Origin of the sequence: Lactobacillus sp. IBH004 (assembly GCF_026185255.2) — a bacterium.
GTDB lineage: Bacteria > Bacillota > Bacilli > Lactobacillales > Lactobacillaceae > Lactobacillus > Lactobacillus melliventris.
Genome location: NZ_CP110217.2, coordinates 861884 through 977226, shown reverse-complemented (window position 1 = coordinate 977226; position 115343 = coordinate 861884). Strand labels below are relative to the sequence as shown.

Sequence of the window (115343 nt, the reverse complement as noted above, 5' to 3'; positions counted from 1 at the left end):
CTTTCTGATCCATATTAATCGTAATTTTTAAATTATCACGGAAAGGATCAAAACCCTTTGCCCGAACTTCGGCAATTGCTTCTTTAACATATGGATCATTAATTTTACGTAAGTTTGACTGTTTGCGCTGATTATGTGGTTTTAAACCCTTTTTAATGCTTTCCTTGCTGGCCTCATCATATTGTTCTTGCGAGATTTTCTTATTCTTCAACATCGCCTTTAAAACGATATCACGGCGGTATTTGGCATATTGCGGGTAGGTATAAGGATTATAAACAGTCGGCCTGTTAGGCATACCTGCCAGCATCGCTGTTTGAGCTAAGTCTAGGTCTCCAATTTTTTTACCATAATAAAAATTAGCCGCGGTGCCAATTCCAGTATTGCCATAATTCATGTAAACTTTATTAATGTAGAATTCTAAGATTTCATCATGACTGTATTCTCGCTGCACCCTCATGGCCAGCCAGGCTTCTTGAGCCTTTCTGCGTAAAGTCCGTTGGGAAGCAGCTGTTGAAAATTTTGTCAGCTTAACTAATTGCTGGGTGATGGTAGATCCGCCGGCAGAGATACTTTTACTCTTGGCATTAGTTAACATTGATCCTACAATTCGAATCGGATCAATTCCCAACTTATCCTTATAAAAGCGTTTATCTTCAACCGACACGATAGCATCTTTTAACAGTTGCAAATCTTTGCTGTCCTTGACGTATTGTCGCTTTTCGGTACCTAAAGACATTACAAATTTACCATTTGTATTATATAATCCTGAAGAGCCGCCACTTTCAAGGTCAGCGCGACTAATATTGGGAGCATCCTTAGCGTAAAATGCAAATAGACCAACGCCGGCTACCAGAAATAGAAAAATAACCAAAAACGTCCACTTAAGTATGCGGCGCCACAATGGTTTAGGTAAACTTTGGCGGTAGTTTTTACGTGATTCACGTCCATTATTTGAGTTGAAATTTTTATTTGTCATCGTGTATTTTCCTATCCGAGATAAAAGAATCTACAGCTTTCAAATACGGAAGTGTTGGTTGAAAACCGTTCTTAATCTCTATTGACCAATCCTCGACTTCTTTTAATGTTAATGAACTTTTGTTTTTTGTCCACCAAGCTTTGATAATTGCGCTTGCGGGAGTAACAAAATAGCGGTTTAAGCTTGTAAATCCTATTATTGTAAAGCATATTCCTTTTTGCTTCAAGCATTCTGCTAAATGAACTATTTGATGTTCGTGGAAATTTTTTAAGGGAAAATTAGTTTTGTTTTTGGTTTCTTTAGCTTCAAAATCCAAATAGTAACCTTTATATACACCATTATAATCTGTGGTCGATTCCTGGCGAAAGTATGCTTCTTTTATTACTGCACGTGATCTTTTAGGGTAGTCTACCTTAACAATTTGAACAGGCGTAGGTTTTTTATGTACCACGGCTATTTCTTTAGTACGATAATATTTATTAGATTCATTAATCATCTGTTCAAGGTTCATCCCTCGATCGGAAAAATTAATATTTTTATGTTTTCTTCTTTTATGTGAAGCTTGGGGCTTATCATTTAAGTTGCGAAAAGCGGCAGAACTGCCGGTTGGATATTTGACCATAAATATCACTCCTGCTAGCATTATAGCAATAAAGAAAAAGTTTTTGAACAAGGAGCCATTTGTTTCATTATGCAAAGACTATGGGTAACTGGGTACCGTAACTACGAATTAAATACATTCGGAGATAAGGATCCCAAAATCAAAATCATAAAATTAGTTTTAAAAAAACATATGTTAAATTTATTGGAGAATAACCAGCTAGATTGGGTAATAACTGGAGCAAATCTGGGAGTAGAGCAATGGGCCAGTGAAGTGGCCGTTTCCTTGCGGGAAAAATATCCTTTAAGAACATCTATTATTGTGCCCTATGAAGACTTTGCCGGCAGATGGAATGAAAGCAATCAAGAAAAGTATCTTAATTTAAAAAGTCAAGTTGACTTTTTTGCTTCTACATCTAAAGAACCGTATCAAAACCCAGTTCAACTGCGCAATTACCAGAATTTTATGCTACTACATACAGATAGAGCCTTAATGCTTTATGACCCTGAAAATCCAGGTAAACCCAAGTTTGATTATAATTTAATCAAGAAATACCAAGAAACAAAAGAATATCCGCTTGAATTAATTGATTTTTATGATCTACAAGATGAAGCTGAGGAGTATCAAGAAAATCAAGAAGATAATTATAAAGAATAAGGATAACTTTATTTTAAGATTAACATTTTTGTTTTAAGCATGGCTAGTTTTTGCTAGAATAAAAGTGATAAAAAAAGGAGTTGTATATTATCATGGCAGATTTAAATGATATTCAACTATCCACACAGGATATTTTAAAAAAACAATTTAGGACAAAAGTTAAAGGCTTAGACCCTGATGAAGTTGACGCTTTTTTAGATAAAGTAATTGCAGATTATGACACATTTGAGCAAATAATTGAAGACCTTTACGGCCAAATTGGCAAGCTGCAAGGTGAATTAATGGATGACCATCATAAAGAGCAAGCTCTTGATTCACAAAAAACAAGGAGAATAACTCCAGTAACATCTGCGGAAAGTATCAAGACTTATAACCCTAATCATGAACGTTCAACGCAGAGCTTCAATCCAATTAATAAATCAGATACACAAACTGAAAATTCCACTAATATGGCCATTATTCAACGAATTTCTACTCTTGAACGCAAAGTTTATAATCTTGAACAACGAGTTTATGGGTTACAAAAAGAGTAAGCTTTGATATAATTCTTAATGGTGCAATTTTTGAGCAGTCGCGGTTTGATCTGAAAAAGGTCAGGCTGAGGAAAGTCCACGCACGCACGAGCTGAGATGCTTGTAGTGTTCGTATTTAGCCCAATAAGCTAAAGAATTTTAAGTTACGGCGAAAAAAGTGCTAAGTCATTCTAATGATATGCATGAATATTCTGAAAAGTGCCACAGTGACGAAGCAGAAGTGGAAACACTTTTGGTGGAACGAGGTAAACCCTGCGAGCGTGCAACCCAAACTTGGTGGGGGCGTTCAATCTAAGAAAATGAACTAAAGATTGGATTGCTACTAGTTTAGCAAAGATAGATGGCTGCTACAGGTATTTATGCCACAAATACTTGAACAGAACGTGGCTTACAGAAATTTGCATTGGCAGCGTTGAGCTTTTCAAAGGGCTCAACGCTTTTTTTAAAGGAAAGAATAAAAGATGAGAAAATATCAGTTATATACAACCATGGGTGTCGGCTTTGAAAGCGTTGTTGCAAAGGAACTACAAACGCTGGGATATCAAACCCATACGGAGAATGGTAGAGTATTTTTTGAGGGCGATCAAAAAGATATTGTCAAAACCAATCTATGGTTGAGAACAGCAGACCGCGTTAAAATTTTACTTAAGGAGTTCAAGGCGACCGATTTTGATACCCTTTTTAATCAGGTTTATGATATTGATTGGGCTGAGCTATTACCAGTTGACGCTAAGTTTCCTGTTAAAGGCCGGTCAGTCAGATCAAAGTTGCACTCTGAACCTGGTATTCAATCAATTGTAAAAAAGGCGATTGTAAATAAAATGTCCGATCAGTATCATCGTCGTGGCTTTTTACCAGAAAATGGTAATGAATATCCCCTTGATATTCATATTAATAAAGACATTGCCCGCATATCGCTAGACACTACTGGTGCCAGTTTATTTAAGAGAGGCTATCGGATTGAACATGGTGGAGCACCGCTGAAAGAAAATTTTGCGGCAGGATTATTAAAACTAACTCCATATGATGGCAGCCATCCTTTGATTGACCCCATGACAGGTTCAGGTACTTTAGCTATTGAAGCAGCTCTAATAGGGAAAAATGTTGCCCCTGGTATCTGGCGGCAGTTTGCTTTTGATGGTTTTGATTGGTTTGACAGCTCTATTCATGATGAATTGGTAGCGCAAGCTAAAAGTAAAATTAAGCCTCTTGACCAGCCAATATGGGCCTGTGATATCGACCAATCCATTTTAGAAATTGCCAAATTAAACGCCAACAATGCTGGTGTTTTACAGGATATTTACTTTAAGCAGGTTGCAGTAAAGGATTTTGCCACAGACTTAGAAAATGGGGTTATAATCGCTAATCCGCCTTATGGTAAAAGGCTGAAAGATCGGGAATCAGCTGAAGTAATTTATAAACAAATGGGTGAGTCACTTTTAAAATATGACACATTCAGCCAGTATTATTTGGTTGGCGATCCAGCATTTGAAAAATTTTTCGGTAAAAAAGCGACCAAAAAGCGCAAACTATTTAATGGCAACTTAAGAGTTGATTTCTACCAATATTGGGCAAGAAAAAATGATTACAAATAAAGCGAATACCGAATTTTGGGTGATTACAGATACGCATTTAATTGCAGATAGCTTGCATGATGATGGTCAGGCGTTTCAACGTATTCAAGATACCAGCCAGGGTAAAGACCTGGTATATCAAGAAACAGCTTTGAGGGCTTTTACTGCTTTTGCTAATGAAAAAAAGCCGGCAGCTATTATTGTTACTGGTGACGTTACTTTTAACGGTGAGCTTATTTCGGCAAAAAAATTTGCAGAAATATTTCGTAATTTAAGTGAAACTAAATTACTGGTTTTGCCAGGAAACCACGACATATATGATGGGTGGGCCAGAGCTTTTCAAGGTCCTAATCAGCTTTATGCCCATCAAATAAGTCCCACTGATTGGCAAGGAATTTTTAAAGGCTCATATGATTGTGCTCAAAGTATTGATCCCAATTCATTGGCATACAGCGTACAATTAAATAAAGAATACCTCTTACTATTACTTGATTCCAACATTTATGGTGAACATGAAGCTAGTGGAGCTCCCTCTACTGAAGGGCAAATAAGCGAAGAGCAAATTGTCTGGTTAGAAAAGCAGTTAGAAAGTGCCAAGATGAGGCACCTTAAACCACTTTTATTCATGCACCATAATCTTTATGTTCATAATCCAGCGGTTAATCGCGGCTTTGTTTTAAACAATGCACAAACATTATGCCGTTTATGCCAGGATTATAAGGTTAAAATGGCTTTTTCCGGCCACATTCATGCTCAAAATATCGTCGAGCCACAGGCAAAAACACCCACTACAGAAATTGTTACTTCAAGTTTTTGTTCATACGATCAAGGATATGGCATAGTCAAAGTAAGACCGGATCACATTGAATATCAGCGACATACATTTGATATGAAACCTTTTTTAACTAAAGAAGAACGGCTAGATCCGAATCTGGTTCACTTTCACAGCTACTTAAAGAACATTCAAATAAGAAATTTAACTGGTAATTCAAATAAAAAAGATCACTTAAACGATGATCAATCTAGATTGCTACAAAGGGTAAACCGTCTTTTTATTGAAATGAATTATCAATATTTTACGGGTCATAATCATATCGCAAAAAAGCAACTAAAAAATTTATACTCGTCTAAAGAATTTAACATCTTAGTTAGTCAAAGGCCGCGATTTAGCGACTATATGAAAACTTTATTCGACACTACTAATCACAGTAACCTCAATGCAGAAGTTTGGTATTAACAGGGATTTTTATGAAAAAAAAGCATTTTATTATTTTAGGTCGTAGTGGATTAATATATTTTTGCTGGATCTTAATTGTATTTTTCTTGAGTCTGATATTTTTATATGAAAGCACTAAAGTTTTTAATTGGCCAGCACTTATTTGTGCTTTAATTTTCCTTATTTTATTGCTCTATACTTATTTTAATTCTTATTGGGATACGAGCATATTCAAACTCCCATTTCGTTCTAGGACCAAAATGTCATCTGAGCCAACTATTTTACTGCAATGGCATTTTTTTAAAATTTATGAAATTAAATTGGACGAATTTGGTCACTATTATTTGTTAAGATTTGAAAAATAAAATAGTTAAACTAGAATAATTTTGGCAAAAGTAGCTATTTTATTTATAGAAGAAAATTTAGCTTTATTCATAATTTATAGCAGGTTATGCATAAAAAATGCTTAATGTTTGATATAATGACAATTGATTAAAGAAAAGGTGGGACCTAAATTCTAATATGAAAAGGATATTACATAAGATGGATGTTTAGTTATTAAATTTATATACAGAAAGAGGCATGCGCAATGAAATCAGATATTCAAATTGCACAAGAAGCACACGCATTACCCATTAACGAAATTGCTGCTAAGGTTGGCTTAAGCAGTACAGATATTGAGCCATATGGCAATGATAAGGCCAAGATCAATTGGCAGGCAATTAAAAAGACACTGGCGAACAAGCACCTTGGTAAACTGATTCTGGTTACTTCAATTTCTCCAACTCCAGCTGGAGAAGGTAAATCAACAATGACTATTGGTCTGGGAGATGCCATTAACAATCAATTACACCAGAAAACGATGATTGCCTTGCGCGAACCTTCAATGGGCCCAGTTTTTGGCTTAAAAGGCGGAGCAACTGGTGGTGGACAAGCCCAGGTAATTCCAATGGAAGACATTAACCTCCATTTTACGGGAGATATGCATGCCTTGACAGCTGCTATTGACACTTTGGCAGCCTTAGTAGACAACTACATTTATCAGGGAAATGAACTTGGACTAGATCCTGACCGGATTCTCTTGAAACGAGGAATTGACGTAAATGATCGCAGTTTAAGAAATATTACTGTAGGACAAGGTTCAAAGTTCAACGGAATTGAGCACAAATCCAGTTTTGCAATCACAGTTGCCAATGAACTAATGGCCATTTTGTGTTTGGCTACCGACATTAATGATTTAAAAAAGAGAATTGGTCTAATGCTCGTGGGCTACACTAAAGATGATAAGCCTGTGTATGTCAAGGATTTGGGATTTGAGGGTGCAATTGCAGCCTTGCTTTCTAACGCCTTAAAGCCAAATCTAGTGCAAACAATTGAACATACACCCGCTCTTGTACACGGTGGACCTTTTGCCAATATTGCCCATGGTGCCAATACCGTTATGGCAACTAATTTAGCATTGCATTTAAGTGATTATGTTTTAACTGAAGCAGGATTCGGCAGCGACTTAGGTGGTCAAAAATTCATGGACTTTGTATCTGAGCATTTGGATAAAAAGCCTGATGCCAGCGTGGTCGTGGCGACCGTACGTGCCTTAAAATATCAAGCAGAAGGTACTACTGAAAACTTAAGTAAAGAAAATCTGTCTGCTTTACGTAGCGGTTTTGCAAATCTTAAGAGACATATGAACAATATGCGTAATTATGGTATTCCTGTGATTGTTTTAATTAATCATTTTGCAACTGACAGCGAAAATGAACTTTCGCTTTTACAGCAATTGATCAAAGAAGAAGGAATTGATTCTGTTGTCGTTGATTATCATGAACAGGGCTCAAAGGGCGGAATAGAAGCTGCGAAAGCTGTCCTTGATTTAGCAAATTCAGCAGCAGGCAAGCTAGTACCCACTTATCAAAAAGATGATAAGGTAAAAACTAAAATTGCTAAAATAGCACAAAAAATTTATCATGCAGCTAAAGTAGAATATACTGAAAAAGCCGAAAATGATATTCATGAACTTGAGAAAATGGGGAAGGATAGGCTGCCAGTCATTATTGCCAAGACACAGTACTCATTTACTGATAATCAAAAACTATTAGGAGCACCAACAGATTTTACTTTGCACGTGAAGGGCGCAAGTCTGAAAAATGGAGCTGGATTTATTGTTATCACCACTGGACATGTTTTAGATATGCCAGGATTACCTAAACACCCAGCAGCATTAGATATTGACGTTGACAATAATGGTAAAATTAGCGGCTTATTTTAAAAAGTATCAATGCAATTCTTATATTTAATTATTTCATTATTTATTGTACTTCTTGATCAGGGGTTGAAATCCTTTATTGCCGGTAATTACCAGCTGGGAGAAACGCAGCAGATTATTCCCCACGTTTTTTCATTTACTTATGTACAAAATGACGGAGCTGCTTGGAATATTTTGCCCGGTCAAATGGGACTTTTTTACCTGATTAGTATTATCGCTATCGTAATTTGTTTATATTACCTGTTACGAAACAATTTTCATAGTAAGCTTTTTGATTCTGGTGTAGCACTGGTTTTAGGCGGAATTATTGGCAATTTAATTGACCGTATTCATTTAAAGTATGTTATTGATATGATTCAAGTTGACTTTATTCACTTCAATATTTTTAATATTGCTGACTCTGCCATTACAATTGGCATAATATTGGTATTTATTTATCTACTCTTTTTTGACGAAAGCGAAAAAAACGATGCTAAATAAATACCAGCTTGTTATCCATGATGAAAAGGGCAGAATAGACAAAGTGCTGGCAAACGCAATTCCTTCTTTATCTCGTTCGCGAATTCAGGAATTGCTCCATGATCAAAATATCCTGGTTAACCAAAAAATAGTTAAGTCGTCCTATAAGGTTCAAAAAAATGACTTAATTACGGTTATTGTTCCAAAATTAAAGCCACTGGCTTTAGTCCCAGAAGATATTCCATTAGACATAGTTTATGAAGATCAAGACGTTATAGTAGTTAACAAGCCACAGGGTATGGTAGTCCATCCAGCTGCTGGACACCCAGATCACACACTCGTTAATGCATTATTATTTCATACGAAAAATCTGGCTAAAAGCCCTGAAGGATTTCGTCCGGGCATTGTCCATCGCATTGACAAGGATACATCTGGTTTATTAATGGTGGCCAAAAATGCTTTGGGGCGTGAAAGTTTAGAAGAACAATTGGCCACAAAAACTAATAAAAGACTGTATTTAGCAATAGTACACGGCAATTTTTCTGAAAAACAAGGAACAATAGAAGCTCCAATTGGACGCGATCATTATAATCGTAAAAAAATGGCTGTAGTAGCAAACGGCAAAGAAGCCATTACACATTTTACTGTTCTTGAACAATTTCAAAATTACAGTTTACTCAGATGTCAACTTGAAACAGGTCGGACTCATCAAATCAGGGTACACCTTGCTTATATTGGACATCCTGTTGCAGGGGACCCATTATACGGACCGCATCATACCTTAAAGGGAAATGGTCAATTTTTGCATGCTCAAGTATTAGGGTTCAGACAGCCAACAACTGGTAAATGGCTCGAATTTGCAGTAAAACCTCCACGAATTTTTTTGCAAAGACTGACTGAATTGAGAGAAAAAAGTGATTAAATGAAACGATATTTGATTCTGGAAAATGGTCAATCTTTTCCAGGAGAAGGATTAGGAGCTTCAATAATTTCTACCGGTGAGTTAGCAATTCAAACGGGTAATTTTGGTTATCAAGAAGCACTGACTGACCCAACCAATACAGGTAAAATTCTCGTATTTACTGCCCCAATGATTGGTGGCAACGGTATTAATGCTATTGACTATGAAAGCATTAATCCGACAGTAAAAGGAATAATTGCCAATGATGTTGCACAAAATATTTCCGAAAGTGGCAACTTTCAGGATTTAGCTTCTTTTTTAAAAGAAAAAAATATACCAGCAATTTTTAATGTCGATACCAGAGCCTTAGTTCATCTTTTGAATAAGGAGAAAACAATCAAAGCGTCGATTATGGACACAAATGATGAACACGCTTTTGACCAAATTAAAGCCTTGGTATTGCCCAAAAACAAATCTGCAGCTGTTTCTACTAAGAATGCCTATGCAGTACCTAATGTAGGGAAAACTGTAGCTATAATTGATCTTGGTTTAAAGCATTCCATGCTTAGAGAATTATCTTTAAGAAAGGTTAATGCTACAGTTTTACCATATAATGTTGCTGTGCCCGATATTGAAAATTTGCGACCGCAAGGAATTATCATCTCGGGAGGGCCTGGCAGGCCAAATGAATTGATGCCAGACCTAGAACCAATTCTCTCAGCATTTTATGGTCAAATTCCAATTTGGGGAATTGGCTTAGGGTTTTTAACATTAAGCGATTTTTTGAATTTTGAACTTGTCGACTTACCACAACCATATAATGGTATTAATTACCCTGTAATTGATCAAAATACAAACAAGATTTGGCAAGTGGCTATGAATATTGATCAACTGGTTCTGCCAAACAGCATTCAATTCAAAATGGAAAGAGAATTTTACGATCTTCACAGTGAATTACTTGCCGGTTACAGCAATAAAACCAATAAGGTAATTGGTACAGCTTTCAATGCCGAAGGAGCACCAGGAAGTCTAGATGCTCTTCCCATTTTTGATAACTTTGTAAAGATGATGGTGTAAACATGCCTTTAGATAATGATTTAGATAAAGTATTAATCATCGGATCAGGTCCAACTTTAGTCGGTAAAGTATCCGAAACTGATTTATTAGTTGAAGACGCTATTAATGCACTTTTTGAAGAAGATATTCAAGTTGTTTTAGTCAATCCTAACCCTGCAACTATTTCTACTGATAAAAAACCCGGCTTAACCGTATATCTTGAACCAATGACCTTGGAATTTCTCAAAAGAATAATTCGCATGGAAGAACCAAATGCCATTATCTCTGCTTACGGCTCTACAACTGGTTTAAAAGTTACCCGGGAACTTGTTCAAGATGGCATTCTGAGTCAAATGGGAGTGCGCTTGTTAACTTTAAACAAACGCACTTTGGCAATTGACAATCATCAAAAAATGAACGCTTTTCTGACAGAAAATCAGATTGAGGCCAGCAAATATTGGAATCTAACTGATTTCGATGCAATTAATTTGCAAAAACAACTGGAAGAGTCCGTTCACTTTCCTGTGATGCTTATCAAACAAAATGATTCAGCGCTTAACCAAAAAATTATTTTTAATAATATTGCTGATTTAAACGAATATTTACAAAAAGAAAAACGACTGGAAAATTTTTCGTTTGGCAATTATCACTTAGCAGAAGACTTATCTTCTTGGGACGAAATAATTGCCAATATTATTCGTGATGGCTCAGGGAATACACTTTTTACTAATCTAGCAGATACTATTGAGTCTGTAGCTATTAATGCCGGTGATTCGGCGGCTGTAATGCCAGCCTTGACCCTTAACAATGACCAAGTACAAAGGATTCGGACAATTGCCAAAAAAATAGCAGATAGTCTGCAAATAGTAGGAATTCTTAATATACATTTCGCCGTTAAACACGAAGGTACTAAATTTGCTGTCAAAGTTTTATCGATAAAACCCAGACTAACGCGTAGTGCTATTTGGTCTAAGAGGATAGGACTGTATAGTTTGGGTTATATTGTTTGTAAAATTGCACTTGGTTATCGTTTAGATGAAATTAAAGATCCGTTATCAGGACTTAATGCTGCAATCGAACCAACCTTAGACAAAGTAGCCATTAGGATGCCATTTTGGTCATTAACGCAATCTGGTAGCAATCATTACAAATTAGGCAGCATAATGCAGGCGAGTGGAGAAGCTATTGGTTTAGGTACAAATTTTGAATCTGCTTTTTTAAAAGGTCTGGCTTCAACAGTAAATATAAAAATGTCACTAAGCGTTTTGCAGGCGGAAAAAGCTAAGGATAAATCAGAAATTATTTCTGATCTAAAACAACCTGATGAGTTACATTTACTTAAGCTACTCGCTGCAATTGCAAAAGGTTTTAGTTATCAAGAATTACATGAAATTGTTCATATTCATCCAGTATATTTCCAAAAGCTGTTTCATATAGTTGAAATTGGTCATAAATTAGTAAATGAGCACTTAACCAATGAATTATTAATTGAAGCCAAAAAGAGGGGGTTTCGTAATCTTTTAATTGCTAACTTATCTATGATCAGTGTGGATGCAATTGAAAAAAGACTTGTAAAAATACGTTTAAAACCCGCCTTCCAGCAAATTGATGGCACTGCGGGAACCATTAAGCCATTAGTTAAAGCATATTATGGTTCATTTGGAGTTCAGGACGAAAGCCGAGTTTTGACTGCCTCTAAAAAGGTTTTAATAATTGGAATGCTGCCATCACAAGTGTCAGTTACGAGTGAATTCGACTACATGATAAGTCATGCAATTGATACTTTACATAATAATAATTATGACATTATTTTACTTTCAAATAACGATGAATCAGTTGCTATTAGCTACAAGAGAGTAGCTAAAGTTTATTTTGAGCCAATTACAGTTGAAAGTATTCTTCAAATTGCCAAGAAAGAAAAAATCAAAGATGTTTTAATACAATTTTCTGGTAAAGAAATGAATGCTCTGCGTAAGAAACTTATCGAAAACGGTCTGAATATTTTAGGTAACAAGGATGTTAATCCTAAAGATCGCATAAAACAGGCGTTAAATAAACCAGTAAAAAATTTAAGTCAAAACAAACTCCTAACGACTGTTAATAAAAGTGCTGCTCAGAAGTTCATTAAAGAACACGGATTTCCAATTTTAATTGGTGGTTTTAATAATTTGGGAGTAAAGCAAAAATCGGCTGTCGTTTATGATTTACCAGCCTTAAAAAAACATTTAAAAGAAAATCAGCTTTCTAAGGTAAGCTTATCTCATTTTATTGAGGGAAATAAATATGAGATAACTGCCATTTCAGATGGAAAAAATGTAACCCTTCCAGGTATCATTGAGCACTTGGAACAAACAGGTTCACATGCGTCAGATTCAATAGCTGTTTTTAAACCACAAAACTTATCCAAAACGGCCAAGAAATTATTAACTGAATTTACTATTGCACTAGTTAAGCGTATCAATATGCGTGGTATTTTTACTTTACATTTCTTAATTGTTGATAAGAAAGTATATTTATTACAAATTAAGCCTTATGCCGGCCATAATATTGCTTTTCTTTCCAAGGCTCTTGGTAAGGATATTACCAAATGTGCGACAGAAGTTTTAATCGGAAAGTCTTTGCCTGAATTAGGATACAAAAGTGGATTATGGCGTTCAAATAGCTTTATATTTGTTAAAATGCCAGTCTTTTCTTATATTAATTATCAAAGCGAAAATACGTTCGATTCTAAAATGAAGTCTTCTGGTTCTGTTATGGGCAGGGATACGGAACTCGCAAAGGCCTTATACAAAGGGTATGAAGCTAGTGGTTTAAAAATACCAAATTATGGAATAATTTTTATATCGGTGCGCGACGAAGATAAGAAAAAAGTTACAGAATTGGCTCAAAGATTTTATCGGTTAGGCTTTAAAATAATTGCAACCGAGGGCACGGCTAATGAACTGGCAGAAGCCGGTATTACAACTGGAATAGTGTCAAAAATTAGTCATGGCTCTCGCAGCTTATTAGACAAGATTCGCCAGCATAAGATTGATATGGTAATAAATATTACAAATTTATCTGATTCCGCTAGTGATGATGCAACTAGAATACGCGATGAGGCTTTGAATCAGAACATACCAGTGTTTTCAAGTATCGAAACTACTGAACTTATTTTAAGTGTTTTAGAGTCTTTATCATTAACCACTCAGCCGATTTAAAAAGCGAGGATGATTTCTTCATCCTCGTTTTCTAATTTATTCTCTTCGATAATACCCTGGTTTTTTCAGGGGTTACTTCAATTGAATTTTGACCAGTATAAATTACAAAGCCTGGTTTTGCTCCATTTGGTTTTTTGACACGTTTATCTTGAACATAATCGACTTGTACGTGCGCAGAATTTTTAGCTTTAGAGAAATATGCGGCAATTTCAGCTGTTTCTCGAATGTCCTCATCTGTCGCCTCAGCTGATTGCAAAATCACGTGTGAGCCCGGAATATTTTTAACATGAAACCAAATATCAGTTTTATTGGCCTTTTTTAAAGTTAACCAGTCATTTTGCAAATTATTCTTGCCAACTAAAACAGTTTTACCCGAAGATATACGAAATTTATTCAAATTTTTTTCGGTAATTTTCTTTTTCCGTTTTGGTTTTTGGGGCTTCTTCAAATATCCCTGGTTCATTAACTCTTCAGTAATTTGATCGATATCTTGCGGTTCAGCATTATCAATTGCGGTTTGAACAGAATCAAAATAATCTAAGTTATCCTGAGCAATAGATATTTGCTCTTTAACGTGTTTAATAGAATCACGTAATTTTTTATATTTAGTGAAATATTTCTGCGCATTACGGGCCGGAGAAAGGGCAACATCAAGTTTAATTTTTAGTGGGCGATTATTATCATAATAATTTGGCAAAGAAACCTCTGCCATCCCTGGCTTAACTTGCGATAAATTTGCGTTAAGTATTTCTCCTTGTATCCTGTATCCTTCAGAATTTTCTGCCTGTTCTAGCTGCTTTTTGAGCTTAACAATTTTTTTGGTTAATTTTTTGTACTCATTTTTGATTAGCCGCTCAATTTGAGCTGACTTTTGCCGTACCCAATCTTGATTTGACTGATACTCGTAAAACTCATCTAAAGCATGATTAATATCCGGATCAGCACTTTCTTTTGTCAGGTTAAGATGGTAGGGTAGGTAGGGAAAAATCTTACGTTTATTTTTTGGCGTTTTTAATATAAAAGCACCTTTTTTATTAAATTGATCCATAAAAGTTTTAAAGGACGAATAAGAAAAATCATCTTCCAAATAACCAGTGAGCTCCTGACGATCGTCACGATCCAGGCCACCAATTTGACTGGCAAAATCTACTGGATCAGAATGCATAGTTTTTTCTCTAAACTCTTTTTCTGTTATTTCAAAGCCGTTTATTCCAGATATTAAGGGCGGTAATTCATATTTTGCTTTAGGTAAAAGCAGCCGCACTCTGTTTTCATCTGGATTAATCCGTTTAAGCAAATCGATTATATGTCCACTTTTTTGATCATAAAGTATGACATTACTATGTCGTCCCATTAATTCTAAAGATAAAACTAACTGAACTTGATCTCCCAGCTCATTACGATTACTAAAATTGAAATTTACTATGCGGTCCACACCCAGCTGTTCAATTGATTGCAATACTGAACCTTCCAAATATTTGCGCAGTACCATGACAAAAGTAGGAGCCTTATCAGGATTGGCAATAGTCTGGCTAGTTATGTAAAACCGAGGGTATTGCGCATTTGCCGATAGTAACAACTGAATATTTTTGCGCTCTTTTCTAAAAGTTAATACTAAATCTTGTTCAAATGGTTGGTATATTTTTGAAAGCCGACCATTGATTATTTTTGGCTTAACACTATTTAAAAGACTATGTATGAATAAGCCGTCAAAAGCCATAATTATCACCTCAAAACACGCTTACTATTATATCAATTATTAAACAATTTGTATTCGCTTTAGGCAGATTTTATGATTAAATCTTAAAAAAGAGTACTAGTAATCATATATTAATTATAAATCTACTTTTTAAAGCAGCTATTGCAAAAAACTGATATACTGGTAATATAGATTTAAAGTTATCAATATAAATATTTATAAGCAAAAAATAATAGTAATTAATATTACTATACAGGTAACCCAATTGTTTCACAAACTAATTTTCTTTGGGAAAACATATGGACTTTTTAAATACATGCTTATAAGTTATTTTGGTTTTTATCAGAAAAGGTAGTTAAATGGATGTTTTATCTTTTAGCACAATTGCGGGAAATATAAAAAACGAAATAAATAGAAAATGTGGCTTAAATTTATCACAAACTAGAATTTTGCTATATTTCGATCAAAATAACAATACAGCTTTAAAAATGGGAGATTTAGCTGACAATTTAAAAATTTCGTTATCTACATTGAGTAGACAATTACAGCAGAAGAAAACAGTTAGTTTTATTACAGTTAAAAGATCTGAGAAAGATTCAAGCAAAATTGTTTTGTTAAATGAAACAGGACTTCAAAAAATTATCCAATTAAAACAAGTATTAAATGAGATAGAAGAAGCCTTGTTGCAAGGTCTTAGCAAACAAGAAGTAGCAACTTTTAACCGCATCTTCAGTGAGTTATTACAAAGAAGTGAAAAATAATTTGTTCTACTAGTTGATGGTCGAAACACTTATTTTTTTATGCTATAATTCTCGTATGTTGTACAGACAAAAGCGAAAGGTAAGTTAGATGAAGATTGCTTTAGTTACTGATAGTACTAGCGCCATAACAAAACAAGAGGCGGAAAAAAACAATATTATTGTTATATCTATTCCCATAATCATAGGTCAAAAAGAGTACTTAGAAAATGTTGATATTACTTCTGATCAGCTTTTTAAAATGCAAAGAGAGGGAGCTGATTTTCCTAAGACTTCTCAGCCAAGTAGTGGTGATTTAATTCGTCTTTTTGATCGCTTACATGACGAAGGGTATGAAGCTATTATCGCAATTACACTTTCAAGCGGAATTTCAGGTTTTTATCAGACACTTTGTAATATATCTGAAAACAATCCCAAATATAATCTACATGCTATAGATTCAAGGATGACAGTTCGTCTGCAGGGAAATTTGGTTTTAGCTGCAGCCAGAATGATAAAGAATGGTCTTGACCTTGATACCATTCTGGCAAAATTAGATAAAATCAAATCAACCATAGATGAGATTTTTGTCGTCAACGATTTAAAAAATCTGAGTCGTGGGGGACGTTTAAGCAATGCCACTGCTTTTATCGGATCCATGCTGAACATCAAGCCACTGCTTACTTTTAAAGATGGTGATATTGTGGCATTTGATAAGATTCGATCAATGAAACGAGCTTTTATCAAAATTAAGAGCTTGACAGTGGAAAAGATTGATAAGTTGCCTTATAAAGACCAAATTAAACTTTTTATCATTGATTCTAATGATAAAAGTCAAGCTGAAGAAGCAGAGGACTTTTTAAAGGAGAAATTTCCCAAGCAAAATATTTCAATAACTAAGTTTAGTCCGGTTATTGCAACGCATTTGGGAGAAAAATCTTTTGCCATTGGCTGGATGATAGATATTGATAAAATTGATTTAACAAAGTAAGAGCAACCTTTGAGAGGTTGCTCTTTTGCTAAGAAATTGGGGCTTTTTATGAAAAAATTAGACCAACTATCAAGGTGGGCAATAGAACTACAAAGTATTGCTCAAGATGGCATTGAATACGGCCACGATCGTTTTGATAGAGAAAGATACCAGCAGATAAGAGAAATTGCCACAAAGATGATGGCTGCTAAAACTGGTGAGCCGATTGATGTGATTAAGGGGTTATTTAGTAGTGATGACGGTTATCAGACACCTAAAGTATCTACCAGAGCAGCAATTTTTAATAACCAAAAAATTTTGCTGGTGAAAGAGTCTACCGACAATTTATGGTCAATGCCAGGCGGGTGGTGTGAACCAAATATGACGGTTAAAGCAAATTGTATAAAGGAGGCAGAAGAGGAGTCTGGTCATAAGATCGCGGTTGAGCAAATCATTGCCATAAATAACCATTCAACTAACATTCATGATAATAAACGAGTTGAACGCGCTATCAATGTATGCAATGTTATTTTTCTCTGCAGAGATTTAGGAGGAAAGTTTGTCAATAATACTGAAACTGAAAAATGCTCATTCTTTGACTTTGATAATCTGCCACCTTTGTCAGTACCACGAAACTCTTTAGCAGAAATAAAAATGTGCTTTGAGGCTAATCAAAGTTCAAATTGGCAGACAAGATTCGAATAACCAAAAAAGCAAGCACTATTATTATGCTTGCTTTTTACTATTGTTTTTATCAGCTTCAGTAATCTCATTTAAGGCAGCTCTTTGCTTTTTTTGATCGACGTGAGTATATAAATCAGTTGCAGAAGTTCCTTTTTGTCCCAGCTGCTGGGCAACCAAAACCTGGTCTTTAGTCACATCATATAATTCAGAAGCCACAGTATGGCGCAATTTATGAGGGGTAAGTGGATGTCCAAAGGCAGCTGAATATTTATTAACCATCTTTTCAATTGCACTGGCAGTAATTCTTCTTGTTTTATTGTGCCACCGTGTAAGAAAAAATGCTGCATCTTTTTTTGAGGCTGAATAGCGTTCCTGGCGAATCTTTTTATATCCTTTGACATAAATTATTGTCCATTCGGCAATTGGAACGCTGTCTCTTTGACCACCTTTACGTGTTACGTCCAACGTAGCCTTTCTAAAATTAATGTCAGAAACATCAATTCCAGCACATTCTGAGACCCTTATCCCTGTTCCCAAAATTAATGCAATAATTGCCATATCACGTTCTTTATTAACTTTAAAACCCGGTAGAGCATGTTTATTGCATTGAAGTTCGTATTTAGTAGCAATAAAGTCTAGAAACTGGTATTTTAATTTGCCGGTATACATGTGTGATTCAAGGACATGTGCACGGTAGTTCAGCGTTTCTGTATTATTGAGGGAATCAATTTTAAGCATTACATTTCGTTCAAAATATGGCTGACCATTAATATTATCAGCGGTTATGGTTAAAAACTTAAATAAGGACCTTAACGCATTTATGGAACGATTGATAGTAGTGGGGGAGTTAAGATTACCCTGCTTATTTTTGACGTGACCCAAATAGTTAATATAAAGCATAATGTCATTACGCTGCAGTTTGGCCAAAGTTTCGGTTTCAATTTTTTGATTATTTTTAGCCTGTGAAATGCCTTCTTGGCGCAGCCAGTCAAAGAAACGTCTGATTTCTGTTAAATATTGATAGGATGTAGCTAAAGAATGACTGGTACCAAAGTTATAATCTTTGACAAAATCCGGCATTTTTTTCAATTCATCATCGATTAGATCTAAGTATCTTTTTGTTTCCACGTAGCAAAATTCTCCTGACTGAAATAATTATGTATTCTATTATAAAGCAAAATCAGAATGTATGTTTGTCTTTTTTATTCTTGGTTACCTTAAAGAAAGGGGAAAAATCAAACAGATAGTCGCTCAAGTACATTTATCGCACAGATTATTGAACTGCGATTTATTTTGCTAGAAATTAAGAGGGTGATTTGATAAATATTATTTAGTTGTTTAAGCCTGATAATTAATTGCTATAAATAGAGTATTCAGATCAAAATTATAGAGCATTAGGAGAGAAAACCATGTAATTGGAGCTAGCTGCAGCGTACTTTAAAAGAGGGGAAACAGCTTTATTTTTAAGCTATACATTAACATATTTAAAGCAACAATTTAAAATATCTCGTTTAAAAACTTACGCGCTAATTGCTAACTTTGTGTGAGCCATAGAGCCTGATATAAAGAAAATTTTGACTGCAATATTTCCTTTATTTGCTTTCATTAAAACTATAATTTTAATGAAAGCAATAAAATAAATGTAACACCAAATTACTATTTCCAGTAAATCGCACACTTTCTTTATACCAATTAAAAAGACACTAAACTTACCACTTACATTAACGATTCACACTTATGATGATTTGCCACTTAATAAATACATAAACTTTTACGATTTAGAACTAGTTGTTTCTATATTAAATTTTGTGAATTCAAAGATGGAAATCTGTCTATGTAAGAAAAATTTAAATTACTACTGAGATAATTAATTGCTATTAAATGATCAGTTAAGCGGCTTTTGAATTTTAAAAGACTCTAAATACTTGTGTCAGCATAAATATTTTAACCAATGTATTTTGTTGATTAACCCTCTATCCTGAATTTTTAATATAACTTTACATAATATATATTATACGAAGTTGTATATTACTACTGCAGTATGATGAAATATATCAAACCTAAATCACCCGCTTGAACTCAAGCAAAAATTACTTGATATTCAAAAGTTGCTAAAAGTTTTCTGATAAAGACTAACAGTGTATTTTTATGATTTAGATAGAAATTTCAGTTTTAATTTACAATATAAGAATTATGCGAACAGATATAAAATACTACCCCAAAAAATAGTTAAACTATACGTCATTAATTTCTATATTCAAAATAACTAGAATAAATATGGAAAAATATAAATAAAAGCGCTTTCTAGGCTTTATAAATATATAAACCCAATTAGTTGTTCTCTTTTTTAAACAAGCGCCTTTCTACTCGCAGACCTGGCAAGCGAAAGCAGTCTTTGATATAATATTTGCCACTCTTTCCTTTTTCACTTTAAGGTTATTAATTGGTGCTTTTTTATTTTATTTTCTCAAAAAATAGCTTACAATACTATGTGGGGTATAGTTTAAAACATTTAGTTTGAGTTTAATTTTGCTAAAAGCAAGTGTTTTATTCATTATTTTTTTATTTTAATGTTTAATTCTATAATTAATCTGTTATTATAGAATATGGATTTATTTTTTTGAAAGGGTTGAATTTATTCCATGAGTATAAATTTAGGAAAAGAAATATGTCGCAGGCGACGTGAACAGAAATTAACCCAGGAGGATCTCGCTGAATTAAGCGATTTATCGGTCAATTTTATTTCCCGTCTTGAGCGTACCAAAAACCAGAATATTAGTATTCAAAAGCTTGACTCCATTGCCAGAGCCTTAAATACAACTACACCAGATATTATTATGAATGCCTATCGCTTTAAAGAAGTTAAAGTTGAAAATCATCAAGATAATACTCCAGTATTTATTAAGAAGGTTCTTAATGAACTTAGAAAAATGTCACCTGACAAAGCTGAAAGAGTATGCAAATCATTCATCATTTTGGCTAAGGAAATTAACAAAGATTAAAAAAACACGAAATAGATTTTCTCTATTTCGTGTTTTTTAAATTACTTAAAAGCTTCAGTTAAAGGTGGCACAACCTGTTTCTTTCTTGAAACAACACCTGGCAAGCTAATTTCAGAATCCTTAACCTCACCAAATGCCTTTTCAAATGAAGCCAAAGCCTCATCTGAACCTATAACTAATGCAGTTGAATCTGAGTCAAGTACATTAGTTATAAGCAGCATGAATAAATCGTAGCCTTCAGATTTTGCTGAATCGCTCATTGTCTTTAAGAAAGCCTCTTTACGTTCCAAAGCCTCTGGTAAGTCAACTACATTGATTTGAGCAACCCGAACGTTCTTACCGTTCAAATCAAATGATTTAGCATCTAAATCAATTAATTCTTCTTCCGATTTACTTGCTATATTAGTACCAGCCTTCAATTCTTCCAAACCATATTTTTGGTAATCCACATTAGCAATTTCTGCAAGTTCTTGAACGGCCTTTTTATCTCTCTCAGTAGTAGTTGGCGATTTTAGCAATAATGTGTCTGATATTATTGCAGAGAGCATAATTCCAGCAATATTTTGGGGAATTTCCACCTTAAAATGCTTGTACAGTCCAAACATAATCGTACTGGTGCAACCTACAGGTTCTGCAAGATAAAACAGAGGCATACTTGTATTAAAATTCATAATTCTATGATGGTCAACCACATGAGTTACAGTTACTTTATCAATATCGGAAACGCTTTGCTGCGGTTCATTATGATCGACTAGCATTACCTTCTGCACTTCATTAGCAGCTGTTTTAATAACTCTTGGTGCTTCAAAACCAAATTTCTTTAACGCAAAGGCTGTCTCATCGTTAGGCTCACCTAAAGCAACCGCTTCTGTATTGTAGCCTAATTTATTTTGCAAATATGAATAAGCAATTGCAGTTCCTATGGCATCTGTATCTGGATTTTGATGACCAAAAACTAATTCTTTTTCCATTTAACTTTCCCCTGTTTCTTTTAAATTTTTTACTTATCTTCTAGTTTACCTAATAAAACCTTTTCTTCCCAGTAAAATGTAAATTTTAGTTTAAATAATTTATTATGTCTTAGCACATGTATGAAGAATTATGCTTGCAAAAACTTTTTAAATTCGGCTAAAAAGTTTTCAATCCGAGGAACTTCTTTCTTACCCTTGCGATAAATAATTGATGTTGTAAATTTGGGAACACCTTTTAAAAATACTGGTGTTAAATCAATTTCGTCTTGGTGGAGCTGATAATATGATTCACCTACAACTGTCTCATAATCAGTTTCCTGCGCTGTATCAACCATTTGCTTGGTTGAAGTAAAGGTTAAAGGAACATTTAACCCGTTTTTAGCATTTAATTTAGAGCCTAATTTATCTTTTAACAATTGAGTTAAGTAAAAACTATCCGGATAAAGTACCCAATTTTTTCCTAAGAATTTGGAAACTGGGTATGCCTTTTTTGCCTTAAATTTAGAATTGTGTGTCAAAATTGTCAATCTCTCTTGTGTGACTTTCATTCGTTCATACTGATTCTGAATATTGGATTGACTTTTCTTAGCAGTTTCAGGAACATAAAGCAACCCTAAATCAATTAAATTATTATCAAGATTATACCAAAGATCTTTCCGGTTAAAATAAGAGACACTAATAGTTATATTCGGAAACTTTTGGTTAAACTCAATCAAAAACCGTCTGAGAAGATCAGAATCAACACTTTCTAAAACACCGATTGCAATATTACCCTTATCAGCCTGAGTAAATTCTTGAATATCACTAACCACAGAATTAATGGTTCCAAGCAATTGAATCGCTCCAGTTTGCAATTGCTTACCCGCTTCCGTTAGGTAAAGCTTTTTGCCCATCTGCCCAAATAACGGTGTTCCAATTGCATGCTCGATTTTCTTAATTTGTTGAGTTAAAGCCGGTTGAGTAATGCCCAGGATCTGGGCTGCCTGGGTATAATTCATAGTATCAATTAATTGCAAAAAATAATGTAAGGACTTGGTTGAGAGTATTGTATCTGTTTTAGGCATAAAATTATTCCTTCTATCTTAACAATAATATGGCTCTATATATATGCTATTATCAATCAAAAACCCCTTTGTGTCAAAGTATTATTGTAATTAAATAAAGCACTTTCACAATTTATTGATATCATTAAATAAACTAAAATTAATTATTGCTTAATGGCCTACTTAGTTTTATATTAACTGGCTCCCCGTCACTAGTAGTATCAATCACAAATGAACCATTCGAATATCTATCACCTAACGGATAAGCACTAGTTAAGATCTTTATGTGCCTCTTACTCTTAGTGGTTACAATCAGAGTATGGTCTTGCCCATAAGACGTAACTGCAACAATGCGGTGAGGTTTAGTTTTAAGTTCTCTTAATACAAGTACTCCTCGTTTAGCCCGTGATACTTTATTTACTAAATCAGCTTTAAATTGTTTAAATGCCCCCCTTTGTGTAATGATTCCAACATGAACCAGGTCAAGATAGTCAGGATTTATTAAGATATATGAAATGACATAGTCCGCAGGCTTCAGATTGACAGACTTTACTCCAAACGATTTGGCACCAGATTCTGGAATTTCTGCCAAATTATAGCGAATAGCATATGCATTATGAGTAAATAAAATTATTTCGTCATTACTGTTACTCTTAACTAAATCAACGCGGACGACCATACTGTCTGGTTTTTTCATTTTTACCGCTGTAATTGCTCGTGAACGATAAGTTCTTGTAGGCTGCAAATTACTTAATTGTAATTGTTTGATATAGCCATCGTTGGTAGCAAGTAAAAAGTTGACATTTTGGTTTAAATTGTCAAAGTCAAATACACGAATAATGTTTTCATCCTCATTTAAACCAATTTCTTGAGACAAATGTTGGCCAGTTTCCTTCCACTTTGCCTCAACTAGTTCATTTACCGGACGGTAAATGACATTTCCCCGACTGGTAAAAAGATATAAATTGGTTAAAGTAGATACTGTTTTTTCAAATACTACATCATCCCCGCTTGGTAAGCCGTTATCCTCATCATCACTCGACTGCCAGGAACGAATAGAAGATCTTTTCAAGTAGCCATCGCGACTTATCAACACACGTACTTGTTCATCGGCTACTAGAGCTTTTTCATCAATTTGGATCTTAGCATTTGCAGAAGAAATTTCGGTCCTTCTTGGATTACCAAATTCTTTTTTAACAAGTGATAGTTCTTTAACTATTTCCTTTTCCAAAGTTTTGTTATTAGATAAAAGCTCCTTAAAACGGGCTATCTTTTCACTTAATTCCGTTTGCTCTTTAACTAAAGCATCTACATCGGTATTAGTAAGTCTATATAGTTGCAAAGAAACAATTGCTTCTGCTTGTCGAGCTGAAAATTCAAATTCATTAGACAAATTTTTCTTAGCTTCGGTCTTATTCTTTGATGCCCGAATGACTTTGATAACTTGATCTAAAATGTCCATGGCATGAATCAAGCCCTGGATAATTTCCAGACGTTCTTCAGCTTTATTTAAATCATACTTAGTTCTTTTGGTAACTACTTCTTTTTCATGTTCTAAGTATGAAGACAAGATATGCTTTAAACCAACCTGCATTGGCGTCATGTGATCAATCGCAACCATATTGAAATTATAGGAAACCTGCAGTTCAGTATTTTTAAAGAGATAATTTAAAATATTTTGTGCATCGGCGCCCTTTTTCAATTCGACTACAATTGACAAACCATGACGGTCAGTTTCATCCCGAACCTCAGCTATACCATCAATTTCTCTGTTAAGCCGAATCTCATCCATTTTTTTAACTAACAGGGCTTTATTAACAGCAAAAGGAATTTCCGTAATTACAATTTCCTCACGGTGCCCTCTTATTTCTTGAATAGAAGATTTAGCTCTTACCTGAATACGGCCACGTCCTGTTTCATAAGCTTCACGCAAGCCCTTTTCACCCAGAACGATGGCACCAGTTGGAAAATCAGGACCTTTGACAAATTGCATCAGATCGGCAAGAGTAGCATTAGGATTTTTTAACAAATAGATAGTGGCATCAATTACTTCGGTTAAATTATGTGGTGGTATTTCCGTGGCGTAACCTGCTGAAATACCGGTAGAACCATTAACTAGTAAATTGGGAAAACGTACCGGTAAAACGGTGGGCTCATACTCGGTATCGTCAAAATTCAGGACCATATTGACTGTATTTTTATCAATATCCTGCAGTAACATGTTAGATATTTTACTCAAACGAGATTCAGTATAACGCATAGCTGCGGGGCCATCCCCGTCCATTGAGCCGTTATTACCATGCATTTCAATTAATGGCTCACGCATTTTCCAATCTTGTGAGAGGTGGACTAAAGCTCCATAAATTGAACTGTCACCATGAGGGTGAAAATTACCCATAATATTACCCACAGCTTTAGCTGCTTTTTTAAATGGTTTGTCGTAAGTATTGTTATCCTGGAACATGGCATAAAGGATTCTTCTTTGCACGGGTTTTAGCCCGTCACGAATATCCGGTAAGGCCCGTTCCTGAATAATGTATTTGGAATATCTTCCAAAACGTTCACCCATGACCTGCTCAAGCGGCATTTCACGAATTCGTTCTTTTGTAGCCATTAATTAAAAACCTCTTTTATTCATTTTCTTCTTCTAAAATTGAAGTGTTATCGCCTAATCTAAACTTAACATTTTCTTCAATCCATTTTCGTCTGGCTCCAGCCTTATCTCCCATTAATGTGGTAACGCGCCGTTCTGCCAAAGCAGCATCATCGATTTTGACACGAATAAGCAGTCTGGTTTCCGGATCCATAGTTGTTTGCCATAATTGCTCGGCATTCATTTCTCCCAGTCCCTTAAATCGCTGTAAAGTATAACCGCGACCCATTTTCTTTTCAGCGGCAGCAAGCTCTTCATCGGTCCAGGAATATTGCACTTGGGCCTTTTTACCACGACCTTTTTGCAGACGATAAAGAGGCGGCAGAGCAATATAAACTTTACCATGTTCAATCATTGGCCTCATATAACGGTAGAAAAAGGTTAACAACAAAATCTGAATATGGGCACCATCATCATCGGCGTCCGTCATGATAATTACCTTATCGTAATTGGAATCTTCCACGTTAAATTCGGTTCCGACTCCGGCGCCGATAGTGTAGATCATAGTGTTAATCTCTTCATTCTTAAAGATATCTTGGAGCTTGGCCTTTTGGGTATTCAAAACTTTACCACGTAAAGGCAAGATAGCCTGGAACTTACGGTCTCTACCTTGTTTTGCGGAACCACCAGCTGAGTCACCCTCAACCAAAAATAATTCGTTCTTTTTGGGGTTGCGTGATTGTGCTGGAGTTAACTTACCTGAAAGCACTTCTTTTTTGCGCCGTTTTTTACCATTTCGACTTTCATTGCGCGCTTTTTTGGCAGCTTCACGAGCATCCCTTGCTCTTTGCGCCTTTTTTACCAGCTCTTGAGCCAGCTCACCTTTTTCCATTAGGTAGTAAGACATTTTTTCATAGACAATCGCATCAACTACAGATCTTGCTTGCGGAGTGCCTAATTTACCTTTAGTCTGCCCTTCAAACTCCAATAGCTCTTCTGGGATCTTAACTGATAAAACCGCGCTTAAGCCCTCACGATAATCCGACCCGTCAATATTTTTATCTTTTTTCCCTAACAAGCCTTGTTTCTTGGCATAATCGTTAAAAGCACGCGTAAAGCCACTACGAGCTCCTACTTCATGAGTACCACCGTCTGAAGTGCGCACATTATTAACAAAAGAAACCAGATTTTCTGAGTAGCTGTCACTGTATTGACCGCTAAACTCAACTTCAATTTCATCTCGTTTTCCGGAAAAATAAAAAACATCGCTTAAAGAATCTTTGCCCTCATTGAGATATGAGACAAAAGCTTTAATGCCATCATCATATTTAAAGTCATCATGATGTTCGGGTTCACGTTCGTCAGTTAAAACAAAGCGTACGCCCTTTAACAGAAAAGCAGACTCTCTGATGCGCTCTTGAATAGTTTCATACTTATATCTGATTGTTGAAAAAATTTTCTCATCAGGTTTAAAAGTAATGGTAGTGCCTGTCGGCTCTTTAGTTTTACCCAAACATTTTAAAGTTCCAACTGGATGACCACCATCTTTGAACTCTTCTTCATAAGCAGTGCCTTCTCGCACAACTTTCACGTCCATATAACTGGAAAGAGCATTAACCACAGAGGATCCAACCCCATGAAGTCCACCTGAAGTTTTGTAGTTTTGCTCGGTAAACTTACCCCCAGCATGTAAAACGGTTAAGATGACTTCGATAGTGGGCTTACCCGATTTATGCATTCCAGTAGGCATACCCCGGCCAAAGTCACGAACCGTCACACTGTTATCTTTATGAATCGTCACGTCAATTTCGTTACCGAATCCGGCCATCGCTTCATCAACCGAGTTATCTACAATTTCGTAGACTAGCTGGTTTAAGCCATGCACATCAGTCGACCCAATGTACATTCCCGGCCGTTTACGCACGGCCTCCAGACCATGAAGAATCTGAATTGATGAGTCATCATAAGAATTTATTTTTTTATTTGTTTTAACCAAATAGACTCCTCCAGTTAAAAATCATTTATTATTTAGCCCGCAAACGCAATAATCTCTGCTAAAATAGCATTAGACTTTAAGAGAGTGGGATAAAAATGATAAATTTAAATTTAATTCTGATATTTATTCTAGCATATTTAATAGGGTCTTTTCCTACAGGCGTGATCGTCGGTAAAATCTTTTTTGCTGAAGATATTAGAAACTATGGCTCCGGCAATATCGGTACCACCAACTCTTTTCGCGTCTTCGGACCATTTGCCGGCAGTGTGGTTCTCATCGTTGACGTTTTAAAAGGAACACTTGCTACCAACTTGCCAAGGATATTTCATCTTAATGTGCCCAAATATATCCTATTAATTTCGGGTGGTCTGGCGATCTTAGGACATACATTCTCTATTTTTCTCAAATTTAAGGGCGGTAAAGCTGTAGCAACCAGTGCCGGCCTCTTCTTAGGTTATAATCTCAAGTTCTTTGGCATTTGCGCTCTTATTTTTCTACCATTAGTTTTTATCACGTCTTATGTCAGCCTTTCAAGCCTGATTGCTGTGGTTCTGATATTTATTGCAACTTTCTTTTTTCATGATGTTTTTTTGGAAATCATTGTTGGCTGCATCATGATTATCTTGTTTATTCGTCACAGAAGCAATATTAAACGCTTATTGCAGCACCAAGAAAATATTATTCCCTTTGGCTTGTGGTATTGGTATAAGAAAAAGCACCACAAACTATAATTGCATAGCAAATAAATACGGCCTAGCCTCAACAGCTAGCTATTATATTATAGATGTATGAACACTTGTTCGCAATATTTAATTTTTATTTTGGTGATATAAAAAAAGGAAGCCTGGTACTTCCTTTTTTGCGTCTATTATCTTGAACTCAAAATTTATTCGTCTTGGTCATGAAAAGCCATGCTAAAACCAGCAGTAAAAGTTTCTCCCGCTTCCAGATGGTTCATACCATACTTCTCTTCCAGCTTTTGGTTGGTATCAAAGCGGTCTGCTATCCCCCACCACGGTTCAATACAGACATAATCTGCAGTTGTCGGGTATTGTGACCACACACCCACAAAAGGTGCATCTCGCAACCAAACATTTACATGAAAATTATTAGCATCAGTTTTTAAAGATATCCTATTATCGTGGCCGCGCATTTGAAAAATCAGCGCGTCATTTTTAAATAGATGATCACTAAGAGTAATTAAGCTATTAGTAGAAGCCAACGACCGATTAGGCCAATCTAGAAATGCGCCTTTCAAAGGGATATGAACACGCGCACGAGAAGGTTTGGTACTAAAGTAAAAATCTTCCTTAGATAAGGTATTACTTGTAGGAATATTGAATCCAGGGTGACCACCAATACCAAAGATCATTTCGCTATCCGTTTTGTTAACAACAGAGAAGTTTTCTTCTAAGAGATTATTGAGTAAATTGTAATTCACTCGTAGTTCAAACTTGAACGGATAAACCTTCCTGGTCTCTTCAGAGTCAGTCAGCAAAAATGTAATGCTTTCATCTGTATGACGCACCACTTGAAACTCTAAATCACGGGCGAAACCATGTTGAGTTAAATGATAGGTTTTCCCTTGGTAAGTATATTCGTCATTTTTTAGTCTGCCGACTATTGGAAAAAGAACAGGTGCATGCCGATTCCAGACTTGAGGATCTGCCTGCCAAATATACTCATATCCACTATGTAAACTTTTTACACTTTGCACTTCAGCACCTTTACTAGCGATTTCAACTTTAAGAATGCTATTTTTGATAGTGTAATTCATGTTTAATCATCACCTTTGTTAAAGAATGAACTTAGTTAGATCTTTATTTGTTATTATATCACTAAGTTTTTCATTAACATATGCTTCAGTTACGGTAATTTCTCCCATTGTCATGTCCGGGCCTTCGTATAAGACATCTTCCAGCAACTTCTCAAGAATTGTTGACAACCGTCTGGCACCAATATTATCTGTTCCCTGGTTAACATCGTAAGCAATTTGTGCAATTCGCTCAACTGCTTCTTGTGTAAAGACTAACTTAATCCCATCGGCTTTCATCAATGCTACATATTGCTCTAATAATGAGTCCTCTGGGTCCTTAAGTATTTTAACGAAGTCATCCTTTGACAAGGCATTAAGTTCCACTCTAATTGGGAAACGTCCTTGTAATTCAGGGATAAGGTCACTCGGCTTGGACTCTGAAAAAGCGCCAGCTGCAATGAAGAGAATATGGTCTGTAGTTACCGGGCCATATTTAGTTTGAACTGTTGAACCTTCAACAATTGGCAAAATATCTCTTTGTACTCCTTCACGCGATACTTCACCGGAAGTTTTCTGGTTGCCAGCTGTAATCTTATCAATTTCATCAATAAAAATGATCCCATTATTTGCCGTTCGTTCAATTGCCTTTTGATATAAGGAATCATAATCAACCATTTTACGGGATTCTTGCTGAATTAAAACTTCCCGGGCATCTTTGACAAGGAGAGTTCGTTTGATTTTCTTCTTAGGTACTAAATCATTGAGCATTGAGCTCATATCAATTCCCATTTGCCCCATCATGTCACCCATCGGGTTAACCTTTGGTGCCTGCTCAACTTCGATTGTAACCTCACGCTTTTCAAGCAGACCTTTATTCAACTGTTCTGAAACAGTCAATCTCTCATTGCGAATATCATCTGTTATTTCTTCCTGATCTGCTGGTGAATTCTGGTCATTGTTTTGACCAGCCGCCATAATCATCGACATCATGTCTTGCCATTCCTGCATTTGATTCTTGCGTTTGTCACGTTTAATTCCGGGCACAAGCAAGCGCACTAAAATTTTATTGGCTTCTTTAGCTGCCTGAGGGCGAACGCGATCAAATTGATCCTTTTCTTCCATACGAACCGCTTCATTGACCAAATCGCGGACCATCGATTCCACATCACGACCCACATAGCCAACTTCAGTAAATTTAGTCGCTTCTACCTTAACAAACGGAGCATTGACAATTGCGGCTAGCCTTCTAGCAATTTCTGTTTTACCAACACCAGTAGGGCCAGCCATTAACAAATTCTTAGGAGTAATATCCTCCTGCATTTTCTTTGGCAGTTGCATTCTGCGATAACGATTATACAAAGCAACAGCAACAGCCTTCTTGGCCTCATCCTGTCCGATTATATATTCATTAAGTAAGTTAACTATTTGTTTAGGTGTTTTGGTTTCCATATTTTTTACGCTCCGTTATTACAATTCGTCTGTGATAATCTGATCATCAGTGAAGATATCAATTCCAGAGGCTATTTCAACGGCTTCATGAGCAATTTCACTGGCAGTCATATTAGAAGAATGTCTGGTCATTGCAATTGCAGCCGCTTGGGCAAAATTACCACCAGAGCCAATCGCCACTACATTTTCATCTGGTTCAAGCACTTCACCGTTACCTGAGATTAGCAAAAGATCTTTTTCATTAAACGCAATCAGCATTGCTTCCAGCTTTTGCAAAGTGGCATCCTTACGCCAAGCCTGGGCCATTTCCACGGCTGCCCTGCGTAAATCTCCACCAAAAGCTTCCAGTTTGCCTTCAAGCATATCCTGCAGACTGACAGCATCAGCTACACCACCAGCAAAACCAATTACCACTTGATCATGATAAATTCGTCTTATTTTTTTGGCAGTAGCTTTGGCTATTACTTTTTCTCCTAAAGTAACCTGTCCATCACCAGCAATTGCGGTTTTACCATTAAATTTTACTGAACATATTGTTGTCATTATTTTGCCCCATCTTTCTTATCGTTGCGAGCAAAGTATTTTTCATAGTTTGCCTGCAAATGACTCATAGTTACATGCGTGTATATTTGAGTAGTTGACAAATTATCATGGCCTAAGAGTTCTTGTACACTACGCAAGTCCGCGCCGTTATTCAACATTGCCGTCGCAAATGAATGGCGCAACTCGTGTGGATGTACTTTACCATTAATGCCGGCTTTGTTGAAAACTTTTTGCATTATATACTCGATACCGCGTTCTGTTAGCCGCTTTCCCGTGTTATTTAGAAATACATAGCCAGAATCTTCCTGATCATTTAAAAGCTGCTTGCGTCCATCTTCTAGGTACTTGATTAAAGCAGCTTTAGTCTGATCGTCAAAAGCAACATAACGGTCTTTATTGCCCTTACCATGAACTAAAATTATCTTTAAATCTAAATCTATTTGTTTTCCTTTTAAATTGCTTGCTTCACTGACCCTCATCCCCGTAGTATAAAACAATTCAATTAATGCCAAGTTACGCAAAGTTAACGGGTCAGTTCCAGATAATGAGTCAAAAACCTGCTTAAGTTCAGGAGCATAAAAGAACTGAGGTAGTTTGCGCTCCTTAGCACGCAGAATTATAGTCTGGGTTGGATCTATTTTAACAATTTTGCGTCTAGTTAAAAAGCGGTAAAACGACCTAAGACTAGACATCTTGCGCGACTGTGTCGAACGCGCTAAATTTTGATCGGCTAAGTGCTGCAGATATATTTCAATGTCTCTTCTACCTATTTTTTCCCAACCATCAAATCCCCCTGAATCCTGCCAAAACCTTTTTGCAGATTTTAAGTCGGTTTGATAGGAGACAATTGTTTTAGGGCTGTACTGACGCTCATTGAGTAAATAGTCGGTAAAAAGAACTAGTAAATCATCTTGTTGTTCATTCATTTAATTCAATACTTTCTGTTGAAATTCCTTTAAGTTCTCTAAGCTTCTCTGGCTTATTTGTAAATGACGTTCTTTCTTATTACGGATCTTACGCCCTTCTAGTCCAGGAATTAGTGCAAAGCTGGCATTCATTGGCTGAAAATGCTTAATATCGGCGCTAGTGACATAATTAGCCATCGAACCTAAAGCAGTTAATTTGGGAAAAGTCACCGGTTCTTGCCCATTAGCTCTTCTGGCAGCATTAATTCCACAAACAAGGCCACTGCCGGCACTTTCAACGTAGCCTTCAACCCCAGTAACTTGACCAGCAAAAAATAAACCAGGCTGCTTTTTTGCCTCATACGCTGGAGTTAAAACTGCTGGTGAAGCCATATAAGTATTGCGATGCATTTTACCGTACCTAATAAAACGAGCATGAGCAAGTCCGGGAATCATTGAAAAAACCCGTTTCTGTTCACCGTATTTAAGATGCGTTTGGAAACCAACTATATTATACATTGATGCTATTGCATTATCCTGCCTGAGCTGAACCACAGCATAAGGAATTTTACCAGTAGTCGGATCTTCTAACCCTACTGGCTTAAGGGGACCAAAAAGCATTGTCTTAGGTCCTCTTTTTGCCATGACCTCAATCGGCATGCAACCTTCAAAAACGTCACTGTTTTCAAAGTCATGAACTTCAGCCGTTTCGGCATTGACTAATTCCCGCGCAAAATTCTCATACTCTTGCTTTGTCATGGGGCAGTTTAAGTATGCAGCCTCTCCCTTGTCATAACGTGATTTCTTATAAACGATATTCATATCGATCGAATCAGCAGCAATTATCGGAGCTGCGGCATCAAAGAAATGCAAACTTTCTGCACCAGAAAACCTTTGTATTTCTGCGGCAAGCTTGTCACTAGTTAAAGGACCCGTTGCAACAATGGCAATCGTGTCAGACGGGATTTGTGTAATTTCTTTTGTATGAAAATTAATGTTAGGTAAAGAGTGCAACTTGCTTGTGACATAGCCGCTAAATTCAGTCCGATCAACTGCAAGTGCTCCTCCTGCAGGAACTTGAGATTGATCAGCAGCCGCCATAATTAATGAATCAAGTTGCCGCATTTCTTCTTTTAATAATCCAACCGCGTTAGATAATTGATTCGAACGCATTGAGTTGGTACATACCAGTTCGGCCAGCTGGTCTGTTTTATGAGCAGGTGTCATTTTTTGCGGACGCATTTCATAAAAATCAACCGTGATTCCACGTTTGGCTAATTGCCAAGCTGCTTCACTACCAGCCAAGCCACCACCGACTACAGTTACTTTTTCAGGCATATCATCATATTCCTTTACTAAAATTATTTTCTTATATACAAGAATATCATCAAACCACAAATGATCTGATGATATTAACATAAATTTAACTTTCTATCGGGTTTTTCTCATTATTAGCTTCTTCTTTATAATCGCCGTTCGGGCAGAGGACAACAGGCCCCTTTTTATTTCTCTTTTCAATAAGAAAATGACCACAGTTGGGACAATTACGGTTAATCGGTTTATCCCAGGAAACAAAATCACAATCCGGGTAGCGCGAGCAACCATAAAATTTACGGTTACGCTTAGACTTTTTCTCAATTACGTCACCCTTACCACATTTAGGACAGGTAACGCCTACTTTTTTCACTATTGCTTTAGTGTTACGACAATCAGGGAAACGAGAACAAGCATAAAACTTACCATAACGTCCCATTTTAATAACCATTGGTGCTCCACAGATGTCACAATTAAATCCTGCAGGCTCATCTTTAATTTGCACCTTTTTAATACCGGCATCGGCCTTGTCTAATTCTTTTTTAAAGGGATGGTAGTACTCATCAATGACTTTAACCCAGTTTTTCTTACCCTCTTCGATTCCGTCAAGGTCATTTTCGAGTTGAGCCGTAAAATCGATATTGACGATGTCAGGGAAAAACTGCTCAATTAAATTGTCTACGATCTCTCCCAACTCGGTTGGGACAATCGCTTTACCATCCAATTTAACGTAATAACGCCGCTGAATTGTATCAATAGTAGGCGCATAAGTTGAAGGCCGACCGACACCATTTTCTTCTAGCGCATGAACCAAACTTGCTTCGGTATATCTAGCAGGTGGCATGGTAAAATGTTGCTTATTATCTGATTTAGTCAGTTTGACTTCATCGCCATTATTTAATTCCGGCAGTTCAATATTGGTTTCCTGCTGGTTGTCATAAACCTTGGTAAAACCGGCAAATTTCATTTTAGAACCGGTAGTTCGGAAAATTATCCCATTTTGAGTGATATCTGCTCTTACCGTATCATATACAGCTGGGGTCATTTCACTGGCTAAAAAGCGGGACCAAATTAATTTATACAAACGATACTGTTCAGTTGTTAAAACGGATTTAAGCGACTCTGGTGTTCGATAGACGCTAGTTGGACGAATTGCTTCGTGAGCATCTTGAGCATCTTCTTGATTTTTAAAATGGCGAGCCCCTTTGGCAGCGTATTCTTTACCGTATTTCTCGTTTAAAAATTTGGAAGCTTCAGCCTGTGCTATGGGAGAAGTACGCTTGGAATCCGTTCTCATATAAGTAATTAGACCAACAGTACCCTGCTTACCCAGACTAATTCCTTCATACAATTGTTGAGCAATACTCATTGTTCTTCTAGTACGATAATTCAAGCGCTTATTGGCTTCTTGTTGCAAAGTGGAAGTAGTAAACGGAGCAGCAGGTTGGCGCCGGCGCTCACGTTTAACCACATTCTCAACCTGAAAAATTTTCTTTTTATCGACTTGAGTTAGAACTTTTTGTACGGCATCATTATCAGGTAAATCAGTCTTCTTACCGTTTATACCCCAAAATTGACCCTTAAAAGTCTTTGCCTCTTTTTTAAATTCGGCATCAATTGTCCAGTATTCCTGAGGTTTAAAGTTCTTGATCTCTTTTTCCCGATCAATTACCAGCTTTAAAGCAACCGACTGAACACGTCCGGCACTCAAGCCTTTTTTAACTTTTTCCCATAAAATAGGAGACAAAGAGTAGCCCACAATTCTGTCCAGAATTCTCCGGGCCTGTTGGGCATTAACAGTATCCATGTCGATAGTTCTAGGATTTTTAAAACTGTTTTTAACTGCATCTTTAGTGACTTCGTTAAAAGTTACTCGATTTTTGTCATTTTGGTCTAAATTAAGAACATGGGCTACGTGCCAAGCAATAGCTTCACCTTCACGGTCAGGGTCGGATGCTAAATAGACATCTTTAGCTTTTTTGGCTTCAGACTTAAGTTCCTTAATGGTATCGCCCTTACCTCTAATTGAAATATACTTTGGCTTGTAATTATGGTCAAAGTCAATACCCATCTGTGATTTAGGTAGGTCACGAATGTGTCCTTTAGAAGCAATAACGCGGTAATTACGCCCCAAATATTTCTCAATAGTTTTAGCCTTTGCCGGAGACTCAACTATGACTAATGTTTTTTTACGTTTCTTTGGCTTTGATTTAGTAGGCATCAACAGCCTCCTCATTAAATTCTTTTTTAAATACTTAATTGAGAATAGAATATTTAACTACTAATTGTCAAATCTTTCAAGTTAGAAATCAAAATCAGTAATGGGATAAGCTCCTGCCTGGATGAGCTTATTAGGACCTTGAGAAAGCTCACTGGTAATTGGACCTGGAACAGCATAAATATTACGATTTTCTTGTAAAGCTAAATTAGCTGTAATTAAAGAACCAGATTTTTGCTTGGCTTCTGTGACAATCACACTTTCAGCTATGCCAGCCAAAATTCTGTTTCGCTGAGGAAATCTGAAAGGTTTTGGCGGCGTATCTGGCAGGTACTCACTTACAATTAATCCTTTTTGTGCAATCTGTTCCTGCACGTGACAATTTACCATGGGGTAAAAATGATTTAAGCCATTACCTACCACCGCTATTGTTTGACCATGATATTTTAATGCTGCTTTGTGTGCCATTACATCTACGCCTTTGGCCAAACCACTGGCAATAACATAGTCATTCTTTATTAAGTTAGGTACAATCTTATTCAAAACAATACTGCTGTAATTGGTTGCCTGGCGCGAACCGACTATTGTTACAATGTTTTTCTGCAGCAATTGCACATTACCCTGTAAAAATAAAATTAACGGTGGCTGGTATATTTGACGTAAGTTCTCAGGATATTCAGAATCAAAAAAACTGATAATTTGACATTGCTTTTCTACTCTTTTAATCATTTTGTCTGCACGCATGTCATTATAGGCATTAATGCAGGTTTTTATCAAGCTGTTTGTCAAGTCCAAATTTTTGATAGTTGGAATAGTGACCTCATCAACATTTAACTGACTTGCAACCCGTAACATCTTAACATAACCGATGTTTTTTTGTAATTTCAAGCGCAAAAGAAAGCTGGTAATTTTCATAAAAAAACCTCCTAAATACAAATACGTAAAAAGGAGGAATATTTTTTATTGATAAAAGGAATTTACAGGTGCAAAAGTCTTGCGGTGAATCGGGCATGGTCCGTATTTCTTAAGTGCTTGAATATGAGTCTGAGTGCCATAACCAGCATTTTCGTCAAAATGGTATTCAGGATAAATGCGCGCATAATCCGCCATCAATTTATCCCTAAAAACTTTAGCTACAATTGAAGCTGCGGCAATAGAGTTTGACTTAGAGTCTCCCTTAATTAATCGAATTTGCGGTAGATTCACCGGTACTTGCATAGCATCAACCAGCAAGGCATCAGGTTTAACATATAAATCCCTTACGGCTGCGGCCATCGCTAACCGGTCTGCCTCGTATATGTTTACTTTATCAATAATTTCAGGACCTTTAACTCCAATTGCCACATCAACTGCTTTTTCTAAAATTAATGGATATAATTCTAAACGTCTACTGGCACTGACTTTTTTAGAGTCATTAACATCAATTAAATCAAAACTGTTATCAATAACTACAGCCGCTGTCACGACCGGACCCGCTAATGGACCTCTGCCTACTTCATCTACACCTGCAACTAATTGGCTTTTTGCCCAAAAAGTTTTTTCATATGCAAATCTTTTTAAAAAAGCAGCTTTCTTTTTAGCTAATTTTTGCTGACGATTATTGTAACTAAGTAGTAGTTTCTGCACACCAACGCGCGTATCATTTTTTAAGATATTCAAATCTTCTGGACTAACTGCATCCTTAGCAAGTAATTTTTTAATTTCTCCAATCGTCATATGCGATCTAATGTAATCCTTCCTACTTTTCCTTTGCGCAGCCTTTGTAATAGGTACATAGAAAAGCGATCATAATCATCACGCATGCCGTATTCTTCAGTTAATGCCAATAACAAATCAGTATCATTAATTCGTTCAATTTCAGCTTTTGGTGTGCGAGCAAACTTACTTAAATCGTTTAAATAATGTTTGCGCAATTTTGATAAAACAAATAAAGCAACATCATCGGCACTAAAAACAGTATCCTTGATGGCACCAAGAGCGGCAAGCTTTAATCCAACTGTTTGGTCTTCAAACTTAGGCCATAAAATACCTGGAGTATCTAAGACTTGAATATTTTCAGTAGTTTTTAACCAATTTTGGCCCTTTGTCACTCCCGGTTTATTACCAACTTGAGTCACATTTCGGCCTACAAGACGATTAATAATGGTTGATTTACCACAATTAGGTATGCCGGCAATAGCTACTCTAATCACTGGGCTGACTGCCCCTTTTTGGGTCAACTTATTAATTTTATTAGCAGCAGCTTTTTTAATCATTTTCACTAATATCTGCATATTGGTGTTATGAAGAGAATCCAAAGCCATCACATATTTTCCTTTGGTGGTAAATTTTTTTTGCCATCTTTTGGTCATTACTGGATCAGCTAAATCTGCCTTATTCAAAATAATTAAATGTGGCTTATCTCCCACCAATTTTTCGATCATTGGATTACGTGAAGACTGAGGAATTCTTGCATCCAAAACTTCAACGAAGACATCAATCAAGCTCATTTTATCTTCAAGTTGATTCCGAGCTTTATTCATATGTCCCGGATACCATTGAATGTTAACCATTATCTGCCTTTCCCCAACTAAAATGGCTTCAAATTTCAAGGAAGCCTTAAATTAATACGTCATCTTTTCACGATACATTTGATATGCTTTATCAAAAATGCTCATACTTGGTAAATAGCCAGCATTGAGCTCAAGATAATCAGATAATTTCTCATAATTCTGTTCCTGTTTAGGAAAAGTCTGATCATTTTGTGCGTTATTGGCAAATTGTGCAACTTCATCATTTGAATCAGCATTACGCTGAGTCATCAAATAACGATAAAAACTTTCTCTATAGGCCAATTTCTACTCCGTATAATATAAAATTGCGTAAGCACCCATCCCTGCATGTGTGGCAATAATAGGACTGGTTTCTCTTACCAAAACATCTATCTTGGAATTGATATCTTTAATTTTCTGAGCTAAATCAAGAAGCTTCTGCGGCGTACTACCATTTGCGACATACGATATGCCAACTTCTTTAATTTTTTCTTTATTAGCTTCGATCTCATCTAAAATGCGCTTATCAAAAGCTAAAGAGAACTGATGTGAACCCTAAAATTAGGACACTTTATATTAGCTGCTAACTGAGGACTAACTTTCGATATTCAAGCGGAGTTAGTCCTTTTAGTTTAATTTTGATTCTTTTCTGATTGTAATACTCAATGTAGTCTCTAATCGCATCTTCCAGTTCAGTGAGATTCTTAAAGTGCTTTTCAAAGCCATAAAACATTTCTCGCTTGAGTATCCCGAAGAAGCCTTCCATTAGCCCATCATCAAGCGAATTGCCCTTGCGTGACATTGATTGGCTAATGCCATGATTTTTGAGCCACGCTTGAAACTGACCATTTTGGTATTGCCAGCCTTGGTCTGTGTGAAAGATCAAACCATTCAGTGCCGGATGTTTGCGCCAAGCTTGCCTTAACATGTCCATGGTCTGCTTAAGATTAGGGCTGCGGGAAATAGTATAGGAAACAATCTCTTGGGTGCAGCCATCAATGATCGGTGATAAATAGGTCTTTTGCCCCTTGAGCTTAAACTCCGTCACATCTGAATACCATTTGTGATTGGGATAAACCGCACTGAAGCTGCGTTTAATCAGGTCAGGCTTAATCGGACCCTGAGTGCCGCGATAGCTGCTGTATTTGTGCCAGCGTTTACTGACTATGCCAAACAATTTCAGCTTGTTCATTAGGCGCTGCACCTTTTTATGATTGACTAATAAACCGCGACGCCTAAGCTCTGCAGTAATGCGGCGATAGCCATAGCGGTGCTTGTGTTCTTCATAGATAGCTTTGATTTCAGCCATTATTTCTCGATTGTCCCGCTCTTTGTCCTTCTTCTTTAAAGTGTAGTAATAATTACTGCGGGATAGATGGGGCAGATTGGGATTGGCATTAATGGCATCAAGAATAAAAGTTACGCTGACTTTAAGCTCGCGTCTTAGTTGGGTAACTGCCTGGGCTATTTCCGCGGCTTGCGGTTCTTGGTCCGCTGGTCGACTAAGACGCTCAATTTTTTTACGAATTCGTTCTCGATTTTCAGCTTCAAGTTCTGCTGGCGTAAGCGTTCGTTTTCTTGCTTGAGCCGATGATTTTCCTGTTTGATCAGCTGTTCTCTTTTGGTCATGGGGCGGTCGTCCTCTCTGCTTGTTAACGATATTATACCCATTTTTACGGTATTCGCGCAGCCAGTTGTACAACATGCCACTACTTTTTAAGCCCAAGTCAATAGATACTCGACGGGCAGGCTCATGTTCAACTATGATTCGCCTAAGGGCCTGCTCCTTAAAATTACTTGTATAAGTAGTGAAAGGCTGATCTAAAATAGCTAGACCGTGACGGCCAATTAAAGCTAACAAGTAATTAATATTAGATCTGCCAACCCGATAACGCTGACTTAACTCAGCAGGGCTTATTTGATAATCGTGCCAAAGATGATAGATTTCAATTTTATCTTGTTTAGATAATTTAGACATAAAAATGACCCCCAAATTTGTCCTAAATTTGGGGGTCATATCAAACTTCTTGCCTCGACCTTTTTTAGCAATTTTCAAATGGCCATTGGGCATCTGCAATTCAATTCTGATATTAAGCATGTTAACAATTTTGCCGGCTAAAGGACCCAAACGTCCACCCTTAATAACATTTTCTAAATTGACAATTAGTAAATGCAAACGTTGAGTTTTTTTGATTTTTTCAATATGAGCTAAAATTTCAGGAATAGTCTTGCCTGCAGCTGCATCGCGTGCAGCAGCCAGAACCTGAAAACCTTCAGAACGATCCGTCAATTCAGAGTCAACAATATGAACCAGATCGGATTTACCCGTTAATTTCACAGCCTGACGAGCAGCGTCAATTGTTCCACTTAATACCTTGGCTAGAAAGATACCGATAACTTCACTGCCATCTTTAGTCAAATCATTAATGGTATCAACTATTGTTCCGATTGGCGGCTGACTCGTGGTTGGCAATTTTTTAGATTCACTCATTTTTTGGACAAATTGCTGTCTGGTTATTTCCACCCCATCAATATAAGTATTGCCGTCAATTGTGACCGACAAAGGCACAACGGTAATATGATATTTTTTTATTTCTTCCGGCGTTAACTGTGCGGAAGAATCAGTCAAAATTTTAATTTCTGACAACGTACTCGCCCTCAATTCTGCTTAGATGTTCTCATTTATGATAGAATGTGAACTGTATTAATTATAAATTATTATAGCAAAAAAACTTGTAAATAAAAGAAAGCGAACAAACTGTTTCATGATGAAATTGCAAAAATTGTGGCAGGAACCTGCTCATAGATCCAAAACATACTACTTAGTAGATAACATTTTAAGTGCTGTCACCCATGGTATCGGCTTCTGTTTAGCAGTAGCAGGTCTAGTTTTGTTGATCATTAAAGCAGTTTCAACTCATAGCCTTTTAAGAATTGTCACTTTTACTATTTATGGTTCCTGTTTACTTCTGCTTTATTTATTCTCTACACTTTTTCATAGTTTAATTTTCACTCGTGCCCGTAATGTTTTTCAAATTTTTGATCACTCATCAATTTTTCTGCTAATTGCGGGTTCATATACCCCTTTTTCACTAGTCGCCATTGGTGGGAAATGGGGAATTTTACTGTTCAGTCTGGTATGGATCATCGCTATATTTGGCATCATTTACTATATTTTTAATAGGGGTAAGCATGTAATACTTGATACTATTTTGTATGTTGCAATGGGCTGGCTCGTAATTTTGGCTGGCAACTACCTCTATGTTCGTCTCAGTCCTGTGGGGTTTTGGCTTTTAGTCGGCGGTGGCGTAGCTTATACAGTTGGTGCCCTTTTTTATACAATGAAAGGTATTCCTTTTATTCATGTAATCTGGCATCTGTTTGTTATTTTAGGCTCAACCCTGATGTTCTTTTCTGTGCTATTGTACGTCTGAATTACTTAATTTGTTCCAAATATTCTTGAATATCATCTTTAGAGTTTACTAATTCGCCTGCAATCACTTTTTGCTTTATTTGATCAAGTATTAGGCCTAAATTAGGTCCTGGCTTTACGCCATTAGCTATTAAGAATTGCCCGTCAATGGCAAGTTCAGACATTGATTTAATCGGTAATGCTGTATAGCGATCTACTAAAGCCTCGGAATTGATTGGTTGTCCTAAAATATGAGCTACATCAATAGTGTTAAGGAGAGTCTCTTTACCAGCATTGAATAATTCAAGGTCAGAAGGAGATTTTGCAGAAATTAAATCAAACAAATTTACAATTTTTTTAACTTTTTCCGTCATGGCGTTTGAATTTTTCCAATCACGCATAAATTGAGTTATATGATTATCCGTAATTTTCAATAAAATGATTATGATAGCCCACAAACTCGTTTCCATACTTGGGTTAAATTTCAATTTGGGATAGATCGCCAGCAACTCACTTTTACCAGCAAAATCTGGCACACCGTCACTTAATTTCGTCCGTAAAAAAACTTTAAAAGCTGCGCGTGAGTTGGTGCCAGTCCCCATTTTGACAAATTCATCACGAATTCTTTCAACTGAAATTTTGGGCAATAGTTGATGCATATCTTTTACGGCTTTTTCAGTTTGAGGTTCCAGATCAAAACAAAGCTGACTCATAAAACGAACAGCTCTCATCATCCGTAAAGCATCTTCATGAAACCTCTTCATTGGATCTCCTACTGCTTTAATGAGGTGCTTTTGTAAATCTCCTATGCCGTTGAAAAGGTCAATTATTTCACCCTTTCTATTCATCGCTAAAGCGTTAATGGTAAAATCACGCCTTTTTAAATCTTCAGCTAAATTTTGCACAAAAGTAACATGATCAGGTCTGCGAAAATCCTGGTAACCAGATTCTGTTCTAAAGGTAGTTATTTCATAGCTTGAACCGCCATGCAAAACGGTAACTGTACCATGCTTAATTCCGGTATCAATTGTTTTAGGAAAAAGCTGTTTAACTTCTTCTGGATAGGCACTGGTGGCAATATCAATATCATGTATCGGCCTTTTTAAAAGTAGGTCACGAACAGAACCACCAACAAAATATGCTTCATAATTTGCTTGTTCTAACTGTTGAAGTACGGGAAAAGCTGCTGTAAAAATAGCGGGTAAATTATTTATTTTCATCATTATTAAATCAACTCATTTATTAGTTTTTTTGTCTTTAATTTATGGTAGTCTTAAGGTAATGGTTTAGAAAAGAAAGTTTTTATTATGCAAAAAATTAACAAAAAAAGCATTATGGAACTGTTAATGATTATGATTGGCTGTGCGATTTATGCTCTCAGCCTTGACATGATTTCAGTACCAAATAAACTCACAGATGGTGGTATCAGCGGTATTACCTTGTTATTAAGACACTTCTGGGGCATTAATATGGGATTATCGTCCTTACTACTTAATATACCGCTAATCATCCTAGGATACCGTTTTATGGGCAAAAGACTGTTGGCCTATACTATTTGGGGAACATTATGGCTGTCCTTTTTCCTATGGTTCTGGCGCTTAATTCCTATTATATCTCAATTAAACCTAGAACACGACCTCTTCTTGTCAGCAATTCTGGCGGGCACGCTTTCTGGCATTGGGTTAGGGTTAGTTTTTCGTTTTAATGGTACTTCAGGTGGTACAGATATTATCGCCAGAATTATGCAAATGAAATATGGCATATCTTCTGGCAAAGTTTTACTGTTTTGCGATACCATTATTTTATTATCTTCTTTAACGTACCTTGACCTCAAGCATATCATGTATACCCTAGTAGCAGCGTTTATTCTGTCACGTGTTATGGATGCAGTTCAACAGGGTGCATATTCTGCACGTGGTCTTCTTATTATCTCTGATCATTATCAAGAAATTGCAAAAATGATTGACTTAAAGCTGGATCGCGGTTTCACCTATCTTGAGGCTCGTGGTGGTTATAAAAAAACTAAAAGACCAGTAATTTACTTAGTAGTTTCTCCCAGAGAAATTCCCCTAGTAAAAGAATTAATAGCTGCAGAAGATCCCCAGGCATTTGTCAGCGTTATTGAAGTTCATGAGGTTTTAGGCGAAGGCTTTACTTATAAACAAAAAAGCCACCACCTGCTGATTAGGAAATAGCTTCATAAAGATTTAAAAAGGCAAATAACTCAAGTTTTTCGCAACTAGTTTATTTGCCTTTTTTAATTATTAAATTTAAGGTGGATGATTACAAAACTATCTGTTTTTTTCAAATCCAGGTAATCATATTAATTTAGCAATTATGACAGTAATTCATCATACATTTCCAGCATCTCAGTATCTTCGGGTTCGAGTTTTAGATAGGCTTCTAATAATTCCTTTACAATATTTCGGGAATTGGGTTCAGTATTAAAAAATAGCAGCATTTGCTTTAAAAAAGCACTATTATTTTTAAATTCTGGATAGGCTAATAAAAACTCACTTTTTGCTTTTGCACTTTGATCCAAATTTTGGTAAGAAAGAGCTAAATTCCAGTGAACCTGTGGTTCTAAGTCTTCATCGTCAACCTTGGCAAAAAGAGCAATGTTTGCTTCATTGTCATTTTCTCTAACGTAAAGATTAGATAACTGCAAACGCAAATCAAAGTTTTCAGGAAGTTTTTTTATTCCTTTTTGTAACAAGTTTTTAGCTGTATCTAAGTCATTCAACCTAACAGCTGCTTGTGCTCCTTTTTTATAAAGAACGGGGTCAAGTTCATTATATGCTATTCCTAATTGAGCCGAGCGTAATTCTTGTTCGTTATCGTTTTTATGCTCATATGCTGTAGTTAACAACCTGTAAGCATTAACATAATCAGGACTTTGATCGATTACTTCATTCAAATACTTAATTGCCTGGTCATCTTTATGCAGAGTTAACATTACCAAGGCAGCCTGATACTTACTGTCAATATCAAGAATATCATTGCCATTTTTAGCAATTACTTCCCCTGCCTCTTCGTAACGACCTAGTTTGGCTAAAGTTTGAAACAAACGGTCATTTAAATTGACTTCACTAAATGTTTTATGACGCTTCAACAAATCCTGGTATCTGGAAAGTGCTTGTTCATAATGGCCACTCAGATAATCGAGTTCAGCCAAACCAAACTTTACGACATCTTCATCAGGTGCAATTTTTTCAGCTGCTAGCAATTTTTTATAGGCCGTTTCAAGCAGACCGTTAGTCTGATAATAGTCAGCTTGAACAAGCAAGCTGTCGAGATAGGCGGAGGAGTCAGGACTAATGTTATAAAGCAAAGTTAAACCATCATCATCTTGACCGTCATTTAATAATATCTCAGCTAAATATATCTTAAACAAGTCTTCTTTTGGAAAATGGGCAATTAAACTGCGATAAATTTCCTTTGCTAGATCGGTAAATCCTAACCCCACCAAGTTCTCAGCTAGTGATGCTAAAATCTCTGGTTCATCTTTGTCCAAGGCTTTTTGTAATAATGTCTTTTCTTGAGAAAAATCTTGCCGCTCAATTGCGTCAAGCAGCTTTTCCGAATAGCTCATTTTTCATTCCTCCATTATTTTATTTTAGCCGATCAGATCAATTACAGCTACAAATAATATCAAACAAAAAAGATGATGGCGAATTAAGCCACCATCTTTTAAATAAAGTCATTGAGCTATTTAACAGCTTCCTTAAGAGCTTTACCAGGTCTAAATGCAGGTACAACACTTGCTGGAATTTGGATTTCATCGCCTGTTTGTGGATTACGTCCTTTACGAGCTGCGCGCTTACGCACTTCAAAAGTGCCAAAGCCAATTAATTGTACTTTTTTACCTTTAGCTAGATCTTCTTGGATAGAACTAAAAATTGCATCAACTGCTGTAGCTGCATCTTTTTTAGTTAATTTAGCTTTTGCTGCAACTTCAGTGACTAATTCTGCCTTATTTGCCATTGGGAATTCACCTCCTGTAACTTGAATCTCTTAGTAAGATCCTTATTTAATTCCTCAATTGAGGAACAGGGAATAAATGATTATTGGAACCACTTTTTTCCTTGATTTCAAAATAGCACAAAACCCTTGATACAACAAGCAATTACCTCTAAAAATGTGATTTTTGTGTCTTTGGTAGATACAAACTATTTTCTTTTTCGAGCAATAATTTTTATGGGAGTGCCGGAGAAGTCAAAATTTTCCCTTAATTGGTTAATTAAAAAGCGCTGATATGAAAAATGCATTAATTCAGGATCATTGACAAATACGACAAAAGTTGGTGGATTAGTGGCTACCTGCGTCATGTAGTAAACTCGTAATCTTTTTCCTTTAATCATAGGCGTCGGAACTAACTTACTTGTTTCTAGTAAGAGATCATTTAAAACGCTGGATTTAATTCTTTGTTGTTGATTATGAGAAACTCTTCGAACCATCTCCGGAATTTTAGCCAGATTCTGCCCCGTTTTTGCTGAAACAAACAAAATAGGAGCATAATCTAGGTACTGAAATTCTGAACGAATAATTTGCTCAAAATCCTTGCCACTGTTACTTGTTTTTTTAGGCAAATCCCATTTATTGACAACAATAATAATTCCTCTTCCAGCATCGTGGGCATATCCAGCAACATGCTTGTCCTGCTCTCTAATGCCTGTGCTGGCATCAAGTACTAGGCAGACTACATCAGAATGCTCAATTGCACCCATTGCTCTCATTACTGAGTATTTTTCAGTCATTTCGTAAACTTTTCCCCGGCGCCTTATACCAGCTGTATCAACAATTCTAAATTTAGTACCATCTGTTTCAAAAGGGGTATCAACTGCATCACGGGTCGTTCCCTCTTCGTTATTAACAATTACACGATTTTCACCGACAAGGCGGTTGACAATTGATGATTTTCCTACATTAGGCCGTCCTATTACACTAAAAGAAATTTGCTCCTTCTCATTTTGCTCCAAGTCTTTAGGCAAACTTTGCACTATTTGATCCAGCAAATCTCCAATACCCGTGCCATGCACGCTTGAAACAGGAATAGGATCGCCAAAACCTAAGCTATAAAAATCATAAATGTCCATCCGCTGCTCAGGATTATCAGCTTTATTTACAGCTAAAATCACTGGCTTCTTAGTTTGATAAAGCATTTGGGCAATGCGCTCATCAAGATTTGTTACATGATTAGCGACATTAGTTAAAAAGATGATTACATCAGCTTCTTCAATTGCTATTTCAGCTTGGGCTCTTATTTCTTCTTCAATATTACTATTTTCCCAAGTTATTCCACCAGTATCAATCAAATCAAATGTGTGCCCCAACCATTCAGCTTGCGCATAATTACGGTCTCTAGTCACGCCAGGTTTATCTTCAACTATTGCTAACCGTTGATTAATAATCCGGTTGAAAAGCGTTGATTTACCAACATTAGGCTGTCCTACAATTGCAACTACGGGTAAAACCATTTTTCAGCCTCCTTTTACAAATAAAAAAACCGACTTAAGAGTCGGCTTTTTTATTAAATTAACGACGATCTTTTAATTGGTCACCTATGATGTCACCTAAAGCAAAGCCGCTGTCATCATTGTTCATATATTTTTTATTTACTGAATTGCGGTTATATGAACTGTGTGAACGATTGCCTTCATTTTCAGAATTCTTGGGCTCAGCAGCCTTCATAGAAAGTGAAATGCGATGCTCACCAGGGTCAATGTTTAAGACCTTGACTTTAACTTTTTGACCAACCTTTAAAACATCACTTGGCTTGTCTACGTGTTTATATGATATTTCAGAAACGTGAACTAAACCTTGAATATTATCAGCTACTTCAACAAAAGCACCGAAGTTAGTTAAAGATTTAACTTCGCCTTCAAACACATCGCCTTCGTGTAAGTCAGCTGTAGCTTGTTCAAAAGGAGAAGGTTCAGTTTGCTTAATTGAAAGGGAGATGCGATGTCTATCATCATCAATACCAATTACTTTAACTTTGACATCTTGACCAGCCTTTAAAACATCGCTTGGCTTATCAACATGTTTGTATGAGATCTCGGAAATGTGGACTAAACCATCAACACCGCCAACATCAACAAAAGCTCCAAAATTAGTTAAACGGGAAACCTTGCCTTCAACAACATCACCCACAACTAACTGTGATGCAACCTTGTCAAAAGCTTCTTCACGTTCTTCTTCAATTAAATCTTTGTGAGAAAGGATTAAGCGGTTCTTACTTGGATCAATTTCAGTAATTTTAAGTTTCATGGTTTTGCCGATAAATGGCTTAAGATCCGAAACATAACGGTTAGAAATTAATGACGCAGGCAAAAATCCTCTAGTGCCTACATCTACTAACAAACCACCACGAACTGAAGAAGTAACTGTGCCTTCAATTGTCTTTCCGGCTTCAAAATCTTTTTGCAGTTCATCGTAAGCTTCTCTTTCCTTCAAGCGGGTAACTGAGAAGAAGAATTCACCATTCTCTTTGTCTCCGCCGGCTTTTCTTAAAACTAAAGCTTTGAGCTTATCGCCTGGTTTAACTGCTTCACGTAGGTCAACGTTGCGATCTGAAGTGTATTCACGACGAGGAATTACACCTTCAATACCGGCATTTTCAACACCAACATCGATTTGACCTTCTTCAACGTCTAAGACTTCAACATCTACAATATCTCCGACCTCAACTCCTTGCATTTGCTTTAATGCATCTAAAAATTGATTACTGTTTTCTGACATTATTTACCTCCCAATATCATACTCTAATTCTAAATGAAAGTTTGATATTTTTCTACTGTTTTATACCCTTTTTTTATAGTTTTTTTGACTTTTTTTAATTTCAGATAAGATTGCATTAACTACCTGGTCTATAGTCATAGAAGTTGTGTCTATTTCAATAGCATCAAGTGCCTTTTTTAATGGTGAAATTTTACGATGCGAATCTTTATAATCCCTTTCCAGTATGTCTTGTTCAATTTCTTCAAGGGACTGGTTAGTTTTAATTCCTCTTTCTTTAAAATCAAGCATTCTTCTTTGGGCTCGAGAATGAGCAGACGCAACTAAAAAGATTTTAACGTCAGCTGCAGGCAAAACTGTGGTCCCAATATCACGACCATCCATCACTACATTCATCTGACCGGCCATTTGTCTTTGCAAACTGACCATTTTAGCTCTGATATCTGCCAAAGCTGATACTTGAGAAACGTGAGCAGAAATATCCGGTGTACGTATATCTTGAGATATATCCTTATCGCCGGCAAAAACTTTTTGTTGGCCATTTTCGCTTTTCAGTTCAATTTTTTCTTTATCAATAGCAGCCAATATGCCTTTTTCATCACTATAACTAAGTTTGTGTTCACGTGCTAACCAGGTAGAAGCACGGTACATTGCTCCCGTATCAATATACGTAAAGTTCAATTTTTGAGCTATTATCTTTGCTACTGTACTTTTTCCAGCTGAAGCTGGTCCATCAATTGCTACTTGCATTCAATAAAAAAGGGACTGCAGTCCCTATCCTTTCTAAGTTATTTGATACGCAGTACTTGTCCGATATCCACCTGACTGTTAGGATCAAGTTGATTTAACTCAGCTAACTGACCAACAGAAATTTTAAAACGACGAGCAATACTACTTAAAGAATCTCCACTTTGAACTATATATTGTTTAGTTTTCACGTGTTTCTTTTTATGCTTAATCTTAGGTTTTGGTTTTGCCTTCGGTTTGCTTTTAGTTTTATTTTCGACAAGTTTGTTTTTTGCAGGAGAAGCTTTAACGTTTGCTTTTTTGGCAGCTTTTTTATGAATTTTGCGTACTTCAACTATTTTATTACTTGAATTATTATTCGCTGCTAAATGATGTACTACTGGAACAAGGCCAATTAGTATCATTATAAGTAAAACAATGAGTACAATCCAACCTTTAGAACCAGAGCTGTATGTTTCAACTCTGGTTTTTTGCGGACGTTTATAATGTTGATATGGTCCCTTAGGATTATTAGTCATCTTAAAAAGCCTCCTTACCTAACTTGTTTAATTTTAGCATATTTACCATTTAAGTGGATAAAAAAATCGGTCATTTAATAGACCGATTTCATAATTTCTGATTTTAGTTTTTTAAATTGAAGTTTTTCCTGACAAATGGTTTGATTGTTCTCAAAACAGTTTCAAACAATAAGTAAACCACCGTACCATTTATTGCCCCTTTTAATAAATTAAACGGCACAATAATGCCAAAAATATAGGCACTCATTGATGGAATGTGGAGCAATTTGCCCAAATAAACTTTCTCAGTAAACGCCAATAGACCTGAATAACCATGAATAGCTGGCAAATTGGGTACCGTAGTTGCTGCATAAAAAGGTGTTAGAACCAGAGCATTTAAAACTGACAAAACAAAAGCCATCGCTATAATGCCAAGAACTATACCTAAGATTGGTTTTAAATGTTTTTTAGTAAAACTCTTTTCATCTTTATTGATATTTCTAGTCAAATAATAAAACGGCAAAGCAAATGAAATTGATGCTAAAAAGGCAGCAGATTGACCCACTAAACTTGGTAGCGCAAAACCTTTATATATTAAATTAATTAGCATTCTCACAAACGCGATGAAAATGCCGGGTAATGGACCAAATAAAAAAGTACCAATAGTAATTACAACATCAGAAAAATCAAATTTTAAAAAGCTGGTGACAGGCAATGGTATTTCCAAAAGCATTAATACATATGCAATTGTTCCAATTAAAGTATATGCTACTATATTGACCAAATTATTTCTGCCTTTTCTTTGCAAAATTCTTACCTCCAAAAAAACTCGGTCTGTTGCTTCTAGCAACAGACCGAGTAAAAGTAAGCTAAAGATCTTGGCTTTTAGTTTAGTCTGTCTTCTTTCATCTAGACTTTAACTATCGGTATCACAATAGATTCCACCACTTTCGTGGGTCGCGGACTCTCACCGCCGGTCGGGATTTTCACCCTGCCATGAAGACAACAAACTTAATATTTAATTTTCAATACCATCTTAATCTACGTCTTTTAATCTGTCAACTTCCTCATGCGATAATTCGCGAAAACTTCCGGAAATCAGAGAATCCAGGGTTAAAAAGGCATATCTTTCACGTGCTAATTTTTTAACCTGATGATGAACAGCCTTAAACATTCTTTTTACTTGATGATACTGCCCCTCATGAATAGTTAACTGTACTATTTGGCTATTTTTTTTGCGGTCAGTTCTAATTACTTTAACTTTAGCCGGAGCACATCTATGACGATCAATTTTTACTCCGTGGGTAAGCTGACTGATTTCTGCAGGAGAAAGCACACCCGTAATTTTAGCAACATATACTTTTGCTACATTATTGCGTGGATGCATCAATAAATTTGCAAGCTCTCCGTCATTGGTCATCAAGAGTAAACCTGACGTGTCATAATCTAGTCTGCCAATTGGGTACAAGCGGTAGGGCAATTCTTTAAAGTAGTCAACAACGGTTTTTCGGCCTTTGTCATCGCTGGCAGTCGATACCACCCCACGCGGTTTATAAAAAAGGTATGTGTGCAAACTTTCCCGCTCAATTGGTTCACCATCGACGGTAATATTACTAAATGTATCTACCTTAGTACCTAATTTTGTAACTACATTACCATCAACTGTCACCCGCCCTGCGGTGATCATTTTTTCAGCCTTGCGTCGTGAAGCAATTCCAGCTTCAGCAATTACTTTTTGTAATCGTTCTAACACCATTATGATTCTCCTTTTTGAGTTTTAGCAATATTCTTATCTGCTTGACCCTTAGCCGCAAATAAATCGATTTCACCTTCGGCATTAACACTATCATCTTCAAAATCTTCAATTAGAGGTAAATCGGCTAAACTTTGATAACCAAAATACTGCAAAAAATAGTCAGTGGTCACGTATAAATTAGGGTGTCCCGGAGCCTCTTTTTTGCCATTTATCTTTACAAGACCCCGCCAAATTAATGTTTGTAAAGCACCAGATGAATTTACCCCTCTGATTTCATCAATTTCTATCCGAGTAATAGGCTGCTTATAAGCAACAATTGCTAATATTTCCAAAGCGGACTGACTAAGACTTTTAGTTAAATCTTTTTGAAAAAAGTTTTCAATTGTTTTGCTTACTTCCGGCCGGGTTGTTAATTTATAAGAATCGTTCAGCTGCTGTATTTGCAGACCTGAATCCGAATTTTGCTGTAATTTTTCCTGCAAGCTTTTAGTTAATTCGCGCAGTGCAGGCTTGCCAATTTGCAGCAGTTCACACAAATTAGTGCTTTCAATGCCATTATCACCGGCCACATACAATAGAGCCTCTAACTGGGCAATTTTAGTTATCATCGCTATCAATTCTTTCCAAGTTCAGATCGCCAAATGTTCTATTTTGTGTTACCCGCAATTCTTGCTTTTTACAAAGTTCAAGCAATGCTAAAAACAAACCAATAACATCAGATAAAGTTTTCATTTTTTGACAACATGCAAAAAAACTGACCTTTTTGCACTTTGCCAATTCGGTTTGCAAAAAAGTACTCATCTCTTTAACAGAGGTTTCTTTCACCTCAACCGAAACAATATCTGGCTGTCTGATCTTCATTCTTTGTAATACTAAAATAAACGTATTAGCCAATTCGGTGGAAGTAATTTGTCCTCGAGGTAACGGCTGAATCTTTTTACTAAGGGGCACGCTTTCCTCTTTAGCAGCAGTAATGGGAACCTTTTCGTTACGCTTTTTAAAGTAAACCGAGATTTTTTTGAATATTGAATAGGTAATAAGCTGCTGTACGAGTTCATCCCTAGGATCTTCCTGTTCCTCATCATTTTCTATGAAATCATTTTGCGGCAGTAGTGATTGAGACTTTATGCGTAACAACAATGATGACATGACAAAGTATTCACCGGCAATTTTCAAATTAAGACTTTGCATTTGATGTAAATAGGCTAAATATTGGCTGGTAATTTGGGCTATCGGAATATCATAAATATCAATTTTCTGTACTTTAATTAAGTGCAGCAACAAATCTAAAGGGCCTTCAAAATTGGGTAATTCCAAAGTAAGATTAGCACTCATATTTTTGAGTCCTTTTTTAAATATTTAATCAGATCAATATATTCAGGAACAGCCGTAATTCTTTTTTGGGGATTACTTTGAGCCAGTTCTTGTACTGCCTTTGCTTCATATTTAGCTTTGCGAAAATCAGGAGCAAATGAAATGTAGCGAATGACAACAAATTGTTTATTCGCTTGCGTGCCAATCACACCAATAAAATTAGGATCCTTAGACCGATAAAGATATAGACAAAATTCAGCACTATTTTTATTTAATTGAATTTCATCCTTAAGATTTGCGAGATTTTTAAAATCCGGTAAATAGGATAACAAACCCATTGCTACTTTTTCCGTGTCATTTTTACATTCAATTAACATTTAATCACCTTAAATTCGAGGATGAGTTTTCTCGTATACTTGTATGATATGTTTCTGGGACAAATTGGTATAAATTTGTGTAGTACTAATATCCGAGTGTCCTAAAATTTCTTGAACCACACGCAAATCAGCCCCATTTTCAAGTAGGTGAGTAGCGAAGGTGTGTCTTAAAGTGTGAGGGGTAACGTTTTTCTGAATACCAGCCAACTTGCAGTAATGCTTGATAATTTGCCACACAGCTTGTCGAGTTAGAGAACCGCCGCGACTGTTCAGAAAAATAAAATCCGTGTTTTTTCCCACTTTCAATATCAAGGGATCACGTACTTTTTCTTTATAACTATCAATCCAGGACAAAGCAACTTTACTAATAGGAATCAACCGTTCTTTTGAGCCTTTACCAAAAACTTTGACTAATTTCAATTCTTCATGCAAGTCGGTAAATTTAAGGTTTATTAATTCGCTCACCCTTATTCCTGTTGCGTACAACGTTTCAAGTAAAGCACGGTCTCGTAATCCCAGCTTCTTTTTTATATCAGGTTGCTTAAGTAAGTCAGTAACTTCGACTGTGGTTAAAGCAACTGGTAAAGGTCGACGTTTTTTGGGTGAGTCTATTTCAAGCATAGGATTCAATTTTTGAATATTTTGTCTTACCAGCCACTGGTAAAACTTTCGCAGACTTGAAATTAAACGACTAATAGAACTTGTTGCTTTCTTTTGATCGCGTTGCTCAGCCAAAAAAGCATCAATATCAATTGCTTTAGTCGGCCAGGAAGTTAAATTTTCCTTTTGTAAAAAATCAATGAAAGAGCTTAAATCCTGCTTGTAAGCAGTGATTGTATTAGCACTTAATCCTCGCTCAATCTGACTAAATCTTAAATAGTCCTCAACTTGTTCTGTTAACTTATTCAAATTATTCATTTTTGTCTTCTTCGGGGTCGTTAAGTAATGAAATTGTTCCAGTAGTTTTATCTTCCACTATGTATTTTCCCTTCAACAAGTGTCCTAATGCTCGTTTAAAAGCTGATTTTGATATGCCAAAATAGTTTTTAATATCCTCTGCATCAGATTTATCATAAAAAGGTAATGTTTTATCTTTTTTTCTGCGCAAACTCATTAAAATCATCTGCGCGTCATCATCTATTTCTTCAAAAGATCGCGGCAGGCTGCTCAAATTTAAGCGGCCATACTGACTGACACCAACTACTCTACCCTTAAACTGTTCACCTAAACGAAGTGGACGAGCCATTTGTGAAGGATGAACAAAGCCTAAATAATATTCTTTAGTAATTACAAATGCTCCTACTTCACGGGCTGAATAGACAGTCCCAAAAACATCTTTATTATTCATGCCGTCAGGAAAATGAGCTGCAAGTTGTTCAAAAATATTTTCATCCGCCATTTTTGCCCAAATACGATCTTTTTCATCAGTTTCAAGATGAACTAGCAGTTGATCACCAACTTCAGGCCAGCGTTGTTTGTCATAAGGGAGATCATCCAAGGAAATCACTATATCTTTATCTGGCAAGCCAATATCTACAAATACACCTAAGCTATACTTGACTTCAGTCACTTTGCTCCAAGCATACTGATCTTCTTGAGCAAAGGGTAGAAACTGGGTCATTTCCCGATTATGCTGTTTGTTATCATACAAAAATCCTTTGATTTGATCCCCCAGTTTTGGCTTTTCTTCTTGAGTAATTTCCTTTCTTTTCAATTCGTAAGTCAAACCTTCGACTTGAACAAAAAAAGAATTTTCATTTTGATCTATTATTTTTCCAGTTGCAATAGTGCCTAGCATGATTATTCTCCTAAGTCTAGATATTGGATCTGATAACAAGTATATCATTTTAGCGGATTAAATTGATATCAGTCAAACCAAATTAACTAATGATTTTCATTTAATTTACCACGATCAAAGGCAAACAAAAATAGCCAGTACTGATTACTGGCTATTTTCACATTTTACTTTAATTAAAGATTTGAAACTTCACCTTGGTAAATAGCACCACGACGAGCATCAACAGTAATAGTAATACCACTGCCAATCTTTTCAGTAGCATCAGTAACACCAACAACAACTGGAATTCCTAATGATAACCCGACAACTGCAGCGTGTGAAGTCAATCCAGAAGCTTCAACAACTAAACCTGAAGCCTTCTTAATAGCTGGCATGTAATCAGGATCAGTAGTTCTGGCAACCATGATGTCGCCTTCTTTAACCTTGCTGATAGCTTCTTCAGCACTATTAACCACAACTGTCTTGCCAACAACTGAGCCGTTACCTACACCTAGACCTTGAGCTAATTTGCTACCAATGATTTGTAGTTTCATTAAGTTGGTTGTACCAGAGTCACCAACAGGAACACCAGCAACAATGATTACTAAATCACCATCTTTTACATAGCCTTGTTCTTTGGCAACATTAGCTGCTACTTCAAACATATCATCAGTAGAAGCTGGTTTGTCAGTAAGCAAAGGTTGAACGCCCCAAGAAATGCCAAGTGAGTGTTGAATCTTTTCGTCAAAAGTTAAGGCCAAAATATTGGCGTTTGGACGATATTTAGAAATCATTCTGGCAGTATAGCCTGAATTAGTTGCAGTAATAATGGTTTTAACACCTAATTCTTGGGCAGTCCGCACAACAGATTCACCAATAGCTTCAGTAACGTTTGAACCCTTGTATTCTTCAAATCTTTGCAGAGCCAAAGTATTACGCTTAAGAAGTTCTTGTTCAGTTCTTTCATCAATTTCAGCCATTGCTGAAACAGCTTTAACTGGGTACAAACCGTTGGCGGATTCACCAGAAAGCATAGTTGCATCAGTACCATCAAGAACTGCATTGGCAACATCTGATACTTCAGCACGAGTTGGACGAGGATTTTCTTGCATTGAGTCAAGCATTTGGGTAGCAGTAATAACTGGCTTACCAAGTGCGTTTGCTCTCTTGATTAAATCTTTTTGAACAAATGGGACATCAATAAATGGAATTTCAACACCCATGTCACCACGAGCAACCATTAAACCATCTGAAACTTGCAAGATTTCGTCAGCATTATCAATACCTTCTTGTGATTCAATCTTAGGATAAATCTTAACATAATCACAACCTGCATCTTCACACAGCTTACGGATATCAAGTATATCCTGCGCCTTACGTGCAAACGAAGCAAAGATAAAGTTAATGCCATTAGCTAAACCAAATTTGATGTCATCAGTATCTTTTTCAGTAATTCCTGGCAGGCGAATTTCAACTCCTGGTGCATTAACACCCTTTTTAGAACCGATAACACCAGTGTTTTGCGCTTCACAAACTAGCTCTTTCTTTTCTTCGTCTTTTTCTTTAATTAATAAGTCAACTAAACCATCATCAATTAAAACATGACCACCAACGTGGGTGTCACCATAAAGACCTTCGTAAGTAACATGGATCATGTCCTTGTTACCCGGCTTGGAATCATCCATCGATACACGAATTTGGTCTCCAGTATTAATGGTAAACTTGCCACCTTCTTGATCAGTGGTTCTAATCTCAGCACCTTTGGTGTCTAATGCGATACCAAGTACTAAGCCAGTTTCTTTCTCGACTTGACGAACCATTTTCATCCGTGACAGATGCTCAGCATGATCACCATGTGAAAAGTTGAAACGAAATACATTTACGCCTGACTTAGCCAAAGCTGTAATAGTTTCAATATCATTTGAAGCTGGCCCTAAGGTGCTAACAATTTTAGTTTTCTTCATTATTTAAAAATCTCCCCAAAATCGACTAATTATTTAGTCATTTCTTCATTAATATCAATTAACGACTCTTCGCTGGCATGTTTTTCATCAAATAAATCCAGAATATCGTGGGTTTCCAGTTGGCCATTCTCCATACCGACAGCTAAACCGCCTTTACCATCAAGAAGTAACTTAACTGCATAATTACCCATTTTTGTAGCATTTATTCTATCCAAAACTGTAGGTGATCCGCCACGCTGCATATGACCAATAATATTGGCTCTGCAATCGAAATCACCGTATTTTAAAAGCTCGGTTCTAAAATCAGCAGCATTCATGACACCTTCAGCCAAGATGATAATACCATTGTCTTTGCCGTCTTTGAAACCACGTTTTAATCTGTCCGCAATTTCTTTAATATCAAATTGCCGTTCTGGAACGACGATAGCATCCGCGCCGCTGGCTAAACCAACGCGCATAGCAATGTCACCACAATCTCGTCCCATTACATTCACAACAAAAACACGGTGATGACTGCTGGCAGTATCACGAATTCTGTCGATGGCTTGCATAGCAGTATTGCAGGCGGTATCAAGACCAATTGTATACTCAGTGTAAGGAATATCATTATCAATGGTACCTGGTAAACCAATAGAATTAATTCCCAAACGGGTTAATGCCAGCGCACCATGATATGAACCGTCACCGCCAATAACAATTACGGTATCTATGTCATGCTTTTTTAATTGCTCTACTCCTTTTTCTTGCACTTCTTTTTGTGCAAATTCTGGGTAACGGGCACTGTAGAGAAAAGTACCACCTGCATTAATCATGTGATCAATATTTTCAGCAGTTAAGGTTACAAAGTCACCGGCTACAAGCCCGGCAAAACCATAACGAATACCAACAACACCAAGTCCATGATGAATAGCGGTTTTAGTTACTGCCCTAACAGCCGCATTCATGCCCGGAGCGTCGCCACCGCTCGTTAAAATTCCAATTCGCTTCATGAATTCACCTCATCAAGATTTATTGTGTAATTTCTCACATCCATTAAATTTTAACATTCTTTCACGAAAAAATCTCACAAAAAAGGATTAAAATTCTTGATTTGACGGTCTTTTTTGATGTTAGCGGTAACATTAATTATTTTGTTAACGCTTAACCCAAAAACCTACTCTTGTAAATTAACAACCTTTAAATTTGTTAGAATATATTGTTTTTTACTCGAATCGAAACGATTATTCTGAACTCTAATGCCTAATAAATAAATATTACCCTCCTTTAAATTCGATTGAATTTTATCATAAACACCAGGAAAAATTACAATATCCTGCTTACTAGTCGTATCGGCAAAATTACCAAAAGCCATGGTTTGACCCTTTTTAGTTCTGACTAATTTTAATGACATCAATTTTCCTACAGCTATGCCGCTTTCATGAATTTGAAATTCACTTAGTGATTTGGCATTAAACTTTTGCGCGTATTTTTCTACCGTTATTAACGGTGATGTTAACGTAGAAAAGCCTAAAGACTCTACCTCCATGACTGCTTTTTCCTGTTTGCTTGGTTCAGGGGCAGCTTTGACGGGTATACCTCCCAGACCTTCTGATAAAGCTAAATTCTCTCCTGTCAATTTCACATTTTCAATAGTTTCAGGGCAATTTTGCAATAATTCGTTACGATTTTTGTTTATCCGGTCAAAACAGCCTGCTTTAATTAAAGCCTCAATGACATTTGTAATACTGTTGGCTTTAATAAATTTAGTATCAATTTGCCGTAAAAAGCCTGCTAAAGAAGTAAATGGTTTTGTCTGGCGCTTAGCAATTATCTCTTTAAGAAAATCAATTCTAACACCCTTAATTGCTCTGAGACCAACTAAAATTTGACCATCAATTACCTGATACCATAAAGTGCTTTTATTAATGTCAGGTGGCAAAATTTTAACGCCGTCTTCTTGTGCACGCATTATATATTCGCTTGCTTTATTTTGATTTCCGATATTAGAATTAAGCATCGCCGCATAAAACTCAGCGGGATAATGAACCTGCAAATAAGCCAGCCAAAAAGCAATCATAGTATACGCAACAGCGTGAGAACGGTTAAAGCCATAATTAGCAAATTGTTCAATATAATCATATACCCGAGTGGCAACTTGAATGCTATGACCCTTTTTTACAGCACCAGAGATAAATTTAGATTTTTCCTGTTCAATAACTTTTTGGTCCTTCTTTGACATTGCCCTGCGTAAAATATCAGCTTCGCCTAAAGAAAAGCCTGCTAAAACCTGAGCAGTCTGCATAACCTGTTCCTGGTAGACTAAAATTCCATATGTTGGAGCCAGGATTGTCTTTAAACTGGGATCAGGATATGTGACTTTTTGTTTACCCTTTTTGCGAGCAATAAAAGTGTTAATATTCTGCATTGGACCTGGACGGTAAAGTGCATTGACTGCTACCAGATCTTCAAAATTATCTGGGTGCAGTTCCCGAAGCACATTACGAATCCCAGCAGATTCAAATTGAAAAACTAGTTCTGTTTCGCCTTTTTGAAAAATATTTAAAGTTGCCGGATCGTCCAAAGGAATCTGATTAAAAGCGATTTTTTTACCTTGTTCACGCATCATTTTTATGGTATCACCGAGGATAGTCAAGTTTCTCAACCCTAAAAAATCGATCTTTAACAAACCCAGAGCTTCCACGTATTTCTTAGTTTGCTGCGTTAAGGGTATCCCCAGTTGGCCTGCCTGTAAGCCCGCAATGGCAGCAATAGAATTATCACTGACAACTAAACCAGCAGCATGAATTGAGTAATGTCGTGGTAACCCCTCTAAGCCACTGGCAGTTTGAAAAAGCAGTTTGTTGGTATCACTGGCGTTTACCAGCATTTGCATTTTTTTAGATTCCTTATAGGCTTGAGCCAGACTAATTTTACCCTTTGCAAAAGGCACGCTTTTTGACCATTCACTCAATTGCATTTCCTGCAAGCCAAAAACCCGTCCGGTGTCACGCAAAACCTGTTTGGCCGCTAATGTACCAAAAGTAAGAATTTGTGCCGCGTGATCCATACCATATTTGGTAAACATGTACTTAATGACATCGTCACGGCGATTGTCAGGAATATCTAAATCAATATCAGGCATTTCGTGGCGAGCTGGATTAAGAAAACGCTCAAAAAGCAAATGATATTCAAGTGGATCAACCTCTGTGATGTTAAGTGCATATGAAACTAAAGATCCACATGCCGATCCCCGGCCAGGACCCATCACAATATCAGTTCGATGACAATAGTTTACTACGTCCCAAACAATCAAAAAATAGTCGTTAAAGCCCATTTGATCGATCACCTGCAACTCATAATTGAGCTGCTTTTGATAACTTGCAGGAACTTGGCGCTGCTTAAAACGACTCTTTAAGCCGTTCTCGGCCAAATACCTTAGGTAATCCTTTGAGCTTGTAAATTTTTTTTGCTTATATTTCGGTAAGACAGGCGTTTGAAAAATAACTTTAGCATTACATAAAGAGGCTATCTTTCCGGTATTACTTAATGCGTCATCCAAGTCTAATTCATGGTAGCGCTTACTTAATTCCTGAACGGCTGGTAAATAATGTGAACCTGACTGCTTTGCTAGTTCGGCAGTATCCTGTAACACCTCTCCTTTTTTAATGGCCTGCAAAGTTTTGCGTAAAAACTGGTCACGCGGTTTTAAGTAACAAGTATCTTCAACGCTAACTAATGGTAAATCAAATTGCTTTGACAAAGTTTTAACATATTGAATGTATTTTTTTTGCTTTTCATTGCCATAAACACCAATATAAAGAGAACTTGACTTAGGTACTAAATTGATTAATTGTCGCAAAAAATCTGTCCCTAATTTGTCATTTTGTACCTGCAAGTTCAACAACTCACTGTGAGAATTTGCCGGTTCTATCAAAATCAGTTCATGCAAATCCTTAGTCAAATCTGCTAAAGTTAAGATTTTTTGCTTATTGCCATTATCCGTCAAAAGGTTAATTCTACTTGATAAACGCAAAATATTACGGTAACCCTCATCAGATTTTGCCAGTGCTATCAGATCATATTGGTGAGCACTGTCAATTAAGCCGTTTAATCTTAATTGCATCCCTAAAAGTGGTTTAATACCAACTTTTTGAGCAACTTCAAAAAAGTTAACTAACCCGTATGTGACATTGACATCGGTCAATCCAACAGCTTCATAGCCTAATTTTTTGGCAGTAGTAACCAAATCATAAATTTTTACTGGACTTTCTAAAAGTGTGAAAGAACTAAGATTCTGTAATGCAGCATATTTCATTTTTTGGGTCACCCTCCATATAATTTAGTATACCAAAAAGCTATCTTTTGGATTGAAAACCTGCATAATATTTGTTAGAATTCAAGGGTATGAAAGAAGGAAACGCTATGGGTCGATATATTGTAACTATTTGCTGGAGCGTCGTTTACATGCTAATTGTAGGCTTTATTGCCGCTCCGTTAACCCAACATGTTTTTAATTTTGGCGAGGCTGCTATTGTAGGTTTAATCTTCGGCTTGCTATTTGCAGCAATTATTCCTACAATTACAGCACATTCTCATAAAGACAAGAGCAAATATTCTAAACTTAAGTAAACAAAAGTCATCAGCTTACCGCTGATGACTTTTTTCTTACTTAAAATGATAGTTATGTGTTACTTCGCTTTTAATTTGACCTTTAGTTAAGTATTCTTGAAACATTTCTATATAATCTTTATCCCAAATTTTTTCAATCTTATTAATACTGTATTCAGGATAAAACCCCCCACCCATAGCACGATAGTTGTTAACAGCCAAGCGATATGTTTTGGGGGCTAAAATTGCTTGTCCGTGTAATTCCAACTTTGTCAAACGTTCACCTTCTGGTTTTTTGATATCAGCTTCATAAACAAGCGGGTAAAACAAATCAAAATTAAAAAGTTGACTTTGATATTGCGGGGCAAAGCTAACCTGGCCATTGGAATCTTTGGTTAAAAATTTAAGTGAGTATTCAACAATATGGCGTAATTCTTTACCGGTTACTTTAACAACACACAATTGATTAGCAAAAGGATAATTTAACAAAATATCGCGCATTGAAACATTTTTACCAAAGCCCTTGGCAGTTTCGCTCATTAATGCAGTTGCTGAAATATCTGCATGGGTAAAATAAAGCTGCATATTTTGCAGCAAATTGATAAAAGATGAACCCTCAATTCTTGCCTGATTAGCATTTGCTACAGGTGCAGGATTATCTAAATGAGCGATTGGCTGATCAAGCCATTTTTGCGTCTTTTTGTCTAAAGCTAAGCTGACTGAATTAATTGCGGCAGCGGGCTTATAAGCACTTACATCAATTAATTCAGCTGACATTGATTTAATCTTCTTACTATGCTTGTCAATCTCCAGCACTATCTTGCCCAGGGCTTCTCCACGATAACCCGGCTGGACTAGCGCCGTTTTATTTATTACTGCACTCAGTTTGCGATGCTGATGTCCAGTTAACAATAGATCTATGGCGGGAATTTCTTGTAAAAGACGATAACCCTCATTCTCCCCTGTAGCTGGTTCCGTGTTAATTCCTGATTCAATATCAGCCTCGAAGCCGCCATGATAAAGGACAGCTAAAACATTAACTTTTGGCCTTAAAAAAGGTATTAAATGCTTAACCTGTGCAAAAGCAGACCTAAATTCCAAGTTTGCAACATGTTCTGCTGGTTCCCAAAAAGGTATTCTCTGCGTAGCAATTCCGATAATTCCCACCTTTATGCCATTTTTATTTATAATGATATAATCTTGACCAAAAGCCGGTCGACCAGTTTTTTCAGCTAAAATATTACTGTTTACAAAGGGCGCTTTGCTATATGAGAGATACTGTTTTAAATAATCTAAGCCAAAATTAAAATCATGATTACCCAAACAGCGCGCATCATAGTTAATTTGGTTATAGCACTCAGCAAACTTTTTTAATGCAGAGTTATTTTTGCTTTCGTGAACATAGGCTGCTAAAGGTGAACCCTGCAGGCTGTCACCTGCATCCGTAACTATCACGTTTTCAGGTCCATATTTTCTTTTTTGCTCTTCTATTGCGCTTTTTAGCCGGCTAAGTCCGAAAGGAGCCGAATAATCATTCTGGTTTTGATAGTCAGTAGGCATAATAAAACCATGAATATCGCTAGAATGTAAAATTACTAATTTCATTTCGTCTTTTTAATCTTTCTAATCAAACTAAGCAAATAAAAATCAGTATCTTTTTGCATAAAAAAAGACACCGCTTCTTGGTGCCTCTTAATTATTGATTGTCATTTGAGTTAGTTTGACTAACAACTTGACGACCCTTGTAATATCCTTTAGGTGAAACGCGGTGGCTTAAGCGATATTCACCAGTAGTTGCATCATAGTGCATTGCTGGCACAGTTAGCTTAATATGACCACGACGTGAACGTTTCTTTTGCTTAGAAGTATGTCTTTTAGGAACTGCCATTGAACTGATCTCCTTTTTTGTAGAATTACGATTTTAGGCTGCTTTTAGTCGCCCAAAATACTTCACGCTTGTTAATGATACTATTGTATCCCAAATAAATCAAGCTATATTAGTTATTCTTGTCTTGATTATGACCGTAAGAGCCCCAAAAATAACCAATCAAAACTCCGATTATAATCATTAATACTAAAATAATGATCAAAGGTAATTTCAGTTTGAACAAGCCAAAATTAATAGCCACATTATTAGTATTCAAAACAACGAATACCACTGCCAATAACGTTAAAATTAAGGTAAAAATAAGTTTAATCTGACTAGTTTTACTTTTCATAATCCGCACTACTTTCTAGAAGCAAACTTAAGTGACAGTCTATCACCAATCTTGGGAAACAAGTTATATAATTTCGCTAAAACAGCCAGACTGACAGGTAAATTTAGTTCCCGTTTATTACTGCCGAAGAAATGAACTACTTGCCAAGCAACATCATCCGGATCCAGCATGAATTTTTGGACGTTGTCGGCATAATGGCCGCTAGTATCTGCAATATTGAAAAAATTCGTGTAAACAGGGCCAGGATTAACCGTCATCACCTTAACACCAAATGGTTTTAGCTCCAACCGCAATACATTGGAGAACTGAATCACTGCCGCTTTTGACGCGCTATAGGCTGCTGATTTCACAGTAGGAATTTTGCCGGCAATCGAACCAATATTAATGATTTGACCAGCTTTTTGTTCCATCATTAGGCGGCCCACTAAACGACTAAAATACATTAATCCTAAAACGTTAACTTGAAACATAGCAGTAACTTCGCGACGATTAGATTCCACAAAGTTTTCAAATTTGCCAAAGCCAGCACAATTGACTAAATAATCAATATGCTTAGTTAATTTAATAATTTTAGTAAAAGCAGTATCAATTTGATCACTTTGACTCATATCCGTTGCTATTGTATAAGAAGCAGCTCCCGACAATTCATGGGCTTCAGAAGCCACTTTTTCCAGTTTGGCTTTATTTCTGGCGATTAGAATAACTGTTGCACCTCTACCAGCACTTTCGAGCGCAATAGAGTGACCTATCCCACTGGAAGCGCCAGTAATTACCACTACTTTATTTCTAAGAGAATCACTCATTTTTTTCCCCTTTCATAGGAATTACAATCCGATCAAAATCGTTAGCCAATTTAGTGTTTGAAAAAACTTTTTGTGCCTGATTTTCCAATTTTTTGGCCTTAGCACCCAAATACCTGGCAGAAATATGATTTAAATATAAATATTTAACATTATTATCACGTGCAATCTTTGCTGCTTCAACGGCTGTGGAATGATAGTACGAATGAGCTAAATTAGTTTCATTACCCGCAAAAGTTGATTCATGTACCAAAACATCCGCATTTTGTGCCAACTGGGCTATTGCAGGAGTTGAGCGCGTATCATAGATAATAGTAACTATTCTGCCCTTTTTATCAGGTCCCAAAAAGTTCTTACCATCTAATATAGTACCATTTTCTAGAGTTATTTCTTCCCCATTTTTAAGTTTACCAAGTAACGGACCATTAGGTACATTATATTGCGCTAATTTATCCATTAAAAGTTCTCCCGGTTTATCATCTTCAACTACACGATAGCCAAAACTAGGTATTCGGTGGGCTAATTTTTCTGTATAAACTCTAAAACCTTTTCCTTGATAGATTAACCCACCTTCGTCCAAAACGACAAATTTGATCGGATAACTAATTTTTGTACGAGAAATTTTTAAAGCTGTCCGTACAAATTGTTCTAAGCCAGCAGGACCATAAATGGTAATTGGTCCCACATCACCTTGAAAAGATCTCGTTGCAAGTAATCCCGGTAGCCCAAAAATATGATCACCATGATTGTGGGAAATAAATATTTTGGTGACTTTACGCAATCTAATATTGGTTCGTAAAATTTGGTGTTGTGTTGCTTCTCCCACATCAAATAACCAAATTTCATTGATCTCATCAAGCATTTTCAAAGCAATACTTGATACATTACGTTTCTTTGAAGGTTGTCCTGCTCCAGTTCCTAAAAATTGTAACTCCATCTTATTCCTATCTAATACTTAGCTTTTTCAACTATTTTTTTAACAATTAAGACGCTATAATGCTTCGATCCTAATGGCGTAGGGTGTGTTCTATCTTCATAAAACCAGTCAGGATGCTTTTCTGCATAAGCGTGCCAATTAATTACTACAAAATTATGATACTTTTTGGCAGCTTTGGCTAATAAGCCGTTAACCTCATTTTGCCAGGGTTTAGCCGGCACATAGGTATTAATCCAAAACACTTGTCGTTTATTTCCTAGTTGTTTCATCAAATCATCTATATCTGACATTTTGAAAGGGCCATTAGTTCCTAAGCCGATTAAGACATTTTTACCTAAAACTTTTTTATTTTGATATTGTTTTAATAAGCCAAACGAAACATTTAGCTGACGGGAAATTGCGGCATCAATCACAGCTTTAGGTAGCAGACGATTTAAGTCTGCACTCGAACCCGCCATGACAGAATCACCAATAGCAGTTAATTCTACTTTTCTTGCCAACTGTAACTCTGTTTGTGAAATACCAAATTTTATAAAAGACTTATTAACGGGATGCTTTTTTGCAGCTCGCTCAGCTTCTTTTAATAGTTTAGCTTTTTTTTGCTCTTTAGGCCTAATTTTTTTATATTGTGCTATTAACTCATTATTATCCCTTTTTTGTTGTTTGCGATTAGCTCTAATTCTGCGCGCTAATTGACTTTGATTAAAGTTTTGCGCTTTAACTGCTGGTGAAATCAAAATTGCAGTACTCCCTGTAAGAAAAATTAAACCTGCCAGTACCGCTTTTGCCTTCATTAGATAATTTTTATTGTTTTTATCCCAAATTTGTTGCCAATATTTTTTAACTTTTTGCCCTGAAATTTTTCCACAAGGCTTTTCTACCAGCCTGTACGCAGCTTCACTTAAAAAAATGATTAGAACAAGCTCAATTAGATGGTAAAGTTGCACATGATCGGCCATGTCAAAAACTTTATCTTCAAAGAATATCATTACGGGAAATTGGTAAAGATAAATTTCATAGCTTCGAGATCCAATCCAGTTAAAAATTGGATTAGTTAACCACCTGTTCCAGCGACTTGCCGGATGAGCAATTATACCGACAAGTACAGTTACGAGCAGCGTAAACAAAAGCATTCCCCCGCAATATGTAAAGGGCTTTTCAGCAGCCATTAACGGATTAAACAGCAAAGCGATTATACCAACGAGACAAATCATACCAATGATATCCAAAATAATTGAATCATTATGCTTTATAGTAGTTTTTAACTTGTCCATTGGCCAAATAACTGCTAAAGCCGCCCCTAAGCCCAAAGAAAAAAATCTAGTGTCGGTGCCATAATATATGCGATTGATGTCAGCGCCAGAGTTGTACAATACCGTCATTTCAACTGCAGAAAGTAAAGTGAAAAACAAAATAATTTTAAAAATGTTTTTTCTCTTTTTACCGTACTTCACTAATAAAAAAATAACTAGCGGCCATAATATGTAAAACTGACCGTTAATGGACATTGTCCATAAATGAACAAAAGGTGATTCATTAGCTGCAAAACGTTCAAAATAACTTTGTCCGTTTAAAATCTGCCAAAAATTATAAACATTGAGTAAATTAGTCACGACTATTTGACTTAACTTGGCCAATAAATTGCGTTGAAAAAGAATTATATATGCCGCAGATAGCCATAATACCGCAATTAATGGCGGATAAATCTTTTTTAATCTGCTCAAGTAAAACTTTTTAGCATCGTAAAAGCCACTTTCCTCATATGACTTAAGCATCTGACAGGTAACTAAATATCCTGATAGTACGAAAAAAATCGGTACACCAAGATAGCCGCCTGCAAAAGTATTAGGGTCGAGGTGATAAAGTATCACACCGATTACCGCTAAAGCCCTAAGTCCAGAATATCCTGTAATGTATCGATTTTTTGCCATATTTTTCAAAACTTTTCTATTTTATTGGACAAATTCAAAATTGAATGAGCCAATGATTACATCATCGCCGTCAACGGCTCCTTTTTCACGCAGAGCATCATCTACTCCTAGATTTTTAAGCTTTCTAGCTAATCTCATGACACCATCCTGGTAATCGAGATTGGTTCGAGCTACTAGTCTTTCCAGACTCTCACCTTTAATTTCAAAAACATGGTCTTCCAGTTTTGTGACTGTAAAAGTGTTCTTTTGCTGTGTTTGATACTTATATTCTTTTACAACTTGCTGAGATTGTGGTTCCTGCTTTTGCTGCTCTTTTTCTACCTGCTCTATTAGTGATGCTGTATCCTGCATTAACTGATCAACGCCTTGATGTGTCACACTGGAAACAGCATATACAGGTTTTTTAATTTGTTGATCTTCTAAGTCGTGTTTAAATTGCTGCAACTTTTCAGCGGAACCTGGAAGATCCATCTGAGTAGCTACGATAATCTCGCGCCTGTTTTTAAGACTTTGATCATATTCAAGTAGTTCTTGCCTAACAGTCTGGTAGTCTTTGATTGCATCTCGCCCATTGTTAGGATCCATACTTACTAAGTGCAAAATTACTTTTGTTCTCTCAATATGACGCAAAAACTGTAAACCGAGCCCGACTCCCTGACTGGCTCCTGCAATTAAGCCGGGTAAATCAGCCATTGAAAAATCTCGGCCATCAGGTAAAATTACCATACCCAAATTTGGTGTTAGGGTGGTAAAAGCATACGCTGCAATCTTCGGCTTAGCCTTAGTTACGACTGATAATAATGTTGACTTACCAACTGAGGGAAAGCCCACCAGTCCGACATCAGCCAAAACTTTCAATTCCAGGCGTAAAACACGGTCTTCTCCCGGTTCCCCATTCTCTGCAATTTCGGGCGCAGTATTGACACTCGTTGCAAAGTGAATGTTGCCGCGACCACCACGGCCACCGCGGGCTACAACTAATTCTTGTTTATTCTTAGTTAAATCACCAATTTCTTCATTAGTGTTGAAATCATAAACAGTCGTTCCAATTGGCACTTTTAAGTATAAGTCCTTAGCTCCGCGACCATATTGGGACTTAATACGACCATTTTCACCATTTTCTGCTTTAAACTTACGGCGATAGCGAAAATCCATTAATGTTCTAAGGCCACTATCGGCAACAAAAATAATGCTTCCGCCGCGGCCACCATCGCCGCCGGCAGGGCCACCATTCGGGACATATTTTTCATGGCGGAAAGCGACCATGCCGTCTCCGCCTTTACCAGCTTGGACTTCAATCTTAGTTTGATCGACAAATGTAGGCATACAGAATCTCCTTCCGTCTTTCTTAACTACATTACTATACCACACTATTATGTTTAATATCACTTGTTATAAGGTTAACTTAACTGTTTGCGCCTGAGGCAAAGTTAAACCAGCAGAACGTAACTCGTCAATAGAAGCTTCCTTAATTTTCTTTAGAGAGCCAAATTGTCTTAAAAGCTTATTTCTACTTTTCGGACCTATTCCTTTGATCGCATCTAGTTTACTGGACAAAGCATTTTTAGCATGTGTTCTTCGGTGAAAAGTGATTGCAAATCTATGTACTTCATCTTGAATTCTAGTCATTAAATAAAAGCCTTGAGATTTAGGATCTAAAGGAATTAGTTTCAAGGGTATACCATTAATAGGATCGCCATAAAGTAAATGATTAGTCCTGTGCTTGTTATCCTTTACCATACCGGCAACAGGAATATTAAGATTTAATTCATTACGTAAAATATCCTCACAAGCATCTACTTGGATTTGGCCACCATCCATCAAAATCAAATCTGGCATGGGTTTATGTTCTTTAAGTAGTCTGCTGTATCTTCTGCGCACCACTTCACGAGTGTTGCGCACTTCATCGCCACCATTTTGGTGTTCTACTTCACCTTTTAGTTTATATTTGCGATAGGAATTTTTATCAGGTTCACCGTCTTTAAAGACAACTAGAGCAGAAACGGGGTCGGCTCCCTGAATATGCGAATGGTCAAAGCTTTCAATCACGTGACCATATGGCAGTCCTAAAGAATCGAAAATTTCTTTTTGTGCGCCTTTAGTTTTCCTATTGCCCAGCTCTAAGAGACGAAACTTTTCATCTAATTTAAGTTTGGCATTATCCTTAGCCATATTTAACAAAGACCGTTTTTGCCCTCTCTTAGGCGTTCTGACCGGTACATGCAAAACTTCACTTAGGGCTTCATTATCAATTTTAGCAGGTACTAAAACTTCTTTAGGTACGATTCTGTTTCTTTGCCCGTAAAATTGAACAATAAATGAGGAAAATGTATCTTCGGGGTCATTAGTATCGGTCAAAGGATACATTCTGGTTTCACTTCTAAGCAACTTTGCCTGCCTTAAAAAGAAAATTTGAATAGCTATCCATGATTTATCAACGTAGAAATTGAAAATATCACGTTGAGTATTATCGTGAGAAATAATTTTCTGCTTCTCAACTGTTTCTTCAATGTAATTAAGTTGATCACGAATTTCGGCAGCACGCTCAAATTCAAGATTTTTGGATGCAACAGCCATTTTTTGGTTAAGGTCTTTTTTAACCCAGCCAATATCACCGTTTAAAAAGCTTTTGATCTTTTTTATTTGTGCCTCATAAACAGACTTTGGTACTGTTTTAAAACAAGCACCTAAACATTGTCCCATATGATAGTACAGGCAAGGTCTTCCCTGTTTGCCATGACAGCGCCTTAAAGGGAAAACTTTTTGAATAAACTTAAGAGTTGCCTGTGCAGCGTAGACATTTGGATACGGTCCGAAATAATAGCCTCCGTCTTTTCTAATAATACTAGTTAATTTGGTCTGGGGATCCCGCTCGTTAGTAATCTCAATATAGGGATAGCCAGTACCTTGCTTTAACTGCACATTATAATACGGTTGGTATTTTTTAATTAAAGTTACTTCAAGTAGAAAGGCTTCTTTATCGGTTGAAACGGTGATAATATCATAATCGCGAATATTTTCGACCAGTTCTGCCCTTCTGCCAACTTGGGTACTCTTAAAATATGACCGTACACGGCTTCTAAGATTTTTCGACTTACCGACATATATTACCTTACCGTTAACATCTTTCATTAAGTAACAGCCTGGTTTAGCCGGCAAAAGTTTTAATTTGTTTTCAATTAACTGAGTTGCCAAAAAATCACTCCCCCAAATTCGCTATCATATTTTAACATACAATTCGTAATTTGAAATTTGCTTTTGCTTAACGAATCAGATTAAGTAAAGGATGAAAATATTTTACATAAAATTAATTATTTCAAGTTAATTAAAACCTGTTTTTCTAGCTTGTTAATTCTATTTTTAATATAATAAAAATAGAAAGGAAAATTATTATGGGTTTAACTTTTAAAAAACAAGATGAATTAGAAAAATTATTTGATAAATTTGCTACTGTTCCTGAAGATAAAAAGAAAAAAATATCTAAAAACAATCAGAAAGTCAAAGATAATAAATAAAAATGGTTCTACAACGAGAACCATTTTTTCTTACAAATTTACAGATTTTCTTCTATCCATTGCCATACTTCTTTTACATGCAACTTTTGAACAGAACTAAAAGTAATTACACTTACATTGTCATAATTTAAGTTTATCTTTTGTTTTAAAGTATTAATAACTTGATTTTGCTGATTTTTCTTGACCTTATCAATTTTGGTACAGATTATCAAAATAGGTAAATTAAGATAAAGTGCATAATTATACATGGCCACATCATTTTTGGTAGGTTCATGCCGTGAGTCCATTAAGATAATTAGCCCTTGCAAGTTTGCTCGCGTTTCAAGGTAATCCTGAATCATAGTTCCAAACTGCTGTCGCTTTTTTTGCGAAACTTTAGCATAACCATAACCGGGTACATCAACTAAGTAAAACTCTTGGTTTACCAAATAAAAATTTAGTGTTTGAGTTTTCCCAGGCTGTGCTGATGTTCTTGCTAAGTTTTTGCGACTCAGCAGTGTATTTATTAAGCTGGATTTACCTACATTTGAACGACCGGAAAGCGCGATTTCAGGCAAATTATCTGTTGGATACTGGTCTTCACGCACGGCACTAATCGCATACGAGCTATTTTTAATGATCATTGGCTGCCTTAATTTCTTCTCCGTCGTCTTGTTCATCATTTGAGCGACGAGTTACTACCGGTTCGGCACTATCTTCTATCACTTCTTTTGTAACTCTGACACTCTCAATATCAGGCTCACTCGGTGTTTGATACATAATACCCATCATTGCATTTTCTATAATGGTTCTTAAACCACGAGCCCCCATATTGCGTTCAATTGCCAAATCTGCAATAGCGTTCAAAGCACTTGGTGTAAACTCCAAGTTAACTTGATCAAGTGATAGCAATTTTTTATATTGTTTTACCAAAGCATTCTTTGGTTCGGTTAAAATTCTTACCAGATCGTTTCTGTCAAGTTTATCAAGTGTTGCGATAATCGGAATACGTCCAATAAACTCTGGAATCAGACCAAATTTGACGAGATCCCCGGTTGTCAAATGTTTCATCCAGGAATCATCTTGAACCTTATTAAGTTCTTTTTCGGCACTGAAACCGATTATTTTTTTGCCTAGACGACTTTTAACGATTTGCTCAATACCGTCAAAAGCTCCACCAACAATAAATAAAATATTAGTAGTATTTATTTGAATTAACTCTTGTTGGGGATGTTTACGCCCGCCCTGAGGGGGAACAGAAGCAACAGTTCCTTCCAAAATCTTCAGTAAAGACTGTTGAACGCCTTCACCTGAAACATCTCTTGTAATTGAAACATTCTCAGATTTTTTGGAAATCTTATCAATTTCATCAATATAAACGATGCCACGTTCTGCACGTTCAATATCGTAATCGGCATTTTGCAAAAGCTTAAGCAAAATATTTTCGACATCTTCACCGACATAACCGGCTTCTGTTAAGGTCGTTGCATCAGCAATCGCAAAAGGCACATCCAAAATTCGTGCCAAAGTTTGTGCCAAATAAGTTTTGCCAGAACCAGTTGGTCCTATTAAAGCAATATTCGATTTTTGCAATTCTGTTGAAGAGTCAACATCCATTTGAGTAATCCGTTTATAATGATTATAAACGGCTACTGAAAGAATCTTTTTGGCACGTTCTTGGCCAATAACATATTGGTCAAGCTGCTTTTTGATTTCCATTGGTTTAGGTAAATCTTGTGCTTTTTTCAAAGAATCAGATTTTAGTTCATCATCAATTATTCTTTTAGACAGATCAACACATTCGTTACAAATATAAACCCCGTTACCCGCAATCATCTTTTTAACTTGATCTTGTGTTTTGTCACAAAAGGAACATCTTATTTCCTCTTGATCAGTAAATTGTGATGCCATTCTTTTCCTCCTAATATCTACAAGTCCTAGATTAGCATAAATTGCGCTATGTATATGAATTATTTGCTTGGAGAAAAATAAAAAGGCAGTTTGACACCACCTTTTTACCTAGATATTAAAATCCTATTTTTCGTCAGACTTTTTTTCATCTTTTTTTGTTTTGGATTTAGCAACTTGCTTTGCGCTGTCAGCAACAATTTTAATAGCCTTACGAACATTGATATCATGTGAAAGCATATCATCAGTCAAAGTATTGCGCACAGTTTTTTCATCCATGTTGTATTCGGCTGCCAGGTCCTTAATTTCCTTGTCAATTTCTTCTTGTGAAGCTTTAATATCTTCTTTTTTGACAATAGCTTCAAGGACAAGGTTAGTTTTAACCCTTTCTTCAGCATCTTTACTGAATTGTGAACGCAATTGTGCTTCTGTCGTATTAGTTATCTTGTAATATGTTTCAGGGCTGATGCCTTGGCGCTGCATATTGCCTAAATATTGATTCATTTGCGTATCGATATCTTCTTGAATCATAGCATCCGGAATCTTATCGATAGTAGCATTAGCAACTGCACCTTCAATAGCAGCTTGTTCGATTTCGTCTCTTGCAGCCTCTTCTTTTTGAGACTTTAAGTCCTTCTTGATTTTTTCTTTTAAATCATCAAGAGTATCAACTGAATCGTCTACATCTTTAGCAAATTCGTCATCTAGCTTAGGCAATTGCTTAGTTTTAACTTCATGAATCTTAGTAGCAAAATGAGCTTCTTTACCAGCTAAGTCTTTTGCACCATAGTCTTCAGGAAATGTGACAACAACATCAACTTCGTCACCGGCCTTATGACCAACCAATTGATCTTCAAAGCCTGGTATAAAAGTATTTGAACCTAAACTAAGTGAATAATCATCAGCTGAGCCGCCTTCAAATGCCTTACCATCAACTGTTCCCTTATAATCAATAGTAACAGTATCTCCGTTAGCAGCTGCGCTCTTCTTCAATACTAATTCAGCGTTCTTTTCACGCTCTTCTTTTAATTTGGCATCAACATCTTTAGCATATACACGAGTGTTTTGTTTTGGAACTTCAACTCCCTTGTATTCACCCAATTTTACTTCTGGCTCAATAGTAACAGTGGCTTTCATTTGCCAATCTTGACCTTTTTCCATTGAAACCGGCAAAATTTGGGGTTGACCTACAGCAGCAATACCAGCTTCTTTAACCGCTGCAGAATAAGCATTTGGCAGCACAATGTTCAATGCATTTTCATATAAAGATTCCTCACCGTAATATTGATCAAAGATCACACGAGAAACATGTCCCTTTCTAAAGCCGGGAACACGCAGGCTACCCTTTACCCTTTTAAAGGCTTGATCTAGCCCACGCTTTACATCAGCTTGGGGAATATCAAAAGTAAGTTCACCGGTAGTTTTATCGGTTTTATTCCATTTTACAGACATTAATTAAATACCTCCAATGTCAAGTTAAATTGCATCGTTACATACTAAATTATCTTACATTAAACGCTCGCAAAAAACAAACTTAGGCAAAAAAAGATGTACTTCTATGAAGAAGTACATCTTTTTAAACTGTTTTTAACGAACTAGTCAAGAATTTCAGTAACTTGACCAGCACCAACAGTACGACCACCTTCACGGATAGTGAATTTAGTACCCTTTTCAATGGCTGCTGGTTTAATTAATTTAACAGTAAATTCTGTGTTATCGCCAGGCATAACCATTTCAGTACCTTCTGGTAATTCAATTTCTCCAGTAATATCTGTAGTGTGGAAATAGAATTGTGGACGGTAATCTGAGAAGAATGGGGTATGACGTCCGCCTTCCTCTTTCTTCAAAACGTAAACTTGGCCTTTAAACTCGTGGTGAGTTTGAATTGAGCCAGGTGCAGCCAAAACTTGTCCACGAACAACTTGGTCACGGTCAATACCACGAAGCAATACACCAACGTTGTCTCCAGCTTCACCTAAGTCCAAAGTCTTGTGGAACATTTCCAAACCAGTTACAACTGATTTAAGAACTTTATCTACCAAACCGACAATCTCAACTTCATCACCAATCTTAACTGTACCACGATCGATACGACCAGAAGCAACAGTACCACGACCAGTAATAGTGAAGACATCTTCAACTGGCATCAAGAATGGCTTATCAGTTTGACGTTCAGGAGTTGGAATGTATTCATCAACTGTGTCCATCAACTTCATGATAACTTCTTCTTGTTCCTTGTCACCTTGTAAAGCTTTTAATGCTGAACCACGGATAACTGGAATGTCATCACCAGGATAATCGTATTCAGTCAACAAGTCACGAACTTCCATTTCAACCAAGTCAATTAATTCTGGGTCGTCAACTAAGTCAGTCTTGTTTAAGAAAACAACAATGTAGTTAACACCAACTTGACGAGCAAGTAAAATGTGTTCACGAGTTTGTGGCATAGGACCATCAGTTGCGGCAACAACTAAAATAGCTCCATCCATTTGTGCGGCACCAGTAATCATGTTCTTGATGTAATCGGCGTGACCTGGGGCATCCATGTGGGCGTAGTGACGATTTTCAGTTTCGTACTCTACGTGAGCGGTATTAATAGTAATACCACGTTCCTTTTCTTCTGGAGCTGCATCGATTTCTGAATAATCTTCTGCCTTAGCCAAGCCCTTTTCTGATAAAACTTTAGTAATAGCCGCTGTTAAAGTGGTCTTACCATGGTCAACGTGACCGATAGTACCAATGTTTACGTGTGGCTTTGTTCTAACGTAATGTTCTTTTTCTGCCATTAAAATGACCCTCCTGTAAATTTGCAAGAAGTCCGTTGAGTAAGTAACGGATAGTTCTCTGTTGAATATTGTACTACTTTCATAGGCAAATGCCTAGTATTTTAATGCATAGAGCCATGCCTAATGAAAACGTCCTTTGCTATTATACTAAATACTTTGAAAAAGTAAAGACATTTTATCCAATTTTATTCGGATATATTATTATCGATTTTCTCAAACAGTTTTTGATTGCTTCGGCCATCATGATTTTCAATATAAGAAGCAATATCGCTGGCAAAACTGTCGGGATTATCAACATACTTATATAGTTTAGGATAAAGACTGCCTAAAATCAAATTTACTTCGCCTAAAACTGCAGGAAGCTGGCTCGGTTTATGATAATACCGAGAGCCGATGCCTGATACAACTTCCCGATATATCGCATCTTTTTCGAGTAAATTTGTTTTTTGAGGAATAAATTGCTCTGGCTGCCCCAATACCAAAACTCTAAATGTTTCCTGAAGGCCCAGGCGAAACAAATCCTCAATTAAAACTAGCCGAATTGCAAAGTTTAAACTGGGATCCAGCAACAAACTCTGAGCATAATTTTTAAAATTTGGTAAATCTAACTTAAATAATTGTTCGTAATCAAATTTTGTCGGCTTGTCTTTATGCTTGAAATTAACCATTATTTGCTGCTGCTTTGTCTTACTAACAGGTTCAACTAAATCCGGTAACTCGTAGGCAGTAATATTTTTTACCTCTAATGCTTCAATAGAAAAGTGATTCATTTTCAGAATTCTACTGTATTCACGAAAAATTTTAGGATTAGTAAACAAGTCTTTTTCTTCTTTAATTAACTCATAAGCTGAATAATTTTGTTTATCCTTGAGATAAAGCTCGCAAAGACTAAGTACGACTTCATTACTTGGTCCAATTCTTAATGCCTCTTCAAGATTTTGTATTGCTTGAGTAAAATCCCCTTTTGCTGCGAATTTTTGGGCTAAACTGAGCAAATTTTTTTGACTTAATGAAGTCATTTATTTATCTTTCTTGATAATTCTTTGACCGGTTTTATTGACATCAACAGGATGATGAGTTTCTTTCTTGGGCAACTCGCTTTTACTATTTCTTTTTTGCATAGCACGATGGCGGTTTTGGTTAACCTCCATTACTACTGGTAAAACTACTGGGCGTCTATTCGTTTTGCGGTAGAGAAACTTTTCCAAATCATTTCGAACATCTTGTTTAATTTCAGTCCAATCAAATTTTTTATGTTCAAAATTATTATTGATAGTTTTTTTAATCAATTCAATGCTGTCACGCATCAGTTGCTGATTGGCCTTAATGTAAACAAAGCCTCTGCTGGTAACTTGTGGTTGAGCAATAATCTTTTTCTTACGGCGATCAATTGTGACTACAGCAATGAAAATACCGTCATCTGATAATACTTCTCTGTCTCGTAAAACAATATTACCAACATCCCCGATACCAGAGCCGTCAATCATCGTATCCTCACCTGGGACCGGATCTGTTAAATAAAGGCGCTTTTGATTGAAATCGTAGTTTAAGCAATCTCCATTCTTGGTAATAAAAATATTATCTTTATCCATTCCTGCCCTAATAGCTAAGTCCTTGTGTACTTCAAGCAGTCGATATTCACCAATAACGGGAATTAAAAATTGCGGTTTCAAAATATCAATAAGTAGTTGCAAATCACGGCCTGTCGCGTGTCCACTGGTATGCTTTGCCTTACCTAATTGAATAACGGTCCCACCAGCACGATAAACCAGATCACTGGTTTGTGCCACAACCGTTTCCACAGAATGAGAAGGTGTCGTCGCAATAAAGACTAGGTCTCCCTTATGAATTGTGATCATGCTGTGACGGTTCTTAGCCATCTTTTGCAATGAATTTAAGGGCTCACCCATTTGACCGGTTTCCAAAATAACCGTCTTTTCATCTGGAGTTTCTTTTAAATTTTTAACCCTCATTAATAAACCTTTAGGGACATTCAAATAACCCAGATTCATTGCAGTACGAACGATTTTGGCTAAATCTCTTCCAGTCAGTAAAACATGTCTACCCGTTTGATAGGCCGCGTTTAAAACTTCTTGAATTCTAATCAAATTCGAGGCTTTTGCAGCAACAATTACCCGACCATTTGCATTACGAAAAACATTTGTAACATAATCTCCAATGTCCTGTTCAGCAACATTTGGTAAAGATGCCTCTGCATTTGAAGAATCACTTAATAAAGCCAATACCTTTTTTTGACCAATTTCAGCTAATCGATCTAGATCAGTCCGGTATTTAGGAGCAGCGGAAGGGTCAAATTTAAAATCGCCTGTGTAAACCACCTCTCCGGCTGGAGTATGCACGTCAATGCCAAGAGAATCAGGGATGGAATGCGTAGTTGGGAAAAAAGAAATATTGGCGTTTTTAAATTCAATCTCTGTTTCCGCATCAATCACGTGAAAGAGACTGTTTTTACACCGTTTATTCTCACGTCTTACTGTTATCTTAGCCAATTCAATTGTTAATTGGGAGCCAAAAACTGGAATGTCATATTTTCGTAGAATATAAGGTAGTGCCCCAATTGAATCTGCATGTCCATGTGTCAAAAAGATGCCGACTACCTGATCACCATATTGCTCGAAAAAATCCATATCTGGAATAACCAGATCTATTCCAAACAATGTACTGTCGGGATATTTAAGGCCGGCATCAAGAACAAAAATTTCATCATTAACTTGAACAGCGAACATGTCTTTTCCTTGCTCACGAACACCGCTCAAAATCATAATTTTAACTTGATCAGTCATTATATTTCCTTTTCTTTAATTGCTATTCAGTTGTTATTTATGGATCAGATGATCACAACGTAAAAAGTATCTTTTTTTATTCTAGCATAAAATGGTATTATGACAAAAATAAAAAAGCCGATTCAATACTCGAACCAGCTTTTTTAGATCTCAATTAAAATTAACGACGTAAGCCTAACTTCTTAATTAATTCACGATAGCGATTAATATCTTTGTTTTGTAAATAACGAAGCAAGTTACGACGGTGACCGATTTTCTTCAGCAGGCCAACATAAGAATGGTGGTCATGTGAGTGATTTCTCATATGCTCAGTCAGATTGTTAATATCTGTAGTCAAGATTGCCACTTGAACCTCAGTTGAACCTGTATCACCTTCGTGAGTCGCAAATTTTTGAATGATTTCATCTTTTTCAGCTTTTGAAATTGCCATAATATTTTCACCTTTCATTAAAATAATTGCCGTTAACAACGTTAACCGTCAGGTGTGAGCGTGCAAACAGCGTTAACGGTTCACAACAATAGTATAATACAGACAATTTTTTTAAAAAGCAAGTATAATTTATCTTGCATCTGCAATTATCTTTCAGTATAATCTATAAAGTAGAATTACGATCAATGGAGGTGAATTTTATGCCACAAATCAAATCAGCTATTAAGCGTGTTAAGACTCAAGATGCTGCTAGAAAGCGCAATGCTGCTCAAATGAACAAGTTAAGAACTGCCGTTAAGAAGTTTAAGACTGCTCAAGCTGCTGGTGCTGATAACGCCTCCGAATTACATGTAGCTGCTGCTCGTGCTATTGACAAGGCAGCTTCAAAAGGACTTATTCACAAGAATAAAGCTAGCCGTGATAAGAGTCGTTTAGCTAAACTTGCAAAATAATAATTTGATTAAATGATAATCAAAAAGACAGAAGTGAAAATCATTTCTGTCTTTTTATTTACCAAAATTTATACGTAATTAGACATTAAGAATAAAGAGCTTCAAAAAATTATCGGCTCGATATTGACCATTTTTATAATTATAATCCAGTTTAATTGCTTGCTCTAATAGCTGTGCTACTTTTTCTTTTGCTAACTTATTTTTTAGCGCCAACTTAACACGATAAGGATGAACACCAAGTTTTCTTACAATTTCAGCTTCACTTCTCCCTCTTGCTTTAAGTATTTTAACTATCAAAATCATTTCCAATTGATTTTCAAAAACCGTAAGTATTTGAATTGGATTATTTCCGTTTTGAAGTTGATTATTTAACCGAGCGATAGCTTCTTGGTAGTTTTGGGCTAAAGCTGAATCTAAAATTGCAAAAATATTTTGTGCTAGTGATAAATCAACATTCTTTTCAACTATTTCAGTAGTGATATTCCTGTCAACAGCTACCATCTTCAGCTTATTATAATTACTTAAAACTATATCTAAAACCTGGTCACTGCGTTCAAGCAACAATGTTGCAGCAGAATTTGTAATATGATAGCCCTCGGTCGTTATAATTGCTTTAATTACTTTATTCAGATCATAAGGCCGAACTTGAGTCTCAACAACGTTAAAATTTTGCGTGACGGACTTCGTTATTTTTTTGCGCCGATCTAATTTTTCATAAGAGGCGACAATAACTATGACATCTTCAAGTTTTGCAGTATTTACAAAAATATTTTGCAGCTGAGTGACCTGCTTTTGATATTTTTTGGGAACCTTTGACGTTAAGAAAAAAGGGTTCTTAATTGTTATTACTTTTTTCTGGCTAAAAAGACTTGATTCAGTAAGATCAGCAATTAATTCGTCTAGCCCCTCTGCTTCGCAATCAACGGATACTTTTTCATAGTCTGCGAAAATCTCATCATGTATATACGAGCTAGTAAGATATTCATTTAAAAAACTATCATTTCCATTAATTAAAGTATGCAAAATTTTTTTATTTGAGTTTTTAAATAAAGAAAGTAATGTCATTTTTTAATCACCGGCAAAAATCTTTTAAATTTGGGTTTTATTAAAACACCATAGTTCCAAGTTATCATACCACAGTCCTGAGTCGAAGCCCATGGAATATGTTGGCTTCGAAGAGTAGCAATAGTTTCTGGATGAGGGTGCCCAAAGCGATTCTTGCGGCCAGCAGAAATAAAGACTCTTTCTGGTTGCAAAGCTTGCAAAAATTCTTTATTGGAAGCGGTTCGACTTCCATGATGTCCTAACTTAAAATAATCAGCATGTAAATGATAACGGCTCAATATTTCCAGTTCCCCTTTTTGACCCAGGTCTCCGGTAAAAAGCCAGCTTTTGTTTGCTAATTTAAATAATAACGAAAGTGAATCTTCATTTTTACCAATACCTGGCTTAAAGGGATATACAACTTTGAAGGAAATTGGTGGCTCATTTATTGTTTCACCGGCTAACAGCTGTACAATCTGTTCTTTTTGAATCCGGCCTGTTATTCTTTTGCGAAATGACGGATTTCTGATCAATCCCTCCGCCATATACAATTTCTTTACCCGAATTTGACTCAAAAGTGGCCTTAAGTCCCCTACGTGATCGGCATCCTGATGGCTGATAAAAATTCCGTCAATTTTATTTATTCCCTGTGCTTTCAAAAAAGGCACGGTGATTTTATTAATCTGCGGGGTTATTTTTTTACCATTAAAATTTAACTTTCCACCAACGTCAATGAGATAAACATGCCTAAAAAGAGGCGTAGATATTAAGATACTATCCCCCTGTCCTACGTCAATAAAAGTTACTTGACCCTTGAGGGGAAAATGAATCGTTAAGAAGATTAGTCCGTATATAATTAAGGCCAGCTTAAAAAGATATCTGATTAGTTTTTGATTTTTAGACTTTTCATTTATTAATACCAACAATATAGAAGTTAACAGTAATAAAAACAGGCATTGCCACCAATTAATTTTCCCAAATGTTAAAAGACCAATTTTACTATTAGAAAACTTCGCAATTACTTTCTCACCTTGTTCAAGTATCTTTTCAAGGAAATAACTACATCGGGGACTAATGTTAAAAATAATTAAATTAAAAAAAGTCAAGGGCATAACAACCCAGTTAAAATATGGTACCACTAACAAATTAAAAAAGACCGTTAGCAGATTAAACTGAAAGAAATGAAATAAAAGTAGTGGCAATAACAAATTGTTTAAAGCCCAGGACTGTCTAAACTTAGTCAGGCTTTTAGTCATTTCAAGGCCCAAGGCTAAAGTGTAACTTAAAAGAGCTCCAGTACTCATCATGAGTCGAGGATTGACCAACATATGCAAAACAGCCGTTAATCCTAGCAGATCTGCCTTATTAATTTTTAGCTTATGCAACGAAAAAATTTGCCCCAAGATATAGGTTAAACTCGCTCTAATAAATCCAGCTTGACCATTACTTAGAAAAATACCGACTAATAAGATAAACAAGCAAAAAATGAAAGTTTCTTTTTCAGTTAATTTACAGTAATAGCACATTGTGCTTATTACTAGCGTGTAAATACCAACATGCAAACCAGAAATGCTTAAGATATGAATGACACCGAGGTCACGATAATTATTGAGTATTGTTTGGAATTTCTGGTCAGGGCTTTCTCCCAATATAAGTTCATTACTAAAAAAAGACAAAATCGGTGGAAACTTTTGCAAAAATTTCTTTAACTGAAAACGCCAGTAATGCAGGTGATTTGCTAATCCTCCTTTCTTAATTTGGATCTTAAAGCTCGTTAAATTAACTTGCTGAGTAATCTTTTTACTGCGGTAATATTTTTGCTGGTCAAATTCTCCAAAATTCGAAGCTGGTTCAATTGGGTTAACGTCACCAGACAAATCATGTAATATAACTTTATAGCCATAATTTAATTGCTTTAGCTGACTTGAACTCAATTTGCCAGAAACTAAAATCTTACTTCCAGCCGTCTGCCCTTCAACCGTAAACCAGTCATCGGAAATCTTCATTTTGTCTGGAAAAAAGGTAATAGCTGTATTGGGTTTAAGTGCAAAATTAGTTTTACTCATGTCAGAGTGAAAACCAAAAATAGTTGCCAAAAGAATAATAAAAATTAGCCATTTTAAAGAATTAAATTTAAGTAAAAGTAAAAAACCTAAATAAAAAACTATTAATAGGCAAGTACATTTTTGCACAAAGGTATAGCATTGATATTCCAAGAAACTTAAATTAATTAGTAATAAGGCCAGTAGCAGGAAAAACCCAGGTCGCAGAATATCAAATTTCCAGTTGGTCTTTAAGCGCAGCAAAAGTCTTTTCTCCAATTCCTGATACCTGCATTAAATCTTCAACAGATTTGAATTCTCCGCTTTTTTGACGGTAAGCAATAATTTGCTGAGCCTTTTTTTCACCAATACCATTTAGTTGTTGCAGTTGACTTACGTTTGCAGTATTAATATTCACCTTGTTACCGGCATTAGTTTGGTCACTTGTTGTCTCAGGGGCAGAATTAGAAGCATTGGAAGAAACCGATTCAACGACTTGTTCTGCTTTAATTTTTTCACCTTTGTATGGAATGTGAATTTTATCTTGATCTTTCAATATCAATGCTCGATTAACATTCTTTAGCTGCGCATTATTCTTAATCCCCCCTGCGGCGGCAATTAAATCATTTAAACGTGCTCCACTTTTTAAAGTATAAACGCCTTGGTGATTAATCGCGCCTGATATATCACAGGTCACATCTTTAGGCTTAGTTACAGCTACTTTTTTGGTAACAGATTCAGTATTTGACAACTGTTTGCTTGAATCACTGCCGGTTTTATTTTTATTTTGCACAGTGTTCTCATTTTTATAATCAAATTCGTCAAAAGTGTCATTTGAGTTTGGCCTTTTAGACCAAACTACTAGAACAATGACTAAAAGAACCATTCCAATCAAAAAATATTGTTTGTGTTCCTCAATAAAAGCTTTAATTTTTTCCCAGTTCATTTTTTCAACCCCCATTTATAAGTACGCAAAAAAAGCCCAAAAACTTGGGCTTTTAGTAATTATTGATATTTTTGTTGTAAATAATGGAGTGCATCATCAAAAGTACGAACGGGAACTATTTTCATTCTAGTACCAATCTGCTTAGCTGTTTTTTTAGCTAATAAATAATTGCTGGTGACTTTTTTCATTCCTGCAGTATCCGTTGGGGCAAAAAACACTTCAGCGCCGGCTTTGTCAGCAGCTACTACTTTTTTATCAACGCCGCCAATCATGCCAACTTTTCCAGTAGGACTGATAGTTCCAGTTCCAGCTATTTTATGTCCTTGAGCCAAATGTTTACCCGAAAAAACTTCGTAACTGGTCAAGGTAAACATTAAACCAGCTGAAGGACCACCAATTGCGCCAGCATTAATCGTTACTTGAGGATGGGTTTCGACCTGTAAATGTTCGACCAATTGAATGCCAATACCTGGCTTTCCTGTCCCTGCAACTTTAACGATTTTCCCTTTGAAATCTATTTTTTTCTGTTCACGCAAAGCATTAATTACAACTTCAGAGCCAATCTTTTTCTTTTGAAAGTAATTGATCATTTCTTCAGTTGAGCGAAATTTATGACCATTTGCTCCCAAAACGGTATCTCCTATTTGCAACTTATTTCTAAAACTGGAACCCTTTTGTACCTGCATAACATATACGCCTTTATAATGCAGTTTAGGCTTAAGACCTGCCTTTTTAGCCGCACAATAAAGTGCATTTTGCTGACTTGTTTGCATATACCAATTTTGTAGTTCCTGATACTGACTGTTACTTGAATTACCCAGTAATTCAGACTTGGGAATGCGACTGGCATATTTTTGAGTATAACTAAAAAGGTACTCCCAGACTGATGCCGGCTGGCTAGTTTCACTAACTGTAACTAGATAGAAATTATTGGGCGCCTTGGCCTTACTTTTCACAAATTGTCCTACTGGAACTGCGCTTCCCGGCATTTCAATATAATAATTTGTCGGCCAGTTCAACCCAATAAAAACTAGAAAAAGAGTCAGAATAAAAAGCAGCCATTTACGTGTTTTACTATTTCTTTTAGCATGATTTTCTTCTTTATTCATGAGAATTTTTCCTTTAAAGCCTTTGCAGCCTCGCTGGGCAAGAAACTATTAAAATCACCATTAAATTGTGCAATTTCTTTAATAATACTAGATGCAACATAACTATTTTCCGGTTTAGTAAAAAGCAAGACTGTACTAATATCATTTGCCATTTTTCTATTCATTTCCGCAATCTGTTGTTCAAATAAGAAGTCTGTATTGTTTCTGACTCCCCGCACGATAACATTTGCGTGTAAATCTCGTGCTACATTAACTGTCAGCTGATCAGGCTTTAGTAGCACCTCAACATTTGGTAGGTTTTTAACAGCAGCTTGGCATAATTTTTGCCTTTCGTTATCTTTAAAAAGATATTTTTTAGCCGTATTAACCATTACTACTACGTAAACTTTATCAAAAATTGCAGCTGCCTGCTTAATAACATCAACATGTCCATTAGTAACAGGATCAAAACTGCCCGGAAAAATTGCTACACTCATTATTATTTTTTATTCCTTTCGATAAAAACGGATAATGGTTTTACCCAGGTGCTTTTCTTTAATAAACTCAAAACCAGCAACTACCTCCAAATCCGTCTGATCATCTGTTTCAGCTACTATTATTGCTCCTTGATGTAGCAAAGCTAAATCACGCATTTTTGCCATATCAGACGCAATTTTTTGCTTTGCATATGGCGGGTCCAAAAAAACTAAATCAAATTTCTGTTGCTCTTCAGCCAGTTTATTCAAGGCGGCTTTACTGGACATCTTATATACAGAGAAAAGATTAGGCTCTTTAGTTAAGGCAATATTTTTGCGAATAATCGCTACGGCCTGGTAATTAATGTCTATTATCACGGCATGATGACAACCGCGAGAAACGGCTTCTATTGCTAAAGCACCACTTCCGCCATATAGATCAAGGACTTCACCACCAGAAAAGAATTGACCTAATGAATTAAACAGTGACTCTTTAACTTTATCACTAGTCGGTCTTGTCTTTTGACTCTTTAAAGTAAATAAATTTCTTTTGGCATATTTTCCAGAAATAATTCTCATAATAGTTGTTCTGTATTTTCCTGACGTTCTTGTAACTTTCTTTCAGCATCTGCTGCTAAATCCGTAATTTGTTGTTCAATATGATCACTTGAAAGATCGATTTGATCCCATTTTGATCTTTCAACCCTGTCAACAAAATCAAGTGCATTCAGATTCCGAATAACTTGATCGATCTCATTTTGATTTACATATAAAATACAATAACCGAATTTTTTAGAAAAATATACTATATCACCATAATGCCTTAGCTTATATTGGTTGCTGACTGAATTTAAATAAACAATAATGCTCAGCCTTTGGCTAATATTTTTATTGGTTAAGTCTTGCTTGATGCTCATTTAAAACTTCCTTCTTTTTCGATTCGTTCATTTGCTGATATGTTCAGTACAATCCCAATAGCGGCTGATAAGATAATTAAAGAAGAGCCACCGTAGGAAATAAAAGGTAATGTGACCCCGGTTATAGGCAATAGACCAAGCACGGCTCCTACATTAAACAGAGTTTGAATAAAGATAATTGTAGTAACTCCAAAACATACCAGAGCATTGAATTGAGAACTGGCATGGATACCAACTTCCATAATACTCCATATAAGATAAAACATAAGACTTAGTATGACTAGAGCACCAATAACCCCAATTTCTTCTGCAATTATAGCTAAAATAAAGTCTGTGTATGGTTCTGGGAGATAGCCCCGTTTTTGCATGCTATTGCCTAATCCTACTCCGAGCAAACCACCATTATGAATAGCATAATACGAATTAACTAGCTGGGCACCACCCTTTTGCTCAAGTTCAAAAGGATGCAGAAAAGACATAAAACGGTGATATTGATACTTATTTTGTAAAAAAGCAGGATTCAATTTGATAACTAGGAAGATAAATAAATATATTCCAACTGCAATACCAATTAAGCATAATACTGCATTTTTAGCAGGAACACCAGAAACAGAAAACATGATAATCACAATCATGGCTAAAATAGCAGTACCGCCAAAATCCGGTTCAAGTATAACCAAAAGCATCATAAAAGCAGCTAAAATTGCTGGCCTATACAAATTACGAATAATTTGGCCTTTTTTGAAAGCTCCATCATGACGGTCTAAGAAATAAGCTAAGTAAATTATCAGCGACAGCTTGGCAATTTCTAATGGTTGAATCTTTATTATCTTTAAATCAATCCAGCCAACAGAACCATTTACGGCTGCGGCAGATCCCTTAAAAATTTTCAAGAGAATTAGGTAAATGAGCAGCAAAAAACTAAGACCTAAAAACCAGATAACAAATTTGCGACTCTTAAAAATTTCTAGTTTTAAGAAAAAGCACAGAGCACAGCAAACAAATACGGCAAAGACGGCATACAGAGCCTGGCGAATACCATATATTGCCGGGTTAAAGCCATTAACTAGTAATATGTCCGAGCTAGCCGAATAAACCATTACAATTCCAAAAACGACTAAGAGAATATAAGGTATGAAAATATTGTAATTTAAATGGTGAAGTTTTTGCCGCACTAGCCGACCTCTCCTTCTGTAACTTAATCTACCTTTATTATAAGCATTATAAAACAAAAAGAGCACCACTTCATCAGTGAGTGCCCTTCTAAAACATTTATTTATTTTTTATTACGTTTCTTATCAGCTTTTTGTCTTTCTGAAGTATTGAGAATTTTCTTTCTTAATCTAATTGAATCAGGAGTTACTTCACAGTATTCATCATCATTTAAGAATTCAATAGCCTCTTCTAGAGTTAAGGTCTTAGGAGTTCTGATTGCAGCGGCATGGTCTTTGCCGGCAGCACGAGTGTTTGTTAAGTTCTTACCTTTAATAACGTTGACCGCAATATCACGATCACGAGAAGATTGGCCAACAATCATCCCTTCATAAACTTCTACTCCAGCACCAATAAATAATTCACCACGTTGTTCAACAGTTTGTAAAGAATACGTAGTTGATTTACCCTGGCTAATCGATACTAAAGCACCATTTTGCCGTCCCGGTTCCCAATTTTTGACAACTGGCTTATATGAATCAAAACTGTGGTTCATAATGCCGTAACCACCTGTTTGGGACATAAATTCATTATTATAACCAATTAAGCCACGAGAAGGAACCAAGAAGTCTAAACGGGTTTGATTATTGCCAGTTGAAGTCATATTCTTCATCTCACCTTTTCTTTGTGAAAGAGAATCAATGACAGAGCCAACATATTCATCTGGAGTATCAACCTGGACAGCTTCAAATGGTTCACACATTTTGCCGTCAATTTCACGATAAATTACCTTTGGTCTTGATAATTGCAATTCAAAACCTTCCCGCCGCATTTCTTCAACTAAAATTGAAAGGTGCAATTCACCACGACCAGAAACAGTCCAGGCGTTTAATTGATCAGTCGGCTCAACTCTTAATGACACATCAGTACGTGTTTGCTTAATTAGTCGATCCTCTAACTTCTTAGGCGTAACTTTGTCACCCTCACGACCAGAAAATGGTGAGTCATTAGCAACAAAGTCCATTTGCAAAGTTGGCGGATCTATTTTAAGAAGTGGCAACGCTTCCGGATTTTCGGCAGAAGCAATAGTCTCACCAACAAAAATATCGTTAATACCGCTGATGGCAATAATATCCCCTGCTTTAGCTTCATTAATTTCATTACGCTTCAAGCCGAAGAAACCGAACAATTTCGTAACCCTAAAGTTTTGGGTAGAACCGTCACGCTTCATGACAGTGATATTATCACCAACTTTAACTTTACCGCGATAAATGCGGCCAACACCAATTCGACCAACATAATCATCCCAGTCAAGCATTGTAATTTGGAACTGCAAAGGCTCATCAGCATTGTCAATAGGCGCAGGAATAGCCTTAATAATAGTGTCAAAAATAGGATTCATCGTTTCTTCCTGTTTAGCAGGATCTGGATCATAGGATGAGGTACCATTCAAGGCCGATGCATAAACGACTGGAAAATCAAGTTGTTCATCGTTAGCGCCAAGTTCAATAAATAATTCCAAAACTTCGTCAAGAACTTCTTTGGGACGAGCACCTGGGCGATCAATTTTATTGATAACCACAATTGGCTTAACTCCAGCCTCTAATGCCTTTTTTAGTACGAAACGAGTTTGCGGCATAGTTCCTTCATAAGCATCAACCAGCAATAAGGCACCATCGACCATATGCATGATTCGTTCAACTTCACCACCAAAATCGGCATGTCCTGGAGTGTCCAAAATATTGATGGTAGTGTCACCATATTTAACCGCAGTATTTTTAGATAAAATAGTAATACCACGCTCACGCTCAATATCGTTGGAGTCCATTGCCCGATCTTCCAGAGCCATATGTTCAGGGAGAGTGTCGGATTGCTTCAATAATTGGTTAACCAAAGTAGTTTTACCATGGTCAACGTGCGCTATGATAGCTATATTTCTAATATCGTTTCTTCTTTTTTCTGACAAAAGTATTCCTCCTCCACTCCTCAATAAAAAAACTGTGACGTGGTCACAGTTTCGGCGGCACGTCAAAAACATGCTGATCGAAGTGTTTCATATCTGTATATTTACGCTCATTGATTTTACCACCTAACTGTTTAAGGGTCAACGTTTATCCCTCTTTTTCAAATTAAAAATTTAGTATAGAATAAAAAGCAGACAAATTAGTTTATTTTATGTTACAAATATAACTATAAACTTTTATGAAAGAGTGAATGTAATTGATTTTAATGAAAGATATTACCCGAGATGGAAATCCGGTATTACGCAAGGTAGCCAAACCACTAACTTTTCCTTTAAGCGAACATTATCAAAATTTAGCAAAAGAAATGATGGAATATCTGATTAACTCCCAAGATCCTAAAATTGCCAAAAAGCACCAATTACGTGCTGGCGTTGGTTTAGCCGCACCTCAAGTTGGTGAGAGCGTCCAGATGGCCTCATTGTTAGTACCAAATAATCAAAATGAAATAGTTTTCAAGGAAACTTTTGTTAACCCGGAAATTTTGTCCGAATCTGTCAGACAGGCTTGTTTAAGCGAAGGTGAAGGCTGTCTGAGCGTTGATAAAGTAATTGATGGCTATGTGCCCCGTCCTGATAAATTGAAAATTCATTATTATACTGTTTCTGGTGAAGAAAAAACAGTCCGGTTAAAGGATTATCCTGCAATCGTAGCTTCACATGAAATTGAACATTTGCGGGGTCATCTTTTCTATGACCGCATCAATAAACAAGACCCATTTAAATTAGATGAAGATACCGTAGTCATTTATTAATTTTTCACAAATATTTATGTCGTCAGCTATCGTTTTGACGGCTTTTTTAATAAAGCTGGCAAAACTTGATTCTATACTTGTTTTTGCATGTATGGTAGAATTTTACTAGCTATTGGAAGCTTTAAGCTGTCCAAAATTAGAACGTTTTATTAACTGAATAAGGAGAATACAAATATGATCTACAAAGTTTTGTATCAAAAAGATAAGGTTGTCAATCCTAGACGGGAAACAACTAAAACTCTTTACCTTGAGGCAGAAAATTTGGTCGCCGCAAGGACTATGGTTGAGGAAAATACCCCCTATAATATTGAACTCATCCAAGAATTAGCCGGCAATTCACTGACTTACGAAAAGGAGCATGCCGATTTTAAGCTAACTTCTTTTGAGAGTAAGAAGTAATATCTGTGCGAATAAAAAATAATGAAGTTGCCGTCGTTGCAATCGGGGGGTTGCACGAAATAGGCAAGAATATGTACTGTGTACAGTACCAAGACGAAATTATTATTATGGATTGCGGGATTAAGTTCCCTGAAGATGATCTCCTTGGTATTAATTATGTGATTTCTGACTATTCTTATTTAATTAAAAACCGCAAAAAGATTAAAGCTCTAGTTGTTAGCCACGGACACGAAGACCACATTGGCGGGATCCCCTTCTTACTAGAAAAGATCCCGGAAATTCCAGTTTACGCTACCCCATTTGCCTTAGCTTTAATTAAGGGCAAACTTGAAGAGCACGGCATTTTACGAACAACAGAATTACACGAAGAGCACGAGGACACTGTACTTAAATTCAAGAAATTAACGGTTACTTTCTTCAGAACCACCCACTCTATTCCAGATACTTTAGGCATAGCTGTTCATACCCCGCTAGGTGCAGTCGTGTTTACGGGAGATTTCAAATTTGATTTAACACCGGTAATGAATCAACCAGCTCCGGATTTTCAAAAGATGGCTAAATTAGGTAATGAAGGCGTTTTGGTGCTATTATCCGATTCAACTAATGCTGAAGTCACCCAATTTACTAAGTCCGAGCGTTTTGTAGCTAAATCATTGCATGACATCATTACGGGGATCCACGGTCGCATAATTTTTGCTACATTTGCCTCTAATCTTTACCGCGTATCGACTGCTATCCAGGCAGCAATAGATACCGGACGTAAAGTTGCCATTTTTGGACGTAGTATGGAAAATGGTGTGCAAAATGGCATTGATTTGGGCTATTTGAATGTTCCTGACGGCTTGATTGTAGATGCTAACGAAATAAATCACACACCAGCTGAACAAGTGATGATTTTATGTACCGGCTCACAAGGCGAACCTTTAGCTGCTCTTTCCAGAATAGCAAATGGTACTCACAGACAAATTAGTTTACAGCCTGGCGATACTGTGATTTTTTCTTCAAACCCAATACCTGGTAACACATTAAGCGTTAATCATTTGATTAACAAGTTAATGGAAGGTGGCGCCAGCGTAGTTCATGGCCGCATTAATAATGTCCACACCTCAGGACATGGTGGTCAAGAAGAATTAAAGATGATGGTTCGTCTAACAAAACCTAAGTACATGATTCCGGTTCACGGTGAATACCGCATGCAGGTCATTCATACTGAATTGGCACAAGCAGCAGGAGTTCCAGCCGCAAATACATTTGTTTTGGAAAACGGTGAAGTCATTTGTTTTGGACCTGAAGGCTCCCGCATAGCTGGTCATATTCCAGCTGGCGATGTCTATGTTGATACATCTGGCACAGCCGATGTAGGCAATGTCGTCGTTCATGATCGCCAGGTCTTATCCGAAGACGGTTTAGTAGTTGTGGTGGCAACAGTTGATTACAAGCACAAACGTGTCTTAGCTGGACCCGATGTCTTGAGTCGAGGCTTTGTTTATATGCGGGAATCTACTGAATTAATCAACCAGGCTCAAAAGCATATTTATCACATTATAAAGTCTGAAATGGACAAAACGGAGCATCCTAAAGACAGTATGATTCGCAATGCCATTATTACTAACCTTTCTGATTTTCTATATTCTAAGACAAAAAGACGGCCGCTGATTTTACCAATGTTAGTTGAGAAAAAATAACGAAAAGCCCTTTTTAAGGGCTTTTTATGTAATGAATGAAATTTTATGGATAACAAATTAAAAATACATCTTTTGGTTAATGAAGTAGCTGGTAACGGTCGTGCTAAAAAAGCACTCGAAAAGACTACAGCTTTATTAATCAATGAAAATATTAACTTTGAATTGCGAAAAAGCACTTATGCCGGGGAGGCTATTTACATTGCGCAAGAATATGGTGACCAAAAGCATTCGCCCGCGGAAATTTTGTTGGTAATCGGTGGTGATGGTTCTCTTAATGAGGTGCTAAACGGAATTAAAAGATCCAAAAATCCAAAAACCCCTATTGCCTACCTACCTGCAGGAACAGGTAATGACTTTGCGCGCGCTGCTAACTTAACTAATGATCCGAAAGTTCTTATAGATCATTTACAACAAGAATTTAAACCAGAGCGGATAGACTGCGGGACTTTTATTTTTCCTGATATTGCCCCTAATAAGAAGTATTATTTTGCCAACAGCTTTGGCATTGGCTTTGACGCATTTGTCAACCATAATAGTAATATTTCAAAATTGAAAAAAGTTCTGAATCATCTTAGTGAAGGTAAATTAATATACGGCTGTAATGTTTTAGCCACTGTGACCAAACAAGATACTTTTATTGTAGATATTGAAAGGAATGGTCAAAAATTTCATTTTGACGATGCTTTCATGGTTACCACAACTAATCATCCCTATTTGGGCGGAGGTCTGCCCCTTTTACCTAGTGCTAAAATTGACAGCCATAAAATATACACCGTGGTGGTTGAGAAATTTAGTTTGGCCAAATTGGTTAAACTATTTATCAACCTCCTTAAAGATGGCTCGCATGTCAATGATCCTCAATTTCATTATTTTGAAGCTAATAAAGTTACGGTAACAACAATAAAAAAAGAATATGCCCAAATAGATGGCGAAGAAATTAAACGGAATAATTTTAACATTAAATTTTCCGTTTCAAGTTTCAATCTTTTACGCTAAAAAAATTAGTTTTGTCACTACCTAGAAAAAACACAAAAACCGAGCATTTGCTATGCTCGGTTTTTTTGTGTTTGACTACATTTGCCTTAATAAGATATACACTTTTTAATATCAGTCTTTTAGACCGCTAGTTATTATTACCTTTTCACAATTTTATACTTATAGCAATTAAAACTCATATGATCAAGCAGTTGACTTAAACTACGTTTTTTAAAGTGTTTATCTGAACTTAAAATCGCATAGCGACCTCCTGCGTCAACTAAATTATCTTGAGTTAGTTTGAAGCCATTATGTTTATAAAATAATAATCTATTAATCCTTTGAGAATAGTTTTTTGCTGTTTTAATAACTGGTTCAATGTCTAAAACAATTTCCTGACCTGGATGGTTTCTTTTCATTAGATTTAAAATCTCACTACCGTAGCCCTGGCAACGCCAGATTGGATCTACTGCCAAATAGCCAATATAAATGATTTGCTTTGCATAAGTCCAGAAAATTAAGCCTATAAAATTTTTCTGATCATAAATGGCCTGAAAATTTACTCTTTTTTGCAGATCCATTGCAAGCAAGCCAATAATTGGAAACCGCTCCTTTTTTGGAAATGCACTTAAATATAATTTTTTTACTTTAAAATAATTTTTTGTTCCCCATTTAACATTTTCAAACGTTAAAATAAATATCACCTTTCTCTAACTTAAAATGCGTCAAATGAACCGTTTTTGCGCTCTTTTTTATACAATAATTGAAAATTAAAATGCCAAGCAAGAACCAAATTACATTTACCACTATAAATAACATCAGTTTCGACAATGAAACTCCATGGCCAAGAAATATTTGCCGCACTATTTCAATGCCGCCCACGTAAGGAATAACCTCCTGAAAAGCATTATATACTGGAAAATAAACATTTGACAACATTAGCAATAAAGCCTGCAAAATAGTAGCCCACTGTCCCATTCTTTTAAATCTAATGGAACCAGAAGCAAAAATCATTCCGATGCCAAACATTCCTAAGTTGGAAATTAAGGAAAAAGCAAACGTCAATAATATAGCTTTTAATAATTCCGCTACTGTAAACATTGAAAAAAACGAGGCTACAAGTCCTATAATTAAGAGATAGATCCAAACAAATAAGTTTTCTGCCAAAGTTTGAATAAAGTATAGAACCCACAAGGGAAAGACGGATTGAGTTTCACTTTCAAGCAGACCAGTTCGCTCATCAGTCTCCACCCCATTACTACATCCACCCAATGAGGCAATACCAATACTCCAAAACAAAAAGCCAACAATGGTAAATAAAACCCCTTGTTTGGTACCAAAGGATAACAACTAAAAAAACTCCGGCATATAAAACAAGCGAACTAATAGCAGAATTAACATAACGAATTTGTAGTTTTAGCTCTAAATATAATTGTATCCAAAAAATATTAAATAGCTTTTTGATTTTTTTCATTTTGTTTCCTACTTTCGCTTATAAATTCCACGGTACTCAGAAATTAGGTCATTTTCGTCCATTTTATGTTCAATATTTTTTCTATTTGGCCATCTCTTAAGAACAGATAATGGTCAACAACTCCAGAGAGCATCTGAGTGTCATGCGATGAAATAAAAATAATATTGCCATTCTTATTTTTTAAATCAAGAATAAAAGGGGCTAAATCCTCTTGAGCAGCTATGTCCAAACCGTTTGAGGGTTCATCTAAAAGTAAAACTTCTGTTCCCATTGCTACTCCCACCAAAATAGCAGCTTTTTTCTTTAAGCCAGTGGACAAGTTCTGAAAAAAAGTATTAAGTTCATTTGAAAAATTAAAATCTTGAGCCATCTTACGAATATTATTTTCCGTTCTTTTAGTACTAATTCCCTTAAGTGAGGAAAAGTACATTCCGTTTTCAAGGGTATTCAGTCTATACATAAGACCCCTCTCTCCGGATGCAACGAAACTTGTGTGCAAGCAGGCCCACTTAAAATAGGATCCTTTCGTTTGATCATTCCTGATCGTGCCCTCAGTTGGTTCTAGTACTCCTGCAAGTAGTCTTAACATAGTTGATTTTCCCACACCATTAGGTCCAACCAAACCAATTACTGTAGGTTCCAAAGGGATTTTAATGTTAATATCATGTAAAACTGGCTTTTTACCGTAATTTTTCTTTACCTGATCAAAAACTATTGTCATAGACTTTGCTCCTTCCCCCAGATTAAAATAAAATAATATCATTAATTTAACCATTATATTTGAAAAATAGCAATGAAAATTATATTTGAAAAATATTTTTAATTAAGATATGAAATATTTACTTGTAGTTGCGCTAAACGCATTATGGTGTCGATTAAATTTTGTCTGTCAGCTTTAGCACTAATAGCGCCATTTTGGAGATTAAAATCAAATTCCGAAGCTAACGATATATCACCAATAGTTGCGATCAAATCAACGTCACTTGCACTAGGGTCAAGCTTGAAAAGTGAACGACCGTCATCACTAACAATAAACTTTTCTTTTGCAGTTCTTTCTACAAAACAATAAACTGACTCATTAAAAGAATCTCGATAAATTGTTTCAACTTCCAGAGTATTTTGATCCATTAGTAAAACATGAGTATGATTATTAACCCACAATTGCAGAGTATTTTTAAACTCATTCAAAACAGCATTTTTTCCTATCATAGCGAATTTTTACCCCGCTCTTGTTACTAACTTGACATCTTGCATCCCAATCATAGGATCTATCTGCCCTGAGTATATCAATTCAGGTGTCAAAATATAATTCTTTTTCTCAGGACTTATTTCTTCAGAATTTGATACAACGTCTTGGTCACTTTTAGCTGGAATCTGCTTCTTAGTTTCCTTGGGCTCAACTTTTAACACCGCTTGTAATTTAGTAGTTAAGCCAGTCTTGCGATCGTTACCTGAAGTAGTCAAAGCCATTTCATAAGCACGGGGGTCGCCAATTAAAACCAAATTTTTTTCTGCACGAGTAACAGCAGTATATAACAAATTACGTTTGAGCATGACATAATTTTGCATAGTCAGACTAAGGATAACTAAAGGAAATTCAGAACCCTGGGCTTTATGAATAGTAATTGCATATGCTCTGGTTAAATCGAAAAGATCCTTTTTGCTAAAAGTAATTTCCCTATCATCGAAGTCAGCAACCATACACTTTTGCGAATTTTCGTTATCAATTGCTAAAATTTTGCCGATTTGACCGTTATAAATATCTTTTTCCGGATTATTTTGCAGCTGTAGAATACGATCACCTATACGAAAAATCTCGTCATGTACTTCCAGTGTTTTGCTATTTTCCTTAGGCGGATTAATAATTTCCTGAATTACATCATTCAAATTATTTACTCCGCCATCACCCTGATACATAGCTCCTAGGACTTGAATATCATCGGGATTGAACCCTTTTGCCAAAGCCCGCTCAACAATCTGACTAACTACGTGAGCAACTTCATGAGGTGGACAAGAAATGAAGGAATAGTTGCTGGTTTTCTGAAATAATTCTTGCACATTTTTACCCATATTAATGTCATGAGCAAGTGTGATAATGCTGGAATCATCACCTTGACGGTGGATTTGCTTGAGAACTGTAGTGGGAAAAGCTTGCGATTTGATCAAATCAGCAAACACATTTCCTGCACCAACAGAGGGCAACTGATCCTTATCTCCAACAAAAACAATATGTTTAGTTTCATTAATGCTATAAACCAATTGTTTAAACAAAAACATATCTACCATTGACATTTCATCAATGATTAAAATCTCACCATTTAACTCGTTCAAATCAGTTGCATCATTTTCTCCAATTCCCAGTCCTAATAATCGATGGATTGTTTTAGCTGTAATACCAGTGATTTCTTCCATTCTTTTTGCAGCACGACCTGTAGGTGCTGCCAGCAAAAATGGTGGATCCGTACTATAAAGAGACGATGATGGTATTTCGGCCAGCTCTTTCAATGCTAACAAAATACCGTTTATGATAGTAGTTTTGCCAGTCCCTGGACCACCAGTTAAAATTGAGATGGGATTAGTCAGCGCATTTTTAATAGCAGCTTTTTGGGTTTCATCATAAGTAATCTTTAACTTAGCTTCAGCCTGAGCTATGGCGCGGTTTAATTCCTTCTCACTATATTTTGAACTCTTATGGCTTTTTTCCACCAAATTTTTCATTGCATTGGCAATATCACTTTCAGTTTCATATATTTCCTGCAGCGCTGCATTTTCACCCATTACCACCACTTTTCCTTGATGCTGGAGATTATTAACGCAATCAGCTATAACATCAAATTGCTCAACTTGAAGCAATTTACCAGCCTCTGTTAGCAACTGTTCCAGTTTGATGTAGGTATTACCTTCTTTAGCAACTTCATCAAGTAAAATTTGAAAAATAGCGCCATTAACTCTTTTAGGATCTGCGGAACTAATTCCTAGTTTACTACCGATTCGATCGGCACTTTTAAACGCATAGCCCGTAACTTCAGCAATAGAAGCATAAGGATCTTCTTCAAGTTTTGCTAAAGTATTACCATGATAAAGTTGGTAAAGTCTACCAGCTACTTTTTTATTTAAGCCAAATTGCGCCAATTTTAGTACAGTTTCAGAATAAGAATCCATTAAGCTGACACCATTTAGCAGACTATCTTTTTGCTTTTTGGTTAATGACAAAGTCGCTACTTTTTCAGGTTTTTCTTTTAAAATTGTTAGTGCATCCATTCCTAAGTCTGAAATTATTGCACTGGCTGCCTTTTTACCGATTCCCGGAAATTTACTTGAACTCAAGTAGCTGATTAAACTGCCTTTTTCATGAGGTAAAGCTAGTTTATAGTTATCTGAGCGAAATTGCAGGCCAAACTTATTATGAACAATTAGCCTGCCAGAAAAGCTATAAGTTGCACCAACTTGGACATCACCAAAATTACCGGTAACCTTAATTTCATCACGATCGTATTTTTCAAGTTTGCCAATTATGGTGACATCAAGTATCTTATATAGATCCTGGTCATTTTCAAAAACTATTCTGTTAATTTTTCCGGTAAAAGTTGTCATTTTTTCTTTCTCGCATTAGTTATTAATTTTAGTGCAGAAGCATACTTTTGCTCTTCTTGGGCAAAAACTTTGGGATCCTGCTCTTTAGCTTTGGCAAAATACTTTTCTGCTTCTAGACGGTTTTGTGTCAAACTTGTGATTCCCAGCATGAAATTGACTTTTGCCGTCCTTTGCTCTTTCCCGATTTTTTTATAACTTGACTCTGCCTGATTGATTTCACCAAGACTGAGCCAAATATCTCCTATCAATTCCCACGTCTTGGCATCTCTTTGTTTAATAGTTAAAGCATAAGCAAGTGCTTTTTGCTTTTGTCCTATTTTGAAAAAAACGAGAGCCTTTTGGTATAAAACTAAATCGTCGTTGGGAATCTGGTTAAGTATATTTAAGGCCTTTTTAAATTCACCTTGCAAGTAATAGCACACTGCCAGATCATAATCTAAATCCTGCGGATGAGTAACCAAATTTTTAGCCTTTTCTAATAACTCCGTAGCTTGATCGCTGCTACCCTGTTTTATTAAATAGGTGGCCAATTTTAAATAGTTTTCACTGTTATCTGGCTTTTCATCAATGTGAGTAATTAATTCGTGTATCTTTTTTTGAACAACTTCGGAATTACTTGTTGCTTTCCTTTTCTCTATCATAATGAATCTGAATTCACCATTTTTCTACCTAAAAATCCTGTTTCGTTCCAAACTAAAGCATCAAAAGTTTTGCCTTTATCTTTTGTTTCTAAAACTGTCAGACTAGTATTGCTTAAGCCGCCGTTGCGCCTGATATCTGACAGCGGATAGCCTAATAATCCTCCCATAATTGCCCCTAAGGCTGCACCGTGACTTACAGCAATTACTTTATCATCCGCCTTAAACTTCAGCGCAATATCATGACCAAAACTTTTACCGCGAGCAATGACTTCAGAATAATTTTCTCCACCTATACTGTGACCGTCATATTTTTCGGGATGATCCCAAATATCAGTTACTTGCTTGGGGTAATTAGTTTGAGCTTCAGCGAAAGTGAGACCTTCCATTGCTCCCAAATCGAATTCGCGCAGACGATCATCTACTTTAATTGCAAGAGGGCAGCTCAATGTTTTTACTAAGCCTTCCGCTGTAGCCTTAGCTCTTTTTAACGGACTTGAATATATTCCGGCAAATTTGGTGCCAGCTAAAAAACCGCCTAATTTTTGAATATCACTTAAGCTTTGAGGCAAAAGTGGTGAGTCACCGTGAGCTCCTTGAAAACGCCTTTGTAAATTCCATTCTGTTTTACCATGTCTGACAAAATAAATTTGCATTCATTAATTACTCTTTTCTATAGCTGTTGCTATCTAGTTTATCATTTAATTAGTTTAAAAGAAAAACGAACACAAATAAAAAGGAAAATGCATGGTACATTTTCCTTACTTGTTTGTATTAGACTAATTGTAATTGCTGCTCATTCTGGTAGGCGCAGTCGATATTGCCACCGCCTAAACACTCTTCGCCTTGATAAAGAACCAGAGCTTGTCCAGGAGTGACAGCGCGTGCCGGCTCATCAAAGTAAACTTTTGCCCTGTTTGCTGCAGCATCATAAGATACTGTCACGCCGACATCTGGTTGACGATAACGGAACTTGGCACTGCAATGAATTGTAAAATCATGCTTGGGCTGTCCAGTAAAAAATGACATGTCACTAGCTTCTAATTCAGTGGCATAAAGTAGCTTGCTGTCATAACCCTGCTCCACAATCAATTGATTTTTTTGCAAGTCTTTGCCGACAACAAACCAAGGGGCTGTAGATTCTTTAGTTGAACCTAAGCCTAAACCGGATCTCTGACCGATTGTATAATACATTAAGCCAGCATGATGACCAACTACTCTACCATCTGGCGTAATCATTTCACCAGACTGGGCAGGTAAAAATTCACTCAAAAACTTACGAAAGTTTCTTTCCCCAATAAAGCAAATACCAGTGGAATCTTTCTTTTTCGCTGTAGCTAAACCATTTTCTATTGCAATTTCCCGGACTTGCGGCTTTGTGAGATTGGCTAATGGAAAAATAACGCGGCTAATCTGTTTTTGATTTAACTGACTTAAAAAATAAGTTTGATCCTTATTACCATCTTTAGGACGCATCATGTGTGTGATGCCATTTTTATCAGTTATTGTTTTTGCATAATGCCCCATTGCAATATAATCTGCGTCCAGATTGAAAGCAAACTCTAAAAAGGATTTGAATTTAATCTGACTATTACACATTACATCAGGATTTGGCGTGCGCCCTTTTTTATATTCATTTAAGAAATACTCAAAAACTCGCTGCCAATACTCCTTTTCAAAATTAATTGAATAATAAGGAATACCAATTTGATCAGCAACTTTTTTAACATCTTCATAATCGTCAGTAGCTGTACAAATACCAGAATCATCGGTATCATCCCAGTTTTTCATGAAGACACCAATTACGTCATATCCTTGTTTTTTCAAAAGAAGGGCGGAAACTGAAGAGTCTACCCCGCCACTCATTCCTACAACTACTCTTTTATTTTTCTTTTCCAAATTAATCAATCCTTCACAGCGACAATAATTTTACGTTCCTCAAGATCTTTTAAGATATAATTTAAAAGTTCCACTGTGGGAGCCAATTGCTTATTTTTAAAAATATTGACCTTTTGCAAGCCATTTCTATCAGTAACGACCATTGTTAAACGTGTCATTTCCTTGTTAATGGTCATTTTCAACTTTGTTGGGGCGTTATATGGTGAATCATTATAAAGTGGATGCTCATAATTAAAATTACCCTTAACAGTTTTAACAAAACCGGCATCAATCAGTGCATATAATTTCAAGTCGGGACTAAGCGTAAACTTGCGTGTATCACCATTAATCATAACCATATTTGCCATAATATTACCTCACTTACTTATAATAAGCATATCTTTTTAAAAAAGCAATTTTTTTATTTGTTTTGTATTTTACCCACAATTTTAACCAACTGTCTTGCAAAAGCAGAAACTTCTTCCTCAGTAGTATAACGTCCAAATGATATACGAATTGATTCAGATATTCGCGGAGAGTTTTTACCAAAACAAGCCACTAAAACATGGGAAGGCTCAAGTGTTCCTGCGGTACATGCAGAACCCCCTGAAACCGCAAACCCAGCCAAATCTAAGTTTGTTTGCAGAATAGTCGTATTGACATTAGCAAAATGCAAGTTCAAAACATGATGAGAATCAAATTTTCTAGTTCCACCATTAACTTGATACTCAATTTGAGCTTGGTCAAGTTTATTTAAAATAATTTTTTGCAATTTCTGATAATTAGCCTGGAGCTTGTTCTTATCCACAGCTGCAATTTCATTAATAGCTTCTCCAAAACCTGCAATTCCTGGAACATTCTCGGTTCCAGCCCTGCGTTTAGTTTCCTGTTCCCCACCATAAACTAAAGGTGGTAGTTTAATAGCATTTTTTTCATATAAAAATCCCAGAAACTTAGGACCATTGATTTTATGAGCAGAAGTGGATAATAAGTCGATATTCATTTTAGCAACATCAAGATTAATGTTTCCTAATCCTTGAACTGCATCTACATGAAAATAGGCATTACTTTGTCTTACCATTGCACCAATTTCAGCCAAAGGATTGATTGTTCCAACCTCATTATTAACTGCCATTACAGATACCAAAATAGTTTGCGGAGTTAAAGCCCTTTTCAAATCAGCCAATGATATCCGACCATCTGTATCTACATCAAGGTAGATAACATCATAACCCTCTTTTTCCAGTTGCTGCATTGGCTTTAAAACAGAGGGATGTTCAATTTTTGTTGTGATAATGCGTTTACCAATATTTTTGCGACTATGAGCAGTCCCAAAAATAGCAGTATTATTACTCTCAGATCCACCGGAGGTGAAAATTATCTCATTTTCGCTGGCATTGATTGCTCGGGCAGCTTCTTGCCTGGCAAGATCAATGACATGACGGGCCTTACGTCCTAATTCATAAGTACTGGAAGCATTACCAAAGTCATTTTTCATTTCTTCAGCTATCACATTAATTACTTTGGCAGACATAGGTGTCGTAGCAGCATTATCCAAGTAAATTTCTGTCATTTATGAATTCATCTTCTCTATGTAAGTACAAATAATTTTAGCCGCTTTAGCACCCACTTTTTGTGCAAACTGATCAAAGTCTTCATTTGCATCTTGATTGCCATTGTCAGAAATAGCTCGCAAAGCTATTAAAGGCTTATTAAAATGATAAGCCACCTGTGCAAAAGCAGCCCCTTCCATCTCAACTCCTAAAGCTTGAGCAAAATTTTGCTTAATATCATTTTTTTGTGCTTGTGAACCAATGAAAGAATCGCCTGTGACAATAAGTCCCTCTTTATATTCAATGTTCTCATGCTGCAAAAACTGTGCAAATTGTGTTCTAGCAGTCGACTTCAAAACAAACTCTGCCGGTTCACCTGGTATTTGTCCTTCAACATAATCCCCTGCTAGAGTATTATGCGCATCGTGATAAGCAAATGAACTGGCTAAAATCAAATCGCCCTTTTGAATATTGGGCTGTAAAGATCCTGCTGTACCAGTCATAAAAACTAAATCAATATTAAGCTGGCATAGCAAACTAGCTAAATTCATAGCAGCTTGGACTTTACCAATTCCACTCAAACCAATATATAAATCATTGTGGTTAACGCAAAAATGCTCGAATGTAGTAGATCCGAACATTTCTTTGTGACCAGAGTGAAAATACTTATGATAATATTCAGCCTCAATTTCCATTGGGACAATAATTGCTATCTTCATTTTTACCCTCGTTTTTATTTATAAGTGAAATAACGCCAATAATACCAAAATAATTAAAATTGAAACGATGAGAATGGCACGATTAAGCTTACCTTTCAGTCTTAATGCTTTGTCTTGACTGGTAGTTGGTTGAGATTGTGACTTGTTCTTTTCTCTTCTTGGAGTCTGCTCCTGAGTCTTTGCCCTTTTATTTGAAGATTCATTTGGTTGTATAAATTCATCTTTATTACGGGTAAAATCAGGATTAACGTCAACTTCAGCATCATTATCATCAAAAGCAGATTTAATTGTATTTAAAATATTTTTGCTTTTTTGCTTTTTTAATTTTTTACGGTAATCAGATCGCTTTTCTGTCATTTTAATCCCTTGTATTAGCACTGGTAAGCAACATATTTTCCCAAACACTCATTGCATATAATGTCTTGGCATCAACAATTTTACCTTGTGCCGCAAGCTGTTTCAACTTTTCCAAACTATACCAGTGACTAATTAAAAATTCGTCAGGATCAAGCGCCTTTTTATCAGTCAATTTGGTTAATGTATCACAATAAAATAAGTATAGTTTCTCATTAGTAAAGCCAGGCGACGAATAGAATTCCGTTATCTTTTCCCAGTAGTCAGCATGATAACCGCCTTCTTCATTTAATTCCCTTTTCATGGCATCTAATGGACTGGCATCAGTTTCATCTATCAATCCTGCTGGAATTTCCAAAGTCAACTCTTTAATCGGCTCACGCCACTGCTCAACCAGCAACATTTCTTGCTTATCATTTACTGCAATGGCAGCCGAAGCAGGCTGATGTTTTACAACTTCTCTTGTTGCAGTTTCACCATTAGGTAATTTGATAGTTCTAACTGAAAGATCAACTATACGCCCAGTAAAAATTTGTTTTGAGGAGATTTCAGTTTCTGTTAAATCCATTATTCACTTTCCTGTTAATCAGCTAAATATACGTTCACACATTGGAGTCCATTTTTTCCTTGAGCAAGCTGATATTTAACCTTTTGTCCTACTTGTAAGCGGCGATAACCTTCTTCTTTTATTGCTGTATAAAAAACAAAATATGATTTCTGGTTTTCATTATCAGTAATAAAACCAAAACTACTGTTACGATCGAATTGCTTTACTGTTCCGTAGCGCATTATTCTTCTAAGCCTTCCTGTACAGCTTCAGGGTAATCCTCTTTGACAATTTTAGCACATCTACCGCAAAGCATTGGAACTTCACTATCAGCTCCGATATCAGTTCTAATCATGCGACAACGAGGACAAACTTCTCCTTTAGCATGCTCAACTATAAAAGCACCATTTGGTAATTTTTGAGCATTTGCCGGTGCCTCACCATTAGCAATTGTTAATTTGGACACAATTAGAATTTGTCTAAAATTGGCATCAAGGTTAGCTAAAACAGTTTTCATCTCATCTGTGGGATAAACTGTGACAGCTGCTTCAAATGATTTACCAATTAATTTTTGATCACGTGCTTCTTCGAGCACCTTCAAAACATCATCACGTAAATTCATGAATTTCTGCCAATTTTCCAGAAGCTCATCATGATTATCATATTGTTCAACTTCAGGCATCTCAGCAAGCTGGACATAATCTTCTTTTTCTTTTAAGAAGGACCAAACTTCTTCCATTGTGTGAGGCAATATTGGTGTCATGATTTTAGCAAGTTTTACCGCTGCATCATAGATTACAGTTTGCATAGATCTTCTCGCATGACTATTTTTGCTTTCAATATAAAGAACATCTTTGGCAAAGTCCAGGTAAAATGCTGATAAATCGTTTGAGATAAAGGCAAATACCTTTTTATATACATTATTAAAGTCGTAACGTTCATAACTGTCAAGGCAAGTTTTAACTAAATCGTTAAGTTTAACTTCCAGGTATTGATCAATAGAATTGAGATTTTCATAAACCACACGGTCTTTTTGCGGATCAAAGTCTGAGGTGTTAGCCAGCATGTAACGGAAAGTATTCCGAATTTTACGATAACTTTCAGAAGTTTGACGTAAAATATCTTGTGAAACGGCAACGTCAGAAGTCGTGTCAACTGAGGCAACCCATAACCGAATTATTTCTGCACCCATTTGTTTGATGACATCGTTTGGAGAAATTACATTACCTAACGATTTAGACATTTTATGTCCTTTTTCATCTAAAACAAAGCCTTGTGACAAAATACCACGATAAGGTGCCTTACCCGTGGCAGCTACAGAAGTAATCAGACTTGAATTGAACCACCCACGGTATTGGTCACTACCTTCAAGGTAAAGATCACATGGAAATTTCAAATCTGGTCTTTTGGCCATAACAGCCTGATGGGAAGACCCTGAATCAAACCAAACGTCCAAAATATCTTTTTCTTTAGTAAACTTACCATTTGGAGAATGTTCAGAAGTGAAACCTTCGGGCAATAATTCCTGAGCAGTCTTCTTATACCAAGCATTTGAGCCCTCTTTAGCAAAAATCTGGGCAATATGCTCGATAGTTTCTGGCGTCACAATTGCAGTGCCATCTTCTGCGTAAAAGATTGGCAGTGGAACACCCCAAGCACGCTGTCTGGAAATTACCCAGTCACCACGATCTTTAATCATATTGTGTAAGCGTAATTGACCCCAAGAAGGCGTAAATTTAACCTGATCAATTTGGTCAAGAATTTGCTGACGAAACTTAGCAACAGAAGCAAACCATTGTGTGGTAGCACGGTAAATTACGGGCTTCTTGGTGCGCCAATCATGTGGGTAAGAGTGGGTAAAGAAACTTAACTTGAGTAAATTCCCTGACTTCTTTAATTTTTCGCTGACAACTTTATTCGCATCATCATAAAATAAGCCAGCTAAATCAGGATCATTAATATCTGCAGTAAAGCAGCCCTTGTCATCCATAGGACTATATACAGGTAGACCATACTTTTGAGCAACATTATAGTCGTCTTCACCAAAGCCGGAAGCTGTGTGAACTAAGCCAGTACCATCACTAGCAGTAACGTGCATCGCATTCATTAAAATGGCATCACGATCATACAAAGGATGCTTAGCAACCATACGGTCCATTTCACTACCCTTAAGATGTTGCACCACTTCATAGTCATTCCAGTCCAATTCTTCAGCAACGGCTTCTAAACGATCAGTTCCAACCACGTAACGCTTATCGTTAACCTGGACTACTGAGTAATCAAACCCTGGATTGACTGTAATCCCTTGATTAGTAGGAATAGTCCAAGGTGTAGTTGTCCAAATCAAGAAATATGTCTTCTCAGGATTCAGAATTCCTTTACCGTCTTTTACAGGAAATGAAACATAAATTGAAGGTGATTTAATATCGTGATATTCAACTTCAGCTTCAGCTAATGTTGATTCACTTGAAGGAGACCAATAAACGGGCTTTTTGCCTTTATAGATATATCCTTTTTCATACATTTTGCCAAAGACGCGAATTTCTTCTGCCTCATATTCTGGCTGATAAGTAATATATGGGTGGTCCCAGTCTCCCATTACGCCTAAACGCTTAAAGTCAGTCATTTGCTTTTTAACTTCTTTACTGGCAAAATCTTGACAAAGTTGACGGTAATCCGCAAGATTCATTTTTTTGCGGTCAACACCCTGTTTAGTCAATTGCTGTTCAATTGGCAAACCATGAGTATCCCAACCCGGAACATAAGGAGCATAATAACCGTTCATGTTTTTGAAGCGAACGATTATGTCCTTAGATACTTTATTCATCGCATGACCAATATGAATATTACCATTAGCAAAGGGAGGACCATCATGCAAGTCGAATCTTGGCTTGCCTTTGTTTAATTTTAATCTCTGTTCATATAATTTATTTTCTTCCCATTCTTTTTGCCATTGTGCTTCACGTACTGGCAAATTGCCCCGCATCTTAAATTTAGTTTTACCTAAATTAAGTGTATCTTTCACTCTCATTTTTTAATCCTTCCTATCAAAAAACCTCGTCCTAAAATTAGGGCGAGGTTAATATCGTGGTACCACCTAAATTGAGTTGCTAAACTCCACTTAATGAATTGCGTATCGTGCAACTACCGTGACAAACCATCATTAACAGCTGATCAACTTTTAAGCTCTTATATTAGACTCACACCCTCACTAATTCGCTGAATTGCTCGCAAGTTTTACTGTCAGTTTGTCATTTATGATTTTTATAGTCATCCGGAAAAATAATAGTAGTTCCGCCAGAATTATTATCGGCTGCAGCATCGTCGTCATTAACAGTTTCAATACTAGGACTGTCACCGGTCATCGGTTGAGGACTATTATTTGTTTCTTCAGAGTCTTGTTCAAAGTTTACTTCATCATCCGTATCGTTGTCAACCTCAAAATCCTCATCTTCCTCATCAGTATCATCGTCATCGTCTTCATCGACATCCTCGTCCTCATCGGTGAGCATGATTGGTTCTGCACCATCTGGAGGATAAAATCGTTCTGTATCAAAATATTGATCAAGAGCTTTTTGCCACTTTTCGTCATTCAGATTCTCAATTGCTTTTTGTAAAAGTTCTTGTATATACCTGCGATAACCGGAAGTTTCCTTTTTGACCCGTTCATAATCTAACTTAATAGTTTCCAGTTGCTGACGCTGATAATCAGTATCAATTTTAGCCTGCTCAGTTGCATTATTTGCCTGAACTGTAGCGTCATTGATAATTCTTTCTGCTTTGATCTTGGCATTATTTATGGCTTCTTTAGTAGCATTTTCATTCTGCTGATACTGTGCAACTTGCTTTTGCAAATTTGAAACTCGATCTTGTAATTGTATTATTTTATTTTTATAATCAACATTTTGATCTAATACATCACCATAATCGTTAATAATTTGATCTAAAAAACTATCAACTTCATGCCTGTCATATCCACTCAATCCTCTTTTTTTAAATTCTTTATTGTGAATTTTTATCGGAGTCAGCTTCTGCGTATCTTTCTTTTCGTCTGCCATAGCTTATATACCACCTTATAATTGCCTTTTTTTGTCGTTGAAATACTCATAATCTTACATCTGCCAAAATGTCTTAGGCTAAGAACATCATCTTCTTCAATTATTATATTAAAATCTTTAATAGTATGCCAATTTAATTTAACTAAATTATTCTTAATATTTGCTTTAATTTGGCTTCTACTCTGTTTAGCGATCGCTGCCAAAACTGCATCCAATCGCAATGAAGAAGCAATTACCGTTAAGTGTTTACTTTCATCTTCAACTGCTAATATTTTTTCACTTGAAATAGGCCTTAATTTAACTTCTGTGTGGCCTATATGAGTAATTTCATATTGGAAAAAATCAGTTAGTTCACTTTTGCCAAAAAATTGCCAGCGCCCATTCCCATCCGTAATAATATCACCAAATGTAGACGTTTCTATTCCAGCATTTGCTATACTTCCTAATACATCACTATGTGTCAAAGAAACAAATTTTTGAGGATATTCAATTTCAAAAAGAGAGATTTGATATGACAGAGGTGAAACAGTAGCCCAATCTTCTGTTATAACAACTCTCTTTTTTTCAGCGTTTAAATAGCCACCAAAGCTTTGCAGGCAAACTTCATTTTCAGCCAGCTTTTTTAAAATATCTCTTTCCCCTGGGTCTAAAAATTCAGTTAAAACTTTTTGATGTTTATAAATGACATCATTTATAAGCCCATTCATTCTATCAACTGTTTTTTGGTCAGATAAATTTCCCTTAAAGACCACATTTTTAATATAAAAACTACGTTTTGAGATATTAGATGCTTTCAAGAACTGCCCCCTAATAGTGAAGGTGAAATTACTACTCTGTCACTTCGTAAATTATTATAGCATGAACTGTGACTTTCTTTTATTTTAGGAAATAATTAAGCCAACTGATAAATAAAGAGCTAGTAACTCCGTCAAAGTTAAAACGAAATTTACCAGCTCTTTATTAAGATTGGAGGTTAAACAAATAAATGAAATAAAATATTTGCAATCCAATTTAAAACATAATCTTGGACAAAATAAAGTAAAAGCAAACCGATTAAAAATGAAATGTCTAATCCGGTGGCATTAGACAGTCTGGCAATTGGCCCCTTCCGAAAAATATTCAAATAAGGATCAATTACGCGATTAATTATGCGACCCACAGCTGAATCGCGTAAAGAGGGAACCCAACTTAAAATTGCATCAATTACCATGACTATACTATAAATCCATATTACATAGTCAATAATATTAATGCCGTAATATATGATATTTGCTGCCATTAACTTAAAGAATCTTTCTTATCAACTAGATCACTAATTTTGCCATTCGTGACAAACTTCGGCGGAGTCGCTAAAAAAATTTTATCGCCGATACGTTGAATTTCACCATTTAAAGCGTACACTGTACCAGTAATAAAATCAACGATTCTTCTGGCTGATGCATCTTCCATTCTGCTGAAGTTAATTATTACCGCTTTATTATTCAATAAATTCTGTGCAACTTCTTTAGCATCTGAATAAACACGTGGTTCATAAAGCACAATTTTGCTTTTGGCAGCATTCATACCAGATTTAATGGAAACAACTTTGTCACGGTTAACAGTACCAGCAGGAAAATTATCTTCATCACTTAACTGCTGCTCTTCTGCATAATCGTCATCTAACATTTCATCTTCATCATTTGCCACGCCGAAAAATTTGCCTATTTTACTAAAAGCCATTTCTCTTGCCTCCTATTAGTTTTCACCACGATGCCTGAAAAATGGAATATCATCAGTATCGTCATCATCAAAAGCATTAGTTTCGATTTGTGAAATGCTACTTTGATCGTCTTCATCAAATGAACTAGATTTATCATCCTGATTTGCCGTAAAAGGAGCTGACCGGCGGTTGCCCTCATCATCATTATCCAAGCCCCAAACACTTGTTGGATCAACCATTGGCTTATGTTTGGGCGCACTTTGAACTGCACCGGAGTTTTCGCTTACAGCCGAATTCTGTTCCATAGGTCTTTTAACTGAGTTAATTTTTCTTTCCGGAGAAGTATTGGCTTGACCTGGTTGAGATTTAATCTGGTGACTGTGACCCGGGAGCTGCTTTGAGGCTTCCTCCTCTGCTTGAGAGTTGATTCCTGTCGCAATAACAGTAACTACAACCTCATCTCCCAAATTAGGATTAATAGAAGTGCCAAAAATTATATTAACATCGTCACCTGCAGCCTTAGAAACGATTTCTGAAGCATCCTGCGCTTCAAATAAAGTAAGATCAGGGCCACCAGTTATATTTAGCAGTACCTGTTTAGCACCATCGATCGATACTTCGAGCAGAGGGGAAGAAATTGCCAGTTTTGTAGCTTCAACAGTGCGATTTTCGCCACTTGCACGGCCAATACCCATTAAAGCAGCGCCTTGATTAGCCATCACAGTTTTAACGTCAGCAAAATCCAAGTTGACATAGTCAGTTGAAGTAATTAAGTCAGAAATACCCTGAACACCTTGTTTTAAAACATTGTCAGCTTCTTTGAAGGCATCCATCATTGGTGTCTTTTTGTCAACCATTTCCAGCAAACGGTTATTGGCAATAATAACAAGAGTATCAACGTACTGCTTTAACTGTGCAATACCCTCAGCGGCATTTTTTGATCTTTTTGGACCTTCAAAAGTAAAAGGACGAGTTACAACGCCAACAGTTAAAGCACCTGTTTCGCGGGCAATCTTAGCTACAATTGGTGCAGCACCAGTTCCAGTACCACCACCCATTCCAGCAGTAATGAAGATCATATCCGCGCCCTTTAAAGCATCCTCAATTGTCTGTTCACTTTCTTCTGCAGCCTTTTGGCCAACTTCAGGGTGAGAGCCTGCTCCAAGTCCTCTTGTCAACTTAGGGCCTAACTGAATTTTATTTTCTGCTTTATTACTATTTAATGCTTGTACATCAGTGTTAGCAGCAACGAAGGAAACTCCCTGCACACCGTCATCAATCATTCGATTAACAGCATTACCACCAGCACCACCGACACCAATAACTTTGATGACAGCATTTTTATTGTCGTCTGAATCGAACGTGAAATCCATCTAATTAACCACCTTTAATCAAAGAACTTTTTGAAGAAGTTCTTAAAGCCTTTATCTTTATTTTGCATATTATTTTTTGTTTTACTATGCGGAGATTGCTCTCGCTTTAGTAACTCATATCTATTATATTCTTCTTTTCTTTTAGTTTCATTAACAGTAACTGTTCTTTTAGAAGTTTTTGGCTTTTCTTGAGTAGACTGCTCCCCTTGACTGAGAGCACCTCTGCCATAAATAGCACTAATTACTAAGAAATCAATATCTGACATCTTATATGCATAGTTAACTACTCCGTAAGCCGCTGAGTAAATTGGATTACGCATTCCAATTTGGTCAGGCTGATAAATTCGCGCCTTGACATTCAAAGTATTAGCTATAATACTATCATAACCTTGCAAAAGACTACTTCCGCCAGTAATAATAATGCCACCTGGTAACTTCAAGGCGTCATGTTTAACCAAGCCTTTTTCAATTCTGTCAATAGTCTGGATAACCCTGGCGTTAATAATTTCACTTAAATATTTTTCGTCAACCATTTGCTGGCCATTTGAACCAACACTGTTAACGGCAAATTTATTTTTAGCAGATGCAAGGCTGGGATCAGCATAACCATAATCAAGTTTTATTTGTTCAGCATCCTTGTTAGAAGTACTTAAAACAACCGAAATATCATTACTGATATCACTGCCACCTTCAAAATCGATATTTGCATATTTAATTTGATTATTATGAATTACCGTAGCTGTAGTAACTCCGCCACCTAAGTCGAGGATAATTGAACCAAAATGGCGTTCACTTTCATTTAAAGCTACGCTGGCAATAGCAAGTGGAGTTGGAATAAAAAAATTATTGGAATAGCCAGCACGCTCAATAGCCTTTTTTATATTATGCAAGGGACTGGCCGGTGCTGTTAACATGATGCCTTGCACCGACAAAGAATGTGCAATCATTTTTCGAGGATCATCGACTTCGGTTTTACCATCAATTAGAAAACGGCTTGGCAAAAAAGAAATAGGCTCCCGTTCGTTTTTCACAGCAGACCTGATGGCAGCACGAACTACTCGCCTGACATCATGGTTACCTACTTCTTGACCATTATCGCTGACATTAACTAGATCACTTGCAGTTTCAAGTTGGAGCATACCTACAGGTATACCTGTTACTACTCGATAAATATTTGCATTTGTCTTTTTGGCTATTTCTTTTAGTGCCCTATTAATCGCAGCAGCAGTTTCATCAATATCAACTATATTACCATGTCGCATCCCTTTATTAGGAACTGCAACTGCTGCAATAACTTTACCAGAATCAGCTACAACCGCTTTCACGCTTGTAGTACCAATATCTAAGCCTACTAATAAATTCGAATTGTCCAAAATTATCCCCCCGTCAGTGCTACCTAAAAAAATTTTACCATAAAACCAGCCTAAAATCAGTTTATATTAAACCGTAAGCACGCTTTTCATTTGGTGTAAGCGGCCTGCTAAACGCCCCTACTTCCAAATCAATCAGCGTATTTTTTCCCACTTTAGTTTTTATTTTATTATAGTACTTTATTTTACTTTTTAGGGTTGAAACGTTGCCAATAACTACATTCCCGTTTTTCATTAGAAAAATCACTTGTGATTTTCTTCGGGTATTACCACTTAATAATTTAATTTGATCCTGAAAATCAGGTGGTAAACTATTGAATAAATGAAGAATTTTTTTAAGAGATACTTCATGATTGTAGCCTACAAAAACTGGTTTATCTGGATATACTTTTGACCAAGGAATAAACTGAGACCCTAATTTTCCCTGAGTAAGTATTTTACGATATCCTTTAGAAGTCTTAATGTAGCCTTTTGTAGGATATTCATCAATTTCAATTATTAAATGATTAAAACCTTTAACTCGAACATTGATGTTTTTTATTTCTGAGTATTTTGCAGAAAGTGAACGGGATACGCTTTTTTTATTAAAAAGATAATCGACTACTTTGTCACTAGCTTTAATATCTGTTGCTTTTACAACTTCTTTTACTGGTAAATCATTTTCCCCGTTAATTTGAATACTTTGAACATTTGCCAGAGGAGAAATATAATAGCCAAGTCCCAAAAGTGCTATTACCGAAACACCTATTATTAGACCCAGTCTCTTTAATAGTGCGGATTTACGTTCATTATGTAATTTAGAAAGAGAGGCAGAGATTTTGGTATTAGTTCTAGAATTTTTCTTTTTCTTACTTGATTGATGACTTAAATATGGCGATAGCTTTTCTTTAGGGTCAATTTTTGTTACTCGCTTTTTGGTCAACTGCCTCACCTTCTTTTTATTTAGCTAAATCCTGCATTACTTTAATTACTTCATCAGACGCATCAGAAACTCCCAGTTTTTTGGATGCCTTACTCATTTCTGTATAGTATTTACGATCCAACACGATATGATCAATTGAAGAAATAAAGTTATTAATATTAAGTTCATTTTCCGCAATCACTGTCGCTGCGCCGGCTTTTTCAAGATCAAGAGCATTTTTCATTTGGTGATTATTAGTTACATTTGGACTAGGAATCAAAATAGCTGGAACACCTAAAGCGGTAAATTCCGCAATACTAGTGGCTCCTGAACGCGAAACCACACAAATCATTTTTGGTAAAAGTGCTGGCATATCCTTAACATACGGTAAGATTTTGATACTTTCACCATAATTAACATTGGTTAGTTTTTCTGCAATTTTTTGATAATAATAAGTTCCTGTCACCCAAATGACTTGGTATGGCTTAGTTTCAAGCCGAGTCAGTGATTTTAACATTATCCGGTTGATAGCCAAAGCACCACGAGAGCCGCCAAAAACTAATACTGTAGGTATTTGAGGATTAAGACCCCATTTGCTTTGCAAATCAATCTTGGTTGATGACAGATTTAGTACTTGCTGAGAACGTGGATTTCCAGTTTTTACCAACTTTTTCTTTTCCGAAAATTGCTTGGCAGCATCATCAAACGTATAACAAATTTTGCTTACATAGTGTCCTAAAAACTTATTAGCAACGCCAACTACTGAATTAGATTCATGAATCATAGTTGGAATCTTCATTTTTGCTGCTTCGTACACTAGGGCACCACTGACATAGCCACCAGTTCCCATCACAATATCAGGCTTAAAATCATTAATAATTTTTTGAGCTTTTTTTGTGGCCTTAAGAAACAAACTAATTGTAGTAAAATTACTCATTATATGTTTACGGGAAAACCCGCGCATTTCAATTGTTTTAAAATTTACTCCTGCTGCTGGAACTATTTTGGCTTCGAGACCATTTTTGGTGCCGACAAACAGTATTTCATCATTTGTCGCCAAGTTGCGCTCTTTTAATCGTTCAATAATTGCCATAATAGGATAAATATGGCCGCCAGTTCCTCCACCTGTAAATATTATTCTCATTTTATTTAGTCTTCAATTCCTTTATAAAATTAACAAAATAGTCTCCACGTTCTTCAAAGGTTCGAAATTGATCCCATGACGCACAAGCTGGTGAAAATAACAATACATCACCAGGATTTGTCAATTCATATGCTCTTGGTACTGCTTCCTGTAAGGTATTTTCAATGACAATATTTTTAATGCCAGCTTTGCGCGCGGCATCAGCCAATAAATAACGGGTTTCGCCATATAAAACCACGGCTTTAACATGTTTTTTTAAAAGTGGAACCAAGGAGTCAAATGTAAAACCGCGATCTAGCCCACCAGCGATCCAAACTTCAGGATCTTCAAAAGAGGGAATAGCTACTGAAGCCGCCTCTATATTCGTGGATTTGGAGTCATTATATATCTTGCGGCCTTCCAAGGTCATAACATATTGTAAGCGGTGCTTTGCCCCGGCAAAACTAGTTAACACTGCTTGGATATCGCTGATAGTCGCTCCCATAATTTGTGCAATTGCGCTAGCAACTAACGCATTCTGCTGGTTATGGATACCGGGTAATTTCATGTCGGCGGTCTTAATGATTTTTTCATGTTGATTCTGTAAATAGCCATCAGCAATAAAATAGTCAGCAGTTCGATCATTTTCGGAAAAAGTTATTAGTTTTGCTTTTGTAGCTTTCTTTTCTTCTTCAAAAATATTTTTTTGATCTAAGTTTGCTAAAAAATAATGATCTGAAGTTTGCGTCCTGGTAACGTTTAGTTTGGCATTAACATAATTAGCAAAAGTCTTGTGATAATCTAAATGGACATTGTGATAAATATCAATAATCGCAGCTACTTTAGGATCAATATCTGTTACGCCAAGCAGTTGAAAACTAGAAGTTTCGCAAACCAAGATATCATCTTTGGTAGCTTTTTTCACTACTTCAGAAATTGGAACACCAATGTTACCAACTGCATAGGCATGATGGCCATTTTTAGCCAGATGATGATCCAGAATTTTCTGTGCTAGCATTACCGTAGTAGTTTTGCCATTTGAGCCTGTAACACAAATATATGGAGCTTCACTAACACTCAGTGCAATTTCAGGTTCGGTAATAATTGGCAAATTTAATTTTATTGCCTCTTGCACCATTGGGTTTTCATAAGGAATCCCCGGATTTTTTACTAAATAAGCAAAAGATTCTTGGTGTAATAATTCTACTGGATGCGTGCCACCTATTATTTGCACGCCTAGTTTTTTCAATTCTTGTGCTTTTGGATTTTTACTTAAATCAGCCTTGTCGTTTAAAGTTAGCTTTGCACCAAGTTCAAGCAGTAATTTACTTACTGCAAAACCACTTTTGCCGAGGCCTAAAACTAAAATATTTTTACCTTGATAAGTCTTAACTTGCCTCATTTAACTATTTTATCCCCATATTACTAAATACAAGATACTTCCCAGTAAGCCAACAATCCAGAAAATAATGTCTACTTTCCATTCAGAGTAACCCAGCATTTCAAAATGATGATGTATCGGTGTCATTTTGAAAATCCGTTTACCAGTTGTTTGAAAAGAGATAACCTGCAAAATTACGCTCGCTGTTTCACATACAAATACGATTCCCACTAACAAAAGTGACCAAGGCCTATTTAGAAAGATACTAACAGCAGCCAGTCCTCCTCCTAAAGCTAGAGACCCAGCATCACCCATAAAAATTTTAGCAGGCTTATGATTAAAAATAAAAAATGAAATCAACCCTCCTATGACACTCATACAAAAAATTAAAACGGCAAAGTTTTT

The 115343-nt window shown here is 36.3% G+C and carries 108 protein-coding genes, 1 other RNA gene, 2 pseudogenes and 1 riboswitch (2 of these 112 running past the window's edge); of the genes and pseudogenes, 24 read left to right on the top strand and 87 right to left on the bottom strand.

The window, feature by feature from the left end:
- Together LDX54_RS04930 and recU are read right to left on the bottom strand one after the other, a co-directional pair.
- Positions 1–976: the beginning of a transglycosylase domain-containing protein gene (locus LDX54_RS04930; RefSeq protein WP_265666720.1), read on the bottom strand. Its footprint begins 1391 nt before the window's first position; only the first 976 of its 2367 coding nucleotides appear in the window; its start codon is at positions 974–976; its stop codon lies beyond the left edge, outside the window.
- Positions 966–1598, bottom strand: coding sequence for a Holliday junction resolvase RecU (gene recU, locus LDX54_RS04925; RefSeq protein WP_046324836.1), 633 nt, complete (start codon positions 1596–1598; stop codon positions 966–968). Before recU ends, LDX54_RS04930 begins: the two co-directional genes overlap by 11 nt.
- Before the next feature lie 69 nt (positions 1599–1667).
- Here recU and LDX54_RS04920 point away from each other — a divergent pair, with 69 nt between their 5' ends.
- The 10 genes from LDX54_RS04920 to LDX54_RS04875 all read left to right on the top strand — a co-directional run bounded on the left by LDX54_RS04920 (position 1668) and on the right by LDX54_RS04875 (position 13436).
- A complete protein-coding gene (locus tag LDX54_RS04920) occupies positions 1668–2234 on the top strand; it encodes a DUF1273 domain-containing protein (RefSeq protein WP_046324835.1) in 567 nt (188 codons plus the stop codon).
- A 92-nt stretch (positions 2235–2326) separates the two neighbouring features.
- Positions 2327–2767, top strand: coding sequence for a DivIVA domain-containing protein (locus tag LDX54_RS04915; protein ID WP_265666722.1), 441 nt, complete (start codon positions 2327–2329; stop codon positions 2765–2767).
- Positions 2768–2793: 26 nt separating this feature from the next.
- An RNA gene (gene rnpB, locus LDX54_RS04910) (RNase P RNA component class B) lies at positions 2794–3163 on the top strand.
- A gap of 65 nt (positions 3164–3228) precedes the next feature.
- The gene (locus LDX54_RS04905) at positions 3229–4362 is read left to right on the top strand and encodes a class I SAM-dependent RNA methyltransferase (protein ID WP_265666723.1); all 1134 of its coding nucleotides are present in this window, start codon (positions 3229–3231) and stop codon (positions 4360–4362) included.
- Positions 4349–5578 carry a metallophosphoesterase gene (locus LDX54_RS04900; RefSeq protein WP_265666724.1) on the top strand — a complete coding sequence of 410 codons (1230 nt, stop codon included), beginning with the start codon at positions 4349–4351 and terminating at the stop codon, positions 5576–5578. Before LDX54_RS04905 ends, LDX54_RS04900 begins: the two co-directional genes overlap by 14 nt.
- A 568-nt stretch (positions 5579–6146) precedes the next feature.
- Positions 6147–7823, top strand: coding sequence for a formate--tetrahydrofolate ligase (locus tag LDX54_RS04895; protein ID WP_174794456.1), 1677 nt, complete (start codon positions 6147–6149; stop codon positions 7821–7823).
- A gap of 9 nt (positions 7824–7832) precedes the next feature.
- Entirely contained in the window at positions 7833–8300 is a 468-nt protein-coding gene (gene lspA / locus LDX54_RS04890; protein ID WP_265666725.1) for a signal peptidase II, read from the top strand.
- Entirely contained in the window at positions 8290–9201 is a 912-nt protein-coding gene (locus LDX54_RS04885; protein WP_265666726.1) for an RluA family pseudouridine synthase, read from the top strand. The genes lspA and LDX54_RS04885 overlap by 11 nt, the downstream gene beginning before the upstream one ends.
- Positions 9202–10257 (top strand): carbamoyl phosphate synthase small subunit, encoded by a 1056-nt coding sequence (locus tag LDX54_RS04880; RefSeq protein WP_265666727.1) that lies wholly within the window; start codon positions 9202–9204, stop codon positions 10255–10257. It abuts the gene before it with no gap.
- 2 nt (positions 10258–10259) lie between these two features.
- A complete protein-coding gene (locus LDX54_RS04875) occupies positions 10260–13436 on the top strand; it encodes a carbamoyl phosphate synthase large subunit (RefSeq protein WP_265666728.1) in 3177 nt (1058 codons plus the stop codon).
- A gap of 31 nt (positions 13437–13467) precedes the next feature.
- On the opposite strand, the gene LDX54_RS04870 is transcribed toward LDX54_RS04875, so the two are convergent.
- On the bottom strand, positions 13468–15156 hold the full coding sequence (locus tag LDX54_RS04870; protein WP_265666729.1) for an NFACT RNA binding domain-containing protein: 1689 nt from the start codon (positions 15154–15156) through the stop codon (positions 13468–13470).
- A 338-nt stretch (positions 15157–15494) separates the two neighbouring features.
- Here LDX54_RS04870 and LDX54_RS04865 point away from each other — a divergent pair, with 338 nt between their 5' ends.
- From LDX54_RS04865 to LDX54_RS04855, 3 genes are all read left to right on the top strand, one after another.
- The gene (locus tag LDX54_RS04865) at positions 15495–15896 is read left to right on the top strand and encodes a MarR family transcriptional regulator (RefSeq protein ID WP_265666730.1); all 402 of its coding nucleotides are present in this window, start codon (positions 15495–15497) and stop codon (positions 15894–15896) included.
- A gap of 88 nt (positions 15897–15984) precedes the next feature.
- Entirely contained in the window at positions 15985–16863 is an 879-nt protein-coding gene (locus LDX54_RS04860) for a DegV family protein (protein ID WP_265666731.1), read from the top strand.
- 48 nt (positions 16864–16911) lie between these two features.
- Entirely contained in the window at positions 16912–17547 is a 636-nt protein-coding gene (locus tag LDX54_RS04855) for an NUDIX hydrolase N-terminal domain-containing protein (RefSeq protein WP_265666732.1), read from the top strand.
- 21 nt (positions 17548–17568) lie between these two features.
- Here LDX54_RS04855 and xerS read toward each other — a convergent pair whose 3' ends face one another.
- Complete coding sequence (gene xerS, locus LDX54_RS04850; RefSeq protein ID WP_265666733.1) at positions 17569–18654, bottom strand: tyrosine recombinase XerS; 1086 nt, start codon at positions 18652–18654, stop codon at positions 17569–17571.
- Positions 18655–20168: 1514 nt separating this feature from the next.
- Here xerS and LDX54_RS04845 point away from each other — a divergent pair.
- On the top strand, positions 20169–20528 hold the full coding sequence (locus tag LDX54_RS04845) for a helix-turn-helix transcriptional regulator (protein ID WP_034979176.1): 360 nt from the start codon (positions 20169–20171) through the stop codon (positions 20526–20528).
- Positions 20529–20569: 41 nt separating this feature from the next.
- Here LDX54_RS04845 and LDX54_RS04840 read toward each other — a convergent pair whose 3' ends face one another.
- The 4 genes from LDX54_RS04840 to parE all read right to left on the bottom strand — a co-directional run bounded on the left by LDX54_RS04840 (position 20570) and on the right by parE (position 27131).
- Positions 20570–21499, bottom strand: a complete 930-nt coding sequence (locus tag LDX54_RS04840; protein ID WP_046324819.1) for a manganese-dependent inorganic pyrophosphatase — start codon at positions 21497–21499, stop codon at positions 20570–20572.
- Positions 21500–21627: 128 nt separating this feature from the next.
- Positions 21628–22563, bottom strand: coding sequence for a LysR family transcriptional regulator (locus LDX54_RS04835; protein ID WP_265666734.1), 936 nt, complete (start codon positions 22561–22563; stop codon positions 21628–21630).
- Between the two features lie 139 nt (positions 22564–22702).
- Positions 22703–25156, bottom strand: a complete 2454-nt coding sequence (gene parC / locus LDX54_RS04830) for a DNA topoisomerase IV subunit A (RefSeq protein WP_265666735.1) — start codon at positions 25154–25156, stop codon at positions 22703–22705.
- 16 nt (positions 25157–25172) lie between these two features.
- Complete coding sequence (parE, locus tag LDX54_RS04825) at positions 25173–27131, bottom strand: DNA topoisomerase IV subunit B (RefSeq protein WP_265666736.1); 1959 nt, start codon at positions 27129–27131, stop codon at positions 25173–25175.
- Between the two features lie 95 nt (positions 27132–27226).
- On the opposite strand from parE, the gene plsY reads away from it, so the two are divergent.
- Positions 27227–27862 carry a glycerol-3-phosphate 1-O-acyltransferase PlsY gene (gene plsY, locus LDX54_RS04820; RefSeq protein ID WP_046324815.1) on the top strand — a complete coding sequence of 212 codons (636 nt, stop codon included), beginning with the start codon at positions 27227–27229 and terminating at the stop codon, positions 27860–27862.
- A gap of 155 nt (positions 27863–28017) precedes the next feature.
- On the opposite strand, the gene LDX54_RS04815 is transcribed toward plsY, so the two are convergent.
- From LDX54_RS04815 to LDX54_RS04755, 13 genes and pseudogenes are all read right to left on the bottom strand, one after another.
- Positions 28018–28908, bottom strand: coding sequence for an aldose 1-epimerase family protein (locus LDX54_RS04815; protein WP_198202466.1), 891 nt, complete (start codon positions 28906–28908; stop codon positions 28018–28020).
- Between the two features lie 18 nt (positions 28909–28926).
- Entirely contained in the window at positions 28927–30336 is a 1410-nt protein-coding gene (hslU, locus tag LDX54_RS04810) for an ATP-dependent protease ATPase subunit HslU (RefSeq protein WP_265666737.1), read from the bottom strand.
- A gap of 18 nt (positions 30337–30354) precedes the next feature.
- A complete protein-coding gene (gene hslV / locus LDX54_RS04805; RefSeq protein WP_046324812.1) occupies positions 30355–30879 on the bottom strand; it encodes an HslU--HslV peptidase proteolytic subunit in 525 nt (174 codons plus the stop codon).
- Entirely contained in the window at positions 30879–31805 is a 927-nt protein-coding gene (gene xerA, locus LDX54_RS04800; RefSeq protein ID WP_122037571.1) for a site-specific tyrosine recombinase/integron integrase, read from the bottom strand. Before xerA ends, hslV begins: the two co-directional genes overlap by 1 nt.
- Positions 31806–33122 (bottom strand): methylenetetrahydrofolate--tRNA-(uracil(54)-C(5))-methyltransferase (FADH(2)-oxidizing) TrmFO, encoded by a 1317-nt coding sequence (trmFO, locus tag LDX54_RS04795; RefSeq protein WP_122037717.1) that lies wholly within the window; start codon positions 33120–33122, stop codon positions 31806–31808.
- Between the two features lie 85 nt (positions 33123–33207).
- Entirely contained in the window at positions 33208–35319 is a 2112-nt protein-coding gene (topA, locus tag LDX54_RS04790; RefSeq protein ID WP_046324810.1) for a type I DNA topoisomerase, read from the bottom strand.
- 81 nt (positions 35320–35400) lie between these two features.
- The gene (dprA, locus tag LDX54_RS04785) at positions 35401–36231 is read right to left on the bottom strand and encodes a DNA-processing protein DprA (protein ID WP_187157166.1); all 831 of its coding nucleotides are present in this window, start codon (positions 36229–36231) and stop codon (positions 35401–35403) included.
- 45 nt (positions 36232–36276) lie between these two features.
- On the bottom strand, positions 36277–37032 hold the full coding sequence (locus LDX54_RS04780) for a ribonuclease HII (protein WP_265666738.1): 756 nt from the start codon (positions 37030–37032) through the stop codon (positions 36277–36279).
- Complete coding sequence (ylqF, locus tag LDX54_RS04775) at positions 37029–37868, bottom strand: ribosome biogenesis GTPase YlqF (protein ID WP_046324807.1); 840 nt, start codon at positions 37866–37868, stop codon at positions 37029–37031. The genes LDX54_RS04780 and ylqF overlap by 4 nt, the downstream gene beginning before the upstream one ends.
- Before the next feature lie 51 nt (positions 37869–37919).
- Complete coding sequence (locus LDX54_RS04770) at positions 37920–38150, bottom strand: YozE family protein (protein WP_046324806.1); 231 nt, start codon at positions 38148–38150, stop codon at positions 37920–37922.
- Positions 38151–38153: 3 nt separating this feature from the next.
- Positions 38154–38393, bottom strand: a pseudogene (locus LDX54_RS04765) (DegV family protein); the annotation flags it as partial.
- Between the two features lie 37 nt (positions 38394–38430).
- Positions 38431–39825: an IS3 family transposase gene (locus LDX54_RS04760; RefSeq protein ID WP_348650909.1), complete on the bottom strand. Its 1395-nt coding sequence runs from the start codon at positions 39823–39825 to the stop codon at positions 38431–38433.
- Positions 39826–39867: 42 nt separating this feature from the next.
- A pseudogene (locus LDX54_RS04755) lies at positions 39868–40494 on the bottom strand (DegV family protein); the annotation flags it as partial.
- Positions 40495–40615: 121 nt separating this feature from the next.
- Between LDX54_RS04755 and LDX54_RS04750 the strand changes: the two are divergent.
- Positions 40616–41281: a hemolysin III family protein gene (locus LDX54_RS04750; RefSeq protein WP_046325203.1), complete on the top strand. Its 666-nt coding sequence runs from the start codon at positions 40616–40618 to the stop codon at positions 41279–41281.
- Position 41282: 1 nt separating this feature from the next.
- On the opposite strand, the gene LDX54_RS04745 is transcribed toward LDX54_RS04750, so the two are convergent.
- Positions 41283–42482 carry a CCA tRNA nucleotidyltransferase gene (locus tag LDX54_RS04745; protein ID WP_265666739.1) on the bottom strand — a complete coding sequence of 400 codons (1200 nt, stop codon included), beginning with the start codon at positions 42480–42482 and terminating at the stop codon, positions 41283–41285.
- 84 nt (positions 42483–42566) lie between these two features.
- Between LDX54_RS04745 and LDX54_RS04740 the strand changes: the two genes are divergently transcribed.
- Entirely contained in the window at positions 42567–43454 is an 888-nt protein-coding gene (locus LDX54_RS04740; protein ID WP_046324803.1) for a YitT family protein, read from the top strand.
- A gap of 140 nt (positions 43455–43594) precedes the next feature.
- On the opposite strand, the gene LDX54_RS04735 is transcribed toward LDX54_RS04740, so the two are convergent.
- From LDX54_RS04735 to LDX54_RS04660, 16 genes are all read right to left on the bottom strand, one after another.
- A complete protein-coding gene (locus LDX54_RS04735; RefSeq protein WP_265666740.1) occupies positions 43595–44851 on the bottom strand; it encodes a tetratricopeptide repeat protein in 1257 nt (418 codons plus the stop codon).
- Between the two features lie 116 nt (positions 44852–44967).
- Entirely contained in the window at positions 44968–45243 is a 276-nt protein-coding gene (locus LDX54_RS04730; protein ID WP_046324801.1) for an HU family DNA-binding protein, read from the bottom strand.
- 185 nt (positions 45244–45428) lie between these two features.
- Positions 45429–46736 (bottom strand): ribosome biogenesis GTPase Der, encoded by a 1308-nt coding sequence (gene der / locus LDX54_RS04725; protein ID WP_265666741.1) that lies wholly within the window; start codon positions 46734–46736, stop codon positions 45429–45431.
- A gap of 58 nt (positions 46737–46794) precedes the next feature.
- Entirely contained in the window at positions 46795–48000 is a 1206-nt protein-coding gene (gene rpsA / locus LDX54_RS04720; protein WP_046324799.1) for a 30S ribosomal protein S1, read from the bottom strand.
- A 60-nt stretch (positions 48001–48060) separates the two neighbouring features.
- Positions 48061–48747 carry a (d)CMP kinase gene (gene cmk / locus LDX54_RS04715; RefSeq protein WP_265666742.1) on the bottom strand — a complete coding sequence of 229 codons (687 nt, stop codon included), beginning with the start codon at positions 48745–48747 and terminating at the stop codon, positions 48061–48063.
- Positions 48748–48785: 38 nt separating this feature from the next.
- Positions 48786–49262 carry a LysM domain-containing protein gene (locus LDX54_RS04710; RefSeq protein WP_265666743.1) on the bottom strand — a complete coding sequence of 159 codons (477 nt, stop codon included), beginning with the start codon at positions 49260–49262 and terminating at the stop codon, positions 48786–48788.
- Positions 49263–49365: 103 nt separating this feature from the next.
- Positions 49366–50052 (bottom strand): ECF transporter S component, encoded by a 687-nt coding sequence (locus LDX54_RS04705; RefSeq protein WP_046325202.1) that lies wholly within the window; start codon positions 50050–50052, stop codon positions 49366–49368.
- Positions 50053–50134: 82 nt separating this feature from the next.
- A riboswitch (FMN riboswitch) is annotated at positions 50135–50249 on the bottom strand.
- Between the two features lie 28 nt (positions 50250–50277).
- Positions 50278–50994: a pseudouridine synthase gene (locus LDX54_RS04700; RefSeq protein WP_046325201.1), complete on the bottom strand. Its 717-nt coding sequence runs from the start codon at positions 50992–50994 to the stop codon at positions 50278–50280.
- 2 nt (positions 50995–50996) lie between these two features.
- Positions 50997–51605 carry an SMC-Scp complex subunit ScpB gene (scpB, locus tag LDX54_RS04695; protein WP_046324796.1) on the bottom strand — a complete coding sequence of 203 codons (609 nt, stop codon included), beginning with the start codon at positions 51603–51605 and terminating at the stop codon, positions 50997–50999.
- Complete coding sequence (locus LDX54_RS04690) at positions 51595–52332, bottom strand: segregation/condensation protein A (RefSeq protein ID WP_122037561.1); 738 nt, start codon at positions 52330–52332, stop codon at positions 51595–51597. Before LDX54_RS04690 ends, scpB begins: the two co-directional genes overlap by 11 nt.
- Entirely contained in the window at positions 52329–52688 is a 360-nt protein-coding gene (locus tag LDX54_RS04685; protein ID WP_046324794.1) for a hypothetical protein, read from the bottom strand. Before LDX54_RS04685 ends, LDX54_RS04690 begins: the two co-directional genes overlap by 4 nt.
- A gap of 9 nt (positions 52689–52697) precedes the next feature.
- Positions 52698–53606, bottom strand: coding sequence for a site-specific tyrosine recombinase XerD (gene xerD / locus LDX54_RS04680; RefSeq protein WP_187157157.1), 909 nt, complete (start codon positions 53604–53606; stop codon positions 52698–52700).
- The gene (locus LDX54_RS04675) at positions 53599–54486 is read right to left on the bottom strand and encodes a S1-like domain-containing RNA-binding protein (RefSeq protein ID WP_187157156.1); all 888 of its coding nucleotides are present in this window, start codon (positions 54484–54486) and stop codon (positions 53599–53601) included. The genes xerD and LDX54_RS04675 overlap by 8 nt, the downstream gene beginning before the upstream one ends.
- 173 nt (positions 54487–54659) lie before the next feature.
- Positions 54660–56429 (bottom strand): pyruvate kinase, encoded by a 1770-nt coding sequence (pyk, locus tag LDX54_RS04670; protein ID WP_187157155.1) that lies wholly within the window; start codon positions 56427–56429, stop codon positions 54660–54662.
- A 29-nt stretch (positions 56430–56458) separates the two neighbouring features.
- On the bottom strand, positions 56459–57418 hold the full coding sequence (pfkA, locus tag LDX54_RS04665) for a 6-phosphofructokinase (RefSeq protein ID WP_046324790.1): 960 nt from the start codon (positions 57416–57418) through the stop codon (positions 56459–56461).
- Positions 57419–57582: 164 nt separating this feature from the next.
- Positions 57583–60723 (bottom strand): DNA polymerase III subunit alpha, encoded by a 3141-nt coding sequence (locus tag LDX54_RS04660; protein WP_265666744.1) that lies wholly within the window; start codon positions 60721–60723, stop codon positions 57583–57585.
- Between the two features lie 107 nt (positions 60724–60830).
- On the opposite strand from LDX54_RS04660, the gene LDX54_RS04655 reads away from it, so the two are divergent.
- Positions 60831–61037, top strand: coding sequence for a YjzD family protein (locus LDX54_RS04655; protein WP_046324788.1), 207 nt, complete (start codon positions 60831–60833; stop codon positions 61035–61037).
- 36 nt (positions 61038–61073) lie between these two features.
- On the opposite strand, the gene LDX54_RS04650 is transcribed toward LDX54_RS04655, so the two are convergent.
- From LDX54_RS04650 to uvrC, 8 genes are all read right to left on the bottom strand, one after another.
- Entirely contained in the window at positions 61074–62621 is a 1548-nt protein-coding gene (locus LDX54_RS04650; RefSeq protein ID WP_265666745.1) for a bifunctional UDP-sugar hydrolase/5'-nucleotidase, read from the bottom strand.
- A 91-nt stretch (positions 62622–62712) separates the two neighbouring features.
- Positions 62713–62904 carry a 50S ribosomal protein L32 gene (gene rpmF, locus LDX54_RS04645; RefSeq protein WP_034979275.1) on the bottom strand — a complete coding sequence of 64 codons (192 nt, stop codon included), beginning with the start codon at positions 62902–62904 and terminating at the stop codon, positions 62713–62715.
- A 109-nt stretch (positions 62905–63013) separates the two neighbouring features.
- A complete protein-coding gene (locus LDX54_RS04640; protein WP_046324786.1) occupies positions 63014–63235 on the bottom strand; it encodes a lipopolysaccharide assembly protein LapA domain-containing protein in 222 nt (73 codons plus the stop codon).
- A gap of 8 nt (positions 63236–63243) precedes the next feature.
- Positions 63244–64038, bottom strand: coding sequence for an SDR family oxidoreductase (locus LDX54_RS04635; RefSeq protein ID WP_265666746.1), 795 nt, complete (start codon positions 64036–64038; stop codon positions 63244–63246).
- Positions 64031–64972 carry a ribonuclease Z gene (gene rnz / locus LDX54_RS04630; RefSeq protein WP_046324784.1) on the bottom strand — a complete coding sequence of 314 codons (942 nt, stop codon included), beginning with the start codon at positions 64970–64972 and terminating at the stop codon, positions 64031–64033. The genes LDX54_RS04635 and rnz overlap by 8 nt, the downstream gene beginning before the upstream one ends.
- Positions 64973–64983: 11 nt before the next feature.
- On the bottom strand, positions 64984–66903 hold the full coding sequence (locus tag LDX54_RS04625) for an acyltransferase family protein (RefSeq protein ID WP_265666747.1): 1920 nt from the start codon (positions 66901–66903) through the stop codon (positions 64984–64986).
- 21 nt (positions 66904–66924) lie between these two features.
- On the bottom strand, positions 66925–68229 hold the full coding sequence (obgE, locus tag LDX54_RS04620; protein ID WP_046324782.1) for a GTPase ObgE: 1305 nt from the start codon (positions 68227–68229) through the stop codon (positions 66925–66927).
- A gap of 66 nt (positions 68230–68295) precedes the next feature.
- Entirely contained in the window at positions 68296–70098 is a 1803-nt protein-coding gene (gene uvrC, locus LDX54_RS04615; RefSeq protein ID WP_046324781.1) for an excinuclease ABC subunit UvrC, read from the bottom strand.
- A 197-nt stretch (positions 70099–70295) separates the two neighbouring features.
- Between uvrC and LDX54_RS04610 the strand changes: the two genes are divergently transcribed.
- Complete coding sequence (locus tag LDX54_RS04610; protein WP_255409580.1) at positions 70296–70418, top strand: SPJ_0845 family protein; 123 nt, start codon at positions 70296–70298, stop codon at positions 70416–70418.
- Between the two features lie 38 nt (positions 70419–70456).
- Here LDX54_RS04610 and yihA read toward each other — a convergent pair whose 3' ends face one another.
- The 7 genes from yihA to rpsO form a co-directional block, all read right to left on the bottom strand.
- Complete coding sequence (gene yihA / locus LDX54_RS04605) at positions 70457–71041, bottom strand: ribosome biogenesis GTP-binding protein YihA/YsxC (protein ID WP_046324780.1); 585 nt, start codon at positions 71039–71041, stop codon at positions 70457–70459.
- A complete protein-coding gene (gene clpX / locus LDX54_RS04600) occupies positions 71031–72308 on the bottom strand; it encodes an ATP-dependent Clp protease ATP-binding subunit ClpX (protein ID WP_046324779.1) in 1278 nt (425 codons plus the stop codon). Before clpX ends, yihA begins: the two co-directional genes overlap by 11 nt.
- Before the next feature lie 123 nt (positions 72309–72431).
- Positions 72432–73757, bottom strand: a complete 1326-nt coding sequence (gene tig / locus LDX54_RS04595; RefSeq protein ID WP_046324778.1) for a trigger factor — start codon at positions 73755–73757, stop codon at positions 72432–72434.
- A gap of 143 nt (positions 73758–73900) precedes the next feature.
- On the bottom strand, positions 73901–75091 hold the full coding sequence (tuf, locus tag LDX54_RS04590) for an elongation factor Tu (RefSeq protein ID WP_045928030.1): 1191 nt from the start codon (positions 75089–75091) through the stop codon (positions 73901–73903).
- 185 nt (positions 75092–75276) lie between these two features.
- Positions 75277–76110, bottom strand: coding sequence for a tetratricopeptide repeat protein (locus LDX54_RS04585; protein ID WP_265666748.1), 834 nt, complete (start codon positions 76108–76110; stop codon positions 75277–75279).
- Complete coding sequence (locus LDX54_RS04580; protein ID WP_265666749.1) at positions 76111–77895, bottom strand: ribonuclease J; 1785 nt, start codon at positions 77893–77895, stop codon at positions 76111–76113.
- Positions 77896–78055: 160 nt separating this feature from the next.
- The gene (gene rpsO, locus LDX54_RS04575; protein ID WP_034979304.1) at positions 78056–78325 is read right to left on the bottom strand and encodes a 30S ribosomal protein S15; all 270 of its coding nucleotides are present in this window, start codon (positions 78323–78325) and stop codon (positions 78056–78058) included.
- Between the two features lie 200 nt (positions 78326–78525).
- On the opposite strand from rpsO, the gene rpsT reads away from it, so the two are divergent.
- Positions 78526–78777, top strand: a complete 252-nt coding sequence (gene rpsT / locus LDX54_RS04570) for a 30S ribosomal protein S20 (RefSeq protein ID WP_046324775.1) — start codon at positions 78526–78528, stop codon at positions 78775–78777.
- 78 nt (positions 78778–78855) lie between these two features.
- On the opposite strand, the gene holA is transcribed toward rpsT, so the two are convergent.
- From holA to typA, 9 genes are all read right to left on the bottom strand, one after another.
- On the bottom strand, positions 78856–79842 hold the full coding sequence (holA, locus tag LDX54_RS04565; protein WP_265666750.1) for a DNA polymerase III subunit delta: 987 nt from the start codon (positions 79840–79842) through the stop codon (positions 78856–78858).
- Positions 79839–81887, bottom strand: a complete 2049-nt coding sequence (locus LDX54_RS04560; protein WP_265666751.1) for a DNA internalization-related competence protein ComEC/Rec2 — start codon at positions 81885–81887, stop codon at positions 79839–79841. Before LDX54_RS04560 ends, holA begins: the two co-directional genes overlap by 4 nt.
- A gap of 208 nt (positions 81888–82095) precedes the next feature.
- Complete coding sequence (locus LDX54_RS04555; RefSeq protein WP_265666752.1) at positions 82096–82809, bottom strand: helix-hairpin-helix domain-containing protein; 714 nt, start codon at positions 82807–82809, stop codon at positions 82096–82098.
- Positions 82810–82868: 59 nt separating this feature from the next.
- A complete protein-coding gene (locus LDX54_RS04550; RefSeq protein ID WP_046324771.1) occupies positions 82869–83918 on the bottom strand; it encodes a SepM family pheromone-processing serine protease in 1050 nt (349 codons plus the stop codon).
- A complete protein-coding gene (gene coaD / locus LDX54_RS04545; protein ID WP_265666753.1) occupies positions 83915–84394 on the bottom strand; it encodes a pantetheine-phosphate adenylyltransferase in 480 nt (159 codons plus the stop codon). The genes LDX54_RS04550 and coaD overlap by 4 nt, the downstream gene beginning before the upstream one ends.
- Before the next feature lie 9 nt (positions 84395–84403).
- Positions 84404–84952 (bottom strand): 16S rRNA (guanine(966)-N(2))-methyltransferase RsmD, encoded by a 549-nt coding sequence (gene rsmD / locus LDX54_RS04540; protein ID WP_046324769.1) that lies wholly within the window; start codon positions 84950–84952, stop codon positions 84404–84406.
- Positions 84949–85290 carry a YlbG family protein gene (locus tag LDX54_RS04535; RefSeq protein ID WP_122026005.1) on the bottom strand — a complete coding sequence of 114 codons (342 nt, stop codon included), beginning with the start codon at positions 85288–85290 and terminating at the stop codon, positions 84949–84951. Before LDX54_RS04535 ends, rsmD begins: the two co-directional genes overlap by 4 nt.
- Positions 85287–86465 (bottom strand): FtsW/RodA/SpoVE family cell cycle protein, encoded by a 1179-nt coding sequence (locus tag LDX54_RS04530; RefSeq protein ID WP_122026004.1) that lies wholly within the window; start codon positions 86463–86465, stop codon positions 85287–85289. Before LDX54_RS04530 ends, LDX54_RS04535 begins: the two co-directional genes overlap by 4 nt.
- Before the next feature lie 101 nt (positions 86466–86566).
- Positions 86567–88408: a translational GTPase TypA gene (typA, locus tag LDX54_RS04525; RefSeq protein WP_265666754.1), complete on the bottom strand. Its 1842-nt coding sequence runs from the start codon at positions 88406–88408 to the stop codon at positions 86567–86569.
- A 254-nt stretch (positions 88409–88662) separates the two neighbouring features.
- On the opposite strand from typA, the gene def reads away from it, so the two are divergent.
- The 4 genes from def to LDX54_RS04505 all read left to right on the top strand — a co-directional run bounded on the left by def (position 88663) and on the right by LDX54_RS04505 (position 92297).
- Complete coding sequence (gene def / locus LDX54_RS04520; protein WP_265666755.1) at positions 88663–89217, top strand: peptide deformylase; 555 nt, start codon at positions 88663–88665, stop codon at positions 89215–89217.
- A 174-nt stretch (positions 89218–89391) separates the two neighbouring features.
- Positions 89392–89616 carry a DNA-dependent RNA polymerase subunit epsilon gene (locus tag LDX54_RS04515; protein WP_046324764.1) on the top strand — a complete coding sequence of 75 codons (225 nt, stop codon included), beginning with the start codon at positions 89392–89394 and terminating at the stop codon, positions 89614–89616.
- 5 nt (positions 89617–89621) lie between these two features.
- Positions 89622–91301, top strand: coding sequence for a ribonuclease J (locus LDX54_RS04510; RefSeq protein ID WP_265666756.1), 1680 nt, complete (start codon positions 89622–89624; stop codon positions 91299–91301).
- A 45-nt stretch (positions 91302–91346) separates the two neighbouring features.
- On the top strand, positions 91347–92297 hold the full coding sequence (locus LDX54_RS04505; protein ID WP_265666757.1) for a diacylglycerol kinase family protein: 951 nt from the start codon (positions 91347–91349) through the stop codon (positions 92295–92297).
- 137 nt (positions 92298–92434) lie between these two features.
- Here the strand turns inward: LDX54_RS04505 and LDX54_RS04500 are convergent, their stop codons facing one another.
- The 25 genes from LDX54_RS04500 to mraY form a co-directional block, all read right to left on the bottom strand.
- Positions 92435–92980 (bottom strand): GNAT family N-acetyltransferase, encoded by a 546-nt coding sequence (locus LDX54_RS04500; protein WP_265666758.1) that lies wholly within the window; start codon positions 92978–92980, stop codon positions 92435–92437.
- On the bottom strand, positions 92958–93626 hold the full coding sequence (locus LDX54_RS04495) for an ABC transporter permease (protein ID WP_265666759.1): 669 nt from the start codon (positions 93624–93626) through the stop codon (positions 92958–92960). Before LDX54_RS04495 ends, LDX54_RS04500 begins: the two co-directional genes overlap by 23 nt.
- A gap of 167 nt (positions 93627–93793) precedes the next feature.
- Positions 93794–94471 (bottom strand): ABC transporter ATP-binding protein, encoded by a 678-nt coding sequence (locus LDX54_RS04490; RefSeq protein ID WP_265666760.1) that lies wholly within the window; start codon positions 94469–94471, stop codon positions 93794–93796.
- Positions 94472–94569: 98 nt separating this feature from the next.
- Positions 94570–94959 (bottom strand): DUF1828 domain-containing protein, encoded by a 390-nt coding sequence (locus LDX54_RS04485; RefSeq protein ID WP_265666761.1) that lies wholly within the window; start codon positions 94957–94959, stop codon positions 94570–94572.
- Positions 94960–94968: 9 nt separating this feature from the next.
- Entirely contained in the window at positions 94969–97344 is a 2376-nt protein-coding gene (locus LDX54_RS04480) for an ATP-dependent RecD-like DNA helicase (protein ID WP_265666762.1), read from the bottom strand.
- Entirely contained in the window at positions 97341–97985 is a 645-nt protein-coding gene (locus LDX54_RS04475) for a CDC27 family protein (RefSeq protein WP_265666763.1), read from the bottom strand. The genes LDX54_RS04480 and LDX54_RS04475 overlap by 4 nt, the downstream gene beginning before the upstream one ends.
- Positions 97982–98638: a histidine phosphatase family protein gene (locus LDX54_RS04470; RefSeq protein WP_265666764.1), complete on the bottom strand. Its 657-nt coding sequence runs from the start codon at positions 98636–98638 to the stop codon at positions 97982–97984. The genes LDX54_RS04475 and LDX54_RS04470 overlap by 4 nt, the downstream gene beginning before the upstream one ends.
- Before the next feature lie 118 nt (positions 98639–98756).
- Complete coding sequence (mnmA, locus tag LDX54_RS04465; protein WP_232352202.1) at positions 98757–99848, bottom strand: tRNA 2-thiouridine(34) synthase MnmA; 1092 nt, start codon at positions 99846–99848, stop codon at positions 98757–98759.
- A 38-nt stretch (positions 99849–99886) separates the two neighbouring features.
- The gene (locus LDX54_RS04460) at positions 99887–100228 is read right to left on the bottom strand and encodes a DUF1831 domain-containing protein (protein ID WP_046324756.1); all 342 of its coding nucleotides are present in this window, start codon (positions 100226–100228) and stop codon (positions 99887–99889) included.
- A 53-nt stretch (positions 100229–100281) separates the two neighbouring features.
- A complete protein-coding gene (locus tag LDX54_RS04455; protein WP_265666765.1) occupies positions 100282–101433 on the bottom strand; it encodes a cysteine desulfurase family protein in 1152 nt (383 codons plus the stop codon).
- On the bottom strand, positions 101434–102132 hold the full coding sequence (locus tag LDX54_RS04450; RefSeq protein WP_187156581.1) for a 5'-methylthioadenosine/adenosylhomocysteine nucleosidase: 699 nt from the start codon (positions 102130–102132) through the stop codon (positions 101434–101436).
- An 18-nt stretch (positions 102133–102150) separates the two neighbouring features.
- Complete coding sequence (locus LDX54_RS04445) at positions 102151–102489, bottom strand: hypothetical protein (protein ID WP_265666766.1); 339 nt, start codon at positions 102487–102489, stop codon at positions 102151–102153.
- A 1-nt stretch (position 102490) separates the two neighbouring features.
- The gene (locus LDX54_RS04440; protein WP_265666767.1) at positions 102491–103054 is read right to left on the bottom strand and encodes an NUDIX hydrolase; all 564 of its coding nucleotides are present in this window, start codon (positions 103052–103054) and stop codon (positions 102491–102493) included.
- 14 nt (positions 103055–103068) lie between these two features.
- The gene (locus LDX54_RS04435) at positions 103069–103275 is read right to left on the bottom strand and encodes a cold shock domain-containing protein (RefSeq protein WP_122025989.1); all 207 of its coding nucleotides are present in this window, start codon (positions 103273–103275) and stop codon (positions 103069–103071) included.
- The gene (ileS, locus tag LDX54_RS04430) at positions 103275–106064 is read right to left on the bottom strand and encodes an isoleucine--tRNA ligase (RefSeq protein WP_265666768.1); all 2790 of its coding nucleotides are present in this window, start codon (positions 106062–106064) and stop codon (positions 103275–103277) included. Before ileS ends, LDX54_RS04435 begins: the two co-directional genes overlap by 1 nt.
- 220 nt (positions 106065–106284) lie before the next feature.
- Positions 106285–107091 (bottom strand): DivIVA domain-containing protein, encoded by an 807-nt coding sequence (locus LDX54_RS04425; protein WP_198202411.1) that lies wholly within the window; start codon positions 107089–107091, stop codon positions 106285–106287.
- Positions 107058–107888: a YlmH/Sll1252 family protein gene (locus LDX54_RS04420; protein WP_265666769.1), complete on the bottom strand. Its 831-nt coding sequence runs from the start codon at positions 107886–107888 to the stop codon at positions 107058–107060. The genes LDX54_RS04425 and LDX54_RS04420 overlap by 34 nt, the downstream gene beginning before the upstream one ends.
- A gap of 176 nt (positions 107889–108064) precedes the next feature.
- Entirely contained in the window at positions 108065–108370 is a 306-nt protein-coding gene (locus tag LDX54_RS04415) for a YggT family protein (protein WP_110446024.1), read from the bottom strand.
- A complete protein-coding gene (gene sepF / locus LDX54_RS04410; protein WP_122025985.1) occupies positions 108370–108810 on the bottom strand; it encodes a cell division protein SepF in 441 nt (146 codons plus the stop codon). The genes LDX54_RS04415 and sepF overlap by 1 nt, the downstream gene beginning before the upstream one ends.
- A gap of 15 nt (positions 108811–108825) precedes the next feature.
- Positions 108826–110163 (bottom strand): cell division protein FtsZ, encoded by a 1338-nt coding sequence (ftsZ, locus tag LDX54_RS04405; protein ID WP_265666770.1) that lies wholly within the window; start codon positions 110161–110163, stop codon positions 108826–108828.
- 14 nt (positions 110164–110177) lie between these two features.
- A complete protein-coding gene (gene ftsA / locus LDX54_RS04400; protein ID WP_265666771.1) occupies positions 110178–111536 on the bottom strand; it encodes a cell division protein FtsA in 1359 nt (452 codons plus the stop codon).
- A gap of 61 nt (positions 111537–111597) precedes the next feature.
- A complete protein-coding gene (locus LDX54_RS04395; RefSeq protein WP_265666772.1) occupies positions 111598–112455 on the bottom strand; it encodes an FtsQ-type POTRA domain-containing protein in 858 nt (285 codons plus the stop codon).
- A gap of 16 nt (positions 112456–112471) precedes the next feature.
- Positions 112472–113578, bottom strand: a complete 1107-nt coding sequence (gene murG, locus LDX54_RS04390) for an undecaprenyldiphospho-muramoylpentapeptide beta-N-acetylglucosaminyltransferase (protein WP_265666773.1) — start codon at positions 113576–113578, stop codon at positions 112472–112474.
- Between the two features lies 1 nt (position 113579).
- Positions 113580–114959 carry a UDP-N-acetylmuramoyl-L-alanine--D-glutamate ligase gene (murD, locus tag LDX54_RS04385; protein ID WP_265666774.1) on the bottom strand — a complete coding sequence of 460 codons (1380 nt, stop codon included), beginning with the start codon at positions 114957–114959 and terminating at the stop codon, positions 113580–113582.
- 9 nt (positions 114960–114968) lie between these two features.
- A protein-coding gene (gene mraY, locus LDX54_RS04380) for a phospho-N-acetylmuramoyl-pentapeptide-transferase (RefSeq protein ID WP_265666775.1) crosses the window boundary here: on the bottom strand, positions 114969–115343 show its final stretch. It continues 588 nt past the right edge of the window; only the last 375 of its 963 coding nucleotides appear in the window; its start codon lies beyond the right edge, outside the window — the gene reads right to left on this strand; its stop codon occupies positions 114969–114971.

Bases quoted from the DNA above. Each gene is read 5' to 3' on its own strand.
- ftsZ (WP_265666770.1), bottom strand. From the start codon at position 110,163: ATGGATTTCACGTTCGATTCAGACGACAATAAAAATGCTGTCATCAAA.
- LDX54_RS04745 (WP_265666739.1), bottom strand. From the start codon at position 42,482: ATGATGAAAATAAATAATTTACCCGCTATTTTTACAGCAGCTTTTCCC.
- LDX54_RS04475 (WP_265666763.1), bottom strand. From the start codon at position 97,985: ATGATAGAGAAAAGGAAAGCAACAAGTAATTCCGAAGTTGTTCAAAAA.
- LDX54_RS04480 (WP_265666762.1), bottom strand. From the start codon at position 97,344: ATGACAACTTTTACCGGAAAAATTAACAGAATAGTTTTTGAAAATGAC.
- pyk (WP_187157155.1), bottom strand. From the start codon at position 56,429: ATGAAGAAAACTAAAATTGTTAGCACCTTAGGGCCAGCTTCAAATGAT.
- LDX54_RS04445 (WP_265666766.1), bottom strand. From the start codon at position 102,489: ATGACAGAAAAGCGATCTGATTACCGTAAAAAATTAAAAAAGCAAAAA.
- LDX54_RS04485 (WP_265666761.1), bottom strand. From the start codon at position 94,959: ATGATAGGAAAAAATGCTGTTTTGAATGAGTTTAAAAATACTCTGCAA.
- LDX54_RS04905 (WP_265666723.1), top strand. From the start codon at position 3,229: ATGAGAAAATATCAGTTATATACAACCATGGGTGTCGGCTTTGAAAGC.
- ileS (WP_265666768.1), bottom strand. From the start codon at position 106,064: ATGAGAGTGAAAGATACACTTAATTTAGGTAAAACTAAATTTAAGATG.
- LDX54_RS04655 (WP_046324788.1), top strand. From the start codon at position 60,831: ATGGGTCGATATATTGTAACTATTTGCTGGAGCGTCGTTTACATGCTA.
- sepF (WP_122025985.1), bottom strand. From the start codon at position 108,810: ATGGCTTTTAGTAAAATAGGCAAATTTTTCGGCGTGGCAAATGATGAA.
- trmFO (WP_122037717.1), bottom strand. From the start codon at position 33,122: ATGCCTGAAAAAGTAACTGTAGTCGGTGGTGGCTTGGCTGGTAGTGAA.
- rpmF (WP_034979275.1), bottom strand. From the start codon at position 62,904: ATGGCAGTTCCTAAAAGACATACTTCTAAGCAAAAGAAACGTTCACGT.
- der (WP_265666741.1), bottom strand. From the start codon at position 46,736: ATGGTTTTACCCGTAGTTGCAATTGTAGGACAGCCTAATGTTGGTAAA.
- LDX54_RS04555 (WP_265666752.1), bottom strand. From the start codon at position 82,809: ATGAACTGGGAAAAAATTAAAGCTTTTATTGAGGAACACAAACAATAT.
- LDX54_RS04610 (WP_255409580.1), top strand. From the start codon at position 70,296: ATGGGTTTAACTTTTAAAAAACAAGATGAATTAGAAAAATTATTTGAT.
- LDX54_RS04425 (WP_198202411.1), bottom strand. From the start codon at position 107,091: ATGGCAGACGAAAAGAAAGATACGCAGAAGCTGACTCCGATAAAAATT.
- LDX54_RS04845 (WP_034979176.1), top strand. From the start codon at position 20,169: ATGAGTATAAATTTAGGAAAAGAAATATGTCGCAGGCGACGTGAACAG.
- LDX54_RS04735 (WP_265666740.1), bottom strand. From the start codon at position 44,851: ATGAGCTATTCGGAAAAGCTGCTTGACGCAATTGAGCGGCAAGATTTT.
- LDX54_RS04870 (WP_265666729.1), bottom strand. From the start codon at position 15,156: ATGGCTTTTGACGGCTTATTCATACATAGTCTTTTAAATAGTGTTAAG.
- topA (WP_046324810.1), bottom strand. From the start codon at position 35,319: ATGCCTACTAAATCAAAGCCAAAGAAACGTAAAAAAACATTAGTCATA.
- LDX54_RS04760 (WP_348650909.1), bottom strand. From the start codon at position 39,825: ATGTCTAAATTATCTAAACAAGATAAAATTGAAATCTATCATCTTTGG.
- LDX54_RS04460 (WP_046324756.1), bottom strand. From the start codon at position 100,228: ATGGCAAATATGGTTATGATTAATGGTGATACACGCAAGTTTACGCTT.
- rnz (WP_046324784.1), bottom strand. From the start codon at position 64,972: ATGGAGTTACAATTTTTAGGAACTGGAGCAGGACAACCTTCAAAGAAA.
- LDX54_RS04685 (WP_046324794.1), bottom strand. From the start codon at position 52,688: ATGTTAATTGAATGTAAAAATGACACGGAAAAAGTAGCAATGGGTTTG.
- LDX54_RS04640 (WP_046324786.1), bottom strand. From the start codon at position 63,235: ATGAAAAGTAAAACTAGTCAGATTAAACTTATTTTTACCTTAATTTTA.
- LDX54_RS04560 (WP_265666751.1), bottom strand. From the start codon at position 81,887: ATGAGTAAAACTAATTTTGCACTTAAACCCAATACAGCTATTACCTTT.
- LDX54_RS04920 (WP_046324835.1), top strand. From the start codon at position 1,668: ATGCAAAGACTATGGGTAACTGGGTACCGTAACTACGAATTAAATACA.
- LDX54_RS04660 (WP_265666744.1), bottom strand. From the start codon at position 60,723: ATGAAATATGCTGCATTACAGAATCTTAGTTCTTTCACACTTTTAGAA.
- LDX54_RS04470 (WP_265666764.1), bottom strand. From the start codon at position 98,638: ATGCAAATTTATTTTGTCAGACATGGTAAAACAGAATGGAATTTACAA.
- LDX54_RS04780 (WP_265666738.1), bottom strand. From the start codon at position 37,032: ATGACGATTGGAGAAATTAAAAAATTACTTGCTAAGGATGCAGTTAGT.
- LDX54_RS04625 (WP_265666747.1), bottom strand. From the start codon at position 66,903: ATGGCAAAAAATCGATACATTACAGGATATTCTGGACTTAGGGCTTTA.
- LDX54_RS04895 (WP_174794456.1), top strand. From the start codon at position 6,147: ATGAAATCAGATATTCAAATTGCACAAGAAGCACACGCATTACCCATT.
- LDX54_RS04815 (WP_198202466.1), bottom strand. From the start codon at position 28,908: ATGAATTACACTATCAAAAATAGCATTCTTAAAGTTGAAATCGCTAGT.
- LDX54_RS04415 (WP_110446024.1), bottom strand. From the start codon at position 108,370: ATGGCAGCAAATATCATATATTACGGCATTAATATTATTGACTATGTA.
- LDX54_RS04900 (WP_265666724.1), top strand. From the start codon at position 4,349: ATGATTACAAATAAAGCGAATACCGAATTTTGGGTGATTACAGATACG.
- recU (WP_046324836.1), bottom strand. From the start codon at position 1,598: ATGGTCAAATATCCAACCGGCAGTTCTGCCGCTTTTCGCAACTTAAAT.
- murG (WP_265666773.1), bottom strand. From the start codon at position 113,578: ATGAGAATAATATTTACAGGTGGAGGAACTGGCGGCCATATTTATCCT.
- mnmA (WP_232352202.1), bottom strand. From the start codon at position 99,848: ATGAGTGGCGGGGTAGACTCTTCAGTTTCCGCCCTTCTTTTGAAAAAA.
- LDX54_RS04675 (WP_187157156.1), bottom strand. From the start codon at position 54,486: ATGCTAGGCACTATTGCAACTGGAAAAATAATAGATCAAAATGAAAAT.
- LDX54_RS04865 (WP_265666730.1), top strand. From the start codon at position 15,495: ATGGATGTTTTATCTTTTAGCACAATTGCGGGAAATATAAAAAACGAA.
- rpsT (WP_046324775.1), top strand. From the start codon at position 78,526: ATGCCACAAATCAAATCAGCTATTAAGCGTGTTAAGACTCAAGATGCT.
- xerA (WP_122037571.1), bottom strand. From the start codon at position 31,805: ATGAATGAACAACAAGATGATTTACTAGTTCTTTTTACCGACTATTTA.
- tuf (WP_045928030.1), bottom strand. From the start codon at position 75,091: ATGGCAGAAAAAGAACATTACGTTAGAACAAAGCCACACGTAAACATT.
- parC (WP_265666735.1), bottom strand. From the start codon at position 25,156: ATGGCTACAAAAGAACGAATTCGTGAAATGCCGCTTGAGCAGGTCATG.
- coaD (WP_265666753.1), bottom strand. From the start codon at position 84,394: ATGAGTGTAGCAATTTTTCCGGGCAGTTTTGATCCTGTTACTAATGGA.
- murD (WP_265666774.1), bottom strand. From the start codon at position 114,959: ATGAGGCAAGTTAAGACTTATCAAGGTAAAAATATTTTAGTTTTAGGC.
- cmk (WP_265666742.1), bottom strand. From the start codon at position 48,747: ATGCAAGTAGCAATTGATGGACCAGCTTCAGCTGGAAAAAGTACAGTA.
- LDX54_RS04505 (WP_265666757.1), top strand. From the start codon at position 91,347: ATGGATAACAAATTAAAAATACATCTTTTGGTTAATGAAGTAGCTGGT.
- lspA (WP_265666725.1), top strand. From the start codon at position 7,833: ATGCAATTCTTATATTTAATTATTTCATTATTTATTGTACTTCTTGAT.
- rpsA (WP_046324799.1), bottom strand. From the start codon at position 48,000: ATGTCAGAAAACAGTAATCAATTTTTAGATGCATTAAAGCAAATGCAA.
- LDX54_RS04885 (WP_265666726.1), top strand. From the start codon at position 8,290: ATGCTAAATAAATACCAGCTTGTTATCCATGATGAAAAGGGCAGAATA.
- hslV (WP_046324812.1), bottom strand. From the start codon at position 30,879: ATGACAACAATATGTTCAGTAAAATTTAATGGTAAAACCGCAATTGCT.
- LDX54_RS04855 (WP_265666732.1), top strand. From the start codon at position 16,912: ATGAAAAAATTAGACCAACTATCAAGGTGGGCAATAGAACTACAAAGT.
- LDX54_RS04750 (WP_046325203.1), top strand. From the start codon at position 40,616: ATGAAATTGCAAAAATTGTGGCAGGAACCTGCTCATAGATCCAAAACA.
- LDX54_RS04730 (WP_046324801.1), bottom strand. From the start codon at position 45,243: ATGGCAAATAAGGCAGAATTAGTCACTGAAGTTGCAGCAAAAGCTAAA.
- LDX54_RS04550 (WP_046324771.1), bottom strand. From the start codon at position 83,918: ATGAATAAAGAAGAAAATCATGCTAAAAGAAATAGTAAAACACGTAAA.
- LDX54_RS04535 (WP_122026005.1), bottom strand. From the start codon at position 85,290: ATGAGCATCAAGCAAGACTTAACCAATAAAAATATTAGCCAAAGGCTG.
- LDX54_RS04740 (WP_046324803.1), top strand. From the start codon at position 42,567: ATGCAAAAAATTAACAAAAAAAGCATTATGGAACTGTTAATGATTATG.
- LDX54_RS04450 (WP_187156581.1), bottom strand. From the start codon at position 102,132: ATGAAGATAGCAATTATTGTCCCAATGGAAATTGAGGCTGAATATTAT.
- LDX54_RS04580 (WP_265666749.1), bottom strand. From the start codon at position 77,895: ATGACTGATCAAGTTAAAATTATGATTTTGAGCGGTGTTCGTGAGCAA.
- clpX (WP_046324779.1), bottom strand. From the start codon at position 72,308: ATGGCATCACAATTTACTGATCAAGAGGAAATAAGATGTTCCTTTTGT.
- LDX54_RS04690 (WP_122037561.1), bottom strand. From the start codon at position 52,332: ATGAGTGCTAATCTTACTTTGGAATTACCCAATTTTGAAGGCCCTTTA.
- LDX54_RS04455 (WP_265666765.1), bottom strand. From the start codon at position 101,433: ATGACAGAAATTTACTTGGATAATGCTGCTACGACACCTATGTCTGCC.
- LDX54_RS04875 (WP_265666728.1), top strand. From the start codon at position 10,260: ATGCCTTTAGATAATGATTTAGATAAAGTATTAATCATCGGATCAGGT.
- holA (WP_265666750.1), bottom strand. From the start codon at position 79,842: ATGACATTACTTTCTTTATTTAAAAACTCAAATAAAAAAATTTTGCAT.
- LDX54_RS04710 (WP_265666743.1), bottom strand. From the start codon at position 49,262: ATGACTAATAATCCTAAGGGACCATATCAACATTATAAACGTCCGCAA.
- ylqF (WP_046324807.1), bottom strand. From the start codon at position 37,868: ATGGTTAACATTCAATGGTATCCGGGACATATGAATAAAGCTCGGAAT.
- obgE (WP_046324782.1), bottom strand. From the start codon at position 68,229: ATGCCTACATTTGTCGATCAAACTAAGATTGAAGTCCAAGCTGGTAAA.
- hslU (WP_265666737.1), bottom strand. From the start codon at position 30,336: ATGGAAACCAAAACACCTAAACAAATAGTTAACTTACTTAATGAATAT.
- LDX54_RS04880 (WP_265666727.1), top strand. From the start codon at position 9,202: ATGAAACGATATTTGATTCTGGAAAATGGTCAATCTTTTCCAGGAGAA.
- scpB (WP_046324796.1), bottom strand. From the start codon at position 51,605: ATGATAACTAAAATTGCCCAGTTAGAGGCTCTATTGTATGTGGCCGGT.
- LDX54_RS04490 (WP_265666760.1), bottom strand. From the start codon at position 94,471: ATGACAATAGTTTTTGATCAGGTAAAGAAAAATTACGGTAAAAAGCCA.
- LDX54_RS04840 (WP_046324819.1), bottom strand. From the start codon at position 21,499: ATGGAAAAAGAATTAGTTTTTGGTCATCAAAATCCAGATACAGATGCC.
- pfkA (WP_046324790.1), bottom strand. From the start codon at position 57,418: ATGAAGCGAATTGGAATTTTAACGAGCGGTGGCGACGCTCCGGGCATG.
- LDX54_RS04915 (WP_265666722.1), top strand. From the start codon at position 2,327: ATGGCAGATTTAAATGATATTCAACTATCCACACAGGATATTTTAAAA.
- LDX54_RS04585 (WP_265666748.1), bottom strand. From the start codon at position 76,110: ATGACTTCATTAAGTCAAAAAAATTTGCTCAGTTTAGCCCAAAAATTC.
- LDX54_RS04635 (WP_265666746.1), bottom strand. From the start codon at position 64,038: ATGAGTGATTCTCTTAGAAATAAAGTAGTGGTAATTACTGGCGCTTCC.
- rsmD (WP_046324769.1), bottom strand. From the start codon at position 84,952: ATGAGAATTATTTCTGGAAAATATGCCAAAAGAAATTTATTTACTTTA.
- LDX54_RS04440 (WP_265666767.1), bottom strand. From the start codon at position 103,054: ATGGATTTAACAGAAACTGAAATCTCCTCAAAACAAATTTTTACTGGG.
- tig (WP_046324778.1), bottom strand. From the start codon at position 73,757: ATGTCTGTAAAATGGAATAAAACCGATAAAACTACCGGTGAACTTACT.
- rpsO (WP_034979304.1), bottom strand. From the start codon at position 78,325: ATGGCAATTTCAAAAGCTGAAAAAGATGAAATCATTCAAAAATTTGCG.
- dprA (WP_187157166.1), bottom strand. From the start codon at position 36,231: ATGAAAATTACCAGCTTTCTTTTGCGCTTGAAATTACAAAAAAACATC.
- LDX54_RS04515 (WP_046324764.1), top strand. From the start codon at position 89,392: ATGATCTACAAAGTTTTGTATCAAAAAGATAAGGTTGTCAATCCTAGA.
- plsY (WP_046324815.1), top strand. From the start codon at position 27,227: ATGATAAATTTAAATTTAATTCTGATATTTATTCTAGCATATTTAATA.
- LDX54_RS04860 (WP_265666731.1), top strand. From the start codon at position 15,985: ATGAAGATTGCTTTAGTTACTGATAGTACTAGCGCCATAACAAAACAA.
- xerD (WP_187157157.1), bottom strand. From the start codon at position 53,606: ATGAATAATTTGAATAAGTTAACAGAACAAGTTGAGGACTATTTAAGA.
- LDX54_RS04650 (WP_265666745.1), bottom strand. From the start codon at position 62,621: ATGAAATTAGTAATTTTACATTCTAGCGATATTCATGGTTTTATTATG.
- LDX54_RS04835 (WP_265666734.1), bottom strand. From the start codon at position 22,563: ATGCCTAAAACAGATACAATACTCTCAACCAAGTCCTTACATTATTTT.
- LDX54_RS04435 (WP_122025989.1), bottom strand. From the start codon at position 103,275: ATGCGCTACGGAACAGTAAAGCAATTCGATCGTAACAGTAGTTTTGGT.
- yihA (WP_046324780.1), bottom strand. From the start codon at position 71,041: ATGATCATTAAAAATAGCTCGTATGCGATTAGTGCCGTGCGTGAAGAC.